This is a genomic window from Bacteroidales bacterium, assembly GCA_022647615.1.
GTDB lineage: Bacteria > Bacteroidota > Bacteroidia > Bacteroidales > UBA932 > Egerieousia.
The window spans coordinates 1-115,343 of sequence record JALCKZ010000001.1 but is presented as its reverse complement, the minus strand read 5'-3'; the positions used below and the strand labels follow the sequence as shown (position 1 = coordinate 115,343).

Here is a 115,343-nt window from a genome sequence, read left to right as displayed (position 1 = left end):
AGGTAATCTAATTCTAATTTTGAAGTGATGAGAAGGATTTTAATCATCGCTGCGACATTGCTGATGTGCATAAGCATGCTAATGGTCGCGAGCGCGCAATTATCTTTTGCACAGAAAGTTAATGAGGAGGTTGGCGCGCGCGTTAAAAACGGCGCATGCATGGGAGCTGTGATTCCTGCAAAAAAAGACGGTACTCTAAAGTTTGCGGTAATGTCGGACGTTCACATATCAATTGGCACCCCAAGTGTTGAGGGAACTGCAGCGTGCGTGGAAGATATTAACAAAAACAATGATATTCAATTTGTTATAATATCAGGCGATATTGCAAACTTTGGCGCGGACGATGAACTTGCATGCGCAAAAAATATTTTTGACAAACTGAACAAGCCATGGTTTATTGTTGCGGGCAATCATGACGCCACCTGGTCCGAGAGCGGAACTAACTCATTTGCAAAGGCTTTTGGATATGAAAGATTTTCATTTGATGCGGGCGGAATTAAATTTTTGGGAACTCAGTGCGGACCAAATGTGAGAATGGCTCCGGCTCTGATTCCAAGAGAGAGCATGTTGTGGCTGGACTCATGCATCAATGCATTACCTGGTAATCAGCCATTTGTATTTGTTAATCATTATCCGCTGGATAGCTCATTGCTTAAATATGATGAAGTTTTAAATCTGCTAAAAAAGAAAAATATTCAGTTCTCAATTAACGGTCACTGGCATACAGATAATGCAATGGATTATGAGGGAATCCCGGGTGCAATAGTCCGTTCAACCCTTGCAACCAAAAAAGGAGACATTGGATATGTAATTGTAAATGTGGATGGTGCAACGGTTACATTTAGCGACAAAATTGTCGGCAAAAGTGTGCGCAATCCATGGTTTACAATTAGAATGAGCAACGGCGTTCCCTACAATAAGGAGATAAAATATGAGCATCCTCAAAATACGATGAACTCCAGATACCCGCAAATCAAAGAGTTATGGAGAGTGGAAAATTCCGCGGACATTGGCTGCGCCGCAGCAATATGGAGACCGGGGGAAGCACCGGTTCAGCCAAATGAGGGGGCAAACACATTGCCTGCCGTGAGCAATAAAGTTAAGAGCGGAGATATTGTAATCTATGCAGATGAGGCGGGATATATTTACGGATTGAATGCCGTAACAGGCTCAAAACTATGGAGCTACAGAACGGAAGGAAAAATATTCTCTTCCCCGGCTGTTGCAAATCTTAGCGGCGGCAAAGAGGAAGGCATTGTAGTTATCGGAAGTACAGACAATTACATATATGCGCTAAAAGCAAAGACTGGCAAGCTGATTTGGAAATTCAAATGCAGGAAGTCAGTCCTTGGCACTGCAAATATCTACAACGGAAGAGTTTACATAGGAGCATCAGACGGCTCTATGCGCGCGCTTAATTTGAAGAGCGGCAAGTTAATTTGGGAAAACAATGAAGTGAAAGGATTTATGGAGGCTCGCCCTTACGTTGACAATGAGCAGGTTGTGATTGGAGACTGGGCAACAAACCTTTACTCTTTCAATCCAAAGAACGGCAAAACTCAATGGATTTGGTCAACAAAAAAATCCAGCATGATGCTATCTCCAGCAGAAGTATGGCCTGTGAAATCAGAGGGCAAGATTATTTTTGTTACTCCAGAAAGAATTAATTACCAGATAGATGCAAAGACAGGTGAGCTCTTTGCAAAAAGCTACGGCGGCCGCGAGTCAATAGGACTTTCACCTGACGGAAAATATTATTTCATTAAAAACATGAAAGATACTGTCCGCGCATACAAGACCGGGGAGATGTCTACCAGCAACCCGCAAATGCAGCAAGAAAAAACAGGCATCCCCGTAAAGTGGCAGACAATAACCGATTACGGATATGAGATAGCCCCTACCCCTGTAACATGTTCTGTCGGGAACGGAAAAAATAATGAGGGCATTGCTTTTATCCCCACGGATAAAGGGAATATCTATGCTCTTAACATTGAGGACGGTTCAATTGCATGGGAGCGCCACGTTGCGGGAGCGCTAATTAATTACATTCTGCCAATTGGACGGAATCAGCTGCTGGTCAGCACAATGGATGGAGTTGTTACTTTGCTGGAATATTGATTTCCAAAGATGTTACTTTAGCAAATCAATCAACTTCATGTAGTACCGTACGCCGCTTGCAACATGGCTGCCGTGATCTCCAAAGTCGGTCTCTATAGTAGCCGTTGAATTGTTTCTCTTAAAGCCGGCAATTGCATTCTCGGCATTTGTAAAAGGAATATAGTCATCCTTTGTGCTGTGATACATCCATATTGGAGCCTTAGGAGACCAGTCGCATAAAGAACTCATCTTAATATATTTAGATAGACCTTTCATTATTTTGCTGTCATAATTTAGCGCGTCTGCAGTAAAAACGTCCGTTATTTTGGCACCTTTCAAAGCGGCTGAAATATCAGTTGTAGTATATAATTTGGAGAAGTACAGCTCCTTATATTTTTTTAACATATCTCCCTTGAAGAATTTAGAAAAATCTAGATGCAATGAATATCCATAATCCATTCCAAGCAGCACAAGCGGTGCAAGCGACGGCGGCAGAGAGGAAGTTTCTCCGGAACAAACAGCCTTGTATGTCTCCTCCATATCATACGGTCCGCCTCCGCACAAAGTTTTCTTTATATTAAATTTATCGGCATATTTTTCCTCTATAAGTTTCTGTGTAGCAAGCGCTATCGCCCCTCCTTGGGAATACCCCGTCAGCCACACGTCATTTGTAGAATTTTTGAAAGTATATCCCTGCTCTTTTAAAAAATTATAAGAAGCAAGCCCCATATCTACATTGGACTGCGCCGAAATGCTCTCTGCCAAAAATGTTTGCGGCAGGAGACGGGCATAGCCAAAACCAATATAATCGCTAAAAGATAACGCATAGCCCAGGCCGGCAAGTAAATTCTCCAGCTGATACCCTTTTGACGGACATTCTGCATCATCTGTAACAGTATAATGGCTCACAAGAATAATTCCTTTGAGAGTAACATTTTTTGGAGGCACCATTAATTTTCCCGACAGCACAATCTTCTTTCCGTCAACACCAATGCTGTTGAACTTTACAAAGTATGAAGAAAAAGTATTGCAGCCATTTTCCCTAGATGCATACAAGGCGGTTTTAAGAGATCTAATAATCAAATAGAAAAGCTTATTTCTTGTTGAATCGCTCATAGTGATAAATTGAGGATTGAAAACATCAGACATTCTCATCGGATATTCTGCTGAGACTGAAGATTTTGACTGATTCAAAAAATATTGTACGCTCTGATTGGCGATTACATCATAAGCATCCTCCACTTTGGATGAATCTACCTTAAGGGAATTCTCCGGAACGTATATTTGAGGTGATAAGTTATCTTTATCTGAACACGCAACAACAAACGCAGCAAAGAGAAGGGCGATGCCTAATATCCAAAGTTTTTTCATAGCAATTATAATGTGTTAATGTCCAAAGTTAGTAAATTTGTAGTAGAGACAATTTAAATCTAATTGGATATGTATGAATGGGCAGAAGAAATGAATTGTGCCGTTACTGTTTGTGACACGGAGGGCGTAATTCTTTTTATGAATAAAAAGTCAAAAGAGACTTTTGCAAAGCACGGAGATATGGTTGGCAAAAACCTGATGGGTTGCCATAACCCAAAATCTATAGAGAAAATTAAAGAGATGCTGGCTACCGGCGGCAGCAATACGTACACTATTGAAAAAGAGGGTGTTAAAAAAATGATTTACCAAACCGCCTGGAAGAAGGACGGAGTTGTTGGCGGCCTTGTAGAAATCTCTATGGTACTGCCGGATGTGATTCCGCACTACGTGCGGAAATAGTAAAATTATTAGAATAAATCTTTCCAGGCAACAATTTTACCATTTGAAGTATTTAAGGATGTGTCTCCTCCGTACACAAGCATTCTTTGGGAGACAGGAGCTTTGTATAGCTTTCCCCAATAATCCAGTCCTTTAAAAAATTCTGCTGAAATGGTGGCTCCGGATTTTATTTCAACTGCTAATTTTTTTCCTGAACGGTTAACAATCAAATCAACTTCATTGCCTGTGCTATCTCTCCAAAAGGAAAGCGCAGGCCTCAAACCCTTATTATAATCGCTTTTTATAAAGTTGTTGATTACCATATTCTCAAATAATGAACCTCTCAGATAGTGATTTTTTATTTGTGTAGGGGAATTAATCTCAAGCAATGAGCACGCTATGCCAGTATCAAAGAAATATAACTTTGGAGTTTTAACAAGTCGTTTAGAATGATTGCCAAAATCAGGTCTTAAAAGATAAATAATGTAGCTCGCTTCTAATATTGATATCCATGATTGAACGGTTGGAACGGTAACGCCTGTTTCATTTGCTAAAGAAGACATATTCAAAAGTTGTCCTATCCTCCCGGCGCACAATCCTATAAAGCGCCTGAACTTATCTATGTCTCCAACGTTTATCAGTGTTCTAACATCTTTTTCTACATAAGATTCAATATAATCACGATAGTAATCCCTTGGCGCGATTTTCTTATCAAATATTCTTGGATATGAGCCGGTAAATATTTCATCATCAATGTTTTTAAAAACAATGCCACCATCACTCATCTCTTTGGAAGAGAATGGGAGCAATTTTAAGATTGATGTTCTTCCCGCGAGAGACTGAGAAATTTTTTCAGATAAAATAAAATTTTGAGAACCTGTCAGGATATACATTCCCTCCTTATTCTTTGTATCAGTGTGGGTCTGAATGTAAGAGATAATATCCGGGACACGCTGTACTTCATCTAATATAGTTTTGTCACTGAATTCCGAAAGAAAACCGCGTGGATCTCTTCTTGCAAAATCCCGCATGTCTATATCCTCTAAAGAGACATATTTGTACTTTTTGAAGGCATCCTTTACCAAGGTAGATTTGCCAGATTGTCTTGGCCCTGTGAGCGTAACAACGGGATATTTTCCCGCCATCTCCTTTATTTTTTTCTCCAGTATTCTCTTTATCATAGCCTGATTTTTATGCAAATTTAAAATCATATTTTAAATTTGCAAAGAAATCTGGCATATTTAAACCGCAATTATCCCTTTAGAACTTCCCAGAGTTCTTTCATTCCCTCTGTGGCTTTTTTCATGATGTGCTCCACATGGGCGCTGGTAGAAACCGGCTTTGGATCAACAAGATACAGCTTGCAGTCCGGCTTTGTATAATTGACAAGTCCCGCAGCAGGATAGACAACCAGAGAGGTTCCAATGACTATCATAACATCTGCCTTTTCTACTTCTGCAGCGGCGCGCGTCAATTCCGGCACCGCCTCACCAAACCATACAATGTGAGGTCTCAGCTGGTCTCCGCCGGAAGTTTTATCTCCCAGGTTAATATCCTTGTATCCAATATCATACGCGCGATAGTAATCTTGATTTTCCCCGCGCGCTTTTGTCAGCTCTCCATGGAGGTGAATTACTTTTTTGCTACCTGCCCTTTCATGCAAGTTGTCAATATTTTGGGTCACGACAGTTACATCATATCTCTCTTGCAACTTTGCAACATAAATATGTCCCTCATTAGGTTGCGCTTTTTCCAGCTCGCGACGGCGTGCGTTGTAAAAATCCAGCATCAATTTTTTATTTCTGTACCAACCTTCAATTGATGCAACATCCTCTACATTATAGTTTTCCCAAAGACCATTGCTGTCTCTGAATGTACTAATTCCGCTTTCCGCGCTCATTCCCGCGCCGCTAAGAACAACCAATTTTTTCATATCTATCGTGAACTTTAAAAAATTATTTAGCAAAGAAATAATCTCTCAACCAGGCCTTTAGAAGAGTATCGTTAAATTCCACCGCACCTTTTTTAACAAAGGTTACTATCTCCTTTTTTGTCAGCGCCTCTTTCAGGTGGTTGACATTTGCGGAGGAATTAAGTCCGTACCTGTCCAGAATCTCGCTCTTGCTGAACTTTGTAACTCCGTCCAAAATTGCTTTTATCATTTGCATCTGATGTCTGCTCAAACTATAAACAGTATTGTGCAGCTCATACTCGTGCATATTTATAAGATTCTGAAAACCAAGCTCTACGGTCTTCTGGTCCAAAATATCTTTTGTAAGAAGGAAGCATATTTCCGCAAGGTGCTGAGTGTACCACGGGTCTCCCTCTACATAATCATAAATTGCTCCTGCCTGTTTGATCTCCGCACGTTTTCCTCCCTTTGCAAAACTGTTGCAGATATAATCAGAAAATACCTTCTTTCCAATTTGCGGAATTGGAATATCAACAACAATATTGCGGAAATAACCGCGCTTGACAAAAATTTCATCCATCGCATTCCTCTTGTCTCCCAGGATTATATAGGATGACATCTTGTGTTTTGCCATGCACTTTTCCAAAAGCTGGAAAACTTTGGCCGGTCTCTCAAACAATGTAATATCCTGGAATTGTTTAAGATACATTATCAACCGCACATTATATTTTTGAGCCAGCTTCTCCGGCAAACAAAAAATCTGCAGCAGCTGTTTTTCAGTCAGCGGCTCCTTTGACCCCTTCATGTTTATCCCCGGCAACATGTTTGAGGCAATATCTTCTCTCTCGTAAGCAGTTGTAGAGAAGACCGCAAGCAGTTCATTGGCAAACTTAACTGCCATGTCATCAATGCTGCGGATATTGAAAAAGTCTACGCGGCAAACTGTAAAATCATACGGGATGCGCTCCAGTCCAAGCAGCGCGTTGTAAACAATAGACCTTTTTCCAATTTTCGGCGGACCATAAAGCAGAGCGTTTTTTCCGTTCTGGATAACTTCCATTAGCCTTGCAACCTCTTTTGTCCTGCCGATGAAATTATTACCGGTGACAAGGCGGTTATATTCGAAAGGTGATATACCATCCATATTGTAGATTTTTTTATCTGACTCCCGATGGTTAATTAATTGAGGGTCTGTCGTGAGCCCGCACAAAATTAAAAATAATTTTGCGTTTAGCGTTTAAAATATTACTTTTGCAGTCCAAATTTTAGAAGGCAGCTGAGCTAAAGAATAAGAGCCGCACATTTGCGGACGCTTACTGTCAAAAACATTAAAACAAAGTTTTATGTACGCAATTGTAGATATTGCAGGACAGCAGTTTAAAGTAGAAGCGGGCAAAAAGATTTATGTTAACCGTCTTAAGGATGAGGTTGGCGCTTCCGTTTCTTTTGATAAAGTACTGCTAGAAGACAACGACGGAGCCGTTACAGTCGGGACTCCATACGTTAAAGGCGCTTCCGTAAAGGCCAAGGTTCTAGAGCATTTGAAGGGCAACAAGGTAATTGTTTTCAAGAAGATTGCTCACAAGGGTTTTGACAAAAAGAACGGTCATCGCCAGTATTTGACCAGACTGGAAATTGAATCAATAGCTTAAGGAGAATTAGTTATGGCACATAAGAAAGGTGTAGGTAGTTCAAAGAACGGCCGTGAATCACAAAGCAAAAGACTAGGTCTTAAGATATTCGGCGGAGAGGATTGCAAAGCCGGAAATATATTGGTTCGTCAGAGAGGAACCGTACATTATCCTGGTGAAAACGTTGGAATGGGTAAGGATCACACTCTTTACGCATTGACAGACGGTGTTGTTACCTTCACAGTTAAGAGGGAGGGTAAGTCATACGTGTCCGTGGTGCCTAAAGCTCAAGCAAAGAGCTAAAGGATAACCGCTTAGCATTTTAAAGCGTCCTTTGTTCTTTGCAACAAGGGCGCTTTTTATTTATTCCCGACAGGTAATTATTGTAACCTGCTGAGATTTAAAAAGGAAATTAAAAACTTATAATATGCTGACTTTAAAATTATTGCGCGAGCAGCCCGATTTTGTCATAGAACGTCTGGCGGTGAAAAACTTTGACGCTAAGGAGATTGTGAACAACATTCTTAAGATAGATGAGCAAAGACGTGCAACTCAAACAGAACTTGATGCCAACCTTGCTCAGCAAAATGCTGCTGCAAAGACAATTGGCGGATTCATGAGGGAAGGTAAAAAGGATGAGGCGGAGAAAGCCAAGCAGCAGGTTGCGCAGCTTAAGGCAAATTCCGAGACTCTTCAGAAGAAACTGGATGAGCTTAACAAACAGCAGCTTGACCAGCTGGTTCTTTTGCCTAACACCCCGTGCAAGGATGTTCCAAAAGGGAAAGATGCCAATGACAATGTCGTAGTAAAGATGGGAGGAAAAGTTCCTGAGCTTCCGGCAGATGCAAAACCACATTGGGAACTTGCCAAGAGCTTAAATATCATAGATTTTGACCTTGGAGTAAAATTGACGGGAGCCGGTTTCCCTGTTTACATTGGAAAAGGTGCAAAGATTCAGAGAGCTCTTATTTCATTTTTCCTGGATAGAAATATTAAAGACGGATATTTGGAAGTACAGCCGCCATTGGTTGTAAATGAGGCGTCTGCGTTTGCCACAGGACAGCTTCCCGATAAGAGCGAGCAGATGTATTATGTAGGGCTGGACAAGTTCTATATGATTCCAACTGCAGAGGTTCCCGTTACAAACATTTACAGAGATTGCATAGTTGCAAAGAAAGACTTCCCCGTTAAGATGACCGCTTATACTCAGTGCTTTAGAAGAGAGGCCGGTTCTTACGGAAAGGATGTTCGCGGACTTAACAGACTTCATCAGTTTGATAAGGTTGAGATAGTGCAGCTTTCATTGCCTGAGGTTTCTTACAAAGCTTTGGACGGAATGGTTGAGCACGTAGAGAAGCTTGTTCAGGAACTTGAGCTGCCTTACAGAATTGTAAGACTTTGCGGAGGAGACATGAGCTTTACTTCTGCAATTACTTATGACTTTGAGGTTTTCAGCGCCGCACAAAAGAGATGGCTGGAGGTCAGCTCCGTTTCCAACTTTGAGACCTACCAGGCTAACAGAATGAAGCTGAGGTATAAAGATGATGACGGCAAAATAAAGCTGGCTCACACTTTAAACGGCAGCTCTCTTGCATTGCCAAGAATTCTTGCAGCTCTGATTGAGAATAATCAGACTCCCGACGGCAAAATTAAGATACCTAAGGCATTGCAGGAATTTACAGGCTTTGACATCATAGGCTAAAATTTTAATTTTTTTCTGTCGCGACAGATAATTAAAAGTTATATTTGCGCCGCAGATGGAAAATGAGAAAGTTATATTAGGAATTGACCCCGGAACCAGGATTCTTGGTTTTGGGGTCATTCGTATTTCCGCAGGCAAGCCGCAGCTTATAGATTTAGGAATTGTTAATCTCACAAAAGAGGGGAGCCATTTTCTTGTTCTTAAAAGAATTATTGCTGACGTATCCAGGATAATCCGCAAGTATAAGCCTGATTTAATGGCAATTGAGGGGCCTTTCTATGGGAAGAATCCGCAGGTTATGCTTAAGCTTGGGAGGGCGCAGGGAGCTGCAATTTCCGCCGGACTCCTTAAGGATATTCCAATTTTTGAGTACCAGCCGCGCAGCGTAAAGCTTGCCGTTACCGGAAAAGGTTCTGCCTCTAAGGAGCAGGTTTCCAATATGGTGCAGAGAATTCTGAATTTTAATTGTACTCTTAAATATCTGGATGCTACTGATGCCCTGGCAATTGCGCTTTGTCATTATTATGAGGAGCATAGTCTTGTTGCGGCTGCCGCACGGGAAGATGCTAACATAGCTATGTCAAAATCAGGGATTTATACCGTGAACGTGAATCAGAAAGGTGCCGCCTTAAGCATGAGAATGGGCAAGATGGGACTTGGAAATGTTAAAAGTTCAGGGCACAAGGGCAAAGGTGGCTGGGAGGCTTTTGTCAGCGCTAATCCTGGCAGAACAATTGAGAGTGTAAAAGAAGGAAAAGAGAAAAGGGTAAAATCTGTCGGGAATAAAAAATAAGATTAATTGTTTTGTCGGTAAATAAAGTTAGTTTGTCGGCAAACCAAAAAAAAGTGACTCTTCCATTTAACTTTTTCTATTTTTTTGCGTCTAAAAACTGCGCTTTTGTAATTACTTTGGCGCGCTGAAAAATTAACGTTAAAATTAAACTTATGTTTAAAAAATTATTGCTGTTTGCATCCGTTGTCCTGCTGTTTCTAAGCACTTCATATACAAAGGCTTATTCACAGAATACTCTTAAGGTTGTAGTTCTGGATAGCGCATCAAAAGCTCCGGTTGAGTTTGCGACAATGTCTATTAAGTACATCGGTGAGACGGTTGCAAAAAAATATGCTTTGTCAGATAGTACCGGAACTGCTATTATAAAAGGCGCGCCAATAGGAAGGGCAAATGTCCTGATAGAGTGTGTGGGTTACAGGCAGTATCGTCATACTTTTGATGTTCATAAAGGAGCAAATGACATTGGCACCGTTTATCTTAACGGCCATAATCAGTTGAATTCCATAGTAGTTACGGCTGCGGGAAATCAGATGACGGTTAAGAAAGATACAATTGAGTATAATGCAAATTCATTTAAGACAAATGAAACTGATATGCTTGCGGAACTTTTGAAAAAGTTGCCGGGCGTAGAGATTTCATCTGACGGAACCATTACTGCAAACGGAAAGACCATTTCAAAAATCATGATTGACGGAAAGACATTTTTTATGGATGATCCGCAGATTGCAACGCAAAATTTGCCCGCCAAGATTGTGGAGAAGGTGAAAGTTGTGCAGAAAAAATCTGACGAGGCAAAGTTTACCGGAATAGATGACGGAGATGAGGAAACCGTTCTGGATTTGAGTCTTAAGCAGGGAATGATGAACGGATGGTTTGGAACTTTAGGCGGCGGCTATGGCAGCGACAAGAGATATGAAGGGACGGCAATGGTTGGAAAGTTTACTAAGAAAACACAGATAAGTATCATTGGCAGCGCCAATAATACTAACAACAGAGGATTCTTTGATATGGCCGGTTCCATGATGTCTGCCATGAGAAATAATGGCGGAATGGGAGGCGGCGACGGAATGAGAGGCATGTCTTTTTTTGGCAGCGGCGTTACGGCATCTAAAATGATTGGAACCAATCTCAATACAGAGAGTGATGACAAGAAGTGGAAAATAAACGCAAGTTACATGTATTCAACTGCTAACAACAATGTGGATGAGATAAAAAATAAGACTACAATGATGTCTGATACAAGCAGTCTTTACAATAATGAGTCCGGCAAAGAGAATACTGTTACAAGCGGTCATAATTTCAATAGCGAGATTGAGTACACTCCGTCTGAGTCAACATCATTTGTGTTCCGCCCGTATTTGAAATTTGGCGACGGCTCTTTTGATCAAAGCAATAACTTCCGGACAATAAGAGATTTGGACTCTACCAACAGAGGATATAGCCTTTCATTTGGAGACAACAAGTCTCAGCAGGTTGGAGGCAGCTTGCTGTACAGGCAGAGACTTTGGAAACCGGGACGCACAATGACAGTAAGATTAAGATATGACCATTCTCACAATGTTGTTGACGGATATAATAATTCTGAAACAAATTATTTTGAGAACAATATTATAGACAGTACTTATACTATAGACCAAAAATATCATCAGGTACAAAAGAGCAATACTCTTAGCGTAAGAGCTTCTTACACAGAACCTTTGGGTAGAAATTATTTCTTGCAGGGGACATACAACTATTCATATAGCAAGAGCGAGACATCAAAATCTACATTTAATTTTGACAAGAACACCCAGAAATACAGTGATTTAGACAGTGCGTATACTAATGACTATACCGGAGATTTTATTTCTCAAAGGGCGGAAATTGATTTGAGAAAGCAGGAGGATAAGTATAACTTTATGTTTGGATTTTCCGTACAGCCTTCAACTACAAAGAGTACCGGCCGCGGCAGGGATACAACATATCACGTTGTAAATTTTGCCCCTTCCGCCAGATTGGATTATAGATTTTCAGAAAGCAGGTTCATGAGCATAGAATACCAGGGCAGAACAAATCAGCCAAGTCTAAATCAGTTGCTCCCGATAGCAGATAACTCCAATCCTTTGATAGTTACGGAAGGTAACGACAGACTGAATCCTTCATTCAATCATGATTTGAGCGTTGATTACCGTACCAATAACAAAAAGAATATGAGCTGGTTTGGCATAATGGCGGACGCATCATACACTAAGGATAATATCATTAATCAGAAGGTTTACACAGATGACGGAGTGCTTCACAACAGGTATGTAAATTCAAATAAAGGCATTTATAATTTTAGCGCCCGCGTAATGTTTAACTCAAGAATAGCCAAGAGCGATTTTAGTGTTACAAATTTCTTTATGACTGGTTATGGTAACAGCGTCAGCTATGTTTCCAGCAAAGGAAATTATGTAGAGAACGAGACAAAGATATGGAACCTAAGAGAAAATTTAAGATTGCAGTATAGAACAGATAATTTGGAACTTATGGTAGGCGGCAGCGTCCTTTATAAGAATGCATGGTACAGCGTAAGTACTTTAGATAAAGTTGCAACATGGACAAATTCAATCAGCGGCTCGGCCAACTGGACTTTCTTAAAGAATTTTAACATCTCATCAGATATAAGATACACATTCTACAGAGGTTATTCCGCAGGTTACGGAGATTCTCAAACAATTTGGAATGCAAGCATTTCCAAGAGTTTCCTGCATGATGCATTTACATTTAAAATTTCCGTATATGATATGTTGGATAACGCAAAGAGCACATACAGAACAACAACCGAAAACTACGTTCAAGATGTAAGCAACAATACTCTCGGCAGATATGTTATGTTCACACTTACATACCGCTTTGGCAAGTTTGGAGGAGAGGGCGGAATGAGAATGGGGCCGGGCGGTCCTGGCGGAAGAGGTCCGATGGGGATGCACCGTCATTAAAATTGAGAATGAAAAAGAGCCGCGTTTATACGCGGCTTTTTTGTTACCTTTGCGCTACTTTAATGCGTTAATCTTAAAAACGTTATTTATGACAAAACGGACAGATAGTTCTTCCGACGGAAAGTGGGCTCTCAAGCAGGTTGTGCTTGCAGTGGCTGCGGCTCTGCTTACTCTGGTTATACTTTTTACGTTGTTAAAAGTTGTGACAAGGCATGGCCAAGTGCTTACGGTACCGTCATTTACGAATATGACTTATGATGAAGCGGAGGCCCTTGCAAAGAAAAGCCATCTGCAGCTGAAGATTACTGATTCCGTTTACGTGCCTCAGATGAAGAAGGGTGTTGTCTTCAAGCAAAATCCGGAGGCGGGCAGCAAGGTAAAAAGACACAGAACAATTATGTTGAGCATCAATGCGCGTATTGCAACGATGGTTCGCATTCCAAACCTTGTTGGCTACTCTTTAAGGCAGGCACAAAGTTCTCTTGCCGCAGTTCAGCTGCAGGTAGGAAAATTAATCTATGTATCTGATATAGCGTCAAATAACGTACTTGCCCAAATGTATCAGGGTAGAAATATTGCTCCGGGAGAGAGTCTTCCTGCGGAGAGTGAAATTGATTTGCGCGTAGGTCTTAATTCTTCCGATTGTCTTACTCATGTTCCGGATTTGCTGGAGTCCAATTATCAGCAGGTAAAGCCGGCGCTGATAGATAATTGCCTGAATCTTAAGGAGATGATTTTTGACAATACTGTCCATAATTTTGCAGATACAATGCAAGCCTTTGTGTATAAGCAAATTCCTCAGGCTTCAAATAACGTATCGGTTACCATGGGAACAGGAGTAACCGTATACATGACTTTGAATAAAGAGCTGGCGGAAAGGGAGAGAAAATATGTAGCAGCCCATCCTTTGGCAGCTCCTAAGCCTCAGGCTGATACCACCAAGAAGGCATCTGCGGATTCTACCAAAACATCTGAACCGGAAAATTAGATAGAGGCCGGCTGCTGCAATGTCAAAAGAGGATTTGAAAGATATAACTGTCGGGATGCAAGAGAATGTCTCTGAAGCTGATGATGACAGCGTAGAGGAACTCTTTGAACATTACAGATTTATAGCTGACAGAGGGCAGTCTCAAATCAGGCTGGACAAGTTTATTACCGCACGCATGGTGCAGACTTCCCGCAACCGCGTGCAGATGGCAATTGATGCCGGATACGTTCTTGTAAACGGCAAGCCCGGGAAATCAAATTATCGTGTTAAACCTCTGGATGTCATTACCCTGGTCTTTCCGTATGAGAAGCAGACAAGTGACATTGGGCCGGAGTACATTCCTCTGGATGTTATCTATGAAGATGATGATGTGCTGATTATCAACAAACAAGCTGGTTTGGTAGTGCATCCGGGGCACGGACATTTTTCCGGAACGCTTGTAAATGCCGTTGCATATCACCTTACTTACGGAGATAAGCCGGTGGCTAAAGCTGTTGACAAAGAGAATTTTAAATGCGGAATTCTGGTTCACAGAATAGATAAGGATACTTCCGGTATCTTGGTGATAGCCAAGAATGAAGAGGCGCAGATGAAACTTGCAAAACAATTTTTTGACCATTCAATTCAGAGAAAATATGTTGCCATTGTTTGGGGAAATATTGCGGAGGACAGCGGGACTATAGATGGAAATATTGCAAGGGATCCTTCTGACAGGATGAGGTTTAAAGTTACTAAGGATGCCTCTTTTGGAAAGCATGCGGTAACTCATTTTAAAGTGTTGGAGAGATTTGGATATGTTACTGTTGTTGAGTGTATTCTGGAGACGGGAAGGACTCATCAGATAAGAGTTCACATGAAACATATCGGGCATCCGCTGTTTAATGATGAACGTTACGGCGGAGATAAAATTCTGGCCGGCACAGTGTTCTCCAAGTACAAGCAGTTCATTCAGAACTGTTTTGAGATTCTTCCAAGGCAGGCATTGCATGCAAAAACGTTAGGCTTTATTCATCCGTCCAGCGGGAAAGAGGTGATGTTTGACAGTCCTCTTCCTCCCGATATGACTGCTGTAATTGCCAAGATGAGAGAGTATTGCAAGAGCTCAAAGTAGCAGGTCAAATTACATTTCCGCGCTGATGCAAAAAAAAAGTGCCCGGATTTCGGACACTTTACTTCAACTTTTTTTGTATATCTGTCGGGAGAACTAAAAGTCTCTCTCTGATGATACAGTCAATTTCTTCCTTCCTCTCTTGCGTCTTGCAGATAGGACTCTTCTTCCGTTTGGAGTGCTCATACGCTCTCTAAATCCGTGCGCGTTGCGTCTCTTGCGTATTGATGGCTGAAATGTGCGTTTCATATCTTTATATTTTTATAATTCTCAGAATTGGAGTGCAAAAGTAAGTTTTATTTTTTAATTGGCAAAATTTTCTACCTGTGCGGCAGCATTTTCTGCTTGCGCGGGAAAAACAGCACCTTTTTACCCTCAAAATAGGGGGCAGGGAACCATTTTGTGATTTCCGTAATCCCGACAGTTCCTCTTAATATTCCATTTTGCTTTGCAGCGCTTCTTATCTCCTTATCCAAATCTCCGCCCTTTAAGTAAATTATTCCATCGGAATATTTTCCCTTAACCCACGGAATGAATTTGTCCAATGCAGCTACGGCGCGGGAAACAATATAATCGCACTCTGCGGAACCGTCAAAATAATCTGACAAGTCCAGCTCCTCAACCCTTGCCTTAGTTGCCGTTACATTCTTGAGTCCAAGCGCTTTGCATACTTCATCGGCAACCATTATTTTTTTCCCGGTAGAATCTACAAGTAAAAACTTCATCTGCGGATACATGATTGCAAGCGGAACTCCGGGGAATCCGCCTCCGGTGCCTACGTCCATAATTGTATGTGCTGTTTCTGCAATTTTCTCATCCTCAAAGAATTTAGCTATTGCAAGAGAGTGCAGAACGTGGTGCTCGTACAGATTATCAATATCAGTGCGGCTGATAAGATTGATTTTGCTGTTCCAATCTTTATACAAAGGAAACAGCATTTTAAACTGCTCCCTCTGTGTATCTGACAAGTTTGGAAAATATTTGAATATCAGCTCTTCCATTAATTATCTCCTTTTTTGCTTTTCTGCTTTTTTTTCATTCCTTCTTTGTTTTTCCTGCGTCTTTTTTGTGCAAGCGGATTATCGGGGAACATTTTGGCCAGCATGTTTTTTGCACGGTTAAGGCGCACTTTGACGCTGCTTACAGGAATGTTAAGCTCCTTGGAAATTTCTTCGTAAGCATAATCATCTACAAACAGGCACATTACTTCTTTGTAAATTTTTGGCAACTTATCAATTTTAGCCATCACGTCTTCTGTTTCCTGGCTCCCGATAAGTTTCTCTTCCGGATTATCTTTTGGCCCGGCAATGATATTGCTAATGTCCTGTTTATCATTAAAACCCTCTGCAGAATCATCTATTTCCTTTTTTCTTTTGCGGACATAATCCAGTGCAGTATTTCTTGCAATATTATACAGCCATGTGGAAAAATTATACTTTGGATTGTACAGGTTAATGTTGCTGAAGGCCTTGTTGAATGTGACCTGGCATGCATCCTGCGGTTCAAAGCTATCCTCTCTTATTGAGGATTTTACATTGCCTTTGCCAATAAGGATGCTGTTAATATGATTCATCAGTCCAATATGGTGGCGTTCAAACAAAATAGTGAAGGCCATCTGTTTTCCGCTGCGGGCAAGTTCAATTAATTCCTTGTCGCTGAGCTTTATATAAGCACTGCTAGTGTGCTTGGAGCCAGTTTTCGCCATAGCTGCATTCTACCGTTAAAGGGACTTTTAACTTAACAACATTTTCCATCTCTTCTTTGGCAATCTTCATAACTGCCTCTTTCTCAGAAGGGATTACATCAAACACAAGTTCATCATGAACTTGCAGCACCATCTTGCTCTTAAGATGCTCTGCCTGCATCCTTGCAAAGACGTGAATCATAGCAAGTTTGATGATATCTGCGGCGCTCCCCTGCAACGGGGCATTGACGGCGTTGCGCTCATTGAACTTGCGGACATTGGCATTGCGGGAGTTTATATCTTTAAGGTAACGCCTTCTGCCATAGATAGTTTCTACATACTCTTTCTTGCGCGCAGTCTCTATGGTTGCAGCAATATAGCGGCTCACCCCCGGATAAGTTTTAAAATATGTGTCAATAAATTCTTTTGCCTCTTTCATTGGAATCTCCATTCTCTCGGCAAGACCAAACGCGGAGATTCCGTAAATAATTCCAAAATTAACTGTCTTGGCTTTTCTGCGCTGCTCTGCAGTGACCTCATCTACAGGCACATTGTAAAGTTTCGCGGCAGTTGATGCATGAACATCCTTGCCGCTGTTGAATGCCTGTATCAGGTCAGGGTCTCCGCTCATGTGAGCCATCAGCCTAAGTTCAATCTGAGAATAATCGGCTGAAACAATACAACCGTCGGGATTAGAAGGGACAAACGCCTTTCTTATCTCCCTGCCTCTCTCCGTGCGTACCGGAATATTTTGCAGATTGGGGTTATTGGAACTTAATCTGCCAGTTGCCGTAAGCGACTGATTAAAAGTGGTATGTACCCTTCCTGTTTTTGGATTAATCAATAGCGGAAGAGCATCTATATATGTAGAGAGCAGTTTCTTAAGATTCCTGTATTCCAGTATTTTTCCAACAATAGGGTGACTCTCCTTCAATTCATTCAGCGTTGTTTCATCCGTTGAATAATTTCCTTTGACACTCTTTTTTACGTTGGGATTCAGCTTTAATTTTTCATAAAGCAGAATACCAATTTGCTTAGGAGATGACAGGTTGATTGCGGCATCATCCGCCAGTTTGCGCGCCTCCTGCTCAATCTCATTCATCTGGATGGTAAGCTCTTTGCTGTACTCCTTAAGTTGCTTGGTATCAATCATTACGCCGTTCATCTCCATCTGCGCAAGCACACTTATCAGCGGCATCTCTATCTCCTTATATACTTTGTCTCCCGACAGTTTTTCTTCCAGCTCTTTTTTCAGCGGCAGCATCAGCGCGCATATTGTTGCGCTCTTTTTCTCTCTCTCCTTTTTCTCCTCATCAGTCTCTTGCTGAGTGTTGGAAAATAAATCTTTGGTCTCCTCTTTGCTTGATGCAATTGACTCAATATCAATTCCCAGCTGCTGCTTAACAATGAAATCTACATTGTGGCTAATCTCTGTATTTAGTACATAATGCATCAGCTGAACATCATATAAATCTCCGCAGACTTTAATCTCCGTTTTCCCGGCTATGGCTTTTATTATCTCTTTTACATCCGCACCTGTTTTGCAAATGCTTGGTTCTGAGAGCAATTCGTTTAGGATAGGGTAGTCGGACGTGTTCTGAAGGTCATCTAAATTTTCAATAATATGTGTAAAATTATCTGGTGCGCAAAGCGTCAAAGAATTCTCTCCGGTCATCAAAATTGCAACCTCCTTATTTTTCTTTGCCGACATTGCAACTTTGTCCAGAGAGCAAAATTCAACATCCGGAATTGTGAAAACTTTCCTCTCTCTCTTTTCCGTATTTGTTTGCACGTCAGATTTTTGCTCCGGCTCATTATCAACCGGATAATCATCTGTCGCTGAGTCAGACGGATAGTCTCCTCCATCCTGGTCTGCCGGGTAATCTTCAACTTCCGCGGCAGGTCCGTGTACTGCAGGATGTGAATTTGCAAAAGGATTTTTTTGCGCGGCGCCGGAATCAAATCCCGGAATCATTTTCTTCAGGGAATTGAATTCATACTTTGCAAAGATTTCATTTACTGCCGTTGAATCAGGTTTTGCAATCTTTATATCCTCCTCGGTTACAGGCAACTGCACATCAGTTTTAATTGTAACCAGGAAGCGGCTCATCTTTATCTGTTCTTCAGAAGACTCCTTAATATGTTTCTGGATACTTGTACTCAGCTCCCCAATATGCTGCATAACATTTTCCAATGTTCCGTACTTGCCAATTAGCTTCTTAGCCCCAACTTCTCCAATGCCTCTTATTCCCGGAACATTATCTGATGAATCTCCCCAAATAGTCAGAATATCAATGACTCCAGCAGGGTCTTTAATTCCGTAATGTGCGCAGAGCTGCTCCGTTCCAATTACCTCAATATCTCCGTTTCCGCCCTTTGGAAGTTTATATTGGAAAACATTTTTTTGAATAATTTGTCCGTAATCCTTATCCGGAGTGACCATATAGACCTGTCTGCTGTCATTCGCCCACTGCTTTGCCATTGAGCCAATTACATCATCCGCTTCAACTCCTGTTATCATCACGACAGGTATATTTAATGCCTTCAAAATTTCCTGCAGCGGCTCAAGAGCCTGAATAACAAGCTCCGGCGCAGGGGGGCGGTTTGCCTTGTACTCTTTGAAGACGTTATGCCGGAAGGTTTTTCCGGGAGCGTCAAATACTACGGCCAAATTTGTAGGATGCTCTTTATTAATAAGTTCCAGCACCATCTTAGTAAATCCAAAAAGGATGGAAGTATCCTCACCTTTGGAATTAATCAAAGGATGTCGCATGAATGCATAATACATTCTGAAAATCTGCGCATGTCCGTCTATCAAAAAAATCTTATCCATTATAGCCGGCTCTGCTTTATTCCTTTGGCTTGTTATCCTCTGCGTACCAGCGTGCGGAAGAGGTTGAAGTCTCTCCCAACTTAAGTGCATAAAGCTCAACGCCTTCAGGCAATTCATCTCTTATCAGCGCGGCAAAATATGCAACAAGATTCTCGCTGGTTGGCTGGAAGTCTGTAATTACCGTGTTGCCGTACGCTTTGCTAATCTCTTCAACCAAAGGAGATTCCCTGCTAAGCACAAGAGCGTGGTCAAACTTGTCCACAATATTGTCGCAGACAATTCTCTTTAAATCATTAAAGTCAATCACCATGCCGTACTTTGGAGATTTAGGGTCCGATATCGGCTCCCCTTTTACTGTAACTCTCAGAGTGTAAGAATGCCCGTGTATATGGCTGCACTTGCCGTCATATCCCTTAAGAGCGTGTGCGCACTCAAATCTAAACTCTTTTGTAATTCTTAAAATTGCCATTTTGCTCCCTCCAAAACCTATGTCTATTTTTTATCAATCTTTTTGAAAGTGAAATTCTTTAATGTTTTATCAAATGTTAATCCAGGAACTTTAAACATCTTATCCATTATGCCTTCAGCAATAAGTTGCTGAGGCTCACCTGTATAAAAACCATCCTCCGCCATTATCCACAATCTGTCGCACATGCCGATTGCAAGCTGCAAATCATGAGTGGAGAATATAATCAGCTTTCTGCTTGCGCGTGCAATTTCCTTTAGCAAGTTAGTGATTGTGAATTTATTTGCAACATCCAAAAATGCCGTCGGCTCATCCAGCAAAATAATCTCGCTATCCTGCACCAATGCTCCTGCTATTGTAACTCTTTGATATTCACCATCGCTTAGGCTGGCACTATTTCTATTTTCAAACCCTGACAGCCCAACTTGTTCCAAAGCTTTTGAAATTTTTCTCTCTTCATCTTCTCCCGGCGCGCCAATCCAATTTGTTCTGTAGTAGCAGTATATGCTCAACATGTCTTTTACCGACAGATTGTTGGTGCGGCGCCCGTTGGGAAATACAAATGAGACCAAAGATGAAAATTCTTTCTTGGTGTATTGCTCTATTTTTTTGCCTTTGTACAAGATGCTGCCTTCCCCCGAATGCTGCAAACTGTCGGGATTATTAATTAATTTCTTATTGTAAATGGGGCCCAGTCCCGCAAGAGTCTTTAACAGAGTGCTTTTCCCCCGTCCGTTGGAACCGATGAGGGCAATAAAGCTGCCGTTCTCCTCAGAAGCATTAATGTTTCTGAAGATGACTTTTTCTCCAAAGCCCAAAGTTAAGTTCTCTATTTTAAGCAGTTCTGACATTATCTCAATTTGAGTATTTCCTTGCGTTCCAGAGTATTACAAGTATCACTGGTATGCCCAGCAATGCGGCTACCGTATTTATTGGAATCACCATTCCGCTCCCGGGGATTTGCGATATGGTATCTGCAAATAAAGTGATTGCCGCTCCAATTAAAATGGTGGCAGGCACCAGCACGCGGTGATTTGCATCCTTAAAAATAAAGCGCGCAATGTGCGGTACTGCAATTCCCAGGAATCCTATAGGGCCGCAAAATGCGGTAACTCCTCCTGCCAGCAATGTTGTGGAAACCAGTACTCTGACTCTGATTTTCTTGACATCCAAACCCAGTGATGCCGCATATTCTTCTCCCAGAAGTATCGCGTTTAAATCCTTTATATTCTTGATAGATAGTACAATGCCGGCCGCAATCATGACTCCCAGAATAATAAGTTGTGCTGTCGTGAGTCCGGCAAAACTTCCCATTGTCCAAAGCACATAAGTCTTAAGTGCGTGAGCATTAGAGGTGTATTGCAGCAGATTAACAAGCGCCCCCGCTATAAAGCCAATCATTACTCCAAAGATTAAAAGAGAGAGATTCCCCTCCATTTTCTTGGATACGTACAAAATAAGCATCGTAACAAGCACCGCCCCGGCAAGAGCGGAACCTGCTATTCCAAATGATTGAAATATAGTGTTTTCAGCCGATACGCCAAACCATGACATCCCCATAAGATAGAGGGCAACTCCAAGCCCTGCGCCGCTGCTTACTCCCAATATGTATGGATCTGCAAGCGGGTTGCGGAACAGAGTCTGCATTTGCAAGCCGCAGGTGCCCAGCGCAATACCGCAGAATAGCGCAGCAATGGCCTTTGGCAGGCGGAAGTGAACTAAAATGTCCTTTCCAATATATGTTGTAAATAAATCCTTTACTGAAATATCCACGGAGCCGCAAAGAATGTCCGCCGCAAAAAACAAAACAAGCGCGGCTGCAAAAATTATGTAATAGAGAGTCCTGCGCTTCATGTTTCCTTTGTCAGATTTATAGATTTCCACAAAGTTAAAAAAATATATAATTTTGCTCCGGTTATTAAAACACATGATTATGAGAAGAAAAATTGTTGCCGGAAACTGGAAAATGAATACTACAGTTGCAGAAGGCGTAGAACTTGCAAAACAGATTGTTGCAAAATTGGGAGATGTACCTGAGGATGTGCATCTTATAATAAATACTCCATTCACGCATCTTTACCCTGTAAGCAAAGAGCTTGCTGCAATTACCTGTCCTGTATGCAAAAGCAAAATTTCCCTGGGTGCTCAAAATTGCGCAGATAAGGAGAAAGGGGCTTATACCGGAGAAGTTTCAGCCGCAATGCTTGCATCTGTCCCGGTAACTTACGTTATACTAGGACATTCAGAGAGAAGAGAGTACTATCATGAGACAAATGCAATATTAAAAGAGAAGATGAAACTTGCCCTTGCAAACGGTTTGTCCGTAATCTATTGCTGCGGAGAAAATCTTGCGCAAAGAGAGGCCGGGAAGCACTTTGATGTAGTAGGCGAGGAGATTAAAGAGGTCCTTTTTGATTTGACTCCCGATGAGATGAAGAGGATTGTTGTTGCTTATGAGCCAATTTGGGCAATAGGAACAGGCAAGACTGCAACCAGCGCCCAGGCAGAGGAAATACATGCTTTTATAAGAAAGACATTGGCTGAAAAGTTTGGCGCTCAGGCAGAAGAGACTTCAATTCTTTACGGAGGAAGCTGCAAGCCTTCCAATGCAAAAGAGCTGTTTGCCCAGAAAGATATTGACGGCGGTCTTATCGGCGGCGCATCTTTAAAGGCAGATGATTTCATCGCGATAGCTAAAAGCTACTAAAAACCGCTGCAAAAAAACTACTCTAAATTTGCACAAAAACAAAAAGTAGTTAAATTTGCAGTCCCAATTAAGCGGGAATGCGGGCGTGGCGTAATTGGTAGCCGCGCTAGACTTAGGATCTAGTGCTTAACGGCGTGGGGGTTCGAGTCCCTTCGCCCGCACGTGAGAAAAGAGCAGAGGAAAACCTCTGCTCTTTTTATTTTTGCTTGCGGCACCGCGAATCTCATAGGCTATAAAAACGTTAACTATCGTATTCACAGCCTGTTGCAAGGCTACGTTGGGCGTAAATCGGCCCAACGGAAGCTCATAACGAGTACATTATCAGTGAATTAGTTTTTTTATAGGCTATGAGAATGGCTTGTCGCAATTCTCAATCAACAAGATGATTACAAAAAGGCTGGCAATTATTGGAGATGGCTTAAAAAAAAGTTGAAAAGAGAGGGAAGTCAGTTCGTGAGTGATACTCACAAACTGCATGTTCCTGCCTCTGACGGAAAGAAGTATTTAACTGATACTTTGGATAGTGATGGGATAACTTCATTGGCAAAACATTTTCCAAATACTAAGGCTTCAAGGTTCCTAGACTGGTTTCTATACAGCGATAGTTCAATTGATGGCCAAAGTAAAAAGAAAGCGTATGCATTCTTTGAGAGTAATCTTGTGAGTAAGGAAGATGTTGGTAAAGTTAAGAGTCTTAGACAGATCCATGCATATCTTTTTGGCGGATTGTACGATTTTGCCGGGAAAATTAGGAATAAAAATATTGCAAAAGGAAGTTTCCAATTTGCTATGGTGCAGTATCTTGAGAATACTTTGAGCAAGATTGAGAATATGCCTGATGGAACTTTTGATGAAATTTTAGACAAGTATGTTGAGATGAATATTGCTCATCCTTTTATGGAGGGGAACGGACGCAGTACCCGTATTTGGCTTGATATGCTATTGAAAGAAAGACTCTCGATGTGCGTAGACTGGAGCAAGATTAGCAAGAGCGAATATCTTAATGCGATGGTAAAAAGTCCAGTGGATAGTGGCCCTATTAAAAAAATCATCAAATCGGCATTGACCGATAAAATAAATGACCGAGAGGTTTTCATGAAAGGAATAGATTATTCTTATTACTACGAAGAAAATTAATAGCATGCTCGGCTTTGCCTCGCATGCGTAAAAGGCGCCACAAAGCGGCGCCTTTTTTTGTGGTCTACATGGCTGACGCCATGAGGGAGGCACGCGCCTCCGGCGCGGGCAAAAATCTGCGTAGCAGATTTTTGCCTTGTTATCATTACGTAGAAATTATTTTAGGATATTGTAATATGATGGTCTATCGGGAGTAAATAGGTGGCGGGTTTGCGGAAAAGCAAGAAAAACCGTAAATTCGCCAACTTTAATGCAGGCGGGTTTTCCGCCGTAATAAAACTGAATAATAAACGTATATACATTATGAAAATAGAGAAGAAAGAAACCGACAAGCTGACGTACATTCTTACAGTTAACATAGAGAAGGCAGAGGCTAATGAAAAGAAGATGAAATCATTGCGCGAGTATCGCAGAAAGGCTGAGATTAGAGGATTCCGCAAGGGAATGGCTCCTATGGGTCTGATAGAGAAGATGTATGGAACATCTGCAATGGCGGACGCAGTTAACGGAATGTTGTCCGAGGGGATTAACAACTATGTGAAGGAGAATAAGTTAGACCTTATCGGAGAGCCAATTCCGGATGAGGGGCTTCAGAAGAAGATTGACTGGGAGAAGGATGAAAACTTTGAATTTATCTTTGACTTTGCTGTAAAGCCTGAGGTTAAGGTAGATGCAAGCAAGAGCGATAAAGTAAAGTATTATAATATCAAGCTTACTCCGGAGGCTTTCAAAGAGTACAAGGCGGATATGCTTAAGCAGTTTGGCAAACTTGTGGATACGGAAACAGCTGGAGAAGAGGACTTTATGGTTGTAGATTTGGAGCAGGGAGACAAGAAAGTTGAGAAGACTTATGTAACTCTTAAGACTTTGGATAAGGACGCAAAGAAGCAGTTCCTTGGAAAGAAGAAGGGTGATGCATTCCAGATTGATGTTGTAAAGGCGTTCCCTAATGAGGTTGACCGCGCCGCTCTTTTGAAAGTTAAGAAAGAGGAGATGGATAATTCCAATCCTAAATATACAGTTAAGGTTCAGGAGGTTAAGACGTTCAAACCTGCAGAGGAGACTCAGGAAGTTCGCGACAGATTATTTGGAAAAGATAAGGTTAAGACATCTGAGGAGTTTGACGCAAAGCTGACAGAGAGAATTGAGGGAGAGTACAAGCAGGAGAGTGATTACAGATTCCGCAAAGACCTTGTAGATTACATGATTAAGAAATGTAAGCTGGAGCTTCCGGAGAAATTCCTAAAGCAGTGGCTGTTCAATATTAATGAGGGTAAATTTACTATGGAGCAGATAGATAAGGAGTTCCCTCTGTTCCTGCAGGATTATCGCTGGCAGATGATTACCCGCAAGGTTGTTGAAGAGCAGAAGATGCAGGTAAAGAAAGAAGATCTAAAAGCTGAGGCTAAGAAGATGACTGCTAACCAGTTTGCTATGTACGGAATGATGGATGTCCCTGATGAGCAGCTGGATAAGTATTCAGAGAGCGTTCTTCAAAATGAAAAAGAGGTAAGCAAAATATTTGAGAAGTGCGAAGAGGATAAAGTCGTTGAGTATCTTAAGGGTATCATAACTGTTGATACCAAGGATATTACGCAAGCTGAGCTTATTAAATTGAATGCAAAGGAGAACGGCTCCAAATAACAATGCCGTGTCGCTAAGCAGCAGCGCAAATTTTTGACGAGTACTTAAAATAATTATAACAAAAAGGTATTTTAAAAGGAGAATTTATGAAGAGTGATTTTGAAAAATTTGCCGCTGGAAAGTGCGGTGTAAAATCCTTGACTTTAAGTGGTTATAGAAAACTGGTGAGTCAGTCTGTTCCTGCGGTTTCCGCAGCTGTACGCTCATCCGCATCTGCCCGCGGAGCATCAAGGAATGCATATATTAATCCGACAATCATTGAGGAGAGGCAGCTTAATGTTGCCACGATGGACGTGTTCTCCCGCTTGATGATGGATAGGATTATTTTTCTTGGAGTGCCTATCAATGACGACGTTGCAAACATAATTCAGGCTCAGCTTCTTTACTTGGATTCAGCTGATTCTGCTTCTGATATTCAGCTTTATATTAATTCTCCGGGTGGTGCTGTTTATGCAGGATGGGGTATTTACGATACCATGAATCTTGTTCATTCTCAGGTAGCTACAATATGCACCGGAATGGCGGCATCTATGGCTGCAATTCTTCTTGCGGCAGGAGTAAAAGGGAAGAGAAGCGCTCTTCCTCACTCAAGAATTATGATTCATCAGCCAATGGGCGGAGCGGAAGGACAGGCTGCCGATATAGAGATTGAGGCTAGAGAAATTGTCAAGACCCGCAAGGAACTTTATGAGTCATTGGCTTTGAATACAGGTAAGAGTATCAAGCAGATAGAGAAGGATGCAGACCGTGATTACTGGATGACTTCAACTGAGGCCAAGGAGTACGGAATGATAGATGAGATTCTTGGGAAAGACAATAAGGGCAAGAAGTAAGAGGTAAAAAGTGGGAAGTAAAAATAAAAATAACTGTCGCGACAGAAATTAAAATGGCAGAGGAACAAAAGGGAAAAGGACCGCAGACACCTGAAAAAAGATGTGCAATTTGCGGCAGAAAGGAGGGAGAGGCGGAGCTTCTTCTGGAGGGCAGATACGGATATGTCTGCAGTGACTGTATTGCTCAGACATACAGTTATTTGAAGGATGTAATCGGACTGGATAAAAAAGATACAAAGCAGTTCACCGAGCAGGCAAAAAAGGATTTTAATCTTATGACTCCAAAGGAGATTCATAAGTTTTTGGACAACTATGTCATTGGACAGGATGAGGCAAAAAAATATCTCTCCGTTGCTGTCTATAATCACTATAAAAGAATTCTTCATGCAGATGAGAAGGGCAAAGATGATTTTGACCTGGAGAAATCAAATGTACTTTTAGTGGGACCTACCGGCACAGGCAAAACCCTGCTGGCCAGGACAATAGCAAAAATGCTTCATTTGCCTTTTGCAATTGTGGATGCTACCGTCCTTACTGAGGCGGGGTATGTTGGAGAGGATGTGGAGAGTATCCTTACACGTCTTTTACAGGATGCGGACTACGTTGTAGAAAAGGCGGAGATGGGAATTGTCTTTATAGATGAGATAGATAAGATTGCGCGCAAGAGCGATAATCCGTCAATCACAAGAGATGTTTCAGGCGAGGGAGTTCAGCAGGCTTTGCTGAAAATTTTGGAAGGAAACATTGTAAACGTTCCTCCTCAAGGTGGACGCAAACATCCTGAACAGAAGATGATTGCAGTGGATACAAAAAATATTTTGTTCATCTGCGGCGGCGCCTTTGAAGGGATAGAGAAGAAGATAGCTCAGAGACTGAATACAAAAGTTGTTGGCTACGGGGTGCAGCAAAAACTCGCGGGAGTTGACCGCAAGGAGATGCTTAAGTATATTGCTCCTCAGGATTTGCGCTCTTATGGTCTGATACCGGAACTTATTGGAAGACTTCCTGTTGTAACATATTTGCATCCGCTTGGCAAACAGGCGCTTTTGGATATTTTAACAAAGCCTAAGAATGCTCTTATCAAGCAGTATCAGCTGCTGTTCAAGATGGACGGAATTAAGCTGGAGATAGGGGATGATGTGCTTAATTTTATAGCAGATACCGCTTTGAAGTATAACCTTGGTGCGCGCGGCTTACGCTCTATATGTGAGGCAATTATGCTGGATGCTATGTATGATGCTCCTTCTGAGAAAAAGAGAGATGATGCTGCAGGAGAGAAATCGTCAAAGGCTCCAAAAGAGTTTAGGATTACGCTTAAGTATGCAGAGGAGAAGGTTAATAAATTGACCGGAAATTTATTCTTAAGAGCATAACGCGGTGCTCCGCAAATAATTCTCCGCATTTAAATGATTGTTAGTTAGCATAATGACATACAAAGAGTTATACAATCAAATCAAAAAGAAGAAAAGCTTCTTGTGCGTAGGATTAGATTCTGATCTTGCAAAAATCCCCGCTTGTATTAAGGAAAAATTCGGTGCTTCAAACGCGCAGTATGAATTCAATAAGGCTATAGTGAAAGCTACCGCGAGGTATGCCGTTGCCTATAAAATTAATACTGCCTTCTATGAATCTAATGGTGCGCAAGGCTTTGAGCAAATGGCTCTTACAGTAAAGTATATCAAGAAATATTATCCGGAAATTTTTGTGATTGCAGATGCCAAGCGCGGAGATATTGGCAATACGGCGGAGCAATATGCAAAGGCATTTTTTGAAAGAATGAATTTTGATGCCGTTACAATTTCTCCGTTTATGGGAGAAGATGCGGTCTCTCCTTTCTTAAAGTACAAGGGTAAATGGGCTATAGTTCTTGCACTTACGTCAAATAAATCTGCTGAGGATTTTGAGACGGCCGGGGTAGAATTAAATTCTGTCGGTGACAAAAAGAAAATTGTCCCTCTTTATGAGAAGGTTATACATGAGGCGGCTAAGTGGGGAAACAGCGGCAATATAATGTTTGTGGTTGGGGCAACGCGTCCGGAAAAATTAGCTGAGATAAGGATTTTGGCTCCCGACAGTTTCTTCCTTGTTCCCGGCGTGGGTGCGCAGGGCGGAAGTGTGAATGAAGTTGCAACTCACGGAATTAATGGAAGTTGCGGACTCCTTGTCAACTCCTCCAGAGGAATTATTTTTGCCTCTTTGGAGAAAGACTTTGCCTCTGCCGCTCAGGCAAAAGCAAAAGAGCTTGCAATGCAAATGTCTTTGTTTGTAAAATAATAATATTATGAAATACTCTTTGAGAAACTTATTCATTGCAGCAACGCTGCTTTGTTTAGAATTTTCTTTTGCGCCGTCAGGTTATGCGCAGGCACTGCAGCCGGCTAATCAAATGCCGGGAAATCAGGCATATCCTGCACATTCTCTGGCAATTCTTTTTACGGGAGACATGCACTCTTGCGTTGATAAATATCCGCAGCTAGCTACATTCATCAAACAGGAGAGAGAATTCTATGAAAAGAAAGGAGTTGCGGTAGTTGTTGTAGATGCCGGAGACATTGCAATGGGAAGCGTTTTTTCCACCGTTACAAATACGGAAGCTTCTGAATACAGGGGACTTGGCTTGATGGGGTATGATGCGTATGTATTTGGAAATCATGATTTTGACATAGGTCTTAAGGCATTGGGATATATGTATTACAACGCAAATATTCATGGAAGGAATCTTAATCCAATCACAAAGCAGCCTATAAATTTCCCAATGAATGTAACCGCAAATCTTGATAAAACTAATGAGGTGGTTTTTGAAAATGCGCGCTCTTACATTGGACAAAAGCCTTATGTTATACTAAACAAAAACGGAGTTAAAATTGGAATCTTTGGCTTGCTTGGAGAACGTGCGTTCAATGTTAGCAATGAGAAGGAGAATATGACGCTTCTAGATCCGGTGAAGACGGCAAAGACTGTTGTTCAGATACTTAAATCACAAGGTGTAAATTATATCATTTGTCTTTCTCATAGCGGAAGCATGTTGAGAGATAAGAGCGAGGATGGCATTTTGGCTAAGGCTTGCCCCGATATTGACGTGATTATAAGCGGGCATGACCATGAGGCAATCTTTAAGCCGTGGAGTGTAGGCAATGTAGTTATTGGAGCTGCGGGTTCCGGCGGATCATTGCTTGGCGAGCTTGGTATTTCAGGTGGAAAGAGTTCCGGAAAGGGGAATTCTCACAACCTTTTATTTTACGAACTAAAAAGTGTTCCATCTGATATTGCATCTGATCCTGCCGCAAAAATTTTGCTGGACAGCGTGGAGCTTAAAGTAATTGGGAAATTTAACAGACAGTTTGGAATTTCGCCTTCCGGAGTAGTGTCAAAACAGATGCAACCTCTTGCCGGCCAACCTGATGCAAAAGGCAACTTCCCTCTGGGATATGCCGTTGCAAGGAGTTATTATTATGCAGCTGTTCGCGCCGGACAGGGGAAAGATTTGGACACAAACAGAATGTTTTCTGTTGTTCCCGCCGGAGTAATTAGAAAGGGTCTTGCTGCCGGTGATATAAAATATAGTGATGCTTTTGATATTCTTCCTCTTGGCTTGGATGCCGAGGGCAAACTTGGTTATCCTCTTGTAGAGTGCTGGGTTTCAGGCAAGGAGCTGAAAGAGCTTTGTGAAGTAAATGCATCCATTGCGGGTAAAATGCCCGATGCGTACATGACTTTTTACGGCCTTAAATACACTTATAATTCTGCAGCTCTTCCGTTCTTAAGAGTTAAAAAAGTTTACGTGCATGGCAGAGAAACAGATGATAAGACTTTATATCATGTTATAACGGGCTATTACACAGCTATGTGCATCAATATCATAAATGAGAATTCTCACGGATTGTTAAAGATTTATCCAAAGACTCAGCTTGGAAATCGCATAGCATCAATTGACGATATGCTTGTATTAGGTCCGTCAGAGCGTTCAAAACTTCCCGTAAGCGTAAATGAGTGGTATGCATTTGCGGAGTATTTGCGCCTGAGAGGTTCACAGCCAAATGCTGCGGTAACTGCCGGAACGGACGAAAGAAGCATGGGCGTCTGGGTAAAATATGTCGGTTGTACGGCAGCAGGCATTGCTGTCATTATCCTGATAATCATTGGTATTATCAAGGTTGTGAAAAAATCTTCCAAGAAAGTTAAAGAGGAAAATTAGGGATTAATTATATAGCTAATCTCTTTAAAGGCGAAAGTTTTTCTTTCGCCTTTTTTATTTTCCAGTACAAGGCAGGAATTCTCGTCAATGCCAACTATCTTAGCCTCAATGACTTTTCCTTTTTTATTCCCGACATGTTTCTCCTCCTCTCCTGTCATATCTATGTACTTGTGAAATTCTCCAATCCTGTACAGAGCTGATAAATAGCGTTCTGTGAGCTTGCTGAAATTTTTGCGGCTGACATGCTCCTTGCGGACTCTCTCATACTCTTTAAAAATTTCCTGCAGCAACAAAGGGAGCTCGTCGTGAGTATTAAAACAAATTGGCTCTTTGCCTGTCTTGCCAGATTCCAGAATGAGCGCCATTGAAGTTGGATTTGGGATATTTTCAGGGAACGCTCTCTGATTGACATTTAGGCCAATGCCGCAGATGCTTTGTGACAGTTTGTCACCCGTTATAGCATTCTCTATGAGCATTCCGCATATCTTTTTGTCTCCAACGTAGATATCGTTGGGCCATTTGATTTTTGCATTTATGCCTTTGGTTTTTAGGTAGTTAAGCAGACCTAACGTGCAAATTTGGGAAATTGCAAATTGCTCCTGCGCAGAGATAAAACCTGGTTTAAATATCGTGCTGAACATGATATTGTCTCCCGCTTTGCTGGTCCATTTATTCCCTCTCTGACCGCGTCCTGCAGTCTGAAAATCAGAGGCCCACGTAAATCTGTCGGGAGCTTTTTCGGCGCCTTCCAGGGCTCTGTTATTTGTTGAGTCCGTGGTCTCAAACCATTTTATTTCAACTTTTTGGGGCATAGTGTCTTTTGGCTGATTTTTTGCTGTATCTTTGCTACAAAGATAATAATTTACAAAGCAGTATGAGAAAAGAGCAGAAAGGAACAGACGGCAAAAAGGCCGTTAAAAAAGTTGTGAAAAAACAACCTGTGAAAAGAGTTCCAAAGGCAAAGATGTCGCCTGTGAAAGTTGTTGAGAATAAGGAGGGTATAAAAGCGGTAAGCGTTATTGCCAATGCAATGCTGGATAAAAAAGCAAAAAATGTTTGCTCCCTGGATTTGAGAAAAATCGGGACAAGCATTTGTGATTTTTTTGTCATTTGCAATGCGGATTCTACTACTCAAGTTAGGGCGATTGCAGATAATGTTGAGGATGAGATGATTATGAAATGCGATAAGAAGCCTGTCAGAGAACAGGGAAAGGAGAATTCTTTCTGGATTATCCTGGATTATGGAGATGTTGTAGTGCATATTTTCCAATCTCAGTATAGAGAGTTTTATCGCCTGGAGGAGTTGTGGAGCGATTGTAAGAAAACCACTTATGAGGATTAAATTTTAATATGGATAATAATCAGAAAAAAAATATGATGGGCGGGGGGGGCAATAAGGCTCCGCGTTTCAATACGTTTTGGATTTATATTCCGCTGCTAGCCTTTTTGGCCTATATGTATTTTTGGGGCTTCAAAGGCGGTGACCCTATTAAGACTGAGTGGTATAAGGTTAAGGAACAGATGATTCCGGCCGGAGATGTAGACAAGGTTACTTTCATTACAAATCAGAACAGGGCGGAGGTTACAATAAAAAAAGACAGCCTTAATAAATACAAAAATTATTTTGGCGGGAGGATTCCAAAGATGGTTCCTCAGTTCTATTTTATTGTCTCAAATAACTTTGACTCTGAGCAGCAGCTTAATGCGGCAAGAGAGTCACTACCACAGAATAAACGTTTTAGCATAAATACGGAGGAGAGAAACAATTATTGGGCAACAATTCTTAACTGGCTGTTGTTTCCTCTTTTGATTTTCTTCTTGTGGATTTTCTTATTCCGCAGAATGACAGGCGGTCCCGGTGGCATAGGTGGCGGCGGCGGTTCAGGCGGAGGAATTTTCTCCGTTGGCAAGAGCCAGGCAAAATTGTTTGACAAGGATAATACAACCCGCGTAACGTTCAAGGATGTAGCGGGTTTGGAGGAGGCAAAACAGGAGGTCATGGAGATTGTGGACTTCCTTAAGAACCCTAAAAAATATACGGCCCTGGGCGGAAAAATTCCAAAAGGAGCATTGCTAATAGGCCCTCCGGGAACAGGTAAAACGCTGTTGGCCAAAGCTGTAGCAGGAGAGGCCAATGTGCCGTTTTTCTCCATCAGCGGTTCCGATTTTGTGGAGATGTTTGTCGGCGTAGGCGCAAGTCGCGTAAGAGATTTGTTTAAGCAGGCAAAGGAAAAAGCGCCGTGCATTGTTTTCATAGATGAGATTGATGCAGTTGGACGCGCAAGGGGAAAGAATGTAGGATTCTCTTCTAATGATGAGAGAGAAAATACTCTTAACCAGCTGCTTACAGAGATGGACGGTTTTGGGACAAACAGCGGAGTAATTATTCTTGCTGCGACTAACCGCGCAGATATTTTGGATAAGGCTCTGATGCGTGCCGGAAGATTTGACCGTCAGATAAATGTTGACCTTCCGGAACTTAAGGACAGGGAGGAGATATTTAAAGTCCATCTAAAGGATTTGAAACTTGATCCTCAAATGGATACAGGTTTTTTGGCAAAGCAGACGCCGGGCTTTTCAGGTGCTGACATAGCAAATGTTTGCAATGAAGCGGCGCTTATTGCAGCCAGGTACAATAAGAAATTTGTTGAGCGTCAGGACTTTCTGGATGCGATAGATAGAATCGTGGGCGGACTGGAGAGAAAGAGCAAAATTATTCCTCCTAATGAGAAGAAGACTATTGCATTCCATGAGGCGGGGCATGCAACCGTAAGCTGGTTCTTGCCTAATGCAAATCCGCTGCTGAAGGTTACGATTATTCCAAGAGGCAAGGCCCTTGGTGCAGCGTGGTATTTGCCTGAGGAGAGGCAGATTACAACAAAGGAACAAATGATGGATGAGCTTGCGTCATTAATAGGCGGAAGAGTTGCGGAGGAGATTGTAAACCAAAAGGTTTCTTCAGGTGCTCTTAATGATTTGGAACGCCTTACTAAACAGGCGTATGCAATGGTTGCGTATTACGGTATGAGTGATGCGGTAGGGAATGTTTCTTACTATGATTCCCAGGACCAGGGTTATAACTTTAACAAGCCTTTCAGCGAGAAAACCGCGGAACTTATTGACGTTGAGGTTAAAAAGATTATCAACAAGGCTCATGAAATGGCTCGCAAAGTTTTGGAGGAGCACATGAAGGGATTTACAGAGCTTGCAAATTTGCTTCTGGAGAAAGAGGTTATTTTCACGGAGGATTTGGAGCGCATCTTTGGACCAAGAGTAAAAGAGCCGGGAGATGTTGCTGCAGCTGAGAAGAAAACAGAACCTGTCGCTGAGAAGAAGGCAGAACCTGTCGCTGAGCAAAAGACAGAAGCAGCCGCTGAGAAAAAGGCAGAACCTGTAGCTGAGCAAAAGACTGAGCCTGCGGAGAAGAAAAAAGATGATGGCGGAGATGCCGGATTATTTGGACAGAGTAATTAAATTTTAATAGAAATAATTATGAAAGAAGTTGTTGTAAGGTCAATAAGCGGAGTTGTTTTTGTGGCTGTGATAATTGCCTCTCTTCTTCTTTCACCGTTCACGTATCTTGCTGTTTTTGCAGTTGTTGTAGCACTTGTGATGAGCGAGTATCTTAGGCTCACGATAGGTGAAGGAAAGTTCTTTTTGAGAGTTGTTGCAATAGCGGCCGGAGTGTTGCTTTTTGCCCTCTCTTTCTTTGTACTTGGGCTTGGATGGAATCCTATTTGCCTGCTTGCAGTTGCGGCTTTAATTATTCTCCTTCCAATAATAAATTTGTACTCAAATAATTATAACGGCATAGGAAACGCCTTTGCCTCAATTGTGTATATAGCGCTTCCTTTTGCATTGCTGAATTTTGTGGCATTTCCGCGTTACTGGTCTGGAGTTTATAATGGTTGGACTACTGCTTCTATGTTTATAATACTTTGGTCTTCAGATGTTGGCGCTTATTGCTTTGGAACTCTTTTTGGCCAGGGGGAGCGCGGACATAAGCTGTTTCCTTCTATATCTCCCAAAAAATCTTGGGAGGGAATCATAGGGGGCGCTATAACAGCCGGCATCGCGGCTGCCGTTCTTGGATATGCGGGAGTGCTGAATTTTTCAATAATTGGAGATATTGTATTTACCCTTTTGATTTTTGTTGCAGGAGTCTACGGAGATTTGGTGGAGTCTCAATTAAAACGTAATTTTGGAGTCAAGGATTCAGGAGCAATTATGCCGGGACATGGAGGAATGCTGGATAGATTTGATAGTGCGCTTCTTGCCTTTCCGGCCGCCGTTATTTTTACGCTTCTTGTCTGGGGTTAGAATGCGCAATTGCCTGAATACCTAATATTAAATTCATTTACAGATAATTATGATTATTCATAAAGAGGGTTACGGAGTGTTGATAGTCACGTTTCTGGTATTGGCTGTCATAGTTGGTATTATTTGGCTCTCATTTGGAATTACCTTCATCACTTCTGCAATAGCAATTGTGTTTGCAGCATTTTTCTTTTTCATCTCTTATTTTTTCAGAGTTCCAAAAAGAGTTGCATTGATAGATGAGTCATCGGTGATTTCCGCGGCAGACGGCAAAGTGGTTATTATCAAAGAGGTAGAAGAAGATGAATTTTTACATTGCAGATGCAGGCAGGTCTCTGTCTTTATGGGCATTTGCAACGTTCACATAAATTATTACCCGGTTGGGGGAAAAGTTTTGTATTTCAAGCATCATTGGGGAAATTATCTAGTTGCCTGGCATCCAAAGTCTTCCGTTAAAAATGAGAGGACCAGCGTGGCAATAGAAACTGCCGGAGGAAAGAAAATTTTCCTGCGTCAGATTGCGGGATATGTTGCACGCAGAATAGTTTGCTATGCAAAAGAGAATGAGCATGCAAACCAGTGCGAGCAAATGGGTTTCATAAAATTTGGCAGCCGTCTGGATTTGTTTTTGCCTTTAGATGCAGAGATTAAAGTTAAGGTAGGAGATAGAGTTACAGCATGCCAGAGCGTAATTGCAAAGCTTTAATTTTCCTCCCGACAGTTTTTAAAATATTTTGATTATGAGCGTATTGATAGCACCATCTATGTTGAGCGCAGATTTTGGAAATCTGAATAAGGACATAGAACTTGTAAATAAATGCGGAGATATTTTCCATCTGGATATAATGGATGGAGTCTTTGTCCCTAATATATCTTATGGAACGCCTGTAATTAAAGCAATTACAAAGAGAGCCCAAAGACCCGTAGAGGCGCATCTTATGATTGTGGAGCCGCAAAAATTCTTCAAAGATTACAAGAACTTCGGCATCGGGAGCATCAGTGTCCATTATGAAGCTTGCGTCCATCTGAACAGAACAATCCAGCAAATCAAAGAGCTTGGAATGAAGGCGGGTGTTGCAATAAACCCAGGGACAAGCGTTTATCTTTTGGAGGATATCATCTGCGATTTGGATTACGTTCTGCTTATGTCAGTAAATCCGGGCTTTGGAGGACAGAGTTATATTCCGGAGTCAACGGAGAAAATTGCCCGTCTGAAAAAATTCTTAAAGGAGCACAATCCAAAATGTTTGATAGAGGTTGACGGCGGAGTTAATATGCAGAATGTCAATGAAATAAAAACTGCCGGCGCCGATATTCTCGTTGCCGGCAGTGCCGTATTTAATTCTAAAAATCCTGAACAAACCATTCAGGATTTGCGTGGATAAATCTACTTGATATTCTTAACCATCTCAACCAATAATTTGCGGAACTTCTCCAAAGAGGCCAAATCCAGTCTCTCACCCGGAGCATGAACGCCACGCAAAGTAGGTCCTATAGAAACCATATCCATATCAGGGAACTTAAGGCTGAACAATCCGCACTCAAGTCCGCAAGGAGTTACAACTACTTCAATATCAGTGTTAAATATTTTCTTGTAAGCTTTTTTGCAGATTTCCAGAATAGGGGAATTCAGTTTTGGAATCCATCCTGGATATTCAGATGTGCGGACAACTTTCGCACCCGCAAGAGCCCAGCAAGCTTCAACCTGCTGCGACATCCATTTCCTCTCGGAATCAACTGCGCTTCTCTGGCTGGTAGTTACTTTGATAGTGTTGCCTGGCATCATCTTAACAGATGCAAGGTTTGTAGATACTTCAACAAGCCCCTTTATAGTATCGCTCATTTTGTAAACTCCGTGAGGAGAAGAAACCATTGCATAAATAAGAGCTGCCATAACATTCTGGTCTATAGCCTTTTTAGTGCTTTCAGCAGGAGTCAGCTCCATCTGAACGCCTTTATCGGACAACTTATATTCATCTTTAATTTCAGCTGCAATTGTCTCAAAAATCTTTGTAATAGAGGCCTTTGCGTTCTTGTTGAATCCTATGATGGCATGTGCCTCTCGCGCAATTGCGTTGTCTTTGTTGCCGCCGTCAATCTCATAAAGCTCAATGTTGTGCTTATGTAAAATTCCAAACAGAATTCTTGCAAGCATCTGATTAGCATTGACTCTGTTCTTATTGATATCATCTCCGCTGTGTCCGCCCATGCTTCCAAAAACTCTAACCTGATACTTCAAGAAACCCTTTGTCTGAGGTTCCGGAGTATATTTTAAGGTCGCGACGGAATCTAGTCCTCCGGCGCATCCAATGCAAACATATCCTTCATCTTCTGAATCAAGATTCAAAAGAATCTTTCCCGTAACAAACTTAGGGTCAAGGGCTTTAGCGCCATCCAAACCGGTCTCTTCTGATGTGGTGAACAATGCCTCAACTTTTCCCGTCTTAAGTTCAGGGTCAATCAAGACAGCCAGCTGGCTTGCCATTCCAATTCCGCAGTCTGCGCCAAGAGTAGTATCGTGCGCAACCAGCCATCCATCTTCTTCCTTATAATTGATAGGGTCTTTGCTCCAGTCATGTTTTACGCCTGTGTTTTTCTCGCAGACCATATCACAGTGGCTTTGCATAATAAAGGTTGGAGCCTTCTCCATTCCTTTATCTGCAGGCTTGGTAATCAGGACGTTGCCCGCTTTGTCTTTTTTAGCCGGAAGGTTATGCTTCTTTGCAAAATCCAAAAGCCACTTTCCAATTTTCTCTTCATGACCGCTCTCTCTTGGAACGGTAGTTATCTCCTTGAAGATGTTTAAAATATCATTACTTGTCATAATCGTGAATTTATTTTCATTGTTTACTAACTTGTTTACTAGGTGTAAAGTTAATAAAAAACAAAGTTTGTTGGCAAGGCGGTTTGCAAGACCTTTGACTTATTTGCAAAAAAAAAGCAGCACTTTTTGTGCTGCAATTTTTAATTTCCTGCGGGTTTTAACTGCTTCTCCAAATCGGCAACGTAACGCCTTATGTTTCTGTCAGTCTCAATCAAATCGGAGACAGTATTGCAGGCGTGGATAACCGTTGCGTGGTCTTTGCCTCCTATTTGGCTCCCGATAGATGCTAAAGAGGTTTTGGTTAGATTTCTAACAAGATACATTGTGATTTGTCTTGCCTGAACAATCTCTCTTTTCCTTGTCTTTGAGATAATTGCATCCGGCGATATTTTAAAATAGTCGCATACTGTGTTGCGAATTTTGTCCAGGGAAATTTCCTGATTCTCAACATTAACAATTTGTTCAGTCACGCGTCTTGCCAAATCCAGCGTAATGTCCTCTTTATTAAGAGTAGAGTGGGCAAGAAGGGAGACTAGAGTTCCCTCAATTTCCCTTACGCTTCCGGCAACTTTTTCCGCCAAATAGCAAACAACATCTTCCGGAAGTACAATTCCCTCCATTTGGCTCTTTGCTACCAATATTCTTTTGCGGGTATCAAAATCCGGAGGCAAAAGCTCTGCGGATAAACCCCATTTAAATCTTGACAATAGTCTGGATTCCAGTCCCTGCATGTTGCCGGGAGCGCAGTCAGACGTTAAAACAAGCTGCTTGCCGGATTGCTGTAAATGATCAAAGATGTGGAAGAAAGCATTTTGCGTGCCCTCTTTCTTTGCAAATTCCTGTACGTCATCTATAATTAATACATCAATCGTCTGGTAGAAGTGAAGAAAATCCGTAAGATTGTTCTTAACGTTAACAGCGTCCATATATTGAGTCTGGAATCTGTTTGCACTAACATATAAAACAATTTTATCCGGGTATTTTTCTTTAACTCTCAACCCTATTGCCTGAGCTAGATGGGTTTTACCCAAGCCAGAGCCTCCGTAGATGAAAAGAGGATTAAACGGGCTATTGCCCGGAGCCGCCGCTACTTTCTCCCCTGCGTTTTTCCCAAGGCGGTTGCAAGAACCCTCAATAAAATTTTCAAAAGAATACTTGGGATTAAGCTGAGGATCTATATGAAGCTTCTGCAAACCTGGTATTATGAACGGATTAGGAATTACAGCCTCATCTTTGCTGTTTCTTTGCATAGGGAAAGGAATAGGTCTGTTCGTAGGCCATTTCTCGTTCTGGTGAGGGATTGTAACAAAAGAGCCGCTCACAACTTTTACGTTGTACATAAGCTTAACGGAGTCTCCAAGAACCTTCTTTAATGCCGCTGCCAAAATATCAATTAGACGGTCGCTCTCCAGCTGACGCATATGTTCATCTGAAAGGACTTCAATTGTCAAAGTGGAACCTATTAGGCTAAGTGCCCTGACAGGTTTAAACCATTTCTCATATACTGCGTCGGTCGTATTGTTTTTAATAAATTGTAAACACTCGTTCCAAACTTGTATGTGCCTTAAGTTCTCCATTTGATAAAATTGATCTTTTTGCTTTTGCTTGGAACAAAAGTGGTGAAAAAAAAGTAATAAAAAAATTTTAAAACTATTGTTTATTTGAGAAAAGTTTTAAGAGGCTATAAATCAGATTAAAAAAATAGTAAAAATCTTAACACGCTCTTAATCAATAGTTTATGCGTAAAATGCTTGTATTCTTAATGATATAACGGATTTTTTTTAAGCCACAATTTGTACTCTTTCTAAAAGACACTTACGCGTATGTATTTTTTTGGATTCTCTTTTATTTTTTTAACTAAATCATCCAGCTCTCTCATAAGACTGTCAACGGAATTATGCAGTTCATCGGTAGTCATTAACTTACCAAGAGTTGCATTTGGGTCCTGCATTTGTTTAAGCAATTTGTTTAATTGGTCAACGCTCTCCTTAAGCTGCAATTCTGAAAGTTGCCGGGAGGTCTTATTAATATTGCTTAGTGTCATTGATAAGTCTCCATTTGGATTGTTAAGCGAGTATGAGAGGTTGTTAACGTTGTTAATAGCGGATGCAAGGTCCGGAGTCATCCCGTTAAGAGATGCTGACAGCTGCTCCGCATTTGCCAGAGTTCCATTAAGTTTTGCAAAGGAACCCTGCAAGTTATATCTTGCGTTGGAATCCAAAATAGAATTAATGTTATCCAACGTCTTGTTAAGATTCCCCATAAGCGCATACACCTGATCTTTAAGAGGTCCCACTGATTTATACAACAAGGACATCATATCGGGAATATCGCGGCCCTTAAGAGTATCGCCATTTTTTGCATGAATTCCGGCAGTACCAAGTCCTATTCTAAGGGATTTTGCTCCAAGGATATCTGAACTGTAAATCTCAGCCCTTGAGTCAATTGGAATTGCATAATCATTTTTGATAGAGAGCTTTACAAGGAAGCTGTCTTTTTGCGGCACAAAGTTTATGCTCTCCACGGTTCCAACCTTTAAACCTCTTATATAGACTGGCCCGGTAGCGGAAAGCCCCTGGACATCTTCCAGAAATGTATAATACCTGAAGTTCTTCTTAAAAAGGTCATGTCCTCTTAAGAAGTTGATAGTGAAAAAGATAGCTGCTATCACAAGTAAGACAAAGAATCCCATCTTCTGGCTGCTGGTAAATTTCATAACTGCAAGTTTTTATACTATATAGCGCGTATGCAAATGTACTCTTTTTAGTTTAAAATCAGGCCATTTAGTTTGAAATATGCCCGTCGCTGACCTTTATTACAAAGGCGCCTTTGAAGGTTCTTTGCACATCTTTAAGGTGTTTTGTCGCCTCCTGTCTGGAATTCCACTTGCCGATGTAATATTTATAAAGGTTGCCAATATGCAGATAATCAGCATCTTTACGCCCTTTTAAATCAGGCGAGCTGCTTCCCAGCTGTTTGTTGACAGAGAGTATCTGAATACAATAAAAGCTCCCTTTAGCAGAATTGTTTTCATTCCGGCTTGTTGTAATTGCAGATGCGCCGTTCCTTTTTGCAGAACTGCTAGTTTTTTCTGTATCAGAAGGATATAGCAGCGTACTATTGTTTTGCCTTACGCTGTCATCTTTCTTTGCCGTCTCATCCTTCTTTGTTGTCTCATCTTTCTTTACAGCTTCATCTTTCTCTACCGCTTCATCTTCAGTTGTAACTTCCTTATTCTTTGATGGATTAACCTCTTCCTTTCTATTTGATGCTGTTTTTGTCTCCTCTTTTTGTGAATTGTTATCTCCGTAAATAGCATCTCCGCCTGCAAACGCGTCAGGAGGAAGATTTTCCAGCTTGCCTCCTTCATATAGCGTCTTGTATTTTGAAAATGCTCTTAAAATGTCTGCCGCAATTTTTCTCTGTCCATCTTCTGAAACAAGAATTTCCAAATCATTGTTATTTGAGATGAATCCGATTTCTGTAAGAATTGCCGGCATTGCGGCTTTCCAAAGTACATATAGAGCACCCGGCTTTACTCCGCGATTGATAAGCACCGGACCGTTTTTATACTCCTCCTGTATGCACTGCGCCAGCTTTACACTCTGCTCCAAATGAGAGTTTTGCAGGAGCGAGAAGATGATATATGACTCGGGGGAATTTGGGTTAAACCCTGCATACTTTGTACTGTAATCATTTTCCATCGTGATGACGGAGTTCTCTCTTTTTATCAGGTCAAAATTCCCGCTCACATGATTTCCCATCACATAAGTCTCTGTCCCTCTTCCGCTTGTGCCAACTTCTGAATTAACGTGAATGGAAATAAAGAGGTCAGCTTTATTGCGGTTTGCAATTGCAGGTCTCTCTCCAAGGGGAATGAAATAATCAGAATTTCTTGTAAATATCACATTGATAGATGGGTACGCAACATTCATCATTGCCCCAAGTTTTAAGGCTACGGCAAGAGTTATGTTTTTTTCTTTATACTTTTTGTCCTTGCTCATAGAGCCTGTATCGCCACCGCCGTGCCCGGCATCTATCACAACTGTCTTTATTTTAGGTGTTTGAAGCATTTGCCCAAAAGAAGTCCCGGGCATAAGCGCAAAAAATAATATCAGAGCTCCGCAGAGAATTCTTTTTAGGGGCAGCATATTATCAACTTTTTTTCTATTGTTTGCTGATGGCATATTAGTTGTAAAAATATGTTAAATTTGCGCACTTGTCGGGTTATGTCCCGACAGATACAAAAGTACTAAAAATTAAGCCGTGGTGCAAAGAGTAGCATATTGATGTCTTTTAAGAAATCACCCTACATAGCAACTTGTTTTGTGCTGGCATGCTGTTTTTTATGCATGCGCAGCTCAGCTATGCTCCAAAACCACAAAGGGAAGAGGGGCAAAGTCAAAACAGAACAGGCTGCATCATCAAGCACCATCTCCTCAAAAATACTTGACACCACCAGGCGCACTGCAAGATTAAGAGATACAACGCTCCAATTTGGAAAAGATTCTGTCGGGAATAAAATAGACTCATTAGGACGCGATTCTCTAAGAGATTCCGCACAGATAAGCACGCTTAAAGAGCCTGTGTTCTCTACAGCCAAAGATTCTATAGTTGAGGATTTTACAGAGGGCAAGAGAATGATTTACTATTATGGAGATGTGACTGTAAAGTATGAAGATATTTCCATAAGTTCCGCTTATATGGCCTATAATGTGCAGACTAAGACCGTGTTTGCCAAGGGATTGCCGGATAGTACCGGAATAGTGAAAGGCCTGCCGGTGATGAAAGAGGGGAACAGCTCTTATGAAATGGAGAGTGTTTACTACAATTTCAAGAGCAAGAAGGCAAAGATTAGAAATATGGTTACGCAGGAGGGAGAGGGATATGTGCATGGAGATTTTATAAAGAAGATGCCCGATAATTCCATCAATATTTCTAAGGGCAGATACACTACCTGCGACGCGGACCCTCCGCATTTTTATTTGCAAATGACTGCAGCAAAGGTGATTAACAGCGGCGTTGTAAAAAAGACCGTGTTCGGACCCGCGTATGTTGTGATAGAGGACGTCCCAACTCCGTTTGCTTTGCCATTTGGTTTTGTTCCTAGAATCAGCAAGAGAAGCGGCGGCATTTTAATTCCTACTTATGGAGAGGAGAATGCCAGAGGTTTCTATCTGAGAGGTTTAGGTTACTACTTTGTATTTGGAGAGCACATGGATTTGGCCGCGACTTGTGATATTTACACAAGAGGCTCATGGGCGGTTAATGCAAATATGAGATATAGCAAAAGGTACAGATATACCGGAACTTTCAGCGGCGTGTATTCTGTTGATAAGACGGGAGATAAAGGCTCTCCGGATTATTTCAAGACTACAAACTTCTCAATGAACTGGGCGCATGCAATGGACTCAAAAGCAAAGCCTGGAACTACATTCAGGGCTTCTGTAAATTTCTCCAGTCCGTCAAACAGCAGATATAATTCAACCACTATACAGAAGGCGCTGACCAACCAGATATCATCATCAATATCTTATACAAAGGCTTGGGCTGGAACACCGTTCTCTTTGTCCATCAACGCATTGCATAGCCAGAACTCCAGGGACAGCTCTTATGCCGTCACTCTTCCAAACCTTACTTTTACAGTGGCCAGAATATATCCTTTCAGAAGAAAAGTGCAGGTTGGGAAGCAAAAATTTTATGAGACTATTTCCTTCAACTACTCAGCTAATTTTGATAATAAAATGAACTTTAAGAGTTCAGATGTTAGCAAGCCGAATTTCTTTAACAAAATGAAAAACGGACTTCAGCATAACATCTCAATAGGACTCCCTACGTTTACTTTATTTAAATATATTCAGGGGTCTCCGGGTATTTCTTACGGAATGAACTGGTTTTTCTCTGATGCTAAAGAGTATTTTGACCAGGAGAAGCAACAGGTTGTAACAGAGTATTCTAACCCGTTCAGCACCTTTGGAGTTACCCAAACTTATGCATTTAGCCTTGGACTTTCCACAAGACTTTACGGATTGTTCCAATTTGGGAAGAATCATAAACTGCAGGCTATCAGGCACATGATAACTCCCACAATAAGTTTTAACTATCAGCCGGAGATGGGTACTGCCTCAAATGGATATAAGACACTTAATTACGTTGACAAGAGCGGTACTCAGCATGCAGTTTTATACAACAGATACTCCGGACAGATTTACTCTCCTCCCGGAACAGGCAAGAGCGCTGGAATGACATTCTCATTTGGAAACAACATAGAGGCAAAAATAAAATCAAAGGCAGATACTTCAGGTACAGGCACAAAGAAGGTTAAGCTTATAGACCAGCTGAATATAAGCGGTTCATATAATTTTCTTGCGGACTCTTTAAGGCTCTCAAACATAAGCGTTTCCGCTACTACTACAATCTTCGGCAAGATGGCTTTGTCCGGAAATATGTCATTTGACCCTTATGCCATAAACAGCCAGGGCGTCAGGATAAATAAGCTGAACATTGTGCAGGAAGGAGGCTTTAGACTGGCTCGCCTTGTTAATGCAAGTTTCTCAACTTCATATAGTTTCACAGGAGAGGGAAAGAGCAAGCTGGGGGCGGATTATCATCCCAACAGCGGAATTGCGGGCTCTGTTTCCACATCCGGAGATGGTGCTTATCAAAGAATTTATTACCACCCTGTTACGGGAGAATATATTCCAGGAGGTTGGGTGTATTATTATGATCCTTCTATGCCTTGGGCGGTAAACGTCAGCTACAGTTACTCTTACAGCAAATCTTACCAATATGCAAATGACCAGCTGCTGACCAAGAACAATCATACGATGACTTTGGGAATCAGCTCTCAGCTAAAACTTTATAAGGATTTGAGCGTGAGCCTTAATACGGGCTTTGACCTTACCAAAATGAAAATGACAACTACCCAGCTGTCAGGGTCATTCAGTCTGCACTGTTTCCAAATTTCAATATCCTGGATTCCTAATGGAAAATGGGAGAGCTGGAGCTTTAGGATTTCTGCAAATGCTTCTGCGCTTGCTGATTTGCTTCAGTACAAGAAGAATGCTTCCTACTGGGATAAATAACTTTCCCGTTAATTATATCTGCGCAGCTGCGTATTTCTATATGGCCGCAGGCTTTCCAAGCATGTATACTCATAGGGGGCTTTGTATATCAGTACATTACGGAAGATCTCAATTTTAAATCAGCAATGTTTTGTAACTGTCTGATTTTCAATATTGCCCCAGACTACCCCAGATCAGACAGTTACGCTTGTACCCAAGGTCGTAAGCTCGTGACCGTATGTCCCCGAGGCCGCAGGCCCGCGACCATAGGGAGCGTGCCTTTCCGCGGCGGTAGCCGCGTTAAACCACTTTGCAATGCGCTGCTTTGTAGCGCATTGCTCTGCATGTGACGCAAAGCGGCACATGCAAACTTGGAGGAATGCTTCACAGTCCGCAATGCGGACTTTGCTTGATAGAAGCAGAAAAAGAAATTTTGCAATGAGAAAAAAAGTTGTATATTTGTGTTGCGCAAGGGAATCACGCTTGTGCGTTCATTTGTTTAATCAGAAATTTCTATAGTAATAAACTTTGGGATGCGAGTTGCATCCACATATTAAAATCTTAATGTACGATATTATTGAATTGAAAGCCAAGAGCTTGGATGAGCTGCTGGCTATTGCCGACAAGCTGAATGTAGCTAAGGCAAAATCTCTTTCTCAGGAGGACCTCATTTATAAAATTTTAGATGAGCAAGCTCTTCAGGCTGCCGATAAGCCAATTGAGAGACCAAAGAGAAAACCGCGCGAGAGAATAACCAAGAGCAAATCAGTTATAACTGTTCAGCCGCAAGGTGCTATTACACAGAGAGAACCTGTTAGCGCTGCGACCGGAGGCCGTCCTGTTCAGAATGCCAGAAATGAGCAGTCTCAGAATGTCAAAGGTCAAAATGCAAAGGGCCAGGGTGTGCAAAAGAGGGGCGGACGTAAAGGGGTTCAGCAGCAGCCTGCTCAATCTGCTCAGCAGTCTGCAGTTCAACCTGCACAAGGTCCTGCAACTCAACCTGCACAGCAGCGTTCTGCAGCACAACCTGCACAGCAGCGTTCTGCAGCACAACCTGCACAGCAGCGCCCTGCAGCTCAACCTGCACAGCAGCGCCCTGCAGATCAACCTGCACAGCAGCGTTCTGCGGCTCAGCCGGCACAACAGCCTGCCCGTCAGAGAGTTGAGCAGCCTCAGGATTTGTTCGCCAGCGAGGATGCTTTTATAAATGAGCAGACTTCTCAGGAACAGATTTATGAAGAGCCACAGCAGAATCAGAGTGCTAATCAGAATCAGGCTGCCGGTCAGAATATTGGAAACAATCCTGTAGTTAGTCAGAATGTTGGAAATAATTCCGCAGCCAATCAGACTGTCGGGAATAATAATATGAATGCAGGTCAGAACAGACAGCATCAGCAGAATCACTTGCATAGCCGCCAGCAAAATGGCGCTTCTCAGAACGGCAACGGGCAGCAGAATGTCGGCGGACAGCAGAACGGCAACGGACAGCAGAATGTCGGCGGACAGCAGAACGGCAACGCTCAGCAAAATGGAAATGTTCCGCAGAATGGCAATGCTCAGCAGCAGGCAATCTCAAAGATTGAGTTTGAGGGAGTTGTGAAGGCCAACGGAGTTTTGGAAATTATGCCGGACGGGTATGGATTCCTGCGCTCTCCTGATTACAACTATTTGAATTCTCCTGATGATATTTATGTTTCACAGTCCCAAATTAAATTGTTCGGACTTAAGACCGGTGACACTGTATTTGGAGAAATTAAACCTCCAAGAGAGGGAGATAAATATTTTCCTTTGGTTAAGATTGACCAAATTAACGGCAGAGACCCCGCGTTCATAAGAGACAGAGTTCCATTTGATTTCTTAACTCCGCTGTTTCCAAATGAAAAGTTTGAGATTATAAAGAATGGACATAACAATCTGTCTTGCAGAGTTGTAGATATGTTTACCCCTATAGGAAAAGGACAGAGAGGTTTGATAGTTGCACAGCCAAAAACTGGTAAGACAGTGCTGCTTAAGGAGATAGCAAATGCTATTGCCGATAATCATCCGGAAGTTTACCTGATAGTTTTGCTTATAGACGAACGTCCGGAGGAGGTTACCGATATGGCCAGAAGCGTTAAGGCTGAGGTTGTTGCGTCAACATTTGATGAACCTGCGGAGAGACACGTAAAGGTTGCAAACATTGTGCTTGAAAAGTCCAAGAGACTTGTTGAGTGCGGCCATGATGTTGTCATTTTGCTGGATTCAATTACGCGTTTGGCGCGTGCTTATAATACCGTGCAACCTGCTAGCGGCAAGGTACTTAGCGGCGGCGTAGATGCAAATGCTTTGCACAAGCCAAAGAGATTTTTCGGAGCGGCGCGTAACGTTGAGAACGGAGGCTCTCTTACTATTATCGCGACAGCTTTGATTGATACCGGCTCTAAGATGGATGAGGTTATCTTTGAGGAATTCAAGGGAACCGGCAACATGGAACTTCAGCTGGACCGCAAGCTTTCCAACAAGAGAGTATTCCCTGCAGTTGACGTCACATTGAGTTCAACCCGTCGTGATGATTTGTTGCTAGACCCTGAGACTCTGCGTCGTACATGGATTCTGCGCAACCACTTGTCAGATATGACCAGCGTTGAGGCAATGGAATTTATGAAGAGCCGCCTGGAGCGTACTAACAGCAACGAGGAGTTCCTAATCTCAATGAATGGCGATGAATTGAAGTAAAAATCATTGATAACAAGGCAAAAAAAATAACAGGCAGAGATGCCTGTTATTTTTTTTGTCCGCGATCATACGGAGCATGCAGCTCCGCGCATACTATTTTACAGCAATCAAATCAACTTCCACTAATGCACCCTTTGGCAGCGCGGCAACCTCAAATGCTACGCGTGCAGGGTAAGGTTGTGCAAAGAATTTTGCATAAACTTCATTTAATGATGCAAAGTTAGACATGTCAGATAGATACACGGTAACCTTTACTGCGTCTGAAAGCTTGTAATTTTCAGATTCCAAAACATTTTTAAGGTTAGTAAGGGACTGTGCAAGTTGCTCTTTGAAGCCGCCCTTTACAAAATTTCCTGTTGCAGGGTCAATTGGAAGCTGACCGCTTGCATACAATGTGTTATCCGCTATAATTGCCTGGCTGTAAGTTCCTACAGCTGCCGGCGCTTTTGGTGATGCTACTACTTTTTTCATAATATATCGTTTATAAAATCCAACATAAAAATCCTATTATAAGCCCGGCCGCGGCATTCACGGCTTTGGCCTTTACCCACGCAGACTTGCTCCCTGCAAGCAGCGGCAAACTTACATGTCCCTCTTGTACTAATGAGTTGACCAGCAGGATGTAAAAGGGGAGCGTACCGTTAGCAAACAGCAGCACAAAAATCATGTGCGGCCCGCTCTCCGGAATGATTCCAACCAGCACCGCCATCAAAATCACAAGCGGCATATAGTTGCTTACCAGCGCGTTCAAATCTACCTTCATCATCAGCAACCCGCAGATTACCAGCGCTCCAAAGCTCCACAGGAAAACGGGAGGCAGATGTTTTTTTATCAGATGATGCCAGATGTGTTCTTGTATGAAATGCTCTTTTGCAGTGGCAGTCAGGAAGATAGTGATGACGCTCACTGCGGCGAAGAAGTAATCCAGCCATTTTTCATTAAATAAATTTAGGACAAATTTATGTCCCGACAGATTTTCTCCGCCTGCAGAAGCTGCTGCATTTGAGGAGGCTGAAACATCGGCCTCTGTAAAAACTCCGGAAAATATTGCGGCAATAAAAATTGCAATTCCCGCAAGAAGCAGCAATCTCTCCTTGCTGGGATGCATCATAACTTTGTAAGAATCAGCTTTGAATATTGACGGAACGCTTGAGTCCTCGCCCTTGTGAATTTCATATTCTTCATCGCAGACTTTATTGTGCGGCTTCTTAAATAGCACATAATCAACAAGAAATCCTATTCCAATTCCGCATGCAAGAAGGAGTGCAAAAAGCAGCGGAGCTTTTCCTGGAACTGTCGCGAGTATTACAAATGCCTCATCACCAGCTGATGCCGCCATCATTGCCGTAAGAGCGCCAAGGCTCAAAAGGTTGTGGGTAAAAAGGGATACTGCCGCAAAACCTCCGACGCATCCCGGGATTACGCCAAGAAAAGAGCCAAGCAAAATTTGCTTTGGCTTGGAATCCTTTAGTTTTGAGAACCATTTGCCGCGGCTCTCAATGTTCAGATACTCAATCAGCAGCATCATTATGATTACAAGACCCGTAATCATAATTGCGTTGCGCAGCGCCTCAAGTATTATGTTAATGTACGTGCTCAATTTGCTCTTTGTAAAGCTCCATCAATTTTTCAGCTGCAAGGAATGAATCTACTTTTCCTGCAAGTACCTTATCTTCATATTTTTGCAGCGCCGCCGCAATAGCGGGATTGTCATAGAATTTATTGCGCAGCTCTTCATTTATGCTCTCGTACATCCAGTATTTTGCCTGTTCTCTGCGACGGTATTCATAGTATCCGTTTTTCTTAACAAGTTTAAAATACTCCTCTATTTTTTTCAAAATTTCAGGCAGCCCTTTTTTGGTAACGGCGGAAGATGTTACGGCAGTTGGAACCCATCCTGAATCAGTAGGAGGAAATAGATGCAATGCGCTGGCATAAAGAGCTTTTGCTCCTTCTGCCTTATCCGTATTGCTTCCGTCCGCTTTGGTAATTGCTATTAAATCGCTCATCTCCATAATGCCTCTTTTTATCCCCTGCAAATCATCACCGGCGCCTGAAAGCATCAGAAGCAAAAAGAAATCGCTCATTGAGTGAACAGCTGTTTCGCTTTGGCCTACGCCAACGGTCTCAATGAAAACTACATCATATCCGGCCGCCTCACAAAGTACAATTGTCTCCCTGGTTTTGCGTGAAACTCCGCCGAGTGAACCTCCTGTAGGTGTGGGCCTTATAAAAGCATTAGGGTCATTGGCCAAAGTCTCCATTCTAGTTTTGTCTCCAAGAATGCTCCCCTTGCTTCTCTCGCTGGTAGGGTCAATTGCAAGTACGGCAAGCTTATGACCGCGGGATGTTATATAGCTCCCGAAAGCCTCTATAAATGTGCTCTTTCCGGCACCGGGCACTCCCGTAATTCCAATCCTCATTGTCTTTACTTTGCTCTTGCGAACATGTTCCTGGCAACCTATGATTAATTGTTTTGCAATATCCCTGTCCTCCGCTAATGAGCTCTCCACTAATGTGATAGCACGGCCAAGTACAGAAGTGTCACCTGCAAAAATACCCTTAAGATAATCCTCCGCGGTCATCTCTTTCTGCTTTTTCTTAAAGAAATTTTTAACATAGGGGTTAACTGAAGGAAGCGGTTTAACACCCTCATTTTCAAATAATGCGGTGTTAGGCTCTTCACTCTTTTTAGGTGGCCAGTTATCTGTTGTTCTGCTCATATTTTTAAATATTACTACTTAACGGAACCGCTCATAAACAAATTAACCAGCGGTCTCTCCGGTGAATTTGTAACCAAAGTTATTGTAAACACTTCATCAGAATTCCTCTTTAGCGGAGTTGCAATTGCCGTGATTGTAACTTTCTTACCTGCACGCACATAGGATGGGCAGTCAACTTTTATAGATGCTCCGTTTGTCTCAACTTTATATATTCGCAGCGGTTTTAACCCGGAATTCTTAGCGGTAAATACAGCCTTAATTTTTTGAAAAACTCTTGCTGTTCCAAAATTGTACGTACTGGAATCGGCAAAAAGTTCAGGCCCGTTTTCTATCTGCTCCCTGCTTAGAGAGGAATAGGGGGTTAGAATCATGCATTCTGCCAAAAACTTTGGACGTACAACTTTTCCGTTGCAAACAATATCTGCGGTATATCTTGTTGTCCCCCAATGTATTGCTGCTTTTGTATTAATTTGGTATGTAATCTTTCCAACGTCCCCGGGTCCAAGTACGGATGGGGAAACTTTAATTGTCAGACCTTTAGAAGGGTTGACAAATTTTACTGTAACTTTTGCGTTGCTTAGATTAACAATATTCTCTCCAAGAATTTTGTAGAGTCCCTGCTCTATTTGCCCCGCATCCTGCGCATAAACTTTCATTCCAAGCGGGCCGAATTTTGCCGGGAATGACTCAGCGAGGGGGCGGTCTTTTTCATACACAACTCCTGTAATTCTCAGCATTATAGGCTTTTGAGAGGCTGTGGTATAGACAGACAGCGTTTTATCAAAAGGGTACGGTCCCTGGTCATTCAAAAAAGTAACCTTTATTATACCCTTTTCCCCAGGCTTGATTGGCGCTTTGCTCCATGATGGAACGGTGCAGCCGCATGAGGCCAGAACGTTGCTTATTGCAACCGGAGAGGAACTTACATTTGTAAAAACAAACTGGCATTTTTGCGCCCCTGAGTCAATGGATATTTTACCAAAGTTATGAACTACTTCATTAAATCTAAGTGCAATGGTGTGGCCTGTCTGAGCTGCCGCGCACAGCGGCTGCGACATAATTGCTGCCACTGCAAATATGCTTATAATGAATAATTTAACTGTCGCGACAGATACTTTTTTGCTCTTTTTTAACATTTTGTGAATAACTTTCATAGCGTACCTTACAAATATAATTATAAACTCCTATTTATTTGATTAAATTTGCTATGCTTTTGCAAAAAAGGCTCCAATCCAAAGAAGGATATATTAATTAATCTAACATATTATGAAGTTATTTAAGAAATTGCTCACAGCTGCGCTTGCAATTGCGGTGCTGCTTACAACTGCTGGCGGCAATGTTTTTGCACAGAAAAAAGTTGCAAAGAAAGTTGCTGTAAAAGACTATGAGGTTGTTAAAAATGACCCCACTCACACCAGAATCTACACTTTGCCTAATGGCCTAAAAGTGTATATGTCAGTCACTAAGAAGGAACCAAGAATTCAAACTTATATTGCCGTAAGAACGGGAAGCAAGAATGACCCTCATGAGACTACGGGTCTTTCACACTACCTGGAGCATATAATGTTTAAAGGTACAACTCATTATGGAACAATAAATTATGCCAAAGAGAAACCTATGCTGGATCAGATTGAGAAGGAGTTTGAATACTATAGAACTCTTAAGGATCCTGCTGCGCGCAAGGCTGAATATCACAAGATTGACAGCATATCTTTTGAAGCATCAAAACTTTTTGTTGCCAATGAGTATGACAAATTGATGGGAACGCTTGGCTCTAAAAATTCCAATGCATTCACCTCTTATGATATGACAGTATATCAGGAGGATATCCCTTCCAACCAGGTTGAGGCATGGGCTAAAATACAGAGCGACAGATTTGAAAACATGGTTATCCGCGGATTCCATACGGAGCTTGAAGCTGTTTATGAGGAGGATAATCTTGGACTTTCAAATGACCAGGAGAGAGCATTTGATACTTTGATGTTTGCAACTTTCAGAAAGCACCCTTACGGATTGCAGACTACTATCGGAACTCAGGAGAACCTTAAAAACCCTTCAATTACAAATATTTGGAAGCATTTTCATAATTTCTATGTTCCAAACAATGTTGCAATTTGCATGGCGGGAGATTTTGACCCTGACCAGGCAATAGCCACTATCAGAAAATATTTTGGCAACTGGAAGAGGAATGATAATCTTAAGCTTCTTAAGTTTGAAGATGAGGAACCAATTGCAAAACACATAGAGAAAACAGTTTACGGACAAGAGTCTCCGATGATTTATATCGGCTGGAGATTCCCTTCCGCATACAGAGACGGACGTGCAATATCCAACATTGAAGATACCCTTTACATGGTAAGCAATATTTTGAGCAATCACGGAAATGCCGGATTGATTGATATGAATGTTAACAGGCAGCAAAAAGTTCTTAGCGGTTTTGCAGGCAAAGAGGGGTTGACAGATTACAGTCTGTTCTTATTGGGCGGAGAACCTAAAGAGGGACAGAGCCTTGCAGAGGTTAAGGATATCCTTTTTGAGCAGATGGAAAAAGTTAAGAAAGGAGATTTTGATGAGTCTATGCTAACTGCAATTGTAAATAATTACAAGCGTTTCCAGATGCAGAGTTTGGATAATTATCAGTACAGGGCACAAATGATGTTCAGCAGTTTCATTGACAGAACTCCTTGGAATTTTACCATCAATGAGGGGGAGAGATTGAGCAAAATTAAGAAGGCTGACGTTGTAAAATTTGTCAATAAATATTTTGGAGACAATTATGTTCAGGTAAATAAAGTTGTTGGAGTAGAGAAGGGAATTCAAAAGATAGAGAAACCTGAGATTACTGCAATTAATACAAACAGAGACACTTCCAGCCAGTTCCTTAGAGACATGGAGAAGATGATTAAAGCTGCAAAACCAATTGAACCGGTTTATGTAGATTTTAACAAGGAGATGTCAATAGGCAAGAATGCTACCGGTCAGGATATTTATTATAAGCATAATGATGATAATACATTATTCTCTCTGACGTATTATTTCCAGAACGGCAGCAATGATAATAACAAGCTTGATTATGCTCTTAATTATTTTGATAATCTTGGTACGGATAAACTTTCTTCTGACCAGATTAAATCAAAACTTTATACGCTCGCATGTTCTGCATCAGCACGTTGCAATGAGCATACAACTTCTGTTACAATAAACGGATTAAGCGAGAATATGAAGCAGGCATCAGATATTTATGAGGATTTGCTTGCCAATGTAAAGCCTGATGAAGGGTTGCTTGCCAAGATGAAAGAGAATTGGAAGAAGCAGCTGCTTAATGCAAAGAGCGATAAGGATGCAAATGCCGACGCTTTGGAGACTTATACTATTTACGGTGCTGTGAATCCTCAGACTTGCAGCTTAAAACCTGCTGAAATAGATAAGCTTACAGCAGAGGAACTTGTTAACGTTGTTAAAGATTTGTTTAAGCATCAATACTCAGTTATATACTATGGACCTCTTGCAAAAGACAAAGCTGTCGCTGAGCTAAATGCAATGCATAAAGGTTCTGAGAATCTTGCAGTTTATGCTCCTTCCAGAAGTTTTGCAGTGCTTGATTCTAAGCAGCCTACAATCTTTATTGCTCCCTATAAAGCAACTCAGATTAACCTGTACGGTATCTGCAATTACGGAGAGAAATTTAATCCTAAGGATTGGGCTCTTATAAGGTTGTTTGATACTTATTTTGGCTCCGGAATGAGCTCTATAGTTTTCCAGGATTTAAGAGAGGCCAAAGGTCTTGCATATCACGCAGACGCACGCCATATCTTCCCTTATTTCAATGATAGGGAACCTCTTTACTATGAGGCTTTGATTTACACTCAGAATGATAAGATGATTGATGCAATGAATGCTTATGCTTTGATATTTAAAAACATGCCTGTTTCTCAGAAGTCATTTGACGTTGCAAAATCAAATTCTCTGCAGAATCTTGCAACTACCAGATATACGGGCGAAAATGTTATATGGTATTACTTGAGCATGAAGAGGCGTGGCTTTGATTATGATGCCAACAAAGATATTTATAACAACCTTAAAACCCTTAATTTGCAGTCAATTATAGATTATCAGAAAAGTAATATAAGTGGCCGCAACTTTAATATAGGAATTATCGGCAACACAGAAGAACTTGATTTTACGCCGATTGAAGAGAGAGCATACGGCAAAATTGTCAGACTGACAACGCAAGATATATTCGGATATTAATAGTACGGCGGGCATTTTGGCGGGAAAAACTGCCAAAATGGAAGTAGCGTAACAATTTGGGAAATGGGAACGATGTTTGTATATTTGCAAACTAGTTCCCGTCCCTTTTTAAGAGACAATATATTTAACAATTAAATTATAACTAATTATGGCTTACAAAATTTCAACTGATTGCGCAGCTTGCGGAACATGTAAAGATGAGTGCCCAGTAGGAGCTATTTCTGCCGGCGATATTTACAAGATTGATCCTAATCTATGCACAGAGTGCGGTACTTGCGCTCAGGCATGCCCTATGGGAGCAATTTCCAAGGAATAATTCAAGTAAGAATTATAGCAAATAGGCTGGCGAGCGGGCTTTAATGTTCGCGCCAGCCTTTTTTAATCTGTAAAGCCAATAATTGTTATCACGACAGCTAATCTGTCGGGAGCTAAAAAAGTAAAAATTAAATAATAGTATAATGGGTTCATTTGTAAATGGTTTGAAGAAGCTCTTCGGGTCAAAGGAAGAGAGAGATATGAAGGCGCTTACGCCAATCTTGAACAAGGTGCTGGAGGAGTACAAGAGAGTTGATGCTTTGTCTGATGATGATTTAAGAGCTGAGACTCAAAGAATTAAAAAGGTGATTCTGGATAGGATTGCGCCGGATGAGAAGAAAAAGAGAGAGCTTAGAAATCAGCTGGAGGATGTGAATATTTCTGCTGACGATAAGGAGAAGTATGCAACTGAAGTTGACAAGCTTGCAAAGCAGATAGATGAGGAGATAGAAGCAGTTCTGAATGAGGTGCTTCCGGTTGCGTTTGCAATTATGAAGTCTACCGCGCGCAGGTTTAAGGAGAATGAAACCATTAAAGTTAAGGCAACTGATTTTGACCGTGAATTGAGTACTCATGCAGATTTTGTCTCCATAGATGGAGATTATGCAATTTGGAAAAATCACTGGATGGCGGGTGGAAATGAGATTACCTGGGACATGGTACACTATGATGTTCAGCTGATTGGAGGTATCGTGCTGCATCAGGGAAAAATTTCCGAGATGGCAACAGGTGAAGGAAAAACACTGGTTGCGACGCTTCCGGTATTCCTTAATGCGCTGGCCGGCAAGGGAGTGCACATGGTAACCGTAAATGACTACCTGGCAAAACGTGACTCCGAGTGGATGGGCCCTCTTTATGAATTCCACGGATTATCAGTAGATTGCATAGACAAGCATGAGCCAAATTCCGAGGCACGCAAACAAGCATATAGGGCTGACGTTACGTTTGGTACAAATAATGAGTTTGGTTTTGATTACCTGAGAGATAACATGGCAATCAATACGGAAGACCTTGTACAGCGCAAACATCACTACGCAATTGTGGATGAGGTGGACTCAGTCTTGATTGATGATGCAAGAACTCCGTTGATTATTTCCGGTCCCGTTCCAAAAGGAGAAGACCAGCAGTTTGCTGAATACAAGCCATATATAGAGAAGATTTATAATGTTCAGAGAGGCGAGGTTACCAAATATTTGCAGGAGGCAAAGAGGCTGATTGCTGATGGAAACAAAGATAATGCGGGCGGAATGGCGCTGTTAAGAGCGCATAAGGCGCTGCCTCGTTACAACCCTTTGATTAAATATTTGAGCGAGCCGGGCATTAAACAGATAATGCAGCAGACGGAAAATTTCTATATGCAGGATAACAACAAGCAAATGCATATAGTTACTGATCCTCTGTATATAGTTATAGATGAGAAAGATAAGACAGTAGAGCTTACAGATAAGGGAAATGATTACATAGCTGGTTTGGTTAGCGATCCTAAGTTCTTTATCCTGCCCGATATGGGAACTGTTATTTCAGAGATAGAGAAGAGCAATCTTTCTGCGGAAGAGAAGCAGAACAAGAAGGATGAGCTGCTTGCGGATTACGCTGTTAAATCTGAGCGCGTACATACTGTAACTCAATTGCTTAAAGCTTACACTTTGTTTGAGAAAGATGTTGAGTACATCAACGTTGATAACAAAATTAAGATTGTAGATGAGCAGACGGGACGTATTCTGGAAGGTAGACGTTATTCAGATGGTCTTCACCAAGCTCTTGAGGCTAAGGAGAATGTAAAGGTTGAGGCTGCAACTCAAACTTTTGCAACAATCACTTTGCAGAACTATTTTAGAATGTATCACAAGCTTGCAGGTATGACCGGTACCGCATCTACTGAGGCGGGCGAGTTCTGGTCTATTTACAAACTGGATGTTGTTACCATTCCTACAAATAAGCCTGTTATTAGAGTAGATTCCAATGACTTGATTTACAGGACAAAGAAGGAAAAATTCAATGCTGTTATTGAGAGAATTGTTGAGCTGAGAAAACAGGGGCGTCCTGCATTGGTGGGCACAACATCTGTCGAGATATCAGAATTGCTTAGCAGAATGCTTAAGCTGCGCGGAATTCAGCACAGCGTTTTGAATGCAAAGCAGCATGCACGTGAGGCTGAGATTGTTGCGCATGCAGGTGAAGCGGGGACAGTGACTATAGCAACCAATATGGCGGGCCGTGGTACAGATATTAAGCTGGGACCTGGCGTAAGAGAGGCCGGCGGTCTTGCAATCATAGGAACTGAGCGTCACGATAGCCGCCGAGTAGACAGGCAGTTGCGCGGACGTGCAGGAAGACAGGGAGACCCGGGTTCTTCTGAATTCTTTGTCTCTTTGGAAGATGATTTGATGAGACTGTTTGGCGCAGAGAGGATTTCAAAGATTGTAGATGGCCTTGGAATGCAGGAGGGAGAAGTGCTGCAGCACTCAATGTTGTCTTCTTCTATTGAGCGCGCGCAGAGAAAAGTTGAGGAGAATAACTTTGGTATTCGTAAGAGACTGCTTGAGTATGATGATGTTATGAACTCTCAGAGAGAGGTTATTTATACCAGAAGAAAGAATGCGCTTTACGGAGAGAGAATAGAAATTGATGTCAAGAACATGATTGCAGATTATGCAGATGTTCTTGCGGGCAAGAGAGATTCAATGGGTTATGAGGATTTCAAAATTGAGATGATGAGGGATGTCTCCATGGTTCCTGACTTTGATGAGCAATATTATCAGAACGCATCAAGAGAGGAGCTGGGAGATAAAATAGCCGCTGCAATTACAGAAATTATTCAACGCCGCGGTGAGGTTATTTCTGCTCAGGCTCAGCCAATTGTGGAGCAAGTTTATAAAACGCAATCTGCTACATATCAGAATATTGCAGTGCCAATTTCAGATGGCCAGAAGATGCTTCAGCTGATAGTTAATCTTAAGAAGGCTAATGAAAACAGCAAGGAGATTGAAATTGCTTTGGAGAAGTGCGTCACCCTTATAATGATTGATGAACATTGGAAGGAGCATTTGAGAGAGATGGATGAATTGAAGCAGTCAGTTCAGAACGCCACCTATGAGCAGAAGGATCCTCTTTTGATTTACAAATTTGAGAGCTACAATTTGTTCCAGAGCGTAATAGAGAAAATAAGCAGAGATGTAATTGCATTTTTGGTACGCGCGCAAATCCCTTTGCGTCAGAACTCTGACCTTAACGTTAGAGAAGAGGCGGCAAGAAAGAGAACTGATTTGAGCCAGATGAAAATGAGTCATGATGATGTCTCTGCAAACACCAGCGAGCCAAAGAGCAATGCTCCAATTCATGTGGAGAAGAAGATTGGAAGGAATGATCCATGTCCTTGCGGCAGCGGCAAGAAGTACAAGAACTGCCACGGGAAAGGGCTTGTATAAGGTAAGGTCGCGATGGATTATGTGGGCGATCCAGTTAGGTATTTGAAATTTTAATAGATTATTTTATATGAATTTTGATTTTGATATACTTGTAATCGGCTCAGGACCGGGAGGTTATGTGGCCGCAGTAAAAGCCGCGCAGTACGGCTTTAAAACAGCTGTTGTGGAGCGCGCGGAGATTGGGGGCATTTGTCTTAATTGGGGTTGTATTCCTACTAAGGCGTTGTTGAAGTCTGCTGAGGCTTATGAGATTTTGAAGCATCCGGAGGCGTACGGGCTTGTTGCTGCGTCAGAACCTGCTGCGTCCGCCTCGCTTAAAGTCGCTAGCGCTCCATGCGCTCGGCCGGGCGAGCAGGGTTCTGACGCAAATCATCCTGCGTCCGCAAGCGGATACCGCTTTGATGTTCAGAAGATTGTTGAGCGTGAACGCGGAGTTTCGGACAAGATGCGCCGCGGGGTGGAGTTCTTGTTCAAGAAGTACAATGTTTCTGTTATTGCAGGTACTGCAAAATTCAAAGATGCTAATACAGTAACCGTGAGTGATAATGCTGCGTCAACAGAGCCAGCTGAAAGCACTGTTACGGCAAAGTATGTAATTGTTGCAACCGGCGCCCGTCCAAAAGCGCTGCCGTTTGCACCATTTGACGGCGAAAAAATCATCTCTTACAAAGAAGCGCTCGTACCAAAAACGCTGCCAAAATCTCTGGCCGTAATTGGTTCCGGAGCTATCGGGAGCGAGCTTGCAAACTTCTATCTGTCAATGGGTACGCAAGTTTATCTGATTGAGTTCCTAGATAAGATTGTGCCGTTGGAGGATGATGATATTTCCGGTCAGCTGAGCAGAAGTTTCCGCAAGAACGGAATGAAAGTTATGACCTCTGCCAAAGTTACGGGCGTTAAATTCAACAAGTCGCAAGATGAGAGCGGAGCAGAGAGAGACAACTGTGAATTAACTGTCGAGACCAAAAAAGGTATAGAAACTATAAATGTTGAGAGAGTTTTGTGCGCGGTTGGTGTTGCGCCAAATACTGATAATCTGGGACTTGAAGGGCTTGGAGTGAAGATGGAGAGAGGCAAGATTGCGGTGAATGAGTTTTACTGCGCGTGTGATGCTAACGGAAAATGTGTTGGGCAAAATGACGGCGGTGTCTTTGCGATAGGGGATGTGATTGCCACTCCTGCACTTGCGCATGTGGCTTCTGCTGAGGCGCTTGCATGTGTTGCGCATATCGCCGAGCTTGAAGGCAAACCTGGTGCAAAGTTCCATCCGATTGATTATAAGCATATTCCGGGTGCAACATATACCTCTCCTCAAATTGCTTCTGCCGGACTTACAGAGCAGAAAGCAAAGGAACTTGGAATTGAATATAAGGTTGGAAAATTTATGTTTACCGCATCCGGAAAGGCAACTGCCGCCGGCAAGACTGACGGTTTTGTGAAACTTATTTCTGATGCTAAAACGGATAAACTTATTGGTGTTCACCTGATTGGAGCTGATGTAACGGAGATTATCGGAGGCATGGTGCTTGCAATGAATCTTGGCGCAACTGCTGAGCAGGTGGCTAATACGGTGTTCCCGCATCCGACTATGAGCGAGGGAATTAAAGATGCTGCGGAGGCGATTGAATCTTAGCGGAATTTTAAATAACGGAGTAATCCGGTGAGCTTTAAATAATTACAAAATGGCAAAATTAACTGGCGGCACATCTGTTCCTGCGGTAAATGATGTTAGCAGGATTGCGGAAGAGACAACTTTCAAAGGCAATTTGATTACTCATTCTGATATCAGAATTGACGGCACTCTTGAGGGCGATATTGTTACGCTTGGTAAGCTTGTCGTTGGTGAGAAGGGGAAGATTACCGGCAAGATAATTTGCAGAAATGCAGATATTTACGGCAAAGCTACCGGAGATATCACCGCCTCACATTCTGCCAGTTTCAAGAGCAAGGCTGTTTACAAAGGCAACCTCAAGACCATCCATGTCGGCATAGAAATCGGCGCCAGCTTCAGCGGCAATTGCTCAATATTAACCAGAGAAGAGGCCGGGAAGATTTTTGAAGGATACTTTTAATCACGATAGATTTACGATAACAAGGTAAAAAAATAGCGGGCGTTTTTCGCCCGTTATTTTTTTTGCCCGCGACCGTAGGGAGCGTGCATCTTCGCGCGACAGCGCGTCAAACCACGAGGCGGTGCGGTGCTTTGTGCCGCACCGCTCTGCAGCCAGCACAGCTGGCTGTTGAATACCTTTCCTTTTAAAACTGTGACACAATACAATACATGAGAAATATCATTATATTTGTACATAAAATATAGCGAAAGCTATTGTTGGAGATTTAGAAAACGACCAATTTTTTATGCCCTCTCCTGCAGTAGTCTCTCCGCGCAAATTGCGCGGACTAGATCTATTGAGGGCAAAGCGCTTGGTCGTGCTTCTAAATCAATAAGTTTAGTCCGCGCTTTATTTTTTGTGTGGTAACCAAAATTAAACTAATATATTATGATTAAAAAAATTGCATTAAGTGTGATTGCTGTATGTGCAGTCACAGCTTTCATTTCTTGTAGTAAAGGCGGAGGAAACAGTATTTCTCCAACTCCTACAGAAGAGAAGTCTGTACCTTATACAATATCGCTTAATCTGTTAGGCGATTTCAATGTAACGCATACGCCATTTTCAAAGGCTAGCGGAAGTGATGTCTATGGCATCAATATTTTTAGTAACAACAACACTAGTAAAACTTATACCTCTGTGGTTGGTTACGGCTTGTTTGACGATAAGGACAAGATGACTGTAACACTGCTTAGTCCATATCTGTATAAGTTTGCTTGTGACCTAATTATTGATGGTAAAAACAAGTTAAAAGTTTCAAATGTTGGAGCTTATGGCGAACCCTTTGGGACTACAAGCAGTCCATTAATTCTTGAGAATAAATTTGTTCTTGGTCTAACTAATCTAGGTGCTCTTGGCGGAGCTAAAATGCTCCTAAAAGGTGCGGATACTTCAATTGCATATGCTGAAGGTGTGGATCGTTATTATGGTGAATTATCTGATTTCTCACCCTCTGCAAGTGCTACTGCTACAATTAATTTAAAGCGTTGTGTTTTTGGGGCAAAGTTTATAGTGACGGGAATGAAAGGCGGCACATTAAAAATGTCTTTGGGGAAATTTTGGTCTAAAGAGATAACTGCAGATGCAACAACCGATACGCTTATTTTTGCTTGTCCTTCAGTTGCTGAGAATTGGTCAGAAGATATAGCAGTTGCGGTAAAATATAACAGAGCGGAAACATCAACAAGTTATTGGAATGAGTTGAATACATCGCAGACTGTAAATTTTAAACGAAATGTTTTGACAACGTTAACTCTTAATGTTGCAGATTTGACTCCAAATGGTTACAAATTTGGAATTACCGAAGAACCTATGGGTTCTAATAATGACATTAATATAGATATTAATAGCGGTGGCACTATTGAGATAAATGTAAATCCTTCTAAACCGTAATACATTAAAAATAAGAATATTATGAAAATATTTAAATATATATTTTATTTATCAGTTATCTCTTTGGTTTCAGCAAATTTTTTTGGTTGCAGCAAATCAAATGTAGGATTAAATAGTAGTAATAACGAATCAAAAGCTGTTGTAGTGTCGTTGTCATTTAATGGAGATATTAACTCAGAGGATTCTCCTTTAACAAAAGCAACCACTGATGATCTTTATGGGGTTCAAATACAAGAGGTTGGGCAGGATAGTGTGACGCAAGGATTATTTGATAATGTTGAAGATATGAAGGTTGTGCTTTATACTAACAAAAAGTATAATATTACATGCACGATGATTAAAAATGGAAAGAAGGTTATGCCTGTTTGTCCGACATCTTATTATTTCCAAAACTATAAGTATTATAAAGCGCCAACAACTGATGGGTTCGCTCAGCCTTTCCTAAGGCTGGATTTGCATGAAGAAGGTCTTTATACTAAAGTTGAATATCTTGAATATTGTTTTACACAGATAAACAATGCTTTTTCCAAAGTGGGACCTTTTCAAAGATTCACTTACTTGGATTCTGCGTATGTTTATGATTCTCACTGTTCTATTTTACCTTTTGCCAATGCTACACATCCTTCCGTAATGAATCATGACACTCAAAATGACTACTTAGGGCTTGCTTGTCCACTTGATGATAAGTATCCAGAAGTAGATAGATTTTATGGCAAACTAACTAATTACACCCCAACCACTTATGCGCCTATTACACTGAAGCGTACTGGGTTTGGTTTAAAATATAAAGTTACAGGAGTAACTGATGGCTCTGTTTCCGTAGTCATAAAAAATAGTTATAAAACTTTCATTTCAAAAAGCGATATTACGGCTGATTACACTAGTGAAGATAAAATATTTTCATTCTACAATATTTTAGGAGCATGGCAATATGCTGATACTTACACAGAAACAGTGAATTTGGCTGTAGTTTGGACAAGAGGAACTGGCTTTGTGCAAGATCTCGGAAATGTTGATGTAGTTGTCAAGCGAAATGCAATGAATACAATCAATATCTCCTTAACATCCAGTAGTTCTAGTGCTGGCTTGGGAATCACAAAAGACGTTACTCCAATGGGTGGAACAACTGTAACGGTTCCTGTTGGTTAACTATGAATTCTTAATAGATATGTATCTATGAAAAATTATAACCTTGATGAATTAAAGGAAGAGTTTGTAAGAACTTACTTCCCTGATTATCCGGCAAATGCTACATTCTCACCTGATAACAGTGAGATTCTTGACAAGTCTATTAATGCGGCAACAGCAAGGAATCCAACTTATTATGCTGGATTAGACTTTAAAAGTAAAACAGAAATCAAGAAATTTTGGAAACAGGAACTAATGGAGGTTGCTAATAAATATAAAACATCAAAGCAATCTGTCGAGACATATATTGAAGATATTAAGTCTGTTAAAAATGCTGTAAATAAATATTTTGCAAACAAAGGTTGGCTGAATAATACTTTAAGTAAAGGAATGAGAATTTCCCATGCTCAAAAAAGTCTTTCTGTTTTCCTAAAATATTTATGGTGCATGAATAACAGAATGCCCGATCCGCCGTTTTGTCCTGTAGATTCTATGGTCCTTTACGAGTGCAAAGTTGATGGTTTGCGTTGGACAAGAATAGATTCTTCTGCTGACTTTAGACGCATTCTTGAAGGCGTGGCACGTACTGCAAAAGATTCTGGTTTTCCATCAATTGCTCAATGGGAACTGTGTCTATTCAATGATCTTAAGCGTGAAGAATAATAATGCGCTGAAAAAGTTAATCATAAAATAATTTAGACCAATTATGAATAAATTTTTTCTAGATATAAGGAAAATCGGTGTCTTTTTAATCATTTGTATATCAGTGTGCTTAGTGTCTTGTTCAAAATCTGAAAGTCCGAGCATAACTTTAAACAGCACTTCGGTTTCCATGGACGCAACAAACTCGTCAATGGCCATTTCCTTTACTACAAATGTTGATTGGACGGCTACGTCTACCGCAACCTGGCTTAGCGTCTCTCCATCGTCAGGTACCAGGGGCAGTGCTTCAATAAAAATTACTGCTGAGGCAAATCCGGATTACAAGACAAGAAGTGCAACTATAACAGTTACAGCAGGTTCCACTTCTCAAACAATTAGCGTAACTCAGGCTGAACGCAACGGATATATAGTGTCAGGAAATAGCTTTTCAATAGGCAAGGAAGGAGGCAACATCACCATTCCAATTCAGGCCAACATAGATTACAAATGCTCCGTTTCTGATGATGCGAAATCATGGCTAAGCGTAGTTAAAACTAAGTCACTATCTAATTATGAGATTGTGATTAGCGCAACCAAGAATTCGTCGTATGATTCCCGCAAAGGAACGGTTACAATTTCCTACGGGAGTGAAAGTACTGCGATTACGATTACTCAGAGTCAGACGGATGAATTGATCATTGACACAAAGGAATATGCAATTGGGAGCAGCGGAGGAGAGTTAAAAATTCCGATAAAAACAAATATTAGCTATACGTGTACGGCCTTGGAGTCGGCTGCCGACTGGATCAAAGTTAAGACATTGCAAACCAAAGGTTTAGAGGATTATTATTTGGTCCTAACGATAGATGCCAATAAAAATTATGACGGCAGGGTTGGTCAAATTAAGGTAACTGGAGCTGGAAAGGAAAGTTATATTACGGTGTCACAGAGCCAATTGGATGAGTTGATAATAACTACGACAGAATTTAGCGTAGGCAGTGATGGTGGAGTAGTTTCCATACCTATTCAAACTAATGCCTCATATTCAACATCTTTTTTAGGTAATGCTTCAGACTGGTTATCTTTCAATACCTCAGGTACTAAAGGACTTTCCCAATCTTATGTTTCAGTTAAAGTGAAAGGAAATACCGGGTATGACGGTCGAGTTGGTCAGATTAAAATAGCCGGTTCGGGCAAGGAAAGTATTGTTACAATTACTCAAAGCCAATTGGATGCCATAATAGTAGCACAGACGTCCTATACGGTTGATAAAGAAGGGGGAAGTATAGAGATTCCTATTAGTTCAAACATTACATGGGATTGCTCCGTAGTTGGAGAAGCCACAAGTTGGATTAACGCGTCCGTTAAGCAAAACACCAAGGGCTTGTCATCAAAGAGCTTGGTGCTGACTATCGCAAAAAATGAGAGCGGAAATGACAGGATTGGGCAAATACACATATATGGTTCAAATAAAGAAACATATATTACCATCAATCAGGTAAATGATGCGGAAACGCTAACTTTTACTGTCAACGGTGTTTCTTTTGAGATGATTAGAGTAGATGGAGGAACGTTTAGTATGGGAGCTACTAGTGAGCAAAGTAGCGATGCTTATAGCGATGAAAAGCCTGTTCATCAAGTCACTTTATCAACTTATTACATCGGGAAATTTGAGGTGACACAAAAACTTTGGAATGCAATTATGGGTTCTAACCCTAGTAATTTTATAGGTGATAAACTTCCCGCAGAAGGTATAACATGGGAAAATGGCCAGTTATTTGTCGCAAAGTTAAGCCAATTAACTGGGCGAAAATTTTCACTTCCAACAGAGGCACAATGGGAATATGCTGCTCGCGGTGGAAGTAAGAGCAAAGGGTATAAATACTGTGGCGGGAATACGTTAAACGATGTTGGTTGGTATTCGGATAATAGCAATGGTAGAACACATGAGGTTGGTACTAAATTATCTAATGAACTTGGTTTATACGATATGAGTGGAAATGTACAAGAGTGGTGTACAGATTGGTATGGCAGTTATAGTGATGCTCCGCAAACCAATCCCATTGGCCCTTCATCTGGTGCATATCATTTTCACCGAGGCGGTGGTTGGGCTAATTTATCTAGTTTATGTAGAGTCTCATATCGCTTCATAGGGTATGCAGATGATAATTTAACTGATAATGGAGTGAGATTGGTCCTTACGCCTTAACGAGAAATGTGCGTATTAAGATAATTAATAACTATGAAATGATATTGATTTAATATTTGGTTTATATCTGATTGATAGTTGTTAACCAAAATGTAAAAGCGAGTAGGTCTGATTAGCCTACTCGTTTTTTTGTTTGTCTAAATTTTTAGGATGTTGCCGTAATGTTTTAGTAGATATCTTAATAACAGTATTGTGTGTGAATTGCAAATTCTTTTTTGGATGCGTCTGGAGCCGCTTTTAAAACCTGCGTTAGAGGTGCATGAATTTGGGTTTTTGTTAATATGCTAATTTCCATTGTATTACAGCGTTGAACAATTTGCATTTTGATTTTTTAAACAGTGACAGCGTTTTGATTGCTAGGAGGTTAACTAAAACCCAAATATACGCTCTGTAGAGGCACTCCATTTAAAGTGCTTCTGGGGCAGGTTGCGGGGTAAGTTGTGGCATGTTGAGGCAGCTAGGGAAAAGGAATTGAGTTAAGCATGCTTTGCATGCAGAGCGGTGCGGCACAAAGCACCGCACCGCCTCGTGGTTTGACGCGCTGTCGCGCGAAGATGCACGCGCCTCCGGCGCGGCTACGCGGCTGCAGGCGGATGGGGCAGTGTGCTGATTGCCAGCAGAGTAGTGCGTTGTGCCTGATGTTGTGGCGAGTGCAGAGGCCTGCGGCCGCTCCGCTTGTGATCCTTCTGCCTTGTGAATCTTCCAAACAAAAAAATAACGGGCGAAAAACGCCCGTTATTTTTTTTACCTTTTTTGAATCTTCCTAGAACCTTTTTTTAATCAGGTAGTTGTTGCGGCCGGAGGAGTTGCGGCTAACCAACTCGGCTACGAAGCCGGTTAGGAAAAGCTGGATGCCGACGATGGCAGCAACGAGGGCGATGTAGAACAGCGGCTGGTCCGTTACGGCTCTGAATTTGAGACCGTTGCTCTGGGCAATCAGTTTGGCGATAATCAACCAAAGGGTGATGACCGCGCCGGCCAGGAACATCAAAGTACCAAGGACTCCAAACAAATGCATCGGCTTCTTTCCAAATTTCTGCAAGAACCACAAGCTCAGCAAATCCAGGTAACCATTTACAAATCTGTTCAATCCAAACTTGCTCTTTCCGTATTTGCGCTTGTTATGATGAACAACCTTCTCACCTATATTTGAAAAACCGGCATTCTTTGCCAGATACGGAATGTAGCGGTGCATTTCTCCATACACTTCTATATTCTTAACTACCTCATTCTTATAGGCTTTCAGGCCGCAGTTCATATCATGCAAATGAATACCTGTCACCCAGCGGGCCGTTGCATTATAAATCTTAGAAGGAATATTCTTTGTGAACTTGTTATCGTATCTCTTTTTCTTCCAGCCGCTTACAAGATCATAACCATCTTCCTTAACCATCTTGTACAGCTCCGGAAGCTCGCGCGGGTCATCCTGCAGGTCTGCATCCATCGTGATGACAACATCTCCAACTGCCTGAGCAAAACCGCTATACAGCGCCGCGGACTTTCCGTAATTTCTGCGGAAACAAATTCCGTGAATATTTCCATACTCCTTGGCCAGCCGCTCAATCTCCTCCCATGAACCGTCATTGCTGCCGTCATTAACCATCACAACTTCATAAGAAAGACCAGTGTCTTTCAAGGAGTTATGAATGCCGGCAATCAGTTCCGCCAAAGAGGGTTTCTCATTAAACAGAGAGATAACTATTGAAATATCCATAACTATTTGGGCATGTATTTATCGTTGGGGTCCTCAGGTTTATCACCGCCCGGCATGAATCTGCTCTCATCATTTTTATTCTCAGCGGGCTCGGCAGGCTTATCGGCAGGCTCTTCCGGTTTTGCATCTCCGGTCTTGTCTGGCGTAACATCCTCCGGCTTAGTGGTTTCTGAGTCTGCAACGTCATTATTGAAACTGTCGGGATTAAAATTATTAGCATCAAAATTATTGGGATTGAACCCCTCAACCGGCAGCTGCTTAACTGAACTTGCTATGATTGCAGAAACTATCAGGCCAAAAATTGTGCACCAGATTAACATTCCAAATGTCAAAATCATTGGAAGATTATTCATCACAGCGTTAATTGCATTCTCCTGCTCCTCATTCATTGAGCTGCCCTGCTGCGCCATGGCATCCTGTACTTTCTGCATTGTATCTGACTCAGTATTAGGAAATAACACCGTAACGCTCAAATACATGAAGCATGCAATCACAACTGCAGAAAGCAAAGAAACTAAAAATCCGTAGCTGAATGCCTGATTGTAAGTAGTTTCTCCATAGATACTTGCGCGCCTCAAAGAATATCTTTTCATAAAATACAGCAGCACCCAAATGGTAGCCACAATCTTGACTATCCAAATGATAACACCTAAAAATCCGCCGCTAACGCCCAGCGAGTTGATTACGGAACATACTATTGTTATAAGTGCAAGCAACAATCCGTCCAAGGAGGCGCTGCTTAATTTACCTGTCTCCTTAACAGGAGCTCCCATGTTGTTGTTAAAATCTTCCATATCGTTAAAATGTCTATTTTTCTTTTAGCTCCCGACAGTTTCTGACTCTTTTGTTAAGAATCTTTGGCAATGAGCCTTGCGGCCGGGTACCTCATTTGGCACAAAGATATAAAATTTGTAGATTTGTGCCCCTTTAAAAGGAGCGGACCGGTGCCGATGTAAGGCAGCGGACGCAAAACAATTTAAATAAAAATTTATGAGCAGTATTAAAATTACATTTCCCGACGGGAGTGTAAAAGACTTTGAAAAAGGCGTAACGGGTTACCAAATTGCACAAGGCATCAGTCCCCGTCTAGCCGCAGAGGTGTTGTCTGTCTCTGTCGACGGTCAGGTTATGGACCTGCGTCAACCAATTGAAAATGATGCAGCTATCAAGCTTAACAAATGGGAAGACGATGAAGGCAAGCTGGCTTTCTGGCACTCTTCATCTCACCTTTTGGCAGAAGCATTGGAAGCAATCTATCCCGGAGTAAAATTTGGAATAGGACCCGCAATTGAGAACGGATTCTATTATGATATTGATCTCGGCGACAGAGTTATTGTTGAGGCGGATTTGAAGAAGGTAGAGGATAAGATGCTTGAGCTTGCACGCACAGGCGAAGAGTTTGTACGCAAGGATGTTACAAAGGAAGAAGCATTGGATTATTTCACAAAAAAGAATGACCAGTACAAACTTGAGCTTATTAAAGATTTGAAAGACGGAACAATTTCTTTCTATACAAATGGAAAATTCACGGACTTGTGCCGCGGACCTCATATCATGAATACGTCTGTAATTAAGGCAATTAAGCTGACCTCAATTGCAGGAGCATATTGGAGGGGAGATGAGAAGAGACAGATGCTTACCAGAATTTACGGTATCACTTTCCCTAAGAAATCCATGCTGGACGATTATCTGAAAGTGCTTGAAGAGGCTAAGAAAAGAGACCACAGAAAACTGGGCAAAGACCTTGAGCTATTTGCATTTAGCGCAAAGGTTGGACCGGGTCTTCCATTGTGGCTGCCAAGAGGCGCCGAGCTTAGAATGCGCCTGGAAAATTTCTTGAGAAAAGTGCAGACTAATTACGGCTATCTGCCTGTAATTACACCTCATATCGGACAGAAGGAACTTTACGTAACCAGCGGACACTGGGCAAAATACGGCAAAGATTCATTCCGCCCAATTACAACTCCGCAGCCGGGAGAAGAGTTCTTGCTTAAGCCAATGAACTGCCCTCACCACTGTGAAATCTATAAGACAAAACCTCGTTCTTACAGGGATCTTCCTTTAAGATATGCAGAGTTCGGAACAGTTTATAGATATGAGCAAAGCGGTGAATTGCACGGACTTACAAGAGTGCGCGGTTTCACACAGGATGATGCCCATTTGTTTGTAAGGCCGGACCAGCTGCATGATGAGTTCTGCAAGGTTATAGACATTGTGCTTTACATCTTTAAGACTCTTAAGTTTGACCAGTATACCGCTCAAATTTCTTTGAGAGATAAAACTGACCACTCTAAGTATATAGGTTCAGATGAAAATTGGGAGAGAGCAGAGAAGGCCATCATAGATTCAGCAGCGGAGAAAGGTTTGAAGACCAAGGTTGTATACGGAGAGGCTGCATTTTACGGACCTAAGCTGGACTTTATGGTAAAGGATGCAATCGGCCGTCAGTGGCAGCTTGGAACAATCCAGGTAGATTACAACTTGCCTGAGAGATTTGGCTTGGAGTACACCGGAGCTGATGACAAGAAGTACCGCCCGATTATGATTCACCGTGCGCCGTTTGGCTCTATGGAGCGCTTTGTGGCTGTCCTTCTGGAACATACGGCCGGCAATCTGCCTTTATGGCTGACTCCTGACCAGTGCGTAGTGCTTCCTGTAGGGGAGAAATTCAACGATTATGCAAAAAAAGTTTGCAATTCTCTGAAAAATTCCGAAATTCGCGCCGCGCTTGATGACCGCAATGAGACTATAGGTAAGCGTATTAGAGAGAATGAGATAAAGAAAATGCCTTATTTGCTGATAGTAGGTGAGAAGGAAATGGGTGCGGAGACTGTTTCAGTAAGGCAGCAGGGCAGCAAAGACCTTGGAGTTATGAAGGTTACAGAGTTTGCAAAATTCATTCAGGACAAGGTAAAGGAGGAGATGGGTGAGCCTGCAAAACCAGAAAATGTTTAATTTAATTATAGGAGGACAAATTTATCGCACCATTTAAACCCAAGCCGCACTTTGGGGGTTTTCATAAACCTCAAGGGGCCAATCATTTTTACAAACCGGCAGGAACCGGGCCAGCCAATAACAACAACGGCAATAAAGCCGGTGGAAACAATAACGGCAGGCCTTTTGGCGACAGAAGATTCAACCCACGCTTCCAGAGGAAGGAGGAGCAGGGGCCAAGATGTAATGAACAGATTAGAGTTCCGGAAGTCAGAGTAGTTGGGGATAATGTGCCAGAGCAGAAGGTTTATCCTATTGCTGAGGCACTTAAGATGGCACATGACCTTGAGCTTGACTTGGTGGAAATAGCAGAGAGTGCTGTTCCGCCCGTTTGCAAAATCATAGACTACCAGAAGTACGTCTATCAGCAGAAGAAGAAAGCCAAGGAGATGAAGGCCAATGCTTCCAAGCAGGAAATCAAGGAGTTGCGCTTTGGACCGCAAACTGATGAGCATGATTTTCAGTTTAAGCTTAACCACGCAAAAGAGTTCCTTAAGGATGGCGATAAAGTTAAAGCCTTTGTATATTTTAAAGGACGTTCAATAGTGTTCTCAGAGCAGGGAGAAAAACTTCTGCTGCGCTTTGCCCTTGAACTAGAGGAGTTTGGCAAGGCGGAGAAGATGCCTCTGCTGGAGGGCAAGAGAATGAGTATGATTATAGCACCAATTAAAAAAAAGTAAAAATATGCCAAAATTAAAGACCAATTCCGGTTCCAAAAAGCGTTTTGTGCTTACCGGATCGGGTAAAGTAAAAAGACAGCATGCTTTTCACAGTCACATTCTTACAAAGAAGACTACAAAGCAAAAAAGAAATCTGTGCTACTCAGGCGTAGTTGCCAAGCCAGATGAGAAGAGAGTAAAGAAGCTGATACTTTCTTAATTAACAATTATTTATTAACAGAGCGTTCAGCAGATAAAGCCTCTAAGGAGAGAGCGCTGACGTTCATAAAATTTTTTTATTATGCCAAGAAGTTCTAATTCGGTAGCATCACATGCACGCCGTAAAAAAATTTTAAAACAGACCAAAGGCAATTTCCACGCAAGAGCTAACGTCTACACCGTAGCAAAGAATACTCTTGAGAAGGGAATGACTTATGCCTACAACGACAGGAAGGATAAGAAAAAGAGCTACAGAGTTCTTTGGATCCAAAGAATCAATGCTGCTGCCCGCGCTTACGGAATGACTTATTCTCAGTTTATCGGCAAGCTTGCTAAAAGCAATGTCGGTCTAAACCGCAAAGTCCTAGCTGACCTTGCAATGAATAATCCTAAGGCGTTCGAGACAGTTATCAAATCTCTTAAATAGTTATCTCCTAAAGAGTTACTAAGGTGGACTTTTTTAGGAACAAATGGTTTAAGTTTGCCCTTTGGGGAGGCTTGTACCTTTTGTGGGTTATATGGCTTGGAAATTATTGGTGGCTTTTAGGCCTGCTGATAATCTTTGACATATACATCACAAAGAAGGTGCACTGGGCCTTTTGGAAGCGCAAAAAGAAGAATGTATCTGGCTCAGCGACAGGTAGTTCTGTGACGGGCGGCAATGCGCCGGCAGGCAGAACAACTACTGCTGATGCAGTGCTGGACTGGGTGGATGCTATAATCTTTGCGGTAATTGCCGCAATGGTTATAAAAATCTTCTGGTTTGAAGCCTATACAATTCCTTCATCCTCAATGGAAAAAACACTTTTCACCGGGGACTATCTGTTTGTTTCTAAAGTTGCCTACGGACCAAAAGTTCCGGAGACACCAATCTCTGTTCCGCTGGTACACAACACAATGCCGCTTTCAGGCAAAGAGTCATATTCTACCATTATAGAGAATAAGTACCGCAGGCTCAAGGGGTTTGGCCATGTTAAAAGAGATGATATTGTTGTCTTTGCTTTTCCCGACGGTGATACTGTTTTGAAGAAAGACCCGCAAGCTGATTACTATCAGATTGTTAGGCTGAACAACAATGACCGCGAGTTTGTAAAAACTTCCTACGGACCAATCATTGTCCGCCCAAGAGACAAGAAAGACAATTACGTTAAAAGATGTGTGGCTGTTGCAGGAGATGTGCTGCAGGTAATTAACGGACAGGTATTTGTAAACGGCGTAGCTGAGAAGCCTCACTCCGGCATGCAAAGTTCCTGGACCGTAGTTACAAAGGGGGACCAAATCAATTCCCAAATTTTGGATGAGATGAACGTAAACCCGGATGATGTTTACTATGACTCATCACTTCCCGGATATACGGATTTACCTCTTACGAAGGAAGATGCGGCAAGAATTAAGAAGCTCCCGATAGTTGTATCCATGAAGGAGAACATAGATGTTTATCCTCCGGATTATCCCGATTCTCCAATTATGCTGTTTCCGTTTACGGACGTAGTAAAGTGGACCAGAGATAATTACGGACCAATTTGGATACCGCGCAAAGGAGCATCTGTTTACCTTAACAAGACTACTCTTCCATTCTACTACAGGCTTATTACCTCTTATGAAGGCAACAAGCTGGAGGTAAAAGGGAATGACATATTGGTAAATGGAACTGTCGCGACTACCTACACATTTAAGCAAAATTATTACTGGATGATGGGAGATAACAGACATAACTCCTTGGATTCCAGGTATTGGGGCTTTGTTCCGGAAGACCACATTGTGGGAACACCTTCAATTGTCTGGTGGTCCAGCAACAAAGCAAAACATTTTCCATCTAACATAAGATGGAGCAGATTATTAAAAGGGGTAAGGCATATTTAATGAGACTTAAAATTTTAGCGCAGCAATTGGATTGAGCTAATGTTTAAGGCTGAGCAGCAATTAAATTTGTGATTTTGGAAAAAATATTAGATATTTGCACCCCTCAAAAGAAAATTATAAAAATTAGATAGTTATGGCAAAAGTTTGTCAGGTCACAGGAAAAAAGAGAATGATTGGAAACAATGTTTCCCACTCTAAGAAGCGCAGCAAGCGCCAGTTTGACCTAAATCTTAGAGAGAAGAAATTCTGGCTGGAAAGCGAGCACAGATTCGTTACTCTTAAAGTTTCTGCAGCAGGAATCAGAAACATTAACAAGAATGGTCTAGAGGCTGTTCTAAAGAATTCAATGGAAAAAGGTTACATAGATATTGTGTAAATAAAGAATTACATTATGCCAAAGAAAGATAACAGAATCCAAGTGATTCTAGAATGCACAGAGCAAAGAGCAAGCGGTGTACCGGGAATGAGCAGATACATCACAACAAAAAATAAAAAGAATACAACTCAACGTTTGGAGCGCAAAAAGTATAACCCTTATCTTAAGAGAGTTACGCTTCACAGAGAGGTTAAATAATTAATACGATAAGAGATGGCAAAGAAAGTAGTAGCAACATTCAGCGGTGACAAGTCACAGGCTAAAAATGTTGTAAAATGCATTCGCATGGTCAAGTCTCAGAAGACCGGCTCCTACTATTTTGAGGAGGAGATAGTTCCTATAGGCAAAGAGAAAGAATTTCTTGCAGGAAAAAAGAACTAAACCTTAAGCGAAACAAGACAGCTCCCGTGAATTTCACGGGAGTTTTTTTTTGTTCATGCTTTGCTTTGTATGGTGGTGTTTGCTTGCGTGCGGGCAAATGTTTTGTTAAATTTGCACACTTGCATCGGTACGTTCAAAGAGTGCCGGGAAACTGTATAAAATGGGACTATTCTCACATAAGAAAAAAGATTCAACAAGTAGCACCGGACTGGAGCTGGGTTTGACAAAGACTCGGCGCGGATTGTTTGAGCGTATTTCTCGTGCAATCCTGGGCAAAGTTAGCGTGGATGGCGAGGTGCTGGATAACATAGAAGAGGCGCTGATTGCTTCTGATGTGGGTATTGATACTACTTCAAAAATTATTGAACGCTTGCAGAAACGTGTTGAGAAAGAGAAGGTTGTAGGGACGGATAAAGTTATGCAGGTGTTAAAGGAGGAGGTAGAAGATATGCTCAATACTTCTCCCGACAGCAACGCAGCGCAGTCTGTCGGTGATCTGTCTCAAATAATTGATTTTAGCAAGAAGCCGTATGTCATTATGGTTGTAGGAGTTAACGGAGTAGGAAAGACAACTACAATAGGGAAAATTGCAGCGCAGCTTAAGGAGCAGGGGAAGAAAGTCATATTGGGAGCTGCGGATACGTTCCGTGCCGCGGCGGTGGAACAACTTGATATTTGGGCACATAGGGCAGGAGTGGAGATTGTGAAACAGCAGATGGGTTCTGACCCCGCTGCAGTTGCTTATGACACAGTTAATTCCGCGGTTGCTCAAAATGCGGACGTAGTGCTGGTGGATACTGCCGGACGCTTGCAAAACAAAGTGAATCTGATGAATGAGCTCACAAAAATCAAAAACGTAATGAGAAAAGTTGTGCCGGATGCACCGCAGGAAGTCCTTTTAGTTCTTGACGGTTCAACGGGGCAAAATGCTTTTATCCAGGCGCGCGAGTTCTCAAAAGCAACGCAGATAACTGCGCTGGCTGTCACCAAGTTAGATGGCACTGCAAAAGGCGGGGTTGTGATTGGAATTGCAAATGAGCTGCAGATTCCTGTGAAGTTTGTTGGAGTGGGGGAGAAAGTTGAGGATTTGCAAATCTTTGATAAGAAGGCATTTGTGGAATCTATTTTTGAGTAGAAAAAATAAGTATAGATAATTTTTAGACGAACATGAATATATCTTACAATTGGTTAAAGGAGTATGTTAAGTTTAATCTTTCACCGGATGAACTGGGAAGGGTATTTAACAGCATTGGCCTGGAGGTTGAGTCTCAGGAAGAGACAGAGGAAATTCCCGGAGGTCTTGCAGGTGTGATAGTTGCAGAGGTCTTGGAGTGCGTTGCGCATCCAAATTCTGACCATCTTCATATCACAAAAGTAAATACCGGAGAGGGAGAGCCGCTGCAGATTGTTTGCGGAGCGCCAAATGTCGCTGCCGGTCAGAAAGTTATGCTTGCCACTCTTGGTACTAAGCTCACGATAGGCGGAGAAGATGTCAAGATTAAAAAATCTAAAATTCGCGGAGTAGAATCTTTTGGAATGTTGTGTGCTGAGGATGAACTTGGAGTTGGAACAGATCATAGCGGCATCATGGTGTTGCCTGCTGATTCAAAGGTGGGTACGCCGGCCAAAGAGTATTTTCATTTGAAGTCAGATACTACTTACAGCGTAGATATTACACCTAACAGAATAGACGCCTCATCTCATATCGGAGTTGCGCGTGACCTTGCTGCTTATTTGAAGCTCAACAACATAGGAGGAGAGACAACATTTCCTTCAGTTGACGCATTCAGGGAGGGTGACGGAGAAGGAATAAAAGTGATTGTAAAACAGGGCGATGCAGCTCCGCGTTACAGCGGCGTTACGCTTAAAAATATTAAAGTTAAAGAGTCTCCGGAATGGCTTAAGAGCAAGCTGCTTTCAATTGGCTTGCGTCCAATCAACAACATTGTGGACATCACAAATTTTGTGATGATGGAGACGGGAAATCCAATGCATGCATTTGATGCCTCAAAAATAAAAGGCGGTCAAATTGTTGTAGATTTTTGCAAGCAGGGAACTAAGTTTACAACGTTGGATGGCGTTGAGAGAGAGCTGTCTGACAAGGACTTAATGATTTGCAATGCAGAGGAGCCTATGTGCATGGCGGGAGTTTTTGGAGGTCTGGACAGCGGCGTTAAAGATGAGACAACTTCTATATTTTTTGAGAGCGCTTATTTTAATCCAACGTGCATCAGAAAAACTTCTAAGCGCCACACTTTAAAGACCGACGCTTCATTCAGATATGAGAGAGGATGTGATCCTGCCATCACACTTTATGCGCTTAAACGCGCGGCTCTGCTGGCTCAGGAACTTGCTGGTGGAGAGGTTGTTGGAAAGGTGCAGGATGTTGTTTCAAAACCTGTCGAGAAGAAAATAGTAGAACTAAATTATGCAAGAATGGAGGCGCTTATTGGAAAGAAAATTGGCGCTGACACAATAAAGAAAATTCTGGAGTATCAGGAGATGGAATTTGTTAATTCTACTCCGGAAGGCTGTACTGTAAAAGTGCCGACATACAGAGTTGATGTGTACAGGGAATGTGATGTGGTTGAGGATGTTCTGAGAATTTACGGGTATAACAACGTGGACCTTCCGGACCACATGAGATGCTCGGTAAATGTTGCGCCAAAACCGGATCCTGAGAGAATAAGAATGATTGCTTCTGAATATCTTTCTGCAAACGGATTTATGGAGATGATGAATAACTCTCTGACAAAGAGCGAGTACTATGATTCTCTTCTAACTTATCCGCGCAAAAACTGCGTGATGATTTACAATCCGCTTAGTTCAGATTTAAATTGCATGCGCCAGACTTTGATTCTTAACGGCCTGGAGGTAATTGCGTATAACATTCACCGTCAGCAGACTGAGCTGAAACTTTACGAGGTTGGAAATGCCTATTTCTTTAATCCCGATTATGTAAAGCAGGAGGATGAGAAGAGTTCGCTAAAGGCTTATAATGAGCGTCCTAAGTTTGCAATGTTTATTACCGGAGAGGGGCAGAAAGGGTGGAGAAACAGTACGGTTGGAGGAGATTATTTCTCTTTGAAAGGCTATATGGAACTGCTGCTCAAGAAGTTTGGAGTAGAGCTTAAGGACCTGGATTATTGCGGCGCACCTGCCGATATATTCTCCGACGGTCTTTCATATAAAGTCCAGGGAGGAAAAGAAATTGCTGTAATGGGCACCGTATCAGCTGCCTTATTGCGCAAGTTCGGAATTAAGCAGAAAGTTTATGCTGCGGAAATTTCTTGGGATGTGCTGCTTAAGAAGATAAAGAGCAACAAGATGTCCTTTACGGAATTGCCTAAATATCCGGAGGTTAGAAGGGATTTGGCTTTGTTGCTGGATTATGATGTTTCATTTGCAGATATTCGCAAGGTTGCGTATTCTGTTGAGAAGAAGGTGCTTAAGGAGATGTCATTGTTTGATGTTTATACCGGGGATAAAATTCCGGAGGGCAAGAAGCAGTATGCGATTAATTTTGTTTTGCAGGATCCCGACAGGACTCTTACAGACCAGGCGGTTGAGGCTATCATGAGTAAGTTGCTTGAGACATTCAAAAAAGAATTTAAGGCTGAACTCAGATAAAATAAATTTTTAATAGTCCGCCGCAGCCGGCTCAGCCGCAGCCGATCCCTTTTGCTTTAGCAAAAATAGGGGAGGCGAGAATGGATAAGGCGAGACGGAGCTATTAAAAATTTATTTGAACTATTAAAAAGTAAAATACAGATTTGAATATGGAGAATCTATTGGAGAAATATCAATTTGAGCTGACCTCACAAACAATTGACACAGAACTGAATGAAGTCCGCGGCAACCTGCAGCTGATGATGACCGCAGAAAACTATGCAAAAAGCCTTGGCTTCATAGACCTGACCTCTTTGCACTCAACTGATACCACTGAAAAAATAACGCGGCTGGTTAAGAAAGTAAATTACTTCAACGCTCACTTCCCTGAGTATCCGCTTCCTGCATCAATCTGTGTTTACCCGAATTTTGCAAAAACAATCAAGGATGTTCTTAGCGTTAGCGGAGTGGATATTACAACAGTTGCGGCATGCTTCCCTACAGCTCAAAGTTTCCTGAATGTAAAAGAGCTGGAGTGCAAATGCGCCGTTGAAGATGGTGCAAATGAGATTGATATAGTGCTGGCTCTCAATGCTTTCATGAATGGGAATTATGACTATGCGTCAGAAGAAATCAAAGGGATAAGAGAAACTATCGGGAACAACATGCTTAAAGTTATCCTGGAAACGGGGGCTTTGGTAAGTATAGAAAATATTGCAACTGCCTCATTTTTAGCAATGGAGGCGGGCGCAGATTTCATAAAGACATCTACCGGAAAAATGGAGCCTGCGGCAACACCAATGGCGGCCATAGTAATGTGCAAGTGTATCAAAGCATATTATGAAAAGACAGGGAGAAAGGTTGGTTTCAAAGCTGCCGGAGGAATAAGAACTCCGGAAGATGCAATCACGTATCTTGCTATCACTCAAAGTATTTTGGGCAGAGAATGGGCAACTCCAAAATTGTTCCGCCTTGGTGCAAGCGGACTTGCAAACAATTTGCTGAGTGTTCTTAAAGGAGAGACTGTCAGTTACTTCTAAATTCTGTTCTTGCTGTCTATCAAGATGGTAACCGGGCCGTCATTTACAAGTTCAACTTTCATATCCGCTCCAAAAGTTCCGGTCTGAATTTCATGACCCATCGCGGAGCTTAAAGAAGAGATGAATTTCTCATAAATCGGAACAGAAATTTCCGGCTTTGCGGCGCGGATGTATGATGGACGGTTCCCTTTTGCGGTCATTGCCATTAGAGTAAACTGACTGATTAGCAAGATATTGCCGTTAATCTCGGTAATCGGAAGATTCATCACGCCGTTGGCATCATCAAAAACGCGCAGGTTTACAATTTTCTTTGTGAGCCACTCAATATCTTCATCTCCGTCATCCTCTCCAACTCCAACCAGAATCATAAAACCTTTTCCAATCTCACCTTTAACGTTTCCGTCAATTGTAACTTTTGCCCGTGTAACTCTCTGAATAACAACTTTCATAAAAACTCAGTCATTTTATTATCATGAATCTATCAAGATTTAACTTTGACTATCATGAATCTATGAAGATTACCCTTTGATTTGAACTTTGAAACCGGCTGCAACAAGCGGCTTTGCAATCTCCGCCATCTCCGCAGGGGTGACCTTCTGCAAATCTTTTGCGGGTGTGTCGCGGTCCAAAGTGTACATCATAATCTCTCTGGGTTTCAGCTCTTTAACAAGCTCCACCCATCTTTTGCAATGCTCCGCATTTCTGCAATCTATGCTCTTGCCGTCAACGGTGCCGCGCAAAAACATTGTCTGCAGAATAAAATTGCCTTTAAACAATTTTATATTCTCGATAGTTTTCTCCAATGAATATGCGGCATAAGGCCTGTCTATAAAATCTACATAATCCTTAATTGCAGAATCTATTTTAAGAATCGGATTATCTATTTTCATCAAGGCCTCTCTGACCTCCTTGCGTCCTACCTGTGAGGCATTTGTAAGGACAGAAACTTTGGCGGAAGGATAAAGCTCATCCCGCAATTTTAGAGTGATGTCCACAATTTCCGGAAACTCCGGATTAAGCGTTGGCTCTCCGTTGCCTGAAAAAGTAATTGAATCAACCTTTGTCCCCGCGGCATCCAGCTCTCTCAGCCTCTTCTCCAAAGCCTCTCCAACTTCCTCTTTTGTAGGGAGTTTCTTATCATTGTGATTATCCTTGTTCCATCCGCATTCACAGTAAATGCAATCAAAGCTGCAGAACTTTCCAAATTCCGGAAGCACGTTAATGCCAAGGGAACTGCCTAATCTTCTGCTGTGTATAGGCCCTACGATAATAGTATTATATAATTTTGTTGCCATGATATTACTTATTGACTATAAATATAATCCATTCAAGTTCAATCTGATATGGGAGAATTTTATTAAGCAAGACGTGTGGATTTGCTCTCCGTCGTGAGCTTAAAATTCTTAAAATCAATATTATCTATAAGCACAACCCCCGGTCTCTTTCCAACGGCGATGCTTCCAAGTTCTTCCTCTTTTCCAATGGCGGTTGCTCCGTTGATGCATGCCCATCCAAGAATTTCCTCCAGCGGAATTTCCGGAAAATGCTCTTGCACGCACTTGATTTCTTCCACCATTGACAATACCTTATTGCTTGACAGACTGTCCGTTCCAAGGCAAATTGTCAGCTCATTCCTGCGCATAAGTTCAAGCGGAGGAAGCGCGCGGTGAATGAAAATGTTTGAGAGCGGGCAAATAGTAAAGAACGGCTCAACCAATTTCTCTCTTGCGTAATCTATTGCCTTCTGGCTAATTACAACGTTATGAATAAGGTTTATTTTTCCATGCACCGGACTCTTTGAAAATGAAAGCAGCCTGTCAATAAAATAATGCAGAGCAGTTTTCCCCGTTACGGGAGGGGTAGAGAGATTGCGTCCTTTATAGTTCTCCTCAAGCGCTCCGGTCCCTTTCATAATCATATCCTCTTCCTCCTGGCTTTCCTGGGAATGATAAGAAAGATATCCGCTTTTAAGTCCCTCTTGTGCAGCCATTTCCAGAAGCTTAGGACTAATCGTGTAGCAAGAATGAGGTGTAACCGCTGCGTCAAGACCCATAGCGCGGGCCTCCTCCTGCAGTTTGATTCCTCCGTTTATAACATCTTGCGCATCTTTGGGTTCTGAGCCAAACAGCTCAACAAAAGTCCTAAAATATACAGGCGAATTTTTCTTCAGCTCAAAACTTTCATCACAATTGCTGATATCTGCGCACCCTGCAATCCCTTGATTATAAAAGTTTTCAAATTCAGCCTTCATCGCATTAAGACGTCCCTGCTTATCTACGGTATTGCGCAGCGCATTAATCTGATTAATGAAACCGCTCATTCCCGTAGCTTCTTCAAAAGCTCCCTTAAGATGAGATAACTCTATGTGGCAGTGAGCATTAACAAAACCTGGACAAATGATGCCTTTATAAAATTCAATCCCTCCGTCAGCAACTTCCTTTGGATTTTTCTCTGCGGCAGCTGCTACTTCAACATTACTTAACTGTCTGATTTCTAAAATTTCTCCTTTGTCGCCGATAGTTATGCACCCGTTTTTTATTGGGGCAAAACTCTTGTGTTCCGTGTTTGTAGTGAATAATAAATCTGCCGCTATCTTTCTCATTATTAGAATATTATTTGTAAAAAAGATTAATGAAAATTAGTGAATCCAGCCGTCTGTTTGCTCCTCCTTAGATTCTCTTTTTATTTGCTCCAGCTGCTTTTTGTTCATCTTTTTTTTATGAATTCCATTTTCCGGAAGCTTCTTGCCGGTGGTTAAAGTTCTGTCAACGGTCCCGTTGGATGAGGCTCCGTTCATGAAATTATTTTTGATTTCTCTCCCTTTCTTCACTTCTGATGCAGGGATATTTGCATTTCCGTTGTCTATCATATCTTCTTGAGGTACAAATACTTGACTAGCTGCAGGAGAAGCTGCCGGAGCAGAGCCCGAGCCTGAATTAAAACCTGGCAAGCTCATTACAAAGTTCTTTGTCTTTTTGATTTTTAGATTGTTCTGCCACCACTCGCTGTTCTGCGGAATGTCCGTGCAGAAAGAATCAAGCATGTTGCAGGTGTAATTTTCATACTGGGCTATAATCCATCGCTGAGCTCTAAGATTAGGATTAGCAGCAACATACGCGCCTCCTCTCATGATTACCGAGTCCATTATGGAGTAGTGGGAGCTGCCGGCCAAATCTGCGCCGCCAAGCTGATTCAACTGAGCCTGAAGAATTTCCTCCGCCTTCTTAAGAATTTTGTAATAGGAGTTATTGTCGCTCATATAATATTTGAGGGAGCTTCTGTACTGCTCAAGAGTGCAGCCGTACTTATCAAATATTGGCTTGTACATCAGCACGCTATCTGCCTGATTGTAAAATTCCGGATTCTGCTTTGCATACTGGTCGGCAAGATAAAGCTGTCCTGCAATCTCAGCCATTTTATTCTTATCCAGAACCTTAACATGACTCTTGCAGGAGATGCAAAAAGAGAGAGCCGCCGCGCAGAGAATAACCGCCGGAGACCACATCCTGTTCAATATTTTGCAGACCTTTTTCAAAATCATTACTGAGCCTCAGTATATCGGGCAAAGTTAAGTTTTTATTATTATTTTTGCCATAATGAAAATTAATCCTCCCAAATTCATAAAAAGGATGTTCCCAAAGTTCATTTGGAGTCTTCCAAATGACAGGAACGAGGTCTATCTTACTTTTGACGACGGCCCTCGTCCGGAGGTGACGCCTTGGGTACTTGACCAGCTGGACAAATACGGGGCCAAAGCGACTTTTTTTTGCCTTGGCAAAAACGTTGAGCTTTTCCCTGAGCTTTTCCAGGAGATTAAGAATAGGGGGCATGCTGTTGGAAATCACTCATATAGCCATGTAAAAGGCTGGGGCATGAAGACCGGGGATTATGTGCGCGATATTGATATTGCAGGGGATTTAATCCACTCAAATCTTTACCGTCCGCCTTACGCCCGCATCGGGCCAAACCAGGCGCGCGTCCTTGGAGAGCGCTATAACGCAATACTTTGGACAATTATCAGCAGAGATTACAATAAGCGTCTAAGCGGAAAAGGTTGTGCAAGAAATGTTGTAAAATATCTTGAGCCGGGCGTAATCATAGTATTCCATGATTCAGTGAAATGTGCTAAGAATCTGTGGATTGCGCTGCCTCTGGTATTGGAGGAGATAAAGCGCAAAGGACTTCACAGCGCACGCATAGAGTTGTAGCCAAATAGTAAAATTGATTTTTATCACGATAGTTTAATTACTGCATAATGAACGTACTTGTACTGGGAGGCGGCGGCCGCGAACACGCAATTGCTTGGAAAATAAAGCAAAGCAAGGATTGCTCAAAACTTTTCTGCATGCCCGGGAATCCCGGAACTGCGCAGATTGCAACAAACATAGATGGCAGCCCCAAAGATTTTGAGAGCGTAAAAGCTGCAGTGCAAAAGAATCAAATTGATATTGTGGTAGTAGGACCGGAGGAGCCGCTGGTTTTGGGACTAAGAGACAAGTTTGTGTCTGACAGCGCTTTAAAGAACGTACTGTTTGTAGGGCCGTCGGCATCCGGGGCAAGGCTGGAAGGAAGCAAGGAGTTTGCAAAAGAGTTTATGACCAGACATAATATTCCAACGGCTGCATTTAAGAGTTTCAGTTCTGCAACATTGCAGGAGGCGGATAAGTTTCTGGAATCTCTTAAGGCTCCGTATGTCCTTAAGGCTGATGGACTTGCAGCGGGCAAAGGTGTTTTAATCCTGGATGATTTAAAGCAGGCCAAAGAGGAGCTGCGCAATATGATGGGGGGAAAATTTGGCGCTGCCGGCAACACGGTTGTTATTGAGCAATTTATGAAGGGGATAGAGGCTTCTGTTTTTATCCTGACGGATGGCAAAGATTATCTTATTCTGCCGGAAGCCAAAGATTATAAGAGGATTGGAGAGGGAGATACAGGACTTAACACAGGCGGCATGGGGGCGGTTTCACCTGTTCCTTTTGTGACTCCGGAGTTTATGAAAAAAGTTGAGGAGAGAATCATTAAGCCTACAATAAAAGGAATACAAGAGGAAAAGATTGATTACAAGGGATTTATCTTTATAGGCCTGATTAACTGCGGCGGAGACCCTTACGTAATTGAATACAATGTGAGAATGGGAGACCCTGAGACTGAGGCTGTTATGACAAGAATAGATTCTGACCTGCTGCACCATCTGATTGCTTGTGCAAAGGGAAAACTTGCAGGTGAGAAGATAGAAATCTCTCCAAAGAGAGCGCTTACAGTAGTCTGCGTATCAAAAGGTTATCCTCAGGAGTATAAAAAGGGGATTCCGATGGACGGTGATGATTTGTTCTACAATAATACCTTCAGCGGCCCCGTAAAAATCTTCCATTCAGGTACAAAGGAGATTCAGGGAGCTGAGTGCGCGGCAAATGGCGGCAATGCAACAAATGGCGGGCATGCAACAAATGGCGGGCATGGCTGCATTGCAACAAACGGCGGCCGCGTGCTGGCGATTACTGCAAATACCTCGGCAGAAGATAATTGTACAGGCAAACCAAACAGCTGCTGCTGCTCAAACACAGCTGGCGCATCTGAAAAGGACAGTGCAATTGCTGCAATAAATGCAGGGCGCACAATCGTTTACAAAGAGATAGAGAATATTAAATATGACGGAAAATATTTCCGCAGGGACATTGGAGAAGACATCATAAAATTCTGTCGGGAAAAAAAATAAATGTACTCGCAAGGATATTCAGATAACAATGGCAGCAATGCGCTGATAAAGATAGCTTTACCGGCAGTAGTGCTGTTTCAGGTTGTCACGTGTTTTTTTATCCCTACTAATTATGAGAGGGCGGGGGAGTGGATTCCGCTTTTTTCCGGATTCTGGGATATGGATATTGTCATGACCGCCGGAATGAAAAGCATCATCTACGGAATTGCGTCGGCTGTGCTTCTTCTATTATCGCTCTACATTCTTAATGATAAGCTATTCTCCAGCATATCAAAGTCTTTCACCACAGTTGCGGTTGCAGCCACGCTCATTTTCTGCGACCCCATGGCCGTCTATTTTACCTCAATTTATCCCGCCGCAATTTGCATTGTATGGTCTCTATACTGTTTGCTAACAGCGCAGATATTTTTGGCATTCTTCCTGATATCTCTTGCATCAATGTTCTTTGCTCCTCTGATTCTGACAATTCCGGTGGTGATGATAATTACGCTTATTGTAGGTTCAGACTCATTAAGAATATTTCTTAAGTCAATAGGCGGGACGCTGGTCCCGATAATTTATGTGCTTTCATTTAGATACTTGGAATTCAATGATGTTGGGGTCTTTTGCTCACAATTTGCAGAGCAGCTGACCGCAGTGAATTTTGAATTTTTCTCCAAGCATCTTGCAGATTTGTTCATGATTCTCTGCATAATGATAGTATCTCTGCACGCAATCATCAGGACACTTATTGAGCAGGGACACAACAACATAGCTGAGGCAAACGGGCTGCGTCTGGCAATCCTCTCCGCCGTCTTATCCGCAGCTGTTTATTTTCTATACTCTGGTGCCGGTAACATACCTGTCGGGATTCTAATAGCACCAATGCTCGCCGTCATACTATCCAACTTCTTTACATCCGGCTACAAAGAGCAATCTGTCAGGATAGAAATCATAATTCTTCTCTGCTCCTTCATAGTGGCCAGGCTAGGCTTTTTCATAAGCTAAACTGTAGCCAGGCTAGGATTTTTCATAAGTTAAATACCGGTTTTGCAGTTGCGGCACCAGCAATTGGTTGCCTTGCTGGAATTAATTGCCTTTTGTAACAAATTCATTACCTTTGCTAGCACTATTATCTATTTGGACATGAAAAAACTTTTAGCGGCCCTTTTGGCCATCGTAACCATCTCGTTCTCAGCGGTGTCAGCTGTTGCACAAAAAGATGACGCCTACCCTTCCGGTCACGGGTACTCCCCGCAAAGATATGTTAATGAAGTTCTTAAAAAGGATGCCACCTGGCAAAATGCAGTTGCCGGAGTAATGGCAGTTGATCAAAATGGCAAAGTTCTGGCAAAGTGGAATGAAAATCTTCCTTTGCTTACGGCTTCAACCATGAAGACTGTTACTACAGGACTTGGACTTTTGTATCTTGGTGAAAATTACAAGTTTGAAACAAAAATAGCTTACAGCGGCTCAATCAAAGGCGGCGTGCTTCACGGCAATCTTTACATTATCGGAGGCGGCGATCCTACGCTAGGTTCCTCAGACCCTGTAGCTTACAAAATTGATTCTGTATTCGGAGTTTGGACAAAGGCCATTAAAGAGGCCGGTATCAATAAGATAGAGGGAAGCATTGTTGGAGACGACAGCTTCTTTGAGAGAGAGCAGATGCCAGGTTCATGGTGCTGGGATGATCTTGGAACTGATTATGGCAGCGCACCTTGCGGCCTTGCATTTGGTGAAGACGTGCAGCAAATCAAAATAATCCCAGGCAAGACGGTTGGCGCACCTGCCAGAGTAGTAATGGGTTACCCATTTACGCCGGGAGTTAAAATTATTAATAATGTCACGACAGGTCCTGCAAAGAGCGGAGACAGAAGCGGATTCTATACATCTGACATAGAGCCGGTAGGAACATTTGAGGGAACCGTCGGAATAGACAGGGATACTGTAAAATACGGAATATCAAATAAATACTCATATTTGACTTGCGGCTATGCATTTCATGATTATCTTGTTGCTAACGGAGTTTCCGTTCCTGCCAGCGTAATTTCAATTGAGGAGGCCAGAAAGGATGACGGAGATATAACCCCAACACTTCTTACAACGACGTATTCCCCTGAGTTATGGAAGATTGTAACGGTTACAAATCATATCAGCAATAATTTTTATGCAGAGACTATTTTAAAGACCATCGGAAAAAAGATGACTGGAGTTGGAAGCTATCGTTCTTCTCTTCCTTGCATTCATAAATTGCTGAAGCAGTATGGTGTTGATGATAATGGATTTACAAGCGCTGACGGCTGCGGTTTGTCCAGAGAGAATTATGTTTCAACTGCTTTCTTCTGCAGATATTATGCAATGATGGAGAAGCAGGATGTGTTCCAGAAATTCTTTGAGAGTCTGCCATATCCGGGAGTTGGAACGTTGGAGGGTGTGCTTGATGATATTGACCCTGTAGTTGCGGCACGTGTGCATGCAAAGAGCGGAAGTCTTTCTAGCGTAAAATGTTATGCAGGTTTTGTAAAGGGCGCAGGCAAGACTGGCTTGATTAGATTTGCAATACTTGTAAACAATTATTCAGCTCCAACAAGACACATGCAGAAAGGCCTTGAGGGCTTCATGCAGTCCCTTGCAGAGGCCAAATAAAGTGGCAAGCGCTGAGCTGAAATAAAATTAGCGGCAAGCTTATTGCATTATCTGTCGGGATATAAAAAATTGATTATTAGAAATTTGAGACACTTTTAGTTAAAATAAATATTAAATATTAAAAATAGATTTTATCATGTTAACACTATCAAAAAAAGCAATAGATCTTCCTGCTTCCCCAATTAGAAAGCTGGTGCCATACGCAGATGCCGCTAAAAAAAGAGGCGTCAAAGTATTCCATCTAAACATCGGACAGCCAGATATTGACTCTCCTAAATGTGTGATGGATGCTATCAGAAACATCCATTTGAATAATTTGGCTTATGCTAATTCAGCGGGTGTTGAGTCCTACAGAAAAGGCTTGGCTAAGTATTACAACAATCTTGGAATTGACGTTGATTTTAAGGACATCATTGTTACTACTTCAGGCAGCGAGTCTGTAAATTTTGCGATTTCACTTGTATGCAACCCTGGAGATGAGGTAGTTGTAATGGAGCCTTTCTACACAAACTACAGAGCTTTTGCAGTTCAGAACGGAGTTACTCTAGTTCCGGTTCCTACAAGAATTGAGGACGGCTTTAAGGTTCCGCCTATGGAAGATGTTGAAAAATACATTACTCCAAAGACACGTGCAATTTTGATTTGCAACCCTGGCAACCCAACCGGTACTCTTTACACTCAGGATGCATTGGAGAAACTTGCCGGCATCGTAAAGAAACATGACCTGTATCTGCTTTCAGATGAGGTATATAGAGAGTTCTGCTATTCAGACACTCCTCACTTCTCTTGCCTGCAGTTAAAAGGCATTGAGCAGAATACCCTTCTATTGGATTCTGTTTCAAAGAGATACAGCATGTGCGGCGCACGTATCGGATGCATCGTATCAAAGAACAAGGACATCATGGCAGCTTTGTTGAAATTTGCACAGAGCCGCTTGTGCTCTCCTGTTGTTGAGCAGATTGCAGCTGAGGCAGCACTTGACACTCCAAAAGAGTACTTTGCTGCAGTAAAGGCAGAATACATCCATAGACGTGACGTCATGATAGATATGCTTAACAAAATCCCCGGAGTATTCACTCCAAAACCAATGGGAGCATTCTACACAGTTGCATCACTTCCTGTTGACGATGCAGAGAAATTTGCAAAGTGGATGCTAGAGGAATTCAACTACAACGGCGAAACCACAATGGTAGCCCCTGCAGCAGGATTCTATGCAACTCCTAACACCGGCACCAACCAAGTACGTCTAGCCTATGTCCTTAAAGTAGAGGACATTCAGCACGCTATCAAGTGCCTGGAGGAAGGCTTGAAGGCTTATCCGGGAAGAACAAAATAATCCCGATTGATCCATCTTAACGGTTAATTTTTCCATCACATTTGGATTTACCAAACATGGAAAAATAACAAGGCAAAAAATCCCGTGGAATTTTTCCACGGGATTTTTTTATTCTTTCTTGCAACGCTAGATTCTGCATAAAAACCGAAACTTGCAAGGTGTAAATCTGTCGTGATTACAAAAATGGCCTTACAGATGCTCCTGTGGCTGCTTTTGAAACCCGCGCCAGACATGCGTAAAGTGCTGTTCTGCGCATTCTGGAGTGGGGTATGCAAAGTGCGGTCATGTGCAGTCCAGCAGCGGTGATGAAAAAAAGCATATAATAAATCTGTCGCGAAAAATATTTTTATAAATTTGTGTTGCCACTACCATGGCTGCGAGGGAGAAATAATTTAAATTGTTAGATATGAAGGAGTTAGAAAATGGAAAGAAGCTGGGGAATTGCGGGAGACTGGAAAATGGTATGAAGTTAGAAAATGGCTATGCGCACAAAAATTGTGGTGCGCTGAAAAGTGGTGATTCGCAGGAGATACCTGAAAAGGCGGAACTGCTTGAAGAACTGGACTATAGTAAATTTTTTGGACACTATTCTAAATCACGACGGCCTGATGATCACGGTGTTTTTAGTGTAAAAATGCGTGGTGTAGGTGGACAGTCAATCTATCGTGAGAAACAAGATTACATTATTTTTTTGAAAATTCTCAACAAGCTGCTGCACAGGTATAATGCTGTGCTGTACGGTTTTGCGCTAATGACAAATCATGCACATTTTCTCGTGCGTTGCTGTAAAGAGGCTTGCTTTGATGCTGCAATGGGAGTGAATGTGGTCAATGCAAGTAGAGTGGATGCCGCTGCAGAAAAAAAAGACTGGTTTAAATGTGGTCAATGCAAGGGGTGACGACATGGATGCTGGGGAAAAAATTAAAAAGATGTTTTCTTATTTGATTGCTGGCTATACTGGCTATTTTTCAAAAAACACAAAACAAAAGGCAGGCTAATTACTTATCCTCCAGAGTTTTCTGAAAAAGTGAGGCTTAATTGGCAACTCAATGAAATTATCTATATGGTTAATAATCCGGTAGTTGCACGCATGACGGCGAATTCGGCTGATTATCAATGGAATTCATATTTGTTTTACACAAAGAAAGGATCTCCGCTTGCTCAGTATATAGATGTCGATGCTAGTTTGGTTCTGGATAATTTTGATGATATGAATGTCTTTTTTAGGATTGTGCGGAGTAAGGCGTTGATTGAGAAGCTGATGAGCAAGTTTAAGTAGCTTAAAAAGGCAAAAATTACTCTATCTGACTATCAGCTAGTTACAGCGTTTTTTGTTTTCTCAAAAATTGTGAGCTTTGTAATGCTCACATTTTCAATAAATTAACTTTTTGCCTTTTTATGCGTTCTGGAGTGGGAATGTAAAGTGCTGTTCTGCGCATTTTGAGGAACATTTCATGGATAATTGGACTTTTTGAGGTATTTTTTGGAAAAATTACCTTTTTCGCGACAGATTTTGTGAATTTTGAGGTGTTTTTTTAAAAAAATACTTTGTTGCGGCACATTTTTCCGCAAAACGCCATATATTTGTGCCAGGCACACCGTCAGGCACACTGGAGCAGGTACACCGGAGCAGGCACACCGGTGCAGGCACACCAGGATAGGCACACTAATTTAAAAATCAAATATGAGCAACGCACGTACTAGAGCATTGGCTGAGTTTGCAACTCACAGTGCTAAAAGGTTTTATGAGGACAGCAGACCTGTGTCCGAGTATTTTGGGATGAATGTTTTTGACCTTCCCAAGATGCAATTGTACTTATCTACAGAGGCTTACACAGCCGTTGTGAATGCCATTAACAATGGGGAGAAGATTGAGCGGGAGATTGCGGACCAGATTGCGGCCGGTATGAAGAACTGGGCTGTGAAGATGGGCGCAACCCACTATACCCATTGGTTTCAACCACTTACAGATGCTACGGCCGAGAAGCATGAGTCTTTTGCAGATCCCATGGCCGGCGGAGCTGGTGTGTTTGAGAACTTTAAGGGCAGCACTCTAATTCAGCAGGAGCCGGATGCGTCCAGCTTTCCTAATGGCGGCCTTAGAAATACCTTTGAGGCAAGGGGTTACACGGCCTGGGACCCAAGTTCGCCTGCGTTTATCATAGGCCAAACTCTTTGTATCCCGACAGTTTTTGTCGCTTATACAGGTGAGGCGCTGGATCAGAAAACTCCTCATTTAAAGTCAATTGCAGCTGTGGATAAAGCGGCAACGGCTATTTGCAAAATGTTTGATAAAAATGTAAACAAGGTAAGACCGCAGCTTGGAATTGAGCAAGAGTATTTCCTTGTAGATGAGGCACTTTACAGCGCGCGTCCGGACCTTGTAATTTGCGGAAGAACGCTTGTAGGGCACAATGCAGCAAAAGACCAGCAGCTGGAGGACCACTACTTTGGAGCAATTCCAAGCAGGGTGATGGCGTTCATGCAAGACTTTGAAACTGAAGCATATAAACTTGGAGTACATCTAAAGACCAGACATAATGAGGTGGCTCCCAATCAGTTTGAGTTTGCGCCAATTTACGGTGAGGCTAATATTTCATCTGACCAAAATCTGATGATGATGATTATCATGAAGAACATCGCCGTAAAGCACAGACTTAAAGTGATTTTCCATGAGAAACCTTTTGACGGAGTTAACGGAAGCGGAAAGCATTGCAACTGGAGCATGATAACCGACACAGGCGTAAACCTTTTAAAACCAGGACGTACGCCGCGCACAAATTTGCAGTTCCTTTGCTTCTTCTCTGCCGTAATGCGCGGAGTATATGAACATAGCTACTTGTTAATGAGCACTGTAGCTTCTTTAAACAATATGTACCGCCTGGGCGGGAGCGAGGCACCTCCTGCGGTTATGAGCATTTTCATCGGTGAGACTTTGACAAAACTTGTGGAGAGCATAGAAAACCTTACAGATAAGAATCTTACATCAGTTACCGATAAAGAGGTTAAAGTGCGCAGCAAGCTTCACATTGTAAATCAGATTCCTGAAATTCTTCCGGACAACACTGACCGCAACAGAACATCCCCATTTGCCTTCACCGGTAATCGCTTTGAATTCAGGGCGGTAGGGTCTTCTGCAAATGTCGCCTCTTCAATTTTTGTTCTTAACACAATTGTCGCCGAGCAGTTTGTACGTTTTAAAGCGCTGGTAGATAAGAACATGGAGAGCGGCCTTTCCATGGACAAGGCGATGATGAAAGTAATCCGCCAGTTCTTGCTGGAATCCAAGAAGATACGTTTTGAAGGGAACGGCTATAGTGACGAGTGGCGCAAGGAGGCTGCAAAACGTGGTCTAAAAGACGTCAAAAATGTTCCGCAGGCCTTCAAAGAATTCATAGATAAGAAAAACGTGAAACTCTTTGAGGATATGGATATTATGACCGGCCGTGAGGCAATGGCAAGGTATGAGGTCCTAAATGAAATTTACGTCAAGAAGCTGCAGATAGAGGCGCGCGTGCTTGGAGATTTGGCGACAAATCATGTTATCCCGACAGCTATTACTTTTCAGAACTCTCTGATTGCCAATGTGAAAGGACTAAAAGATTTGTATCCTAAAGATTATGCTACAATGTGCGCAATGCAGCTAAGGCTAATCAGCAAAATTTCCGGTTACATCAACAACCTGCATGAGGATGTGCATCAGCTGATTGAGGCGCGCAAGGTTGCAAACAAGATAGAGGATATTCCGCAAAAGGCTAAGGCTTACTATGATACGGTGCTTCCGTATATGGCGTCCATTCGCCGCTATGCGGACAAGCTGGAGATGGTGATTGATGATGAGCTGTGGCCGCTGCCAAAATACAGGGAACTCCAATCATTCAGGTAATTAGCTTATGTGACAAACAGCTCGTGTTGCAAATAACCAGTGTTGCGCATCAGTTGTATTTAGCATTAGGGCGGGAAGTTTTATAACAAATTTGTTACAAAAACTTCCCGTCCTTTAATGTTTATTGTTATATTTGTGTAATAATAAAATGTCAATCTTTAGGAGCTAATATGAAGGCAGCAAGCAAAGACAGATATATGTTGCGCGGAGTATCTTCCGGCAAGGAGGATGTGCACAACGCTATCAAACACATTGATAAAGGATTGTTTCCCAAGGCGTTCTGCAAGCTTGTTCCTGAGGCTATGCCATCAAAAAGCAGAGCTTCTGCAGGCAAAGTTGCATCCGGCAAGGCGCGCACGGATGATTTCTGCGTGCTGATGCATGCGGACGGAGCGGGCACCAAGTCTTCATTGGCTTATGCTTACTGGAAGGAGACGGGAGATATGAGCGTGTGGGACGGAATTGCGCAGGATGCAATTGTCATGAATACGGATGACCTTCTGTGTGTGGGAATTACGGACAATATCTACATATCGTCAACTATCGGGAGAAATAAAAATCTGATACCGGGTGAGGTTATAAGCCGCTTAATATCAGGCGCTGAGAAGTTTGGCAAGCAGATGGAAAAGTTTGGCGTGCATTTAATCCCGACAGGCGGTGAAACGGCTGACGTTGGGGATTTGGTGCGTACGGTTATAGTGGACAGTACGGTTTATGCAAAAATAAAACGCAAGGATGTCATTGATAATGCGCGTATTAAAGCGGGCGATGTAATTGTTGCTCTGGCTTCTGACGGAAAGGCCAGCTATGAAAAGGAGTATAACGGAGGGATGGGAAGCAACGGATTAACCTCTGCGCGCCATGATGTTTTTGCAAAATATCTTGCTAAGAAATATCCTGAAACTTTTGACCCTCAAGTTCCAAAAGCTCTGATTTACAGTGGTTCTAAGAAGCTTACGGAGATTGAGCCGGAGACTGGGCTGACTTACGGAAAGCTGGTTCTTTCCCCAACCCGCACTTATGCGCCGATAGTAAAAGAGGTGCTGGATAAGTATCGCGGAAAAGTTGACGGGATGATTCACTGCACCGGCGGGGCACAAACTAAAGTGCTGCATTTTATTGATAATTTGAGAGTTGTAAAGGATAATCTTTTCCCTGTTCCCGTTTTGTTCAGAACAATTCAGCATGAAAGCGGAACTGAATGGAGGGAAATGTACAAAGTGTTCAACATGGGGCACCGCATGGAATTCTATGTGCCTGAGGCTATTGCGCAGGGCATCATTGATATTGCGGGCAAGTACAAGGTTAAAGCGCAGGTGATTGGTCACGTAGAAAAGATGAGCGCGGCCGGCGGAAGCAAGAGCGCTATGAAAGGTAAATCACTTGGAGCTGAAGTTGTTATAGAGGGAGAGCACGGAACTTACAGCTATAGATAAGTCTGCAAAAATTTAGCTTTTACAGTAGCTAAATTGCAGTTTTGAATTTTATAAACTGTCGGGATTAAAAAATAATCCCGCTTAAATATGTTACTTATGAAAAAATTTGGTTATCTGTTTTTGGCAATGGCTGCGCTGGCAATGGTCGGCTGCGGACAAAAGAAACAGGCTGCCTCTGTGGAAGTTACGCCTATCATGAAAAAGGCGCTGAACGATTCTTCCAGTATCTTTTTTGCAAATTTTGGAGCATATCCAAGCCAGAGGGATTCACTTCCTATTGGTGTATTTGATTCAGGTACAGGCGGTTTAACTGTTCTGGAAGTTATGCTTAAGGCTGATAATATGAATAATATTACCGGTGCCCTTAAACCGGACGGCATTCCTGATTTTGCCGGAGAGGACTTTGAATACCTTGGAGACCAGGCTAATATGCCTTATGGAAATTATTCTTCAGAGGGAAAGGATGATTATTTGAGAGAGCTTGCGGTTAAGGATGCGCTCTTTATGCTTGGCAATAAATATTACACAAGCAACATAGAAAAAAATCCAAAGGGAGAGAAGAAGCCTGTAAAGATTATCGTAATTGCCTGCAACACAGCAACTGCGTATGGTCTTAAAGATATTCAGCATCTTCTGGAACTTTCAAAAACAGGTGTTAAAGTTATCGGCGTAATCAATGCCGGAGTTAACGCATTGTTCTCTGAACTGGATAAAGTTAAAGATAAGGATTCTCTTTCAGTAGGAGTTATGGCAACCGTAGGTACCATATCTTCAAACGCTTACGCGCGTACGATTAAAGAGGTTGCAAAAGCTAAGCACTATAAAAATTATATAGAGGTTGTAAATCAGCCAGGTGCAGGTTTTGCTGAGAGCGTTGATTTGGAGCCGGACTTTGTAGACCCTTCATTAACAGAGCCTCGCGCAACTTACAGAGGTCCAAAGATGGGTACTGCTCCTGATGATATCAAAGAGAGATTGCTTTCTGTTTATCATTTTGATTTTTCAAACAATCATGTTCTTTACAAGAAAGAAGGTGGCAAATATGTTGAATTTCAGCTGAATTCGGCCGCAAACTACGCACGTTTCCATTTGGTTTCTTTGTTTGATAAACTTGCCCGCAGCAAGAAGCAGGCTCCTTTGAAGAGCGTTATTTTGGGTTGCACACACTATCCTTTCTTGCTTGATACTTTAAAAGAGACTATCAACGAGTTGCGCAACTATAAGGTTAACGGTCAGCCAATTTACGCGCACTTGATTTCCCCTGACTTTACATTTATTGATCCTGCAATATTCACAGCCATTGAGTGTTACCAGACTTTGAGACAAGACAAGCAGCTGGCTTTGCGTGCCCGCGGAGGTAAACTCCAGGCCTTCATTTCAGTTCCATATTATTTGGTAAAACCGGAGAATTTGGATAAAGAAGGTGGTCTTTCTTATGACTTTAAGTTTGGAAGAAACCCTGGAACAGAGGATATTACAACGGTATTTGTGCCGTTCTCCAGAACCAACATAAAGAAGGAGAATCTGGAGAGAATTCAAAAACTTGTGCCTCATTGCTATGAGCAGATTGTTAAGATTTTGGAACCTGAATCTGCTGATGCAAAACCTGCCGGAGCTAAACCGGTTGGAACCAAGAAAGTTGTAAAAGCTAACGGCTGCTAATACTCATACCTTGCTGATTAGCAGGTACGTTTCAGCCTAAGGATATTTTTTAGGATAACGCATTTATTTATGGGATTTTTGCATATCATTAAGACAGAGCAGATTGAGAAACTGCAGGCCATTGAGTTCAGCGGCAGCATTACTGTTGTAGAGAGCAGGAATGCTCTGTATGATGATGCAATTTCATACTTGGGCGCGCAGCAGGTAATTGGCTTTGACACAGAGACTAAGCCTTGCTTTATTCCTCATGTGCCGCGTAATAAGATGGCAATTTTGCAGCTTGCAGGTCACGACAGGGCATTCATTTTTAGGCTTCAGCAACTTGGTGTTCCTAAGGAGCTTGCGGATATATTATCCAATCAAAAAATACTTAAGATTGGTGCCGCGGTAAGAGATGATATCAAGGGATTGCAGGAGTACTTTAAATTCCAGCCTTTGGGATTTGTTGATTTGCAGAGTATTGCTGAGAATTTTGGGATAGAGGAAAAGAGCGTTCGCAAAATGGCTGCCATAATTTTGGGGAGAAAAGTCTCCAAATCTCAGCAGCTTTCAAATTGGGAAAGCTCCAAACTTTCTGATGCTCAGCTCCGTTACGCAGCTATTGATGCGTGGGTCTGCAGAGAAATGTATGAGGCTTTAAAGCTCTATAAGTCAGAACATCCTGGTGCACAGGGTAATAATTCTGGTGAAAAAAAGTAGTATTAATTATTTGCTGAAAAATTTCTTTTAAAATGTCAGATAGTCAAATCTCAAATGGTACTGCTGTGCCGCAGCAAAATAGTACTGCTGTGCCGCAGCAAAATAGTACTGCTGCGCCAATACCAAAAGTGATACTGTACCCCGGTAAAGACAATTCGCTCAAGAGGTTCCACCCGTGGGTATTTTCCGGAGCAATTAGAAATATTCTTGGACATCCGGTTGACGGATGCCTTGTGAATGTCTATTCCGCTAAGGATGAGTTTCTTGGAACTGGCCATTACCAGAACGGCTCAATTGCTGTGCGCATTTTAAGTTTTAAGCAGGTCACGATTGATGATGCTTTTTGGTTTGGGGCGCTGGAGAAAGCCTACGATATGCGTAAACGTCTAGGTATTAGTGCAATGCAAGATAATTCAAATGCTGCAAACGTTGCAACTGCCGCAAACGCTGCAAATGCTGCAAATTGTTCTGCTGACATTACAAATTGTTATCGTCTTGTTCACGGGGAGGGAGACTTTCTACCCGGCTTAATCATAGATATTTACAACAAAATGGCAGTTATCCAGGCGCACTCCGCCGGAATGTATCTGGCAAGAAAAACTGTCGCTGAGCAACTAAAGAAACTATTTGAAAAAGAGGGAGATGAGCTTGATGCGATTTATGATAAGAGCTCTTCTACCGCAACCGCACAGGGTAAAATTGATCCTTCTGCGGAGCATGATGAGTACTTGTACAAAAAAGCTCAGCCGTCCCCTTATGTGCTTGAGCACGGAAATAAATTTGTGGTTGATTGGGTAGAGGGGCAAAAGACCGGTTTCTTTCTGGACCAGAGGGAGAACCGCGCGCTGGTAGGGAAGTATTCCAAGGGGCGCAAAGTGCTCAATTTGTTCTGTTATACCGGAGGTTTCTCCGTGTATGCAATGAAGAACGGAGCGCTTTCCGTTGACTCTGTTGATAGCTCTCAGCCGGCAGTGGACATGTGTCAGAAGAATCTGGAACTCAATGGTTTTGAAAATGCAGGAGGTTGTATTTGTGCAGATGCAATGGAGTTTTTGCGCAATACTGAGTCGGGCAAATATGACCTGATGATAGTTGACCCGCCCGCGTTTGCAAAACACCGCAGCTCAAAAGAGAATGCATTGCGCGCATATAAAAATTTGAATGCCAACGCAATAACCCGCGTATCACACGGAGGACTAATCTTCACATTCAGCTGCTCGCAAGTAGTAAGCAAAGAGGATTTTGCGCTGGCGGTCTTTACTGCAGCAGCCATTGCAAAACGCAGGGTCAGAATCCTATACAGGCTTGAGCAGCCGGCAGACCATCCCGTCAACATTTACCATCCGGAAGGAGATTATCTAAAGGGACTTGTCCTTTACGTTGAATAATCTTTGCACGCTGTATTACCGGTTATTACGGCGTAATATTGGATAATACGACGTATTATTGGGTAATACGCTGTCATTTTGGTTTTATCTTTTTTTTCATATCTTTGCACTCCCATTCCGGTACCATGGCCGAGTGGTTAGGCAGCGGTCTGCAAAACCGCGCACAGCAGTCCGATTCTGCTTGGTACCTCACAAAAAAATAGCCGGTCATTGACCGGCTATTTTTTTGTATTCGCGCATCAGATTTTATAGCTTGTCAAAATCTACGCTTGTAAAATCTTTGGCTTTTTCCTCTGCTTTAGGAGCCTCAGGCTCTTTTGCAGCGCTTGTTTCAACGTTCTGAGCTGCAGCTGCTTCCGCTTTTTCAATTTTCTCTGTGTCTGCTGCATTGTGGCTGCCTGCCGCATGCTCACCGCCCTCTGCATAACTGTCGTGATCTGTATAAGTTCTCTCAGTTACAGGGCATTTCTCTTTTATGTATTTTACAACCTCGTCAAGACCATCCGCAAACTTCTCAAAATCTTCCTTATACAAGAAAATTTTATGTTTATCATAAGAGAAGTGTCCGTCTTTATCAACCTTTCGCTTGCTCTCTGTGATTGTCAGATAGTAATCATTGTTCTTAGTTGCCTTAACATCAAAGAAGTAAGTTCTCTTCCCTGCTCTTACAGGCTTTGAGTAAATGTCATCGCCGTTGCGCTCCTGTGCTCCCGCGTTATCAAAATCCTCTTGGTACATAAATCCTTCAAAATTTAAAATTATTACACAAATATAAACTTTTTTTCCACGGCAATAACCTATATTTGTAAAATATTTGAGGGCAGAAAAGCAAAAATTATCGGAGGGTTACAAATGATAAGTCGCAGGTTAATAAGGATAAAAGTTTTTAAGGAATTATTTAGTAAGGTCTCGATAGGTTCTTATGACCTTAAAACTGCAGAGAATGAGCTGCTTACGGCATGCGAGAAAACGAGGGAGCTTTATTGCCTTATGCTGCTGCTGCCAGTTGAACTTGCAAAAATGGCTCAGGAAAAGATAGATGCAGGTTTGCAAAAATTTCATCCTACGGAGCAGGAGATGAACCCCAGCTACAAGTTCTCGCAGAATAAACTATCAGAGCTGATTGCTAATGATAAAGACTTTCTGAAATTCTGCTCCAATCATGGAATCTCCTGGGACACAAAGTTTTTGACAGTCCGCAGTATTTTCAACAGCATGTGCGGCAAGGAATATTTCAAAAAATTCATGACAGGCGAAAGTGCTAAAGACTCTGAGCAGCAGGCATCTGAAGGACCAGGGAAGCAGACATCTAATAGCTCTGAGCAGCAGGCATCTGTAAAACTGGAGCAGCAGGCTGTCGGGAGCAAGAGTGTTGTTGCACCTGCGGGCGGAACTTTGAAGGAGTCTGTAAAATTGTTTGAAAGCATTTATAGAGCTGAGCTGGAAGATTCTGATAATGTGAATGATATGCTGGAGGAGATGTGCAGCTTGTGGTGTGATGATTTAGGTTATGTGCTGCTTGCAATTCTTAAAGATTTGAAAAATATTGCAAAGGCTGGAAAGGTTACAATTCCTGATGTTTTCTTAAAGGCTGATGATGAGGAGTTTGCAAAGAAGTTGCTGCGCGTTTGCATGATTAATTATGATGAGTACACGGAGCTTGCGCAATCATTTTTATCTAAGTGGGATGTTGAAAGAGTTGTCTCCACAGACCTTGCGCTCATAGTTATGGGAATTGCGGAAGCAGTTAATTTTGAGACTATTCCGCTGAAGGTTACAATTAACGAGTACGTGGAAATTTCCAAATATTACAGCACGCCCAAGAGCAAAGTCTTTGTTAACGGGTTGCTGGACAGAGTGCTGCAAAAACTGCAAAAAGAGGGGAAGATTAAAAAAGCTGGCAGGGGACTTGTAGGTAGTTTAGACTAGCGGCTTGGAGTTTTGAATTTAAAATAAGTATATTTGCAAAAATAACTATCGCGAATAAAAAGATAATCAATAAATTATAAGAGATATGAACATGTTATTTTCTTTAATGCAGGCTGCCGCTGCAAAACCACAGGCAGGTGGCGGTGGCACTTGGAGTTTTCTGCTGATGATGCTTGCTATTTTTGTTGTGATGTATCTTTTGATGATTCGTCCGCAACAGAAAAAGCAAAAGGAGCTTGCAAAGTTCCGCAGCGAGTTGAAGAAGGGCGATAAAGTTGTTACTGTCGGCGGAATTTACGGTACGGTTGATGAAATTAAGGACCGTTACATTGTTATTATTGTTGACGATAACGTTAAGCTTAGAGTTGATAAAAGCTCTATAGTTAAGGACGTTGCAACAGATGTCCCTCAAAAATAAATTACATAGCAGACTTAAGAAGTGGGGAGGCGATTGGCTGGTTCTAATCATCTCCCTTCTTTTAGCTTTAGTGCTTGGAGGATTGTTCAAATTGTCAGATACTTACACAACTTTCTTCCATTACAAAATTTCTATTCATACGGCGCTGCCCAACAGAGTTTACTCCGCTGTCTCTGAAAATGCGGCAGTTGTCAGAGGTACTGCGTCGGGCTTTTATATCTTTAAGCACCAGTACTTTACAAAGCGCAATAAAAATACAATCAACATTGCAGTTGAACCCGGACTCATGATGCATGTCAGCGGAGTCAAGGGGAAAGAGGATGAATTCTACGTACTTGCAGAGGATATCTCCGATCAAATAAGAGGAGCTGTAAAAAATGAGATAGATTTTCAGGGCGTTGTCGCCGACACGCTTTTCTTTACTTTTCCTCATACTTCCACTAAAAAAGTTCCTGTATCTGCCACTACGTTAATAAGTTACAAAGAGCAATATATGCCTTTTGGAAAAATCCAGCTTAAGCCAGATTCAGTTACACTTTACGGAGAAGAGAAAGTTTTGGCCACAATTGATTCCGTGGAGACCAAGGAAATCAAAGGGAGAAATTTGAAGGAGCCGTTGCAGGGAGTGATTGATTTAAAGAAGATTAAGGGCGTTGTGTTTTCCTCGGAGGAAGTTTATTATTATCAGGATGCGGGGAGATATTTTGAGAACACAATCACCGTCCCAATCTACTCGGAAAATGTTCCTGCAGACATGCAGCTGATACTTAGCCCTAACATTGCAACTGTAATATACAGAGAAGATTATAACAAGAAAGTACAATATGATGCGGCGGATTTTATCCTCACCGCAGACTACAATCAAATAGTAGGCTCCTTGTCAGGCAGGGCAAAAGTTTTGCTTAATAAAGTTCCCGACGGGGTATATAGCGTGAGAATTGTTCCCGGTTTTGTTGCGGCAATACTTGGTAATGCTCCGCAGCAAACATCAAAGAAGTGAGCAAGTGAGCAAGTGAGCAAGCGGGCAAGTAAGCAAGTAAGCAAGTGAAGGGATTTCAGAGAAGTGAGTAATACTAGTAACATCTTGATATTGAAATGATAACATTAGCATGTACGGGAGGAATTGGCAGCGGAAAATCTTACATCTGCAGGATTTTCTCCGCTATGGGTGTGCCCGTATATGACTCTGACTCAAGAACAAAAGCGCTGTATGATGAAGATACGCAGCTCCGCGGAGCGCTTGTGGATTTGCTGGGGAAAGAGATACTTACGGGCGGAAATGAGGTTGGTGTTGCTGCTGGCAGTGAGGCTGGCATTGCTGCTGATGCTGATACTGCTGGCACTGAGGCTGGCATTGCTGCTGATGCTGTTGCTGCTGGCACTGGGGCTGTTGCCGGCATTGGCGCAGGTACTGCCCGCATCAATAGACGTGCAATGGCGGCAAAAATATTTGGAAATCCGTCGCTGATGAAAAAATTGAAGGAGCTTGTATATCCTGCTGTGATTAAGGATTTTACCAAATGGAAATCTCAATTTGAAGATGCAACGCGCAACTCTGCAAACCTTGCAACTTGCATACAGTCAGATAGTAGCTCTCACAACCTTGCAACTCGTATACAGTCAGATAATAATGTTGCAAGCACTCCGCCTTTTGTGATTTTTGAATCTGCAATCATCTTGGAAAATCCTGATGTGCTGGCAGTTGCAGAGAAGGTGCTGACGGTCTCTTCTCCGCTGGAAGTGAGAGTTGAGAGAATAAGGCTGCGCGATGGTGGCACAGATTTGGAGATACAAGCGCGCATAAATAATCAGTGGACAGATGAGCAAAGGGAGGCCATGGCGGACTTTGTGATTGTGTCAGATAATAAGGCGGCGCTTTTGCCGCAGGTAGAAAACGTGTACAATAAAGTGGTAGGATAATGGGATTAGGAAAATGGATAGCGGGAGCAATAGGCTGGGCGGCGTTTGGACCGCTTGGCGGAGTGCTGGGCTTTTTGCTGGGCAGCGCACTTGACGGCGCTGTAAACCGCAGTGCCAGAGGCATCGGCGACGGTGATGATGGAACAGGTTACGGCGGAGGAAACTATGGCGGCGGAGACGGAAACTATCGGGATTATAATGGGGAGAGCTACAGAACTATTAGGAACTCCTTTGACCCTGAGCAGCAGCGCAATAGCTTTATGGTATCATTGCTGGTGCTTTCTACTTCCGTGATGAAGGCGGACGGAAAGGTGATGAGGTCTGAGCTGGATTATGTGAAGGATTTTATCCGCAATAATTTTGGCGAGGCGGCAATACCTCAGTCTCTGCACATTATCAAGGAGTTGCTGCATAAGGAAATTAACGTACCGGAAATTTGCGGCCAGGTGAAAGTTTACATGGCTCCTGCGCAGCGCCTGCAACTGTTTCATTATTTGGTAGGTATAGCACAGGCGGACGGATGCGTATCTCAGCCGGAGATAGCGCTTCTAAGAAATATCGCGACATTTTTGGGGATACTTAAGAAGGATGCTGATTCTATTTTGGAGATGTATGCGCCGGCTTATGACCCTTATAAAGTGCTTGAAATTGAGCATACTGCAACGGATGAGCAAGTGAAGAGCGCGTTTAAAAAGATGGCTCTTAAGTTTCATCCCGATAAGGTTGAGAATCTTGGTGAGGACGTGAAGAAGGCGGCGGAGGAGAAGTTCAAGATGATTGTGGGGGCGTATGACCAGATTAAGCGTGAGCGGGGAATCAATTAGGAATGAGTGCATTTAATTAGCTTGGCTTGTCACGACGGTTTAGTTAACTTGGTTGGCCGTTTAAATTTGCTCTGAAAGTGTTATCTTTGGAGCTGTGAACTCTGAGGTTGCTTTTTGTTTGGCGGCTTGCAGTTTTGAATAATATTTTAAAGTAAAGTATATGAAAACAGATTTAAGTAAAGTTTTCTCTATCAGCGGAGAGCAGGGACTGTTCACCTACGTTGCAAAAGCAACTCGCGGTGTTATCCTGGAGTCTATGATTACAAAGAAACGTATGTGCGCCGGCCCGGATGCCAAAATGAGCGCATTATCAGATATTTCCATCTTTACAAAGGATGATGAAGTTAAGCTTCAGGCAGTTTTTGAGAAGATGAAGAAGGAGCTTGCGGATAAAGAGGCTCCTGCAGGAAAGTCTGATCCTAAGGTGCTTAAGGCATTTTTTGACAAAGCGTTTCCTGAGTATGATGCAGACCGCTTCTATGTTTCTCACATGAAGAAGGTTGTTGAGTGGTACAATGCGCTAAAGAAATTTGCTTCATTGGATTTTGAGGCTGCGGAGAAGGAAGAGGCTGAGAGCAAGGCTGCTAAGGCTGGTGCCGGCGAGTCCAAGAAGTCTTCTGCAAAGAGCGCTGAGGCAAAGCAGGGCAAGGGCGCCAAGGGTGCTTCCAAGGCTGCTGCTCCTGCAAAGAGCAATGTTCCTCGAAAGGTTATTGCCTAGTTGTGGTGCGCAGGATTCAGCTGATTAGTTTGGGCTGTTCAAAGAACCGCGTGTATTCTGAGAAGCTGCTGTACAATTTGAGCAACGGCGGGGTGGAGATTGTGCCGGAGGAGACGGAATATGCTGTGTCTAAGCCAGATGCGATTATTATTAATACCTGCGGTTTTATTGAGAGTGCAAAGCAAGAGTCTATTAATGAGATTCTTAAGGCCGTTGAGGCTAAGAAGCGCGGTCACGCAAAGAAGGTGATTGTCTGCGGCTGTCTCTCTGAGCGTTATCGTAAAGAGCTGACGGACAGCATTCCTGAGGCTGATGCATTTTTCGGCACCAATGAGTGGGAGGCAATTTTGAAGTATCTTAATGTACTCCCGACAGATACCGGCCGATTCCTTACAACCCCGCAACACTACGCATATCTCCAGATATCAGAGGGTTGCAACAGGCATTGCTCTTATTGCGCAATACCGCTAATCAAAGGGAAGCACAAATCTGTCGCGATGCCAAAACTGGTTGAGGAGGCTAAAAGGCTTGCTGCACAGGGAGTTAAGGAGCTGATTCTGATTGCGCAGGACACTACCTATTATGGAATGGACCTGTACAAAAAGCGCAAGCTTGGGGAGCTGATTGAAAGGCTGAGCAAGATTAAGGGGATTGAGTGGATAAGGATTCACTACTCATACCCGTCGGGATTTCCGGAGGATGTGCTGCGTATAATGAACAGCAATCCAAAGGTTTGCAAATATCTGGATATTCCGCTGCAGCACAGTTCTACCAAAGTTTTGAAGATGATGCGCAGGGGAATTGACGCCGCGAGGGACTCAGAAAATCATTGATAAAATCAGGGAAAAAGTTCCGGGAGTTGCGCTGCGCACCACTCTGATTGTTGGACATCCCGGTGAGGGAGAGGCTGAGTTTAAGGAACTTATGGCTTTCATCAAGCGCAACAGATTTGAGATGATGGGGGCGTTCACTTACTCTTGCGAGGAGAATACTTATGATGCTTTGCATTATAAAGACTCTATTCCTCAGAGAGTTAAGGACGCACGTTATAAAAAGCTGATGGAGCTGCAGAGCAAAATTTCAAAAGAAAATAATCAGAAGAGAGTGGGTGGCGTTGAGAAAGTGCTGATTGACAGTTATAAAGACGGTTTCTTTTTGGCGCGCAGCCAAAGGGAGAGCCCGGAGGTTGACGGGGAGATTATTATAAAAGCTGATGCAACACAAATGCCCACAACTCTTGCCGGCAAAAAGAGTTCAGGGCATGCTTCAGCGCCAAATGGAACATTGCAAAACGTAACAAGTTTTGAACCGCAGCAATTTATTGGTAAATTTGCGGATGTGAAAATCACGGCGGCAGGTGAATACGATTTGACCGCGGAGTTTGTTTAAGTTCATAATCTGTCGGGATAAAAGAATTTTATAAATTATTAAATATCATGAAATTACTTGAAGGAAAAGTAGCTCTCATTACGGGCGCTGCAAGAGGCATTGGAAAAGCTGTTGCTATGAGATTTGCATCAGAAGGTGCCAATATTGCTTTTACTGATTTAGTTATTGACCAGATAGGTGAGGAGACTAAGAAAGAGATTGAAGCTCTTGGTGTTAAGGCTTTGGCCATTCCATCCAACGCTGCTGATTTCCAGCAGGCTCACGCGGCCGTTGACCAGGTTGTAAAAGAGTTTGGAAAGATTGATATTTTAGTTAACAACGCAGGCATTACTAAGGATGGTCTGATGGTTAGAATGTCTGAGGCTCAGTGGGATGCAGTCCTTACTGTTAACCTTAAATCTGCGTACAATTTTATACACGCGTGCACTCCGGTTATGATGAAACAGCGCAGCGGCTCAATTATTAACATGAGCTCTGTTGTTGGCGTTCACGGAAATGCAGGGCAGTGCAACTACTCAGCTTCAAAGGCGGGCTTGATAGGTCTTGCAAAGTCAATTGCGCAAGAGCTTGGCAGCAGGGGAGTTAGAGCCAATGCAGTAGCGCCCGGATTCATCATCACAGATATGACGGCAAAACTTCCGGACGAGGTAAAGCAAGAGTGGTGCAAGAAAATTCCTTTGCGCCGTGGCGGTACTCCGGAGGATATTGCAAATGTTTGCCTGTTCCTTGCAAGTGACTTATCCTCATATGTTTCCGGACAAGTCATCTCTGTTTGCGGCGGCATGCAGATGTAATTTTTTTTTTAGTTCCCGACAGTTTTTTTAACAATATAAATTTACCAACCGATTGCCTCTGGCAGCCGGGTGGTTTCTTGACGCAAAAAATTAACAAGTAATAATATGATAGACAGTGTAATGTATGAATACCTGCTGCGACTTTTGGTAGCGGGTTTGCTTGGCGCGGCGGTTGGTCTTGAGAGAGAATACCGCGCAAAAGAGGCGGGTTACCGCACGCACTTCCTTGTATGCCTTGGCAGTGCATTAATGATGATTGTTTCCAAATACGGCTTTGATGACCATCTGGTAGAAGGCACCATCAGACTGGACCCCAGCCGAATTGCCGCCCAAGTAGTCACCGGCATCGGTTTCATTGGTGCAGGTACAATTATCTTCCAAAAACAAATAGTCCGCGGACTCACAACAGCAGCCGGAATCTGGGCAACCGCCGGCATAGGCCTTGCCGTAGGAGCCGGAATGTACTTCATGAGCATCACCTGCACAATCTTAGTACTCATTGGACTAGAAGTATTTAGAAGAGTCTTCAAAGGCATCGGCGTCCGCAGCGTCCTAATAGAATTCACCGTAGGCGACAAGGCCACCCTGGACAAACTAGCAGACTACTTCTCCACAGACAACTACCGCGTAACCTCCTACGAAATGTCAGAAACATCCAAAGGCTACACCGTCACAGAAGTCATCAAACTAAAAAAAGACATCGATGAAGGCGAACTCTTCAAACAGCTACAGGACTTCAAAGACGTCACCGTCCACAGACTTGAATAATTTTGCACGCCGTAATATTGGATATGACGACGTAATATTGGTTATTACGTCGTACTTTTGGGTAATACGCCGTGATACCGGTTATCACGGCGTCATTTTTTTTGTACCTTTGAAATAACTTAAAGTTAATTTATCATGAAAAAGTATTTATCAGAAGCTATCGGTACAATGGTACTTGTATTGATGGGTTGCGGCTGTGCCGTGTTTAACGGCGGTTGCGGAACTACTGCACAGGTTTTGACAGTTGCGTTTGCATTTGGACTTTCTGTTGTCGCAATGGTTTATGCCATTGGACCGGTTTCCGGATGTCATATCAATCCTGCTATTACTCTGGGAGTTATGTTGAGCGGCAGAATGAAAGCGGGCGAGGGTTTGCTTTACATGTTGTCTCAGGTTATAGGTGCGATAGTTGGTTCTGCTATCTTATATGCTATGGTTCAGGGCTTTAGCGCGGAGCCTGAAACAATGGCCACCACAACTGGCGCAAATGCATACAAATGTATGACGTCAACTGCGTTCATTGCAGAGACTGTCGCGACATTTATTTTTGTTCTTGTTGTGCTTGCTGTCACCGACAGCAAAAAGGGTAATCCTTCTCTTGCTGGACTTGCAATTGGCTTAACACTAGTGCTTTGCCACGTTGTCCTAATTCCAATCACCGGCACATCAGTCAACCCTGCAAGAAGTATCGGACCCGCAATTTTCCAAGGCGGCCAGGCCCTTCAGCAACTTTGGTTGTTCATCGTAGCTCCTTTTGCCGGCGCATGTTTATCCGCTGCCGTTTGGGCAATAATCGGAAAAGAAGACACCAAGTAATTTGTAATAAATTGCTCGCCGTAATATCGGTTAACACGTCGTCATATCCAATATGACGGCGTGTTATTGGTTATGACAACGTTATATTGGATATGACGGCGTCATTTTTTTATCTCAAAAAATTCATTATCTTTATATTATTATTAATGTAAAATCAAGATTATCATATGAGTAATAAGGTTACTGCACTTAATCAGTTTATTATTGAGCAACAGCGTGAGGTGGCTGGGGCTACGGGCAATTTCTCAAGGTTGCTTCATCACGTTGGTATTGCGGCCAAGAAGGTTAACCGTGAGGTTAACAAGGCGGGCCTGGTAGATATCCTTGGAAAGGCTGGTTCTGAGAATGTTCAGGGCGAGCAGCAGCAGAAGCTGGACATCTACGCTAATGAAACTTTTCTGGATGAATTGCAGGCCAGCGGCGAATGCTGCGGCGTGGTCACGGAGGAGAATCAGGACTTAATCACATTTGACAAGGGCCTCAGCAAGGATGGCAAGTACGTCTTCTGCATGGACCCTCTGGACGGGTCGTCAAACATAGACGTAAACGTATCTGTCGGGACCATATTCTCTATTTACAAGAGAGTCAGCAAGGCCGGCACAAAAGCCACTCCTGAAGATTTTCTGCAGCCGGGCAAAAACATGGTAGCTGCGGGCTATATCATTTACGGCTCCTCAACCATGATGGTCTACACGGCAGGCCGCGGCGTAAACGGCTTCACGCTAGACCCTTCCATCGGCGAATTCTGCCTGTCCAACCACGATATCAAAATTCCAAAGACAGGGAAGATTTACTCAATAAATGAGGGGAATTATATTAATTTCCCGACAGGTGTTAAGAAGTATATTAAGTATTGCCAGGAAGACGACAAGAAGAGCAACAGGCCGTACACATCAAGATACATCGGCTCCCTAGTAGCTGACTTCCACAGAAATATGCTAAAAGGCGGAATCTTCATCTACCCGGAAACCAGCGCCCATCCAACCGGCAAACTGCGCCTGCTGTACGAATGCAACCCGGTATCCTTCATCGCAGAACAATGCGGCGGAATGGCAATCTGCGGAGTCTCAGAAACCGGTGAACCACAGCGCGTACTAGACATCCAGCCAGAATCCATCCACCAGCGCGTCGCCCTATACACCGGCTCCCCGCTGATGGTCAAAAAGGTAATAGACTTCCTCAAGTTTTTCAAAACCGTTTAACGTTGAAACAACAACAAGGAAAAAATAAGGAAGTAAAAAATAGGAAAAAAATAACAGGCAAGAATTGCCTGTTATTTTTTTGTGGGGATATTACTTGTAGTGATATTGGAAAAAATAGGTTGTGGCACAACTTTGAAAAAACAATTGATTTTCAGATATTTACAGAAAGACGCTAGTCGGTAAATGGCTTAGCGCGCTTTTGCAATTAGCTTTAAATGTGCACGTTTTGCAAAGTTGTGCCACAACCGGTGTAACCATCAAAAGCGGAGCGGCCGCAGGCTTTGCACCACACCGCATCTCACACCCATTCCTGCCTGCGGCCGCGTAGCCTGGCGCGTAGCGCCAGTGCCTCCTCGCGGCGGTAGCCGCGTAATACACAAGGCATTACGCCGCTTTGTGGCGGAATGCTCTGCATGCGAGCAGAGCAAGCATGCAATCTTGCCTCCATTCCGTCAAATTGTTCCGGCACCCCAAACTTTTTACTCTTATGCAAAAAGATTTTACTATTTGGCATAGGATTGACGATTTGGTTACATATAATTGTTCGCTGAATCCAAATAGACATGATTGACTACTGTTACTTCAAAAATTATTATATTTGCGGTGAAAAACTATGTTTATGACAACAAAAATAAACTTAATAAGACAAGTATCTCCTAAAGGATCGATATTCCTATCAGCTTGGTTAGTTAGAAAAGGGATATCTACAAAGGAACAAACAGATTATGTTCGTTCTGGCTGGATAGAACGATTATCACATGGCATATATAAATTTGTTGGTGATACTCCTACCCTTTATTCCTCCCTTGCATCCTATTGTAATCAGTCAAATATTAAGTATCATGTTGGAGCATCGTCCGCCCTTGATATCATGGGATTTTCACATTATGTAGCTATGGGGAAACCGCAATGTTATATTTTTTCATCTCACAATCATAAATTGCCCAAATGGTTTTTTAACAATGAGTGGGATATGACAATGCACCATTTTACATCGGATATTTTTGGGGACATAGGTATTGTAAAAAGAAATATTGGAGATTTTTCCTTGCCAATTTCTTCTCCTGAAAGAGCTTTTATGGAATGTTTGCATTTAGCTCCGGAATATTTCTCACTAATGGATATCTATTACGTAATGGAAATGTTAAACACTTTGAGGCCTCACCTCGTTGATAAATTGTTGCACAATTGTACGTCTGTAAAAGTTAAACGTCTTTTTTTATATATGGCTGAAAAGGCTAATCATCAATGGTATAGTGATTTGCATTTAAACGGAGTAGACTTTGGAAGTGGTCCAAGGAGCTTTGCAAACGGAGGAGTCATGAATGCAAAATATAAGATTGTTATTCCAAAGGAGTTAGCGACGTATGAATAGTATATTCAAAGATAGACTAGAGTTGTTGTTGCGCATTTTACCTGTAATAGATAAAGAGCATTGTTTTGCCGTTCATGGAGGTACAGCGATTAATCTATTTGTGAATGACATGCCGCGCTATTCCGTAGATATTGATTTGACTTATATACCATTGGAAGGCAGAAATGAAAGTTTGGAAAATATTAAAGAAAGCCTCAAAAAAATATCTGAAGGAATAAAACGTTCTATCCCAAACGTTAATATTGTCGTGCATCTTGATGTTTGTAAGATTATTTGTTTTTATCACGATAGGTATGTTAAGATAGAAGTCAACAAAACAAAAAGAGGTATTGTAGGGGGAGATGTGAAGAGAATCCCGCTATGTCCTAAAGCTCAGAAAATCTTCGGCTTATATATGGAAACTAACATCGTTCCAATTACACAACTATATGGCGGAAAAATTGCTGCCGCTCTTTCCAGACAGCATCCTAGGGACTTGTTTGATATAAGTCGTATGTCCATCAGTTTGCAAGAGGCTAAATTAGGATTTATGTTTTGTCTTCTAGGAAGTGACAGACCTTTATATGAAACTTTTGCTCCAAAATTAATTGATCAGAAACAAGCAATGATTAATCAATTTGCCGGTATGACCGATGAACCATTCAAATACTCAGATTATGAACTGGCTAGAAAAGACTTAATAAAAGGGATTAATAATCTTATGAATGATGAAGACAAAAAATTCCTTATAAAATTTGAAAATGCCACTCCAGAATGGGACAAATCTCCATATAAAGACTTAATTCCTTACCCTTCCGTTCAGTGGAAATTACAAAATCTCAGGATATTGCAAAAAAACAATCCTGAGAAACTAGATGAAAATGTTGAAAAATTAATTAGAATTTTTTTCCCTGCTATTTATTCAAATACCCCTTAAAATCTACCGCCTCCTGGAACTTATACTTCCCCAGCGCAAAATCAATCCACTCGCGCGCCAGAGAACGCTCCTCCATCATCTCACACGCAACCGCTATGTTAAACGCTGCAAATGAAGCCTTTTGCGGATTTGTTTCCTCCGTAAGCGGCATCCATTTGGCAATAGCCTCGCTCCACTTAAATGAGCGTGCCAATAAGTACGCGGAGTTCCATGTAGAATTATCTGAGTAATTAATCAGCATCCACTCCTCCGTAGTCCACTTTGTAGAAAGCTCAGTACCAAGCCGTTCCCCAATCTTCTCCGCAATATCCGGCAGCTTGTCCGCCAGCGTCTCGGAAATGCTCCTGCCCTCCTCTGCGCCGTTCACCATGTATATGGCAACGGTGTCTTTTACCGCTTTGCGGAACAGTAATGAATCGGCCATTGCATCGTATGCGTTAAGCTCTACATAATAAGGCAATTCCACTGTCAGGCCTAAAGGAGATCCGTCGCCCAGTGCGGTAGGTCTCTCTGTATAGTTGAAAAATTTAAGATTGTCTACAAAAATTAGAATTGGGCTGGAGCTCTTAACCATTAGTTGTCCAATATAGTCTTTATCAGGTCCTTTCACTCCTTTGTTAAAATAACTTGGAAAACCGCGGAACTCGTTCTTTGGCACCGTGTACACCATAACGCTCGCACTATCCAGTCCCTGTCCGGTCTCATACTGAGCCGCCACACCCACGGCAACATTTGCTATCCCTGTGCTGTCCAGCTTGTTAACCATTTTGCTCCCTGCAACAGCATCCATATTCCCGGCACTCTTGTCATTGGACTGCACATCCACCAACGCCACCACTGATACCTTACGGTCCTGAGGATCAAGGTTATAAGAACTAGCATCCTTAACATCCACATTAAAAAACATCGCTTGCGGCGCACACCCAACCACCGTCAGTCCTGCAGCCATCACAGCAGAAACCAAAATGCATAACCTTCTCATAAGCAAAAAATTTATCACTCAAAGTTAACAATTTTTATGCCCGCAATACTACTTAGATTCATCACAGATTCATTACACAGAATGCTACTTGAGGATTTTTTTGTAATATGTTGATTATTAATGTTTTAATTTTTTTAATAATGTTGGCATTCAATACTAGTTGTTTTACAATTATTTGCAAATCATAAGATTATGAAAAAGTCCTCAAGTAACCCGGATTCATTACAAGCGGAGCGGCCGCAGGCCGCACTCCCCCCTTGCATCGCTCTTACCTTCCCGCCTGCGACCGCGGAGCCTGGCGCGAAGCGCCAGTGCCTCCTCGCGGCTCCTGCCGCGTAATACACAAGGCATTACGCCGCTTTGTGGCGGAATGCTCTGCATGTGAGCAGAGCTAACATGCAGCTTCTGGCGGAATGCTCTGCATGTAAAGAACAACTATGCCTGTAACTGTCTGATAATCAAACTTCCCCCAAAAATCTCAATCGTATGGAAGAGACTTTTAGGGGCGCATTGTAAATCAGCATGTTGCAGGGCTAGTTGCTGTCAAGCAGCAATCAACAGCAATCAACAGCAATCAACAGCAATCAGTGGCATTTAAGCAGCAATCAACAGCAATCAACAGCAATCAGTGGCATTCAAGTGGCATTCAAGCAGCAATCAACAGCAATCAGCAGCATTCAAGCAGCGGCTCAGCAACGGCAGCACCGGTTCATCAGCACGCGCAGTGGGCTGTGTCAGCGTAACATATCATAAAATAAAGAAAAATCTTTATATTTGCATATTATATGATATGTTAATGCTATGGCAAAAAACACAATTGGCACAAGATTGCCTCTAAAACTGGAGCGTAAAATGCAAATTGTAGGAGAGCAAATAAGATTGGCCCGCCTCCGCAGAAATTTAAGCATCGCGCAGGTGGCAGAACGTGCAACTTGCTCTGTCTTAACTGTTTCTAGAGTAGAGAGAGGACTCCCGACAGTTTCTATTGGTATTTATTTGAGGGTGCTGTTTGCATTGCAGTTGGATGATGACATTTTGTTGCTTGCAAAAGATGATGTGCTAGGCAAAGCGCTGCAGGACTTAAATATGAAGAGGCGTGAAAGAGCCTCAAAAAAGTAGCGCAACCAACAACGCAATCAACAACGCAATCAACAACGCAACAACAGCGCAACCAACAACGCAACCAACAACGCAACCAACAACGCAACCAACAAACCAACGCACAAATAACCAACGCAACTTATGAAAAAATTATATGTATACGCAGATTTTGACTGGCTCAAAGCAATTGAGCTCGTAGGTGAACTTAACTGTGAAACTGTCCGCGGTTCAAATAGTTACAGCTTTATTTTTAGTAAAGATTGGCTAAAAAAATATGCTAGTGTTTTTTTATCTGATGATTTAAATAATTATCCGGGACTTCAGTTCACTCAGCCCGGCAAAGATATTTTTGGATGCTTTTCAGATGCTTTGCCAGATAGGTGGGGCCGTACGTTGTTGGACCGCAGAGAGCAAATTGCTGCAGCAGATGAGAAGCGCCCTGTTCGCCAGCTCTCTTCTTTTGATTATTTGCTTGGCATAGATGATTTCTCAAGGATGGGAGGTTTCCGATTTAAAGAGAGTCCGGACGGGGAATTTATCAATTCAGACAATAAACTGACTGTTCCTCCATTATCTGATATTCAAGAGCTTATGATGGCATCAGAAGAAATTGAGAAAAGTGAGGAAGATAATAAATTGCCGGACAAGAAGTGGATTATTCAGCTTTGGCATCCTGGTTCATCATTGGGTGGCGCCCGGCCAAAAGCAAGCGTCACAGATCATAATCATAACTTATTCATCGCAAAATTCCCATCCCGTAAAGATAATTATGATGTTGCTTTGTGGGAGCATTTCTCTCATTTACTGGCCGTTAAAGCCGGAATCAATGCTGCTTCCACAAGGGTAATCTCTTCTACATCTGGCACATATCACACCATAGTATCCAGGCGCTTTGACAGGGCTAAAAACGGAAGGCGTATTCATTTTGCGTCTGCATTATCGCTCCTTGGGCTTAAAGATGGGGACAATGCTTCAAACGGACATGGTTACCTGGATATTGTGGGTTTTATTTTGCAAGGTTGTACAAATGTAAACTATAATCTAGAAGAACTTTACCGCCGTGTTGCGTTCAATATTTGTATTGGAAATAGTGATGACCATTTCAGAAATCATGGTTTTTTACTTACTCCAAAAGGGTGGACTCTTTCTCCGGCTTATGACTTAAACCCATCAATGTATGAATATCAGAGTCTTCTAATATCCAAAGATTCAAGCAAGTCTGATCTTAAAGTTTTATCTGACGCATGTGAAGATTATATGATTACCAGGGATGATGCCGCACGGATAATTTCAGAGGTTGTTGCTGCAGTTAAGACTTGGCGTGTGCTTGCATCCCGCCTTGGAATTCCTAAAAGGGATATAGATAGGTTTGCTTCCATATTTGACGGCAGATTGCCTAAGTAAAAATACCCATAGGAAAAACCAAATGCGGTTTATATGCTTTATTGTCAGTGCTAAGGAGTTGCACTCGGCAAATTGTTGGTAACTTTGGATGATTTATCTGCGGATTTTTTTAATCGTTTTTGTATATTTGTACGCTTGGCAAAGGGTTGTCTGTTGCTACTGTTTAAGGAGCGCAGGCAGTTCTGGTGATTATGGGGCTGTATCTGTTTTTTTCGCGACAGATTACGGCAGGCTTTTGATTTGCCCGGAGGGGAAGAGGGGAGAGAAAAGGTTTCTAGTTCTATGAAAAAAGTTCTGGTGCACAGAAGAAAATTTCTGGTCAGTTCAAGCATGAAGCAACTGCTTCTGAAAAAAATTGCAGAGCGTAAAATTGTAGCTGGCGTCGTAGGCCTCGGCTACGTTGGACTGCCGCTGGCCGTTGAGAAGGCTAAAGCGGGGTTCAAGACCATTGGCTTTGATATGCAGAAGTCCAAAGTTGACATGGTCAATGCAGGACATAACTACATTGGAGACGTGGTAAACGCTGACCTTAAGAAACTTGTGAAGGAAGGCCGTTTAAAAGCTACGGAAGATTTCTCTTTCATTAAAGATGTGGACTTTGTAGCTATCTGTGTTCCAACACCTTTGGATGACCACCAGCAGCCGGACATTAGTTATGTTAAGTCATCAACTGAGTCTATCGCCAAAGTACATTCATCCAAACATGATGGTTGTCTTGGAATCAACAACTTATCCCGGTACAACAGAGGAGTTGCTTAAGCCAATTTTGGAACAGAGCGGATTAAAGTGCGGAAAAGATTTTTACCTGGGATTCTCGCCGGAGCGTGTTGACCCGGGTAATTTAATTTATAAAACAAAGAATACTCCAAAGGTAGTAGGGGCAATCGGGCAAGATGCGCAGGAGGTGATAGCTGCTATGTATGAGGCAGTTCTGGAGGGGAAGGTTTATCGCGTCAGCAGTCCGGCTGTCGCTGAGATGGATAAGATTTTGGAGAATACTTACAGGAATATCAACATTGGTTTGATTAATGAGATGGCAATGCTTTGCCACAAGATGAATATTAATCTTTGGGAAGTTATTGAAGCGGCTAAGACTAAGCCATTTGGCTTTACGCCGTTTTATCCGGGCCCGGGTCTTGGCGGCCATTGCATTCCGCTGGACCCTTATTATCTGAGCTGGAAGGCGCGCGAGTATGGTTTCCATACCTCTATGATTGAGTCTTCTATGATGATAAATGACAGGATGCCAGAGTATTGCGTTGAACGTGCCGGTGCTATTCTTAACAGATTTAAGAAGGCGCTTAATGGTGCAAAGGTTCTTGTGCTGGGCGTTGCTTACAAACAGGACATAGATGACTATCGTGAGAGTCCCGCTATTAGAGTGATTGAGGAGTTTGAGAAGGTGGGTTCCAAGGTTGTGTATTATGATCCGTATGTTCCTGAGTATAAGCATAAAGGAAATGCCAAGAAAGGGGAGAAAGCTTTGACTGCGCAGCTGATTAAAGGGGCGGATTTGGTTGTTATCACGACAGCTCATACCAAGGTTGATTATGAGTTTGTGCAGAAAAATGCGAAGGTGATTTTTGATACTAAGAATGTGATGAAGGGGTTGAAGGCGAGAGG

General features: G+C 42.3%; 102 protein-coding genes and 2 tRNA genes (1 of these 104 running past the window's edge). 76 read left to right on the top strand and 28 right to left on the bottom strand.

The annotated features are described in order from the left end of the window. A protein-coding gene (locus LKM37_00520; GenBank protein MCI1719511.1) for a tetratricopeptide repeat protein crosses the window boundary here: on the top strand, nucleotides 1-11 show its 3' portion. It extends 769 nt beyond the left edge of the window; only the last 11 of its 780 coding nucleotides appear in the window; its start codon lies off the left edge, out of view; the stop codon is at nucleotides 9-11. A gap of 16 nt (nucleotides 12-27) precedes the next feature. Continuing rightward, a complete protein-coding gene (locus LKM37_00515; protein MCI1719510.1) occupies nucleotides 28-2,118 on the top strand; it encodes a PQQ-binding-like beta-propeller repeat protein in 2,091 nt (696 codons plus the stop codon). A 12-nt stretch (nucleotides 2,119-2,130) separates the two neighbouring features. On the opposite strand, the gene LKM37_00510 is transcribed toward LKM37_00515, so the two are convergent. After that, on the bottom strand, nucleotides 2,131-3,468 hold the full coding sequence (locus tag LKM37_00510) for a lipase family protein (protein ID MCI1719509.1): 1,338 nt from the start codon (nucleotides 3,466-3,468) through the stop codon (nucleotides 2,131-2,133). 69 nt (nucleotides 3,469-3,537) lie between these two features. Between LKM37_00510 and LKM37_00505 the strand changes: the two genes are divergently transcribed. Then, a complete protein-coding gene (locus LKM37_00505) occupies nucleotides 3,538-3,867 on the top strand; it encodes a PAS domain-containing protein (protein MCI1719508.1) in 330 nt (109 codons plus the stop codon). Nucleotides 3,868-3,875: 8 nt separating this feature from the next. Here LKM37_00505 and LKM37_00500 read toward each other — a convergent pair whose 3' ends face one another. The 3 genes from LKM37_00500 to LKM37_00490 form a co-directional block, all read right to left on the bottom strand. Then, complete coding sequence (locus LKM37_00500) at nucleotides 3,876-5,027, bottom strand: ATP-binding protein (GenBank protein MCI1719507.1); 1,152 nt, start codon at nucleotides 5,025-5,027, stop codon at nucleotides 3,876-3,878. A 71-nt stretch (nucleotides 5,028-5,098) separates the two neighbouring features. Next, nucleotides 5,099-5,779, bottom strand: a complete 681-nt coding sequence (locus LKM37_00495) for an NAD-dependent deacylase (GenBank protein MCI1719506.1) — start codon at nucleotides 5,777-5,779, stop codon at nucleotides 5,099-5,101. Between the two features lie 22 nt (nucleotides 5,780-5,801). Next, nucleotides 5,802-6,902: a hypothetical protein gene (locus tag LKM37_00490; GenBank protein MCI1719505.1), complete on the bottom strand. Its 1,101-nt coding sequence runs from the start codon at nucleotides 6,900-6,902 to the stop codon at nucleotides 5,802-5,804. A gap of 199 nt (nucleotides 6,903-7,101) precedes the next feature. Between LKM37_00490 and rplU the strand changes: the two genes are divergently transcribed. From rplU to LKM37_00455, 7 genes are all read left to right on the top strand, one after another. Then, nucleotides 7,102-7,410, top strand: coding sequence for a 50S ribosomal protein L21 (gene rplU / locus LKM37_00485; GenBank protein MCI1719504.1), 309 nt, complete (start codon nucleotides 7,102-7,104; stop codon nucleotides 7,408-7,410). A 12-nt stretch (nucleotides 7,411-7,422) separates the two neighbouring features. Continuing rightward, the gene (gene rpmA / locus LKM37_00480; protein MCI1719503.1) at nucleotides 7,423-7,692 is read left to right on the top strand and encodes a 50S ribosomal protein L27; all 270 of its coding nucleotides are present in this window, start codon (nucleotides 7,423-7,425) and stop codon (nucleotides 7,690-7,692) included. Between the two features lie 124 nt (nucleotides 7,693-7,816). Further along, nucleotides 7,817-9,091, top strand: a complete 1,275-nt coding sequence (gene serS / locus LKM37_00475; GenBank protein MCI1719502.1) for a serine--tRNA ligase — start codon at nucleotides 7,817-7,819, stop codon at nucleotides 9,089-9,091. A gap of 55 nt (nucleotides 9,092-9,146) precedes the next feature. After that, nucleotides 9,147-9,884 carry a crossover junction endodeoxyribonuclease RuvC gene (ruvC, locus tag LKM37_00470; GenBank protein ID MCI1719501.1) on the top strand — a complete coding sequence of 246 codons (738 nt, stop codon included), beginning with the start codon at nucleotides 9,147-9,149 and terminating at the stop codon, nucleotides 9,882-9,884. Between the two features lie 152 nt (nucleotides 9,885-10,036). After that, nucleotides 10,037-12,844, top strand: coding sequence for an outer membrane beta-barrel family protein (locus LKM37_00465; protein MCI1719500.1), 2,808 nt, complete (start codon nucleotides 10,037-10,039; stop codon nucleotides 12,842-12,844). A gap of 88 nt (nucleotides 12,845-12,932) precedes the next feature. Continuing rightward, a complete protein-coding gene (locus tag LKM37_00460) occupies nucleotides 12,933-13,832 on the top strand; it encodes a PASTA domain-containing protein (protein ID MCI1719499.1) in 900 nt (299 codons plus the stop codon). Between the two features lie 19 nt (nucleotides 13,833-13,851). Further along, complete coding sequence (locus LKM37_00455) at nucleotides 13,852-14,943, top strand: RluA family pseudouridine synthase (GenBank protein ID MCI1719498.1); 1,092 nt, start codon at nucleotides 13,852-13,854, stop codon at nucleotides 14,941-14,943. Between the two features lie 93 nt (nucleotides 14,944-15,036). Here the strand turns inward: LKM37_00455 and rpmH are convergent, their stop codons facing one another. From rpmH to LKM37_00420, 7 genes are all read right to left on the bottom strand, one after another. After that, nucleotides 15,037-15,189 (bottom strand): 50S ribosomal protein L34, encoded by a 153-nt coding sequence (gene rpmH / locus LKM37_00450; protein MCI1719497.1) that lies wholly within the window; start codon nucleotides 15,187-15,189, stop codon nucleotides 15,037-15,039. A 71-nt stretch (nucleotides 15,190-15,260) separates the two neighbouring features. Continuing rightward, the gene (rsmG, locus tag LKM37_00445) at nucleotides 15,261-15,941 is read right to left on the bottom strand and encodes a 16S rRNA (guanine(527)-N(7))-methyltransferase RsmG (GenBank protein ID MCI1719496.1); all 681 of its coding nucleotides are present in this window, start codon (nucleotides 15,939-15,941) and stop codon (nucleotides 15,261-15,263) included. Beyond that, complete coding sequence (locus tag LKM37_00440) at nucleotides 15,941-16,645, bottom strand: sigma-70 family RNA polymerase sigma factor (protein MCI1719495.1); 705 nt, start codon at nucleotides 16,643-16,645, stop codon at nucleotides 15,941-15,943. The genes rsmG and LKM37_00440 overlap by 1 nt, the downstream gene beginning before the upstream one ends. Beyond that, nucleotides 16,617-19,457 (bottom strand): DNA polymerase I, encoded by a 2,841-nt coding sequence (gene polA / locus LKM37_00435; protein MCI1719494.1) that lies wholly within the window; start codon nucleotides 19,455-19,457, stop codon nucleotides 16,617-16,619. Before polA ends, LKM37_00440 begins: the two co-directional genes overlap by 29 nt. 16 nt (nucleotides 19,458-19,473) lie before the next feature. Next, the gene (gene queD, locus LKM37_00430; GenBank protein MCI1719493.1) at nucleotides 19,474-19,926 is read right to left on the bottom strand and encodes a 6-carboxytetrahydropterin synthase QueD; all 453 of its coding nucleotides are present in this window, start codon (nucleotides 19,924-19,926) and stop codon (nucleotides 19,474-19,476) included. A gap of 23 nt (nucleotides 19,927-19,949) precedes the next feature. Beyond that, nucleotides 19,950-20,774: an ABC transporter ATP-binding protein gene (locus LKM37_00425; protein MCI1719492.1), complete on the bottom strand. Its 825-nt coding sequence runs from the start codon at nucleotides 20,772-20,774 to the stop codon at nucleotides 19,950-19,952. Between the two features lie 4 nt (nucleotides 20,775-20,778). After that, nucleotides 20,779-21,807, bottom strand: coding sequence for an iron ABC transporter permease (locus LKM37_00420; GenBank protein MCI1719491.1), 1,029 nt, complete (start codon nucleotides 21,805-21,807; stop codon nucleotides 20,779-20,781). A gap of 49 nt (nucleotides 21,808-21,856) precedes the next feature. Between LKM37_00420 and tpiA the strand changes: the two genes are divergently transcribed. The 8 genes from tpiA (at nucleotide 21,857) to LKM37_00380 (ending at nucleotide 30,439) form a co-directional block, all read left to right on the top strand. Next, complete coding sequence (gene tpiA / locus LKM37_00415) at nucleotides 21,857-22,630, top strand: triose-phosphate isomerase (GenBank protein MCI1719490.1); 774 nt, start codon at nucleotides 21,857-21,859, stop codon at nucleotides 22,628-22,630. A gap of 79 nt (nucleotides 22,631-22,709) precedes the next feature. After that, nucleotides 22,710-22,791: transfer RNA gene (locus tag LKM37_00410), tRNA-Leu, on the top strand. 205 nt (nucleotides 22,792-22,996) lie between these two features. Beyond that, nucleotides 22,997-23,767: a Fic family protein gene (locus tag LKM37_00405; GenBank protein ID MCI1719489.1), complete on the top strand. Its 771-nt coding sequence runs from the start codon at nucleotides 22,997-22,999 to the stop codon at nucleotides 23,765-23,767. 303 nt (nucleotides 23,768-24,070) lie between these two features. Next, the gene (tig, locus tag LKM37_00400; protein ID MCI1719488.1) at nucleotides 24,071-25,411 is read left to right on the top strand and encodes a trigger factor; all 1,341 of its coding nucleotides are present in this window, start codon (nucleotides 24,071-24,073) and stop codon (nucleotides 25,409-25,411) included. 86 nt (nucleotides 25,412-25,497) lie between these two features. Further along, nucleotides 25,498-26,244 (top strand): ATP-dependent Clp protease proteolytic subunit, encoded by a 747-nt coding sequence (locus tag LKM37_00395; GenBank protein MCI1719487.1) that lies wholly within the window; start codon nucleotides 25,498-25,500, stop codon nucleotides 26,242-26,244. Nucleotides 26,245-26,297: 53 nt separating this feature from the next. Next, nucleotides 26,298-27,617 (top strand): ATP-dependent Clp protease ATP-binding subunit ClpX, encoded by a 1,320-nt coding sequence (gene clpX, locus LKM37_00390; protein ID MCI1719486.1) that lies wholly within the window; start codon nucleotides 26,298-26,300, stop codon nucleotides 27,615-27,617. Between the two features lie 52 nt (nucleotides 27,618-27,669). Next, a complete protein-coding gene (gene pyrF, locus LKM37_00385; protein ID MCI1719485.1) occupies nucleotides 27,670-28,518 on the top strand; it encodes an orotidine-5'-phosphate decarboxylase in 849 nt (282 codons plus the stop codon). A 7-nt stretch (nucleotides 28,519-28,525) separates the two neighbouring features. Beyond that, a complete protein-coding gene (locus tag LKM37_00380; GenBank protein ID MCI1719484.1) occupies nucleotides 28,526-30,439 on the top strand; it encodes a 5'-nucleotidase C-terminal domain-containing protein in 1,914 nt (637 codons plus the stop codon). On the opposite strand, the gene LKM37_00375 is transcribed toward LKM37_00380, so the two are convergent. Then, nucleotides 30,436-31,251 (bottom strand): biotin--[acetyl-CoA-carboxylase] ligase, encoded by an 816-nt coding sequence (locus tag LKM37_00375; GenBank protein MCI1719483.1) that lies wholly within the window; start codon nucleotides 31,249-31,251, stop codon nucleotides 30,436-30,438. The two genes, LKM37_00380 and LKM37_00375, sit on opposite strands and share 4 nt — an antisense overlap. A gap of 62 nt (nucleotides 31,252-31,313) precedes the next feature. Here LKM37_00375 and rsfS point away from each other — a divergent pair, with 62 nt between their 5' ends. From rsfS to rpe, 5 genes are read left to right on the top strand one after another with little or no spacing between them, the layout of a single operon-like run. After that, nucleotides 31,314-31,781 carry a ribosome silencing factor gene (rsfS, locus tag LKM37_00370; protein ID MCI1719482.1) on the top strand — a complete coding sequence of 156 codons (468 nt, stop codon included), beginning with the start codon at nucleotides 31,314-31,316 and terminating at the stop codon, nucleotides 31,779-31,781. Nucleotides 31,782-31,789: 8 nt separating this feature from the next. Beyond that, nucleotides 31,790-33,913, top strand: coding sequence for an ATP-dependent zinc metalloprotease FtsH (gene ftsH / locus LKM37_00365; protein ID MCI1719481.1), 2,124 nt, complete (start codon nucleotides 31,790-31,792; stop codon nucleotides 33,911-33,913). A gap of 18 nt (nucleotides 33,914-33,931) precedes the next feature. Next, on the top strand, nucleotides 33,932-34,759 hold the full coding sequence (locus LKM37_00360; GenBank protein ID MCI1719480.1) for a phosphatidate cytidylyltransferase: 828 nt from the start codon (nucleotides 33,932-33,934) through the stop codon (nucleotides 34,757-34,759). 49 nt (nucleotides 34,760-34,808) lie between these two features. Continuing rightward, nucleotides 34,809-35,462 (top strand): phosphatidylserine decarboxylase family protein, encoded by a 654-nt coding sequence (locus tag LKM37_00355; GenBank protein ID MCI1719479.1) that lies wholly within the window; start codon nucleotides 34,809-34,811, stop codon nucleotides 35,460-35,462. Between the two features lie 34 nt (nucleotides 35,463-35,496). Beyond that, nucleotides 35,497-36,141, top strand: coding sequence for a ribulose-phosphate 3-epimerase (gene rpe / locus LKM37_00350; GenBank protein MCI1719478.1), 645 nt, complete (start codon nucleotides 35,497-35,499; stop codon nucleotides 36,139-36,141). A gap of 2 nt (nucleotides 36,142-36,143) precedes the next feature. Here rpe and LKM37_00345 read toward each other — a convergent pair whose 3' ends face one another. The 4 genes from LKM37_00345 to LKM37_00330 form a co-directional block, all read right to left on the bottom strand. Next, nucleotides 36,144-37,580: an aminoacyl-histidine dipeptidase gene (locus LKM37_00345; protein ID MCI1719477.1), complete on the bottom strand. Its 1,437-nt coding sequence runs from the start codon at nucleotides 37,578-37,580 to the stop codon at nucleotides 36,144-36,146. A gap of 140 nt (nucleotides 37,581-37,720) precedes the next feature. Further along, the gene (dnaA, locus tag LKM37_00340) at nucleotides 37,721-39,157 is read right to left on the bottom strand and encodes a chromosomal replication initiator protein DnaA (protein ID MCI1719476.1); all 1,437 of its coding nucleotides are present in this window, start codon (nucleotides 39,155-39,157) and stop codon (nucleotides 37,721-37,723) included. A 227-nt stretch (nucleotides 39,158-39,384) separates the two neighbouring features. Further along, entirely contained in the window at nucleotides 39,385-40,296 is a 912-nt protein-coding gene (locus LKM37_00335; protein MCI1719475.1) for an MlaD family protein, read from the bottom strand. A gap of 67 nt (nucleotides 40,297-40,363) precedes the next feature. Next, nucleotides 40,364-41,731 carry an N-acetylmuramoyl-L-alanine amidase gene (locus tag LKM37_00330; GenBank protein MCI1719474.1) on the bottom strand — a complete coding sequence of 456 codons (1,368 nt, stop codon included), beginning with the start codon at nucleotides 41,729-41,731 and terminating at the stop codon, nucleotides 40,364-40,366. Nucleotides 41,732-41,947: 216 nt separating this feature from the next. Here LKM37_00330 and LKM37_00325 point away from each other — a divergent pair, with 216 nt between their 5' ends. Both LKM37_00325 and rho read left to right on the top strand, forming a co-directional pair. After that, on the top strand, nucleotides 41,948-44,665 hold the full coding sequence (locus LKM37_00325; GenBank protein ID MCI1719473.1) for an LPS-assembly protein LptD: 2,718 nt from the start codon (nucleotides 41,948-41,950) through the stop codon (nucleotides 44,663-44,665). A 543-nt stretch (nucleotides 44,666-45,208) separates the two neighbouring features. Beyond that, nucleotides 45,209-47,359, top strand: a complete 2,151-nt coding sequence (gene rho, locus LKM37_00320) for a transcription termination factor Rho (protein MCI1719472.1) — start codon at nucleotides 45,209-45,211, stop codon at nucleotides 47,357-47,359. A gap of 93 nt (nucleotides 47,360-47,452) precedes the next feature. On the opposite strand, the gene LKM37_00315 is transcribed toward rho, so the two are convergent. From LKM37_00315 to LKM37_00300, 4 genes are read right to left on the bottom strand one after another with little or no spacing between them, the layout of a single operon-like run. After that, the gene (locus LKM37_00315; GenBank protein MCI1719471.1) at nucleotides 47,453-47,830 is read right to left on the bottom strand and encodes a RidA family protein; all 378 of its coding nucleotides are present in this window, start codon (nucleotides 47,828-47,830) and stop codon (nucleotides 47,453-47,455) included. Nucleotides 47,831-47,840: 10 nt separating this feature from the next. After that, complete coding sequence (locus tag LKM37_00310) at nucleotides 47,841-48,959, bottom strand: putative manganese transporter (GenBank protein MCI1719470.1); 1,119 nt, start codon at nucleotides 48,957-48,959, stop codon at nucleotides 47,841-47,843. Further along, a complete protein-coding gene (gene meaB / locus LKM37_00305) occupies nucleotides 48,943-50,082 on the bottom strand; it encodes a methylmalonyl Co-A mutase-associated GTPase MeaB (protein MCI1719469.1) in 1,140 nt (379 codons plus the stop codon). The genes LKM37_00310 and meaB overlap by 17 nt, the downstream gene beginning before the upstream one ends. A 14-nt stretch (nucleotides 50,083-50,096) precedes the next feature. Next, entirely contained in the window at nucleotides 50,097-51,218 is a 1,122-nt protein-coding gene (locus LKM37_00300; GenBank protein ID MCI1719468.1) for a DUF1573 domain-containing protein, read from the bottom strand. 130 nt (nucleotides 51,219-51,348) lie between these two features. Between LKM37_00300 and LKM37_00295 the strand changes: the two genes are divergently transcribed. The 9 genes from LKM37_00295 to LKM37_00255 all read left to right on the top strand — a co-directional run bounded on the left by LKM37_00295 (nucleotide 51,349) and on the right by LKM37_00255 (nucleotide 65,558). Further along, nucleotides 51,349-54,333, top strand: a complete 2,985-nt coding sequence (locus tag LKM37_00295; protein ID MCI1719467.1) for an insulinase family protein — start codon at nucleotides 51,349-51,351, stop codon at nucleotides 54,331-54,333. A 148-nt stretch (nucleotides 54,334-54,481) separates the two neighbouring features. Beyond that, on the top strand, nucleotides 54,482-54,649 hold the full coding sequence (locus tag LKM37_00290; protein MCI1719466.1) for a 4Fe-4S binding protein: 168 nt from the start codon (nucleotides 54,482-54,484) through the stop codon (nucleotides 54,647-54,649). Nucleotides 54,650-54,791: 142 nt separating this feature from the next. After that, nucleotides 54,792-58,076, top strand: coding sequence for a preprotein translocase subunit SecA (gene secA, locus LKM37_00285; protein ID MCI1719465.1), 3,285 nt, complete (start codon nucleotides 54,792-54,794; stop codon nucleotides 58,074-58,076). Between the two features lie 67 nt (nucleotides 58,077-58,143). Then, the gene (locus LKM37_00280; protein MCI1719464.1) at nucleotides 58,144-59,709 is read left to right on the top strand and encodes a dihydrolipoyl dehydrogenase; all 1,566 of its coding nucleotides are present in this window, start codon (nucleotides 58,144-58,146) and stop codon (nucleotides 59,707-59,709) included. Between the two features lie 49 nt (nucleotides 59,710-59,758). Next, a complete protein-coding gene (locus LKM37_00275) occupies nucleotides 59,759-60,148 on the top strand; it encodes a polymer-forming cytoskeletal protein (GenBank protein MCI1719463.1) in 390 nt (129 codons plus the stop codon). Nucleotides 60,149-60,577: 429 nt separating this feature from the next. Next, complete coding sequence (locus LKM37_00270) at nucleotides 60,578-61,579, top strand: hypothetical protein (GenBank protein MCI1719462.1); 1,002 nt, start codon at nucleotides 60,578-60,580, stop codon at nucleotides 61,577-61,579. 21 nt (nucleotides 61,580-61,600) lie between these two features. Further along, nucleotides 61,601-62,728 (top strand): hypothetical protein, encoded by a 1,128-nt coding sequence (locus tag LKM37_00265; protein MCI1719461.1) that lies wholly within the window; start codon nucleotides 61,601-61,603, stop codon nucleotides 62,726-62,728. Nucleotides 62,729-62,755: 27 nt separating this feature from the next. Next, complete coding sequence (locus LKM37_00260; GenBank protein MCI1719460.1) at nucleotides 62,756-63,370, top strand: hypothetical protein; 615 nt, start codon at nucleotides 62,756-62,758, stop codon at nucleotides 63,368-63,370. Nucleotides 63,371-63,413: 43 nt separating this feature from the next. Continuing rightward, on the top strand, nucleotides 63,414-65,558 hold the full coding sequence (locus LKM37_00255) for an SUMF1/EgtB/PvdO family nonheme iron enzyme (protein MCI1719459.1): 2,145 nt from the start codon (nucleotides 63,414-63,416) through the stop codon (nucleotides 65,556-65,558). A 763-nt stretch (nucleotides 65,559-66,321) separates the two neighbouring features. On the opposite strand, the gene LKM37_00250 is transcribed toward LKM37_00255, so the two are convergent. Then, a complete protein-coding gene (locus tag LKM37_00250) occupies nucleotides 66,322-67,272 on the bottom strand; it encodes a glycosyltransferase family 2 protein (GenBank protein MCI1719458.1) in 951 nt (316 codons plus the stop codon). A gap of 2 nt (nucleotides 67,273-67,274) precedes the next feature. Beyond that, nucleotides 67,275-68,066, bottom strand: a complete 792-nt coding sequence (locus tag LKM37_00245) for a DUF4199 domain-containing protein (GenBank protein MCI1719457.1) — start codon at nucleotides 68,064-68,066, stop codon at nucleotides 67,275-67,277. Between the two features lie 196 nt (nucleotides 68,067-68,262). Between LKM37_00245 and thrS the strand changes: the two genes are divergently transcribed. The 11 genes from thrS to deoC all read left to right on the top strand — a co-directional run bounded on the left by thrS (nucleotide 68,263) and on the right by deoC (nucleotide 78,413). Continuing rightward, nucleotides 68,263-70,227: a threonine--tRNA ligase gene (gene thrS / locus LKM37_00240; protein ID MCI1719456.1), complete on the top strand. Its 1,965-nt coding sequence runs from the start codon at nucleotides 68,263-68,265 to the stop codon at nucleotides 70,225-70,227. Nucleotides 70,228-70,460: 233 nt separating this feature from the next. Further along, entirely contained in the window at nucleotides 70,461-70,946 is a 486-nt protein-coding gene (infC, locus tag LKM37_00235) for a translation initiation factor IF-3 (GenBank protein MCI1719455.1), read from the top strand. Between the two features lie 4 nt (nucleotides 70,947-70,950). Then, a complete protein-coding gene (gene rpmI / locus LKM37_00230) occupies nucleotides 70,951-71,145 on the top strand; it encodes a 50S ribosomal protein L35 (GenBank protein MCI1719454.1) in 195 nt (64 codons plus the stop codon). An 81-nt stretch (nucleotides 71,146-71,226) separates the two neighbouring features. Then, nucleotides 71,227-71,571 (top strand): 50S ribosomal protein L20, encoded by a 345-nt coding sequence (gene rplT, locus LKM37_00225; protein MCI1719453.1) that lies wholly within the window; start codon nucleotides 71,227-71,229, stop codon nucleotides 71,569-71,571. A 23-nt stretch (nucleotides 71,572-71,594) separates the two neighbouring features. Continuing rightward, nucleotides 71,595-73,007 (top strand): signal peptidase I, encoded by a 1,413-nt coding sequence (lepB, locus tag LKM37_00220; protein MCI1719452.1) that lies wholly within the window; start codon nucleotides 71,595-71,597, stop codon nucleotides 73,005-73,007. A gap of 133 nt (nucleotides 73,008-73,140) precedes the next feature. Then, the gene (gene rpmB, locus LKM37_00215) at nucleotides 73,141-73,383 is read left to right on the top strand and encodes a 50S ribosomal protein L28 (protein MCI1719451.1); all 243 of its coding nucleotides are present in this window, start codon (nucleotides 73,141-73,143) and stop codon (nucleotides 73,381-73,383) included. A gap of 15 nt (nucleotides 73,384-73,398) precedes the next feature. Next, nucleotides 73,399-73,581 (top strand): 50S ribosomal protein L33, encoded by a 183-nt coding sequence (gene rpmG / locus LKM37_00210; protein MCI1719450.1) that lies wholly within the window; start codon nucleotides 73,399-73,401, stop codon nucleotides 73,579-73,581. Between the two features lie 15 nt (nucleotides 73,582-73,596). Beyond that, nucleotides 73,597-73,764 (top strand): DUF4295 domain-containing protein, encoded by a 168-nt coding sequence (locus LKM37_00205; protein MCI1719449.1) that lies wholly within the window; start codon nucleotides 73,597-73,599, stop codon nucleotides 73,762-73,764. 160 nt (nucleotides 73,765-73,924) lie between these two features. Continuing rightward, complete coding sequence (gene ftsY / locus LKM37_00200) at nucleotides 73,925-74,899, top strand: signal recognition particle-docking protein FtsY (GenBank protein ID MCI1719448.1); 975 nt, start codon at nucleotides 73,925-73,927, stop codon at nucleotides 74,897-74,899. A 32-nt stretch (nucleotides 74,900-74,931) separates the two neighbouring features. Further along, nucleotides 74,932-77,394, top strand: coding sequence for a phenylalanine--tRNA ligase subunit beta (gene pheT / locus LKM37_00195; GenBank protein ID MCI1719447.1), 2,463 nt, complete (start codon nucleotides 74,932-74,934; stop codon nucleotides 77,392-77,394). A gap of 149 nt (nucleotides 77,395-77,543) precedes the next feature. Then, complete coding sequence (gene deoC, locus LKM37_00190; GenBank protein MCI1719446.1) at nucleotides 77,544-78,413, top strand: deoxyribose-phosphate aldolase; 870 nt, start codon at nucleotides 77,544-77,546, stop codon at nucleotides 78,411-78,413. Here deoC and dtd read toward each other — a convergent pair. The 4 genes from dtd to LKM37_00170 all read right to left on the bottom strand — a co-directional run bounded on the left by dtd (nucleotide 78,410) and on the right by LKM37_00170 (nucleotide 81,918). Next, nucleotides 78,410-78,862: a D-aminoacyl-tRNA deacylase gene (dtd, locus tag LKM37_00185; GenBank protein MCI1719445.1), complete on the bottom strand. Its 453-nt coding sequence runs from the start codon at nucleotides 78,860-78,862 to the stop codon at nucleotides 78,410-78,412. The two genes, deoC and dtd, sit on opposite strands and share 4 nt — an antisense overlap. Nucleotides 78,863-78,931: 69 nt before the next feature. After that, on the bottom strand, nucleotides 78,932-79,708 hold the full coding sequence (locus LKM37_00180) for a radical SAM protein (protein MCI1719444.1): 777 nt from the start codon (nucleotides 79,706-79,708) through the stop codon (nucleotides 78,932-78,934). 62 nt (nucleotides 79,709-79,770) lie between these two features. Further along, entirely contained in the window at nucleotides 79,771-81,015 is a 1,245-nt protein-coding gene (locus tag LKM37_00175; GenBank protein MCI1719443.1) for an amidohydrolase family protein, read from the bottom strand. Nucleotides 81,016-81,051: 36 nt separating this feature from the next. Next, entirely contained in the window at nucleotides 81,052-81,918 is an 867-nt protein-coding gene (locus tag LKM37_00170) for a DUF4296 domain-containing protein (GenBank protein MCI1719442.1), read from the bottom strand. 91 nt (nucleotides 81,919-82,009) lie between these two features. On the opposite strand from LKM37_00170, the gene LKM37_00165 reads away from it, so the two are divergent. The 13 genes from LKM37_00165 (at nucleotide 82,010) to LKM37_00105 (ending at nucleotide 97,354) form a co-directional block, all read left to right on the top strand. Then, nucleotides 82,010-82,621: a polysaccharide deacetylase family protein gene (locus LKM37_00165; protein ID MCI1719441.1), complete on the top strand. Its 612-nt coding sequence runs from the start codon at nucleotides 82,010-82,012 to the stop codon at nucleotides 82,619-82,621. A gap of 47 nt (nucleotides 82,622-82,668) precedes the next feature. After that, complete coding sequence (gene purD, locus LKM37_00160) at nucleotides 82,669-84,129, top strand: phosphoribosylamine--glycine ligase (GenBank protein ID MCI1719440.1); 1,461 nt, start codon at nucleotides 82,669-82,671, stop codon at nucleotides 84,127-84,129. Next, entirely contained in the window at nucleotides 84,130-85,116 is a 987-nt protein-coding gene (locus LKM37_00155; protein MCI1719439.1) for a hypothetical protein, read from the top strand. It abuts the gene before it with no gap. Nucleotides 85,117-85,254: 138 nt separating this feature from the next. Beyond that, complete coding sequence (gene dacB, locus LKM37_00150; protein MCI1719438.1) at nucleotides 85,255-86,757, top strand: D-alanyl-D-alanine carboxypeptidase/D-alanyl-D-alanine-endopeptidase; 1,503 nt, start codon at nucleotides 85,255-85,257, stop codon at nucleotides 86,755-86,757. A 136-nt stretch (nucleotides 86,758-86,893) separates the two neighbouring features. Then, nucleotides 86,894-88,093, top strand: coding sequence for a pyridoxal phosphate-dependent aminotransferase (locus LKM37_00145; protein MCI1719437.1), 1,200 nt, complete (start codon nucleotides 86,894-86,896; stop codon nucleotides 88,091-88,093). Between the two features lie 406 nt (nucleotides 88,094-88,499). After that, nucleotides 88,500-88,991 (top strand): hypothetical protein, encoded by a 492-nt coding sequence (locus LKM37_00140; GenBank protein MCI1719436.1) that lies wholly within the window; start codon nucleotides 88,500-88,502, stop codon nucleotides 88,989-88,991. A 165-nt stretch (nucleotides 88,992-89,156) separates the two neighbouring features. Then, complete coding sequence (locus tag LKM37_00135) at nucleotides 89,157-89,372, top strand: hypothetical protein (GenBank protein MCI1719435.1); 216 nt, start codon at nucleotides 89,157-89,159, stop codon at nucleotides 89,370-89,372. 405 nt (nucleotides 89,373-89,777) lie between these two features. Continuing rightward, a complete protein-coding gene (locus LKM37_00130) occupies nucleotides 89,778-91,979 on the top strand; it encodes a glutamine synthetase III (GenBank protein MCI1719434.1) in 2,202 nt (733 codons plus the stop codon). 170 nt (nucleotides 91,980-92,149) lie between these two features. Beyond that, complete coding sequence (locus tag LKM37_00125) at nucleotides 92,150-93,415, top strand: AIR synthase-related protein (GenBank protein ID MCI1719433.1); 1,266 nt, start codon at nucleotides 92,150-92,152, stop codon at nucleotides 93,413-93,415. A gap of 96 nt (nucleotides 93,416-93,511) precedes the next feature. Continuing rightward, complete coding sequence (locus LKM37_00120; protein MCI1719432.1) at nucleotides 93,512-95,077, top strand: hypothetical protein; 1,566 nt, start codon at nucleotides 93,512-93,514, stop codon at nucleotides 95,075-95,077. Between the two features lie 69 nt (nucleotides 95,078-95,146). Beyond that, complete coding sequence (locus LKM37_00115; protein MCI1719431.1) at nucleotides 95,147-95,776, top strand: 3'-5' exonuclease domain-containing protein 2; 630 nt, start codon at nucleotides 95,147-95,149, stop codon at nucleotides 95,774-95,776. Between the two features lie 119 nt (nucleotides 95,777-95,895). Next, a complete protein-coding gene (locus LKM37_00110) occupies nucleotides 95,896-97,164 on the top strand; it encodes a class I SAM-dependent rRNA methyltransferase (GenBank protein MCI1719430.1) in 1,269 nt (422 codons plus the stop codon). Between the two features lie 119 nt (nucleotides 97,165-97,283). Next, nucleotides 97,284-97,354, top strand: a tRNA-Cys gene (locus tag LKM37_00105). 56 nt (nucleotides 97,355-97,410) lie between these two features. Here LKM37_00105 and LKM37_00100 read toward each other — a convergent pair. Then, complete coding sequence (locus tag LKM37_00100; GenBank protein ID MCI1719429.1) at nucleotides 97,411-97,902, bottom strand: PUR family DNA/RNA-binding protein; 492 nt, start codon at nucleotides 97,900-97,902, stop codon at nucleotides 97,411-97,413. Between the two features lie 114 nt (nucleotides 97,903-98,016). Between LKM37_00100 and LKM37_00095 the strand changes: the two genes are divergently transcribed. The 14 genes from LKM37_00095 to LKM37_00030 all read left to right on the top strand — a co-directional run bounded on the left by LKM37_00095 (nucleotide 98,017) and on the right by LKM37_00030 (nucleotide 110,233). After that, nucleotides 98,017-99,093 (top strand): transcription antitermination protein NusB, encoded by a 1,077-nt coding sequence (locus tag LKM37_00095; protein MCI1719428.1) that lies wholly within the window; start codon nucleotides 98,017-98,019, stop codon nucleotides 99,091-99,093. Nucleotides 99,094-99,178: 85 nt separating this feature from the next. Then, on the top strand, nucleotides 99,179-99,511 hold the full coding sequence (yajC, locus tag LKM37_00090) for a preprotein translocase subunit YajC (GenBank protein MCI1719427.1): 333 nt from the start codon (nucleotides 99,179-99,181) through the stop codon (nucleotides 99,509-99,511). Then, nucleotides 99,495-100,511, top strand: coding sequence for a hypothetical protein (locus LKM37_00085; protein ID MCI1719426.1), 1,017 nt, complete (start codon nucleotides 99,495-99,497; stop codon nucleotides 100,509-100,511). Before yajC ends, LKM37_00085 begins: the two co-directional genes overlap by 17 nt. 95 nt (nucleotides 100,512-100,606) lie before the next feature. Further along, nucleotides 100,607-101,431: a dephospho-CoA kinase gene (locus tag LKM37_00080; GenBank protein MCI1719425.1), complete on the top strand. Its 825-nt coding sequence runs from the start codon at nucleotides 100,607-100,609 to the stop codon at nucleotides 101,429-101,431. Beyond that, complete coding sequence (locus tag LKM37_00075; GenBank protein ID MCI1719424.1) at nucleotides 101,431-102,255, top strand: TerB family tellurite resistance protein; 825 nt, start codon at nucleotides 101,431-101,433, stop codon at nucleotides 102,253-102,255. The genes LKM37_00080 and LKM37_00075 overlap by 1 nt, the downstream gene beginning before the upstream one ends. A 160-nt stretch (nucleotides 102,256-102,415) precedes the next feature. Then, nucleotides 102,416-102,973 (top strand): DUF5606 domain-containing protein, encoded by a 558-nt coding sequence (locus tag LKM37_00070; protein ID MCI1719423.1) that lies wholly within the window; start codon nucleotides 102,416-102,418, stop codon nucleotides 102,971-102,973. A gap of 2 nt (nucleotides 102,974-102,975) precedes the next feature. Then, the gene (locus tag LKM37_00065; protein ID MCI1719422.1) at nucleotides 102,976-103,806 is read left to right on the top strand and encodes a MiaB/RimO family radical SAM methylthiotransferase; all 831 of its coding nucleotides are present in this window, start codon (nucleotides 102,976-102,978) and stop codon (nucleotides 103,804-103,806) included. Next, nucleotides 103,775-104,362, top strand: coding sequence for a hypothetical protein (locus tag LKM37_00060; GenBank protein ID MCI1719421.1), 588 nt, complete (start codon nucleotides 103,775-103,777; stop codon nucleotides 104,360-104,362). The genes LKM37_00065 and LKM37_00060 overlap by 32 nt, the downstream gene beginning before the upstream one ends. 47 nt (nucleotides 104,363-104,409) lie before the next feature. Continuing rightward, entirely contained in the window at nucleotides 104,410-105,156 is a 747-nt protein-coding gene (gene fabG, locus LKM37_00055) for a 3-oxoacyl-[acyl-carrier-protein] reductase (GenBank protein ID MCI1719420.1), read from the top strand. Between the two features lie 105 nt (nucleotides 105,157-105,261). Further along, on the top strand, nucleotides 105,262-105,924 hold the full coding sequence (locus tag LKM37_00050) for an MgtC/SapB family protein (GenBank protein ID MCI1719419.1): 663 nt from the start codon (nucleotides 105,262-105,264) through the stop codon (nucleotides 105,922-105,924). A 135-nt stretch (nucleotides 105,925-106,059) separates the two neighbouring features. Continuing rightward, entirely contained in the window at nucleotides 106,060-106,740 is a 681-nt protein-coding gene (locus LKM37_00045; GenBank protein MCI1719418.1) for an MIP family channel protein, read from the top strand. Nucleotides 106,741-106,907: 167 nt separating this feature from the next. Beyond that, on the top strand, nucleotides 106,908-107,942 hold the full coding sequence (gene fbp / locus LKM37_00040; GenBank protein MCI1719417.1) for a class 1 fructose-bisphosphatase: 1,035 nt from the start codon (nucleotides 106,908-106,910) through the stop codon (nucleotides 107,940-107,942). A gap of 613 nt (nucleotides 107,943-108,555) precedes the next feature. Continuing rightward, nucleotides 108,556-109,317, top strand: a complete 762-nt coding sequence (locus LKM37_00035) for a type IV toxin-antitoxin system AbiEi family antitoxin (protein MCI1719416.1) — start codon at nucleotides 108,556-108,558, stop codon at nucleotides 109,315-109,317. Continuing rightward, complete coding sequence (locus LKM37_00030; protein MCI1719415.1) at nucleotides 109,310-110,233, top strand: nucleotidyl transferase AbiEii/AbiGii toxin family protein; 924 nt, start codon at nucleotides 109,310-109,312, stop codon at nucleotides 110,231-110,233. The genes LKM37_00035 and LKM37_00030 overlap by 8 nt, the downstream gene beginning before the upstream one ends. On the opposite strand, the gene LKM37_00025 is transcribed toward LKM37_00030, so the two are convergent. Next, a complete protein-coding gene (locus LKM37_00025) occupies nucleotides 110,211-111,215 on the bottom strand; it encodes a DUF6340 family protein (protein ID MCI1719414.1) in 1,005 nt (334 codons plus the stop codon). The genes LKM37_00030 and LKM37_00025 overlap by 23 nt on opposite strands. Before the next feature lie 801 nt (nucleotides 111,216-112,016). Between LKM37_00025 and LKM37_00020 the strand changes: the two genes are divergently transcribed. The 4 genes from LKM37_00020 to LKM37_00005 all read left to right on the top strand — a co-directional run. Beyond that, nucleotides 112,017-112,334, top strand: coding sequence for a helix-turn-helix domain-containing protein (locus LKM37_00020; protein MCI1719413.1), 318 nt, complete (start codon nucleotides 112,017-112,019; stop codon nucleotides 112,332-112,334). A gap of 123 nt (nucleotides 112,335-112,457) precedes the next feature. Continuing rightward, nucleotides 112,458-113,720 (top strand): type II toxin-antitoxin system HipA family toxin, encoded by a 1,263-nt coding sequence (locus LKM37_00015; GenBank protein MCI1719412.1) that lies wholly within the window; start codon nucleotides 112,458-112,460, stop codon nucleotides 113,718-113,720. 282 nt (nucleotides 113,721-114,002) lie between these two features. Next, nucleotides 114,003-114,479, top strand: coding sequence for an NAD(P)-binding domain-containing protein (locus tag LKM37_00010; GenBank protein ID MCI1719411.1), 477 nt, complete (start codon nucleotides 114,003-114,005; stop codon nucleotides 114,477-114,479). Beyond that, a partial coding sequence (locus tag LKM37_00005) for a nucleotide sugar dehydrogenase (protein ID MCI1719410.1) occupies nucleotides 114,424-115,343 on the top strand: 920 nt, incomplete at its 3' end. The genes LKM37_00010 and LKM37_00005, both read left to right, overlap by 56 nt.

Coding starts and splice junctions, on each gene's coding strand:
- LKM37_00515 (MCI1719510.1), top strand. CDS start 28: ATGAGAAGGATTTTAATCATCGCTGCGACATTGCTGATGTGCATAAGC.
- LKM37_00510 (MCI1719509.1), bottom strand. CDS start 3,468: ATGAAAAAACTTTGGATATTAGGCATCGCCCTTCTCTTTGCTGCGTTT.
- LKM37_00505 (MCI1719508.1), top strand. CDS start 3,538: ATGTATGAATGGGCAGAAGAAATGAATTGTGCCGTTACTGTTTGTGAC.
- LKM37_00500 (MCI1719507.1), bottom strand. CDS start 5,027: ATGATAAAGAGAATACTGGAGAAAAAAATAAAGGAGATGGCGGGAAAA.
- LKM37_00495 (MCI1719506.1), bottom strand. CDS start 5,779: ATGAAAAAATTGGTTGTTCTTAGCGGCGCGGGAATGAGCGCGGAAAGC.
- LKM37_00490 (MCI1719505.1), bottom strand. CDS start 6,902: ATGGATGGTATATCACCTTTCGAATATAACCGCCTTGTCACCGGTAAT.
- rplU (MCI1719504.1), top strand. CDS start 7,102: ATGTACGCAATTGTAGATATTGCAGGACAGCAGTTTAAAGTAGAAGCG.
- rpmA (MCI1719503.1), top strand. CDS start 7,423: ATGGCACATAAGAAAGGTGTAGGTAGTTCAAAGAACGGCCGTGAATCA.
- serS (MCI1719502.1), top strand. CDS start 7,817: ATGCTGACTTTAAAATTATTGCGCGAGCAGCCCGATTTTGTCATAGAA.
- ruvC (MCI1719501.1), top strand. CDS start 9,147: ATGGAAAATGAGAAAGTTATATTAGGAATTGACCCCGGAACCAGGATT.
- LKM37_00465 (MCI1719500.1), top strand. CDS start 10,037: ATGTTTAAAAAATTATTGCTGTTTGCATCCGTTGTCCTGCTGTTTCTA.
- LKM37_00460 (MCI1719499.1), top strand. CDS start 12,933: ATGACAAAACGGACAGATAGTTCTTCCGACGGAAAGTGGGCTCTCAAG.
- LKM37_00455 (MCI1719498.1), top strand. CDS start 13,852: ATGTCAAAAGAGGATTTGAAAGATATAACTGTCGGGATGCAAGAGAAT.
- rpmH (MCI1719497.1), bottom strand. CDS start 15,189: ATGAAACGCACATTTCAGCCATCAATACGCAAGAGACGCAACGCGCAC.
- rsmG (MCI1719496.1), bottom strand. CDS start 15,941: ATGGAAGAGCTGATATTCAAATATTTTCCAAACTTGTCAGATACACAG.
- LKM37_00440 (MCI1719495.1), bottom strand. CDS start 16,645: ATGGCGAAAACTGGCTCCAAGCACACTAGCAGTGCTTATATAAAGCTC.
- polA (MCI1719494.1), bottom strand. CDS start 19,457: ATGGATAAGATTTTTTTGATAGACGGACATGCGCAGATTTTCAGAATG.
- queD (MCI1719493.1), bottom strand. CDS start 19,926: ATGGCAATTTTAAGAATTACAAAAGAGTTTAGATTTGAGTGCGCACAC.
- LKM37_00425 (MCI1719492.1), bottom strand. CDS start 20,774: ATGTCAGAACTGCTTAAAATAGAGAACTTAACTTTGGGCTTTGGAGAA.
- tpiA (MCI1719490.1), top strand. CDS start 21,857: ATGAGAAGAAAAATTGTTGCCGGAAACTGGAAAATGAATACTACAGTT.
- tig (MCI1719488.1), top strand. CDS start 24,071: ATGAAAATAGAGAAGAAAGAAACCGACAAGCTGACGTACATTCTTACA.
- LKM37_00395 (MCI1719487.1), top strand. CDS start 25,498: ATGAAGAGTGATTTTGAAAAATTTGCCGCTGGAAAGTGCGGTGTAAAA.
- clpX (MCI1719486.1), top strand. CDS start 26,298: ATGGCAGAGGAACAAAAGGGAAAAGGACCGCAGACACCTGAAAAAAGA.
- pyrF (MCI1719485.1), top strand. CDS start 27,670: ATGACATACAAAGAGTTATACAATCAAATCAAAAAGAAGAAAAGCTTC.
- LKM37_00380 (MCI1719484.1), top strand. CDS start 28,526: ATGAAATACTCTTTGAGAAACTTATTCATTGCAGCAACGCTGCTTTGT.
- LKM37_00375 (MCI1719483.1), bottom strand. CDS start 31,251: ATGCCCCAAAAAGTTGAAATAAAATGGTTTGAGACCACGGACTCAACA.
- rsfS (MCI1719482.1), top strand. CDS start 31,314: ATGAGAAAAGAGCAGAAAGGAACAGACGGCAAAAAGGCCGTTAAAAAA.
- ftsH (MCI1719481.1), top strand. CDS start 31,790: ATGGATAATAATCAGAAAAAAAATATGATGGGCGGGGGGGGCAATAAG.
- LKM37_00360 (MCI1719480.1), top strand. CDS start 33,932: ATGAAAGAAGTTGTTGTAAGGTCAATAAGCGGAGTTGTTTTTGTGGCT.
- LKM37_00355 (MCI1719479.1), top strand. CDS start 34,809: ATGATTATTCATAAAGAGGGTTACGGAGTGTTGATAGTCACGTTTCTG.
- rpe (MCI1719478.1), top strand. CDS start 35,497: ATGAGCGTATTGATAGCACCATCTATGTTGAGCGCAGATTTTGGAAAT.
- LKM37_00345 (MCI1719477.1), bottom strand. CDS start 37,580: ATGACAAGTAATGATATTTTAAACATCTTCAAGGAGATAACTACCGTT.
- dnaA (MCI1719476.1), bottom strand. CDS start 39,157: ATGGAGAACTTAAGGCACATACAAGTTTGGAACGAGTGTTTACAATTT.
- LKM37_00335 (MCI1719475.1), bottom strand. CDS start 40,296: ATGAAATTTACCAGCAGCCAGAAGATGGGATTCTTTGTCTTACTTGTG.
- LKM37_00330 (MCI1719474.1), bottom strand. CDS start 41,731: ATGCTGCCCCTAAAAAGAATTCTCTGCGGAGCTCTGATATTATTTTTT.
- LKM37_00325 (MCI1719473.1), top strand. CDS start 41,948: ATGCTCCAAAACCACAAAGGGAAGAGGGGCAAAGTCAAAACAGAACAG.
- rho (MCI1719472.1), top strand. CDS start 45,209: ATGTACGATATTATTGAATTGAAAGCCAAGAGCTTGGATGAGCTGCTG.
- LKM37_00315 (MCI1719471.1), bottom strand. CDS start 47,830: ATGAAAAAAGTAGTAGCATCACCAAAAGCGCCGGCAGCTGTAGGAACT.
- meaB (MCI1719469.1), bottom strand. CDS start 50,082: ATGAGCAGAACAACAGATAACTGGCCACCTAAAAAGAGTGAAGAGCCT.
- LKM37_00300 (MCI1719468.1), bottom strand. CDS start 51,218: ATGTTAAAAAAGAGCAAAAAAGTATCTGTCGCGACAGTTAAATTATTC.
- LKM37_00295 (MCI1719467.1), top strand. CDS start 51,349: ATGAAGTTATTTAAGAAATTGCTCACAGCTGCGCTTGCAATTGCGGTG.
- LKM37_00290 (MCI1719466.1), top strand. CDS start 54,482: ATGGCTTACAAAATTTCAACTGATTGCGCAGCTTGCGGAACATGTAAA.
- secA (MCI1719465.1), top strand. CDS start 54,792: ATGGGTTCATTTGTAAATGGTTTGAAGAAGCTCTTCGGGTCAAAGGAA.
- LKM37_00280 (MCI1719464.1), top strand. CDS start 58,144: ATGAATTTTGATTTTGATATACTTGTAATCGGCTCAGGACCGGGAGGT.
- LKM37_00275 (MCI1719463.1), top strand. CDS start 59,759: ATGGCAAAATTAACTGGCGGCACATCTGTTCCTGCGGTAAATGATGTT.
- LKM37_00270 (MCI1719462.1), top strand. CDS start 60,578: ATGATTAAAAAAATTGCATTAAGTGTGATTGCTGTATGTGCAGTCACA.
- LKM37_00265 (MCI1719461.1), top strand. CDS start 61,601: ATGAAAATATTTAAATATATATTTTATTTATCAGTTATCTCTTTGGTT.
- LKM37_00260 (MCI1719460.1), top strand. CDS start 62,756: ATGAAAAATTATAACCTTGATGAATTAAAGGAAGAGTTTGTAAGAACT.
- LKM37_00255 (MCI1719459.1), top strand. CDS start 63,414: ATGAATAAATTTTTTCTAGATATAAGGAAAATCGGTGTCTTTTTAATC.
- LKM37_00250 (MCI1719458.1), bottom strand. CDS start 67,272: ATGGATATTTCAATAGTTATCTCTCTGTTTAATGAGAAACCCTCTTTG.
- LKM37_00245 (MCI1719457.1), bottom strand. CDS start 68,066: ATGGAAGATTTTAACAACAACATGGGAGCTCCTGTTAAGGAGACAGGT.
- thrS (MCI1719456.1), top strand. CDS start 68,263: ATGAGCAGTATTAAAATTACATTTCCCGACGGGAGTGTAAAAGACTTT.
- rpmI (MCI1719454.1), top strand. CDS start 70,951: ATGCCAAAATTAAAGACCAATTCCGGTTCCAAAAAGCGTTTTGTGCTT.
- rplT (MCI1719453.1), top strand. CDS start 71,227: ATGCCAAGAAGTTCTAATTCGGTAGCATCACATGCACGCCGTAAAAAA.
- rpmB (MCI1719451.1), top strand. CDS start 73,141: ATGGCAAAAGTTTGTCAGGTCACAGGAAAAAAGAGAATGATTGGAAAC.
- rpmG (MCI1719450.1), top strand. CDS start 73,399: ATGCCAAAGAAAGATAACAGAATCCAAGTGATTCTAGAATGCACAGAG.
- LKM37_00205 (MCI1719449.1), top strand. CDS start 73,597: ATGGCAAAGAAAGTAGTAGCAACATTCAGCGGTGACAAGTCACAGGCT.
- ftsY (MCI1719448.1), top strand. CDS start 73,925: ATGGGACTATTCTCACATAAGAAAAAAGATTCAACAAGTAGCACCGGA.
- pheT (MCI1719447.1), top strand. CDS start 74,932: ATGAATATATCTTACAATTGGTTAAAGGAGTATGTTAAGTTTAATCTT.
- deoC (MCI1719446.1), top strand. CDS start 77,544: ATGGAGAATCTATTGGAGAAATATCAATTTGAGCTGACCTCACAAACA.
- dtd (MCI1719445.1), bottom strand. CDS start 78,862: ATGAAAGTTGTTATTCAGAGAGTTACACGGGCAAAAGTTACAATTGAC.
- LKM37_00180 (MCI1719444.1), bottom strand. CDS start 79,708: ATGGCAACAAAATTATATAATACTATTATCGTAGGGCCTATACACAGC.
- LKM37_00175 (MCI1719443.1), bottom strand. CDS start 81,015: ATGAGAAAGATAGCGGCAGATTTATTATTCACTACAAACACGGAACAC.
- LKM37_00170 (MCI1719442.1), bottom strand. CDS start 81,918: ATGTGGTCTCCGGCGGTTATTCTCTGCGCGGCGGCTCTCTCTTTTTGC.
- LKM37_00165 (MCI1719441.1), top strand. CDS start 82,010: ATGAAAATTAATCCTCCCAAATTCATAAAAAGGATGTTCCCAAAGTTC.
- purD (MCI1719440.1), top strand. CDS start 82,669: ATGAACGTACTTGTACTGGGAGGCGGCGGCCGCGAACACGCAATTGCT.
- LKM37_00155 (MCI1719439.1), top strand. CDS start 84,130: ATGTACTCGCAAGGATATTCAGATAACAATGGCAGCAATGCGCTGATA.
- dacB (MCI1719438.1), top strand. CDS start 85,255: ATGAAAAAACTTTTAGCGGCCCTTTTGGCCATCGTAACCATCTCGTTC.
- LKM37_00145 (MCI1719437.1), top strand. CDS start 86,894: ATGTTAACACTATCAAAAAAAGCAATAGATCTTCCTGCTTCCCCAATT.
- LKM37_00140 (MCI1719436.1), top strand. CDS start 88,500: ATGAAGGAGTTAGAAAATGGAAAGAAGCTGGGGAATTGCGGGAGACTG.
- LKM37_00135 (MCI1719435.1), top strand. CDS start 89,157: ATGGTTAATAATCCGGTAGTTGCACGCATGACGGCGAATTCGGCTGAT.
- LKM37_00130 (MCI1719434.1), top strand. CDS start 89,778: ATGAGCAACGCACGTACTAGAGCATTGGCTGAGTTTGCAACTCACAGT.
- LKM37_00125 (MCI1719433.1), top strand. CDS start 92,150: ATGAAGGCAGCAAGCAAAGACAGATATATGTTGCGCGGAGTATCTTCC.
- LKM37_00120 (MCI1719432.1), top strand. CDS start 93,512: ATGAAAAAATTTGGTTATCTGTTTTTGGCAATGGCTGCGCTGGCAATG.
- LKM37_00115 (MCI1719431.1), top strand. CDS start 95,147: ATGGGATTTTTGCATATCATTAAGACAGAGCAGATTGAGAAACTGCAG.
- LKM37_00100 (MCI1719429.1), bottom strand. CDS start 97,902: ATGTACCAAGAGGATTTTGATAACGCGGGAGCACAGGAGCGCAACGGC.
- LKM37_00095 (MCI1719428.1), top strand. CDS start 98,017: ATGATAAGTCGCAGGTTAATAAGGATAAAAGTTTTTAAGGAATTATTT.
- yajC (MCI1719427.1), top strand. CDS start 99,179: ATGAACATGTTATTTTCTTTAATGCAGGCTGCCGCTGCAAAACCACAG.
- LKM37_00085 (MCI1719426.1), top strand. CDS start 99,495: ATGTCCCTCAAAAATAAATTACATAGCAGACTTAAGAAGTGGGGAGGC.
- LKM37_00080 (MCI1719425.1), top strand. CDS start 100,607: ATGATAACATTAGCATGTACGGGAGGAATTGGCAGCGGAAAATCTTAC.
- LKM37_00075 (MCI1719424.1), top strand. CDS start 101,431: ATGGGATTAGGAAAATGGATAGCGGGAGCAATAGGCTGGGCGGCGTTT.
- LKM37_00070 (MCI1719423.1), top strand. CDS start 102,416: ATGAAAACAGATTTAAGTAAAGTTTTCTCTATCAGCGGAGAGCAGGGA.
- fabG (MCI1719420.1), top strand. CDS start 104,410: ATGAAATTACTTGAAGGAAAAGTAGCTCTCATTACGGGCGCTGCAAGA.
- LKM37_00050 (MCI1719419.1), top strand. CDS start 105,262: ATGATAGACAGTGTAATGTATGAATACCTGCTGCGACTTTTGGTAGCG.
- LKM37_00045 (MCI1719418.1), top strand. CDS start 106,060: ATGAAAAAGTATTTATCAGAAGCTATCGGTACAATGGTACTTGTATTG.
- fbp (MCI1719417.1), top strand. CDS start 106,908: ATGAGTAATAAGGTTACTGCACTTAATCAGTTTATTATTGAGCAACAG.
- LKM37_00035 (MCI1719416.1), top strand. CDS start 108,556: ATGTTTATGACAACAAAAATAAACTTAATAAGACAAGTATCTCCTAAA.
- LKM37_00030 (MCI1719415.1), top strand. CDS start 109,310: ATGAATAGTATATTCAAAGATAGACTAGAGTTGTTGTTGCGCATTTTA.
- LKM37_00025 (MCI1719414.1), bottom strand. CDS start 111,215: ATGAGAAGGTTATGCATTTTGGTTTCTGCTGTGATGGCTGCAGGACTG.
- LKM37_00020 (MCI1719413.1), top strand. CDS start 112,017: ATGGCAAAAAACACAATTGGCACAAGATTGCCTCTAAAACTGGAGCGT.
- LKM37_00015 (MCI1719412.1), top strand. CDS start 112,458: ATGAAAAAATTATATGTATACGCAGATTTTGACTGGCTCAAAGCAATT.
- LKM37_00010 (MCI1719411.1), top strand. CDS start 114,003: ATGAAAAAAGTTCTGGTGCACAGAAGAAAATTTCTGGTCAGTTCAAGC.